The 115343-nt window shown below is 47.9% G+C and carries 98 protein-coding genes, 2 pseudogenes and 2 other annotated features (2 of these 102 cut by a window edge); of the genes and pseudogenes, 79 read left to right on the top strand and 21 right to left on the bottom strand.

Annotated features, from left to right (window positions below; translation table 11 throughout):
• The 6 genes from HP399_RS22115 to HP399_RS22090 all read right to left on the bottom strand — a co-directional run.
• Positions 1–372, bottom strand: the start of a protein-coding gene (locus tag HP399_RS22115; protein ID WP_173619008.1) for an FkbM family methyltransferase. The gene continues 1068 nt to the left of window position 1, outside the view; 372 of the gene's 1440 nt are visible here — the first part of the coding sequence; the start codon lies at positions 370–372; its stop codon lies beyond the left edge, outside the window.
• Between the two features lie 27 nt (positions 373–399).
• Positions 400–1506, bottom strand: a complete 1107-nt coding sequence (locus HP399_RS22110) for a glycosyltransferase family 4 protein (protein ID WP_173619007.1) — start codon at positions 1504–1506, stop codon at positions 400–402.
• Positions 1503–2459, bottom strand: a complete 957-nt coding sequence (locus HP399_RS22105) for a GDP-L-fucose synthase family protein (protein ID WP_173619006.1) — start codon at positions 2457–2459, stop codon at positions 1503–1505. Before HP399_RS22105 ends, HP399_RS22110 begins: the two co-directional genes overlap by 4 nt.
• A gap of 30 nt (positions 2460–2489) precedes the next feature.
• The gene (locus tag HP399_RS22100; RefSeq protein ID WP_173619005.1) at positions 2490–3725 is read right to left on the bottom strand and encodes a glycosyltransferase family 2 protein; all 1236 of its coding nucleotides are present in this window, start codon (positions 3723–3725) and stop codon (positions 2490–2492) included.
• Positions 3726–3769: 44 nt separating this feature from the next.
• Positions 3770–4741: a GDP-mannose 4,6-dehydratase gene (locus HP399_RS22095; RefSeq protein ID WP_173619004.1), complete on the bottom strand. Its 972-nt coding sequence runs from the start codon at positions 4739–4741 to the stop codon at positions 3770–3772.
• Between the two features lie 126 nt (positions 4742–4867).
• Entirely contained in the window at positions 4868–5734 is an 867-nt protein-coding gene (locus HP399_RS22090) for a hypothetical protein (RefSeq protein ID WP_228088320.1), read from the bottom strand.
• A 226-nt stretch (positions 5735–5960) separates the two neighbouring features.
• Here HP399_RS22090 and HP399_RS22085 point away from each other — a divergent pair, with 226 nt between their 5' ends.
• The gene (locus HP399_RS22085; RefSeq protein WP_173619002.1) at positions 5961–6668 is read left to right on the top strand and encodes an FkbM family methyltransferase; all 708 of its coding nucleotides are present in this window, start codon (positions 5961–5963) and stop codon (positions 6666–6668) included.
• Positions 6669–6674: 6 nt separating this feature from the next.
• On the opposite strand, the gene HP399_RS22080 is transcribed toward HP399_RS22085, so the two are convergent.
• A complete protein-coding gene (locus HP399_RS22080; protein ID WP_173619001.1) occupies positions 6675–8411 on the bottom strand; it encodes a phospho-sugar mutase in 1737 nt (578 codons plus the stop codon).
• Between the two features lie 106 nt (positions 8412–8517).
• On the opposite strand from HP399_RS22080, the gene glf reads away from it, so the two are divergent.
• Positions 8518–9639 carry a UDP-galactopyranose mutase gene (gene glf / locus HP399_RS22075; protein WP_173619000.1) on the top strand — a complete coding sequence of 374 codons (1122 nt, stop codon included), beginning with the start codon at positions 8518–8520 and terminating at the stop codon, positions 9637–9639.
• On the opposite strand, the gene HP399_RS22070 is transcribed toward glf, so the two are convergent.
• A complete protein-coding gene (locus HP399_RS22070; protein ID WP_173618999.1) occupies positions 9640–10434 on the bottom strand; it encodes a glycosyltransferase family 2 protein in 795 nt (264 codons plus the stop codon).
• 70 nt (positions 10435–10504) lie between these two features.
• Between HP399_RS22070 and HP399_RS22065 the strand changes: the two genes are divergently transcribed.
• Positions 10505–11392: a DUF4915 domain-containing protein gene (locus tag HP399_RS22065; RefSeq protein WP_173618998.1), complete on the top strand. Its 888-nt coding sequence runs from the start codon at positions 10505–10507 to the stop codon at positions 11390–11392.
• On the opposite strand, the pseudogene HP399_RS22055 reads toward HP399_RS22065, so the two are convergent.
• Positions 11323–11726, bottom strand: a pseudogene (locus HP399_RS22055) (adenylyl-sulfate kinase). The gene HP399_RS22065 and the pseudogene HP399_RS22055 sit on opposite strands and share 70 nt — an antisense overlap.
• Before the next feature lie 201 nt (positions 11727–11927).
• Between HP399_RS22055 and gmd the strand changes: the two are divergent.
• From gmd to HP399_RS22005, 10 genes are all read left to right on the top strand, one after another.
• Positions 11928–12896, top strand: a complete 969-nt coding sequence (gmd, locus tag HP399_RS22050; RefSeq protein ID WP_173618997.1) for a GDP-mannose 4,6-dehydratase — start codon at positions 11928–11930, stop codon at positions 12894–12896.
• Between the two features lie 154 nt (positions 12897–13050).
• The gene (locus tag HP399_RS31095) at positions 13051–15519 is read left to right on the top strand and encodes a BMQ_0737 family morphogenetic spore coat protein (protein ID WP_173618996.1); all 2469 of its coding nucleotides are present in this window, start codon (positions 13051–13053) and stop codon (positions 15517–15519) included.
• Positions 15520–15883: 364 nt separating this feature from the next.
• Positions 15884–16909, top strand: coding sequence for an asparaginase (locus tag HP399_RS22040; RefSeq protein WP_173618995.1), 1026 nt, complete (start codon positions 15884–15886; stop codon positions 16907–16909).
• A gap of 81 nt (positions 16910–16990) precedes the next feature.
• A complete protein-coding gene (locus HP399_RS22035) occupies positions 16991–18661 on the top strand; it encodes a peptide ABC transporter substrate-binding protein (RefSeq protein WP_173618994.1) in 1671 nt (556 codons plus the stop codon).
• A gap of 75 nt (positions 18662–18736) precedes the next feature.
• On the top strand, positions 18737–20812 hold the full coding sequence (locus HP399_RS22030; RefSeq protein WP_173618993.1) for a sigma-54 interaction domain-containing protein: 2076 nt from the start codon (positions 18737–18739) through the stop codon (positions 20810–20812).
• The gene (pepV, locus tag HP399_RS22025) at positions 20809–22242 is read left to right on the top strand and encodes a dipeptidase PepV (RefSeq protein ID WP_173618992.1); all 1434 of its coding nucleotides are present in this window, start codon (positions 20809–20811) and stop codon (positions 22240–22242) included. The genes HP399_RS22030 and pepV overlap by 4 nt, the downstream gene beginning before the upstream one ends.
• Positions 22243–22257: 15 nt before the next feature.
• The gene (locus tag HP399_RS22020) at positions 22258–23190 is read left to right on the top strand and encodes an ABC transporter permease (protein ID WP_173618991.1); all 933 of its coding nucleotides are present in this window, start codon (positions 22258–22260) and stop codon (positions 23188–23190) included.
• A gap of 9 nt (positions 23191–23199) precedes the next feature.
• Entirely contained in the window at positions 23200–24135 is a 936-nt protein-coding gene (locus HP399_RS22015; RefSeq protein ID WP_173619260.1) for an ABC transporter permease, read from the top strand.
• A gap of 20 nt (positions 24136–24155) precedes the next feature.
• On the top strand, positions 24156–25178 hold the full coding sequence (locus HP399_RS22010; RefSeq protein ID WP_173618990.1) for an ABC transporter ATP-binding protein: 1023 nt from the start codon (positions 24156–24158) through the stop codon (positions 25176–25178).
• Positions 25175–26125, top strand: coding sequence for an ABC transporter ATP-binding protein (locus HP399_RS22005; RefSeq protein WP_173618989.1), 951 nt, complete (start codon positions 25175–25177; stop codon positions 26123–26125). Before HP399_RS22010 ends, HP399_RS22005 begins: the two co-directional genes overlap by 4 nt.
• A 51-nt stretch (positions 26126–26176) precedes the next feature.
• On the opposite strand, the gene HP399_RS22000 is transcribed toward HP399_RS22005, so the two are convergent.
• Both HP399_RS22000 and HP399_RS21995 read right to left on the bottom strand, forming a co-directional pair.
• Positions 26177–26554: a DUF3899 domain-containing protein gene (locus tag HP399_RS22000; protein ID WP_173618988.1), complete on the bottom strand. Its 378-nt coding sequence runs from the start codon at positions 26552–26554 to the stop codon at positions 26177–26179.
• An 18-nt stretch (positions 26555–26572) separates the two neighbouring features.
• Positions 26573–27442, bottom strand: a complete 870-nt coding sequence (locus tag HP399_RS21995) for a LysR family transcriptional regulator (protein ID WP_173618987.1) — start codon at positions 27440–27442, stop codon at positions 26573–26575.
• Positions 27443–27568: 126 nt separating this feature from the next.
• Here HP399_RS21995 and HP399_RS21990 point away from each other — a divergent pair, with 126 nt between their 5' ends.
• From HP399_RS21990 to HP399_RS21945, 10 genes and pseudogenes are all read left to right on the top strand, one after another.
• Positions 27569–28465, top strand: a complete 897-nt coding sequence (locus HP399_RS21990) for a PhzF family phenazine biosynthesis protein (RefSeq protein ID WP_173618986.1) — start codon at positions 27569–27571, stop codon at positions 28463–28465.
• 179 nt (positions 28466–28644) lie between these two features.
• Positions 28645–36387, top strand: coding sequence for a S8 family serine peptidase (locus HP399_RS21985; protein WP_173618985.1), 7743 nt, complete (start codon positions 28645–28647; stop codon positions 36385–36387).
• A 62-nt stretch (positions 36388–36449) separates the two neighbouring features.
• Positions 36450–41912, top strand: coding sequence for an RHS repeat domain-containing protein (locus tag HP399_RS21980; protein WP_228088318.1), 5463 nt, complete (start codon positions 36450–36452; stop codon positions 41910–41912).
• Between the two features lie 13 nt (positions 41913–41925).
• Positions 41926–42273, top strand: coding sequence for a hypothetical protein (locus HP399_RS21975; RefSeq protein ID WP_173618984.1), 348 nt, complete (start codon positions 41926–41928; stop codon positions 42271–42273).
• A 201-nt stretch (positions 42274–42474) separates the two neighbouring features.
• A pseudogene (locus HP399_RS31200) lies at positions 42475–42583 on the top strand (RHS repeat-associated core domain-containing protein); the annotation flags it as partial.
• Between the two features lie 615 nt (positions 42584–43198).
• Complete coding sequence (locus HP399_RS21965; RefSeq protein WP_173618982.1) at positions 43199–43708, top strand: hypothetical protein; 510 nt, start codon at positions 43199–43201, stop codon at positions 43706–43708.
• Between the two features lie 520 nt (positions 43709–44228).
• Positions 44229–44762, top strand: coding sequence for a TlpA family protein disulfide reductase (locus tag HP399_RS21960; protein WP_173618981.1), 534 nt, complete (start codon positions 44229–44231; stop codon positions 44760–44762).
• On the top strand, positions 44759–46543 hold the full coding sequence (locus HP399_RS21955; protein WP_173618980.1) for an ABC transporter ATP-binding protein: 1785 nt from the start codon (positions 44759–44761) through the stop codon (positions 46541–46543). The genes HP399_RS21960 and HP399_RS21955 overlap by 4 nt, the downstream gene beginning before the upstream one ends.
• Before the next feature lie 15 nt (positions 46544–46558).
• Positions 46559–47119 carry a MauE/DoxX family redox-associated membrane protein gene (locus tag HP399_RS21950; protein ID WP_173618979.1) on the top strand — a complete coding sequence of 187 codons (561 nt, stop codon included), beginning with the start codon at positions 46559–46561 and terminating at the stop codon, positions 47117–47119.
• Positions 47120–47121: 2 nt separating this feature from the next.
• Entirely contained in the window at positions 47122–47283 is a 162-nt protein-coding gene (locus HP399_RS21945) for a hypothetical protein (RefSeq protein ID WP_164724411.1), read from the top strand.
• Between the two features lie 107 nt (positions 47284–47390).
• Here the strand turns inward: HP399_RS21945 and HP399_RS21940 are convergent, their stop codons facing one another.
• The 5 genes from HP399_RS21940 to HP399_RS31195 all read right to left on the bottom strand — a co-directional run bounded on the left by HP399_RS21940 (position 47391) and on the right by HP399_RS31195 (position 50642).
• Positions 47391–47837 carry an acetyltransferase gene (locus tag HP399_RS21940; RefSeq protein WP_173619258.1) on the bottom strand — a complete coding sequence of 149 codons (447 nt, stop codon included), beginning with the start codon at positions 47835–47837 and terminating at the stop codon, positions 47391–47393.
• A 153-nt stretch (positions 47838–47990) separates the two neighbouring features.
• A complete protein-coding gene (locus HP399_RS21935; RefSeq protein ID WP_228088317.1) occupies positions 47991–48932 on the bottom strand; it encodes a DUF4179 domain-containing protein in 942 nt (313 codons plus the stop codon).
• Positions 48916–49434: a sigma-70 family RNA polymerase sigma factor gene (locus HP399_RS21930; RefSeq protein WP_173618977.1), complete on the bottom strand. Its 519-nt coding sequence runs from the start codon at positions 49432–49434 to the stop codon at positions 48916–48918. The genes HP399_RS21935 and HP399_RS21930 overlap by 17 nt, the downstream gene beginning before the upstream one ends.
• A gap of 104 nt (positions 49435–49538) precedes the next feature.
• Entirely contained in the window at positions 49539–50288 is a 750-nt protein-coding gene (locus HP399_RS21925) for a Gmad2 immunoglobulin-like domain-containing protein (protein ID WP_173618976.1), read from the bottom strand.
• Between the two features lie 96 nt (positions 50289–50384).
• A complete protein-coding gene (locus tag HP399_RS31195; RefSeq protein ID WP_370642534.1) occupies positions 50385–50642 on the bottom strand; it encodes a hypothetical protein in 258 nt (85 codons plus the stop codon).
• Between the two features lie 115 nt (positions 50643–50757).
• Here HP399_RS31195 and HP399_RS21920 point away from each other — a divergent pair, with 115 nt between their 5' ends.
• Complete coding sequence (locus HP399_RS21920) at positions 50758–51864, top strand: peptidylprolyl isomerase (protein WP_173618975.1); 1107 nt, start codon at positions 50758–50760, stop codon at positions 51862–51864.
• Positions 51865–51943: 79 nt separating this feature from the next.
• Here HP399_RS21920 and HP399_RS21915 read toward each other — a convergent pair whose 3' ends face one another.
• Positions 51944–52975: a superoxide dismutase gene (locus tag HP399_RS21915; protein WP_173618974.1), complete on the bottom strand. Its 1032-nt coding sequence runs from the start codon at positions 52973–52975 to the stop codon at positions 51944–51946.
• A gap of 170 nt (positions 52976–53145) precedes the next feature.
• Here HP399_RS21915 and racE point away from each other — a divergent pair, with 170 nt between their 5' ends.
• The 12 genes from racE to HP399_RS21855 all read left to right on the top strand — a co-directional run bounded on the left by racE (position 53146) and on the right by HP399_RS21855 (position 67163).
• Entirely contained in the window at positions 53146–53958 is an 813-nt protein-coding gene (racE, locus tag HP399_RS21910; RefSeq protein WP_173618973.1) for a glutamate racemase, read from the top strand.
• Positions 53959–54054: 96 nt separating this feature from the next.
• On the top strand, positions 54055–55107 hold the full coding sequence (locus HP399_RS21905) for a GerMN domain-containing protein (RefSeq protein WP_173618972.1): 1053 nt from the start codon (positions 54055–54057) through the stop codon (positions 55105–55107).
• Positions 55108–55311: 204 nt separating this feature from the next.
• Complete coding sequence (gene rph / locus HP399_RS21900; RefSeq protein ID WP_173618971.1) at positions 55312–56073, top strand: ribonuclease PH; 762 nt, start codon at positions 55312–55314, stop codon at positions 56071–56073.
• A complete protein-coding gene (locus HP399_RS21895) occupies positions 56066–56659 on the top strand; it encodes an XTP/dITP diphosphatase (protein WP_173618970.1) in 594 nt (197 codons plus the stop codon). The genes rph and HP399_RS21895 overlap by 8 nt, the downstream gene beginning before the upstream one ends.
• Positions 56660–56689: 30 nt before the next feature.
• Positions 56690–57229 (top strand): metallophosphoesterase family protein, encoded by a 540-nt coding sequence (locus HP399_RS21890; protein ID WP_173619256.1) that lies wholly within the window; start codon positions 56690–56692, stop codon positions 57227–57229.
• 124 nt (positions 57230–57353) lie between these two features.
• Positions 57354–58646 carry a trigger factor gene (gene tig / locus HP399_RS21885; protein WP_173618969.1) on the top strand — a complete coding sequence of 431 codons (1293 nt, stop codon included), beginning with the start codon at positions 57354–57356 and terminating at the stop codon, positions 58644–58646.
• 131 nt (positions 58647–58777) lie between these two features.
• Positions 58778–59359, top strand: coding sequence for an ATP-dependent Clp endopeptidase proteolytic subunit ClpP (gene clpP, locus HP399_RS21880; protein WP_007722241.1), 582 nt, complete (start codon positions 58778–58780; stop codon positions 59357–59359).
• Between the two features lie 20 nt (positions 59360–59379).
• Positions 59380–60645 carry an ATP-dependent protease ATP-binding subunit ClpX gene (gene clpX, locus HP399_RS21875; RefSeq protein ID WP_007722243.1) on the top strand — a complete coding sequence of 422 codons (1266 nt, stop codon included), beginning with the start codon at positions 59380–59382 and terminating at the stop codon, positions 60643–60645.
• Between the two features lie 196 nt (positions 60646–60841).
• Positions 60842–62539 carry an ATP-dependent protease LonB gene (gene lonB / locus HP399_RS21870; RefSeq protein ID WP_173619255.1) on the top strand — a complete coding sequence of 566 codons (1698 nt, stop codon included), beginning with the start codon at positions 60842–60844 and terminating at the stop codon, positions 62537–62539.
• A 248-nt stretch (positions 62540–62787) separates the two neighbouring features.
• Positions 62788–65127 carry an endopeptidase La gene (gene lon / locus HP399_RS21865; RefSeq protein ID WP_173618968.1) on the top strand — a complete coding sequence of 780 codons (2340 nt, stop codon included), beginning with the start codon at positions 62788–62790 and terminating at the stop codon, positions 65125–65127.
• On the top strand, positions 65124–65771 hold the full coding sequence (gene yihA / locus HP399_RS21860; RefSeq protein WP_173618967.1) for a ribosome biogenesis GTP-binding protein YihA/YsxC: 648 nt from the start codon (positions 65124–65126) through the stop codon (positions 65769–65771). Before lon ends, yihA begins: the two co-directional genes overlap by 4 nt.
• Positions 65772–65810: 39 nt before the next feature.
• Positions 65811–67163, top strand: a complete 1353-nt coding sequence (locus HP399_RS21855; RefSeq protein WP_173618966.1) for a protein O-GlcNAcase — start codon at positions 65811–65813, stop codon at positions 67161–67163.
• Positions 67164–67211: 48 nt separating this feature from the next.
• Here the strand turns inward: HP399_RS21855 and HP399_RS21850 are convergent, their stop codons facing one another.
• Complete coding sequence (locus HP399_RS21850; RefSeq protein ID WP_370642531.1) at positions 67212–68153, bottom strand: DMT family transporter; 942 nt, start codon at positions 68151–68153, stop codon at positions 67212–67214.
• Positions 68154–68386: 233 nt separating this feature from the next.
• Here HP399_RS21850 and hemA point away from each other — a divergent pair, with 233 nt between their 5' ends.
• The 7 genes from hemA to HP399_RS21815 all read left to right on the top strand — a co-directional run bounded on the left by hemA (position 68387) and on the right by HP399_RS21815 (position 75243).
• On the top strand, positions 68387–69751 hold the full coding sequence (gene hemA, locus HP399_RS21845) for a glutamyl-tRNA reductase (protein WP_173618965.1): 1365 nt from the start codon (positions 68387–68389) through the stop codon (positions 69749–69751).
• Between the two features lie 62 nt (positions 69752–69813).
• A complete protein-coding gene (locus HP399_RS21840; protein ID WP_173618964.1) occupies positions 69814–70632 on the top strand; it encodes a cytochrome C assembly family protein in 819 nt (272 codons plus the stop codon).
• Positions 70633–70656: 24 nt separating this feature from the next.
• The gene (gene hemC / locus HP399_RS21835) at positions 70657–71586 is read left to right on the top strand and encodes a hydroxymethylbilane synthase (RefSeq protein WP_173618963.1); all 930 of its coding nucleotides are present in this window, start codon (positions 70657–70659) and stop codon (positions 71584–71586) included.
• On the top strand, positions 71583–72395 hold the full coding sequence (locus HP399_RS21830) for a uroporphyrinogen-III synthase (RefSeq protein ID WP_173618962.1): 813 nt from the start codon (positions 71583–71585) through the stop codon (positions 72393–72395). The genes hemC and HP399_RS21830 overlap by 4 nt, the downstream gene beginning before the upstream one ends.
• Positions 72379–73353: a porphobilinogen synthase gene (hemB, locus tag HP399_RS21825; RefSeq protein ID WP_173618961.1), complete on the top strand. Its 975-nt coding sequence runs from the start codon at positions 72379–72381 to the stop codon at positions 73351–73353. The genes HP399_RS21830 and hemB overlap by 17 nt, the downstream gene beginning before the upstream one ends.
• Before the next feature lie 7 nt (positions 73354–73360).
• Complete coding sequence (gene hemL, locus HP399_RS21820) at positions 73361–74650, top strand: glutamate-1-semialdehyde 2,1-aminomutase (protein ID WP_173618960.1); 1290 nt, start codon at positions 73361–73363, stop codon at positions 74648–74650.
• A gap of 116 nt (positions 74651–74766) precedes the next feature.
• Positions 74767–75243 (top strand): GyrI-like domain-containing protein, encoded by a 477-nt coding sequence (locus HP399_RS21815; protein WP_173618959.1) that lies wholly within the window; start codon positions 74767–74769, stop codon positions 75241–75243.
• A gap of 55 nt (positions 75244–75298) precedes the next feature.
• Here the strand turns inward: HP399_RS21815 and HP399_RS21810 are convergent, their stop codons facing one another.
• A complete protein-coding gene (locus tag HP399_RS21810) occupies positions 75299–75976 on the bottom strand; it encodes an alpha/beta family hydrolase (RefSeq protein ID WP_173618958.1) in 678 nt (225 codons plus the stop codon).
• 110 nt (positions 75977–76086) lie between these two features.
• Between HP399_RS21810 and HP399_RS21805 the strand changes: the two genes are divergently transcribed.
• The 11 genes from HP399_RS21805 to HP399_RS21755 all read left to right on the top strand — a co-directional run bounded on the left by HP399_RS21805 (position 76087) and on the right by HP399_RS21755 (position 87872).
• Positions 76087–76878 (top strand): alpha/beta fold hydrolase, encoded by a 792-nt coding sequence (locus HP399_RS21805; RefSeq protein WP_173618957.1) that lies wholly within the window; start codon positions 76087–76089, stop codon positions 76876–76878.
• 88 nt (positions 76879–76966) lie between these two features.
• A complete protein-coding gene (locus tag HP399_RS21800) occupies positions 76967–78841 on the top strand; it encodes a bifunctional metallophosphatase/5'-nucleotidase (RefSeq protein WP_173618956.1) in 1875 nt (624 codons plus the stop codon).
• A 182-nt stretch (positions 78842–79023) separates the two neighbouring features.
• The gene (locus HP399_RS21795; protein WP_017247513.1) at positions 79024–79353 is read left to right on the top strand and encodes a PadR family transcriptional regulator; all 330 of its coding nucleotides are present in this window, start codon (positions 79024–79026) and stop codon (positions 79351–79353) included.
• Positions 79340–79891, top strand: coding sequence for an HAAS signaling domain-containing protein (locus HP399_RS21790; protein WP_173618955.1), 552 nt, complete (start codon positions 79340–79342; stop codon positions 79889–79891). The genes HP399_RS21795 and HP399_RS21790 overlap by 14 nt, the downstream gene beginning before the upstream one ends.
• A 1-nt stretch (position 79892) precedes the next feature.
• The gene (locus HP399_RS21785) at positions 79893–80741 is read left to right on the top strand and encodes a DUF4097 family beta strand repeat-containing protein (RefSeq protein WP_173618954.1); all 849 of its coding nucleotides are present in this window, start codon (positions 79893–79895) and stop codon (positions 80739–80741) included.
• A gap of 138 nt (positions 80742–80879) precedes the next feature.
• Positions 80880–81917, top strand: coding sequence for a uroporphyrinogen decarboxylase (hemE, locus tag HP399_RS21780; RefSeq protein ID WP_173618953.1), 1038 nt, complete (start codon positions 80880–80882; stop codon positions 81915–81917).
• A gap of 17 nt (positions 81918–81934) precedes the next feature.
• Positions 81935–82867, top strand: coding sequence for a ferrochelatase (gene hemH, locus HP399_RS21775; RefSeq protein ID WP_173618952.1), 933 nt, complete (start codon positions 81935–81937; stop codon positions 82865–82867).
• A 12-nt stretch (positions 82868–82879) separates the two neighbouring features.
• Positions 82880–84289, top strand: a complete 1410-nt coding sequence (hemY, locus tag HP399_RS21770) for a protoporphyrinogen oxidase (protein WP_173618951.1) — start codon at positions 82880–82882, stop codon at positions 84287–84289.
• Between the two features lie 94 nt (positions 84290–84383).
• Complete coding sequence (locus HP399_RS21765) at positions 84384–85877, top strand: LysM peptidoglycan-binding domain-containing protein (RefSeq protein ID WP_173618950.1); 1494 nt, start codon at positions 84384–84386, stop codon at positions 85875–85877.
• Positions 85878–85891: 14 nt separating this feature from the next.
• On the top strand, positions 85892–86890 hold the full coding sequence (locus HP399_RS21760) for a phosphotransferase (RefSeq protein WP_173618949.1): 999 nt from the start codon (positions 85892–85894) through the stop codon (positions 86888–86890).
• The gene (locus HP399_RS21755; protein ID WP_173618948.1) at positions 86877–87872 is read left to right on the top strand and encodes a protein kinase family protein; all 996 of its coding nucleotides are present in this window, start codon (positions 86877–86879) and stop codon (positions 87870–87872) included. Before HP399_RS21760 ends, HP399_RS21755 begins: the two co-directional genes overlap by 14 nt.
• Before the next feature lie 39 nt (positions 87873–87911).
• On the opposite strand, the gene HP399_RS21750 is transcribed toward HP399_RS21755, so the two are convergent.
• Positions 87912–88094: a hypothetical protein gene (locus tag HP399_RS21750; protein WP_217367674.1), complete on the bottom strand. Its 183-nt coding sequence runs from the start codon at positions 88092–88094 to the stop codon at positions 87912–87914.
• Positions 88095–88343: 249 nt separating this feature from the next.
• Between HP399_RS21750 and HP399_RS21745 the strand changes: the two genes are divergently transcribed.
• The 22 genes from HP399_RS21745 (at position 88344) to HP399_RS21640 (ending at position 112506) form a co-directional block, all read left to right on the top strand.
• Positions 88344–89546, top strand: coding sequence for a PP2C family protein-serine/threonine phosphatase (locus HP399_RS21745; RefSeq protein WP_173618946.1), 1203 nt, complete (start codon positions 88344–88346; stop codon positions 89544–89546).
• 25 nt (positions 89547–89571) lie between these two features.
• Entirely contained in the window at positions 89572–90810 is a 1239-nt protein-coding gene (locus HP399_RS21740; RefSeq protein ID WP_173618945.1) for an ATP-binding protein, read from the top strand.
• Positions 90811–90917: 107 nt separating this feature from the next.
• Entirely contained in the window at positions 90918–91244 is a 327-nt protein-coding gene (locus HP399_RS21735) for an STAS domain-containing protein (RefSeq protein ID WP_173618944.1), read from the top strand.
• A gap of 58 nt (positions 91245–91302) precedes the next feature.
• Positions 91303–91544: a binding site (T-box leader), on the top strand.
• 57 nt (positions 91545–91601) lie between these two features.
• A complete protein-coding gene (locus HP399_RS21730) occupies positions 91602–94274 on the top strand; it encodes a valine--tRNA ligase (RefSeq protein ID WP_173618943.1) in 2673 nt (890 codons plus the stop codon).
• Positions 94275–94317: 43 nt separating this feature from the next.
• On the top strand, positions 94318–95691 hold the full coding sequence (locus tag HP399_RS21725; protein WP_173618942.1) for a bifunctional folylpolyglutamate synthase/dihydrofolate synthase: 1374 nt from the start codon (positions 94318–94320) through the stop codon (positions 95689–95691).
• Between the two features lies 1 nt (position 95692).
• Positions 95693–97075: a UDP-N-acetylmuramate--L-alanine ligase gene (gene murC, locus HP399_RS21720; RefSeq protein WP_173618941.1), complete on the top strand. Its 1383-nt coding sequence runs from the start codon at positions 95693–95695 to the stop codon at positions 97073–97075.
• 421 nt (positions 97076–97496) lie between these two features.
• Positions 97497–98492: a ketoacyl-ACP synthase III gene (locus tag HP399_RS21715; protein WP_173618940.1), complete on the top strand. Its 996-nt coding sequence runs from the start codon at positions 97497–97499 to the stop codon at positions 98490–98492.
• A gap of 106 nt (positions 98493–98598) precedes the next feature.
• Positions 98599–99033 (top strand): prepilin peptidase, encoded by a 435-nt coding sequence (locus tag HP399_RS21710; protein ID WP_173618939.1) that lies wholly within the window; start codon positions 98599–98601, stop codon positions 99031–99033.
• A 117-nt stretch (positions 99034–99150) separates the two neighbouring features.
• A complete protein-coding gene (locus tag HP399_RS21705; RefSeq protein WP_173618938.1) occupies positions 99151–100443 on the top strand; it encodes a hypothetical protein in 1293 nt (430 codons plus the stop codon).
• A gap of 159 nt (positions 100444–100602) precedes the next feature.
• Positions 100603–100842: a DUF4321 domain-containing protein gene (locus tag HP399_RS21700; protein WP_007726664.1), complete on the top strand. Its 240-nt coding sequence runs from the start codon at positions 100603–100605 to the stop codon at positions 100840–100842.
• Positions 100843–100850: 8 nt separating this feature from the next.
• Positions 100851–101438 (top strand): Maf family protein, encoded by a 588-nt coding sequence (locus tag HP399_RS21695; RefSeq protein WP_173618937.1) that lies wholly within the window; start codon positions 100851–100853, stop codon positions 101436–101438.
• A 101-nt stretch (positions 101439–101539) separates the two neighbouring features.
• Positions 101540–102238, top strand: coding sequence for a RadC family protein (gene radC / locus HP399_RS21690; protein WP_012685551.1), 699 nt, complete (start codon positions 101540–101542; stop codon positions 102236–102238).
• A 156-nt stretch (positions 102239–102394) separates the two neighbouring features.
• A complete protein-coding gene (locus HP399_RS21685; RefSeq protein WP_012685552.1) occupies positions 102395–103438 on the top strand; it encodes a rod shape-determining protein in 1044 nt (347 codons plus the stop codon).
• A 14-nt stretch (positions 103439–103452) separates the two neighbouring features.
• Entirely contained in the window at positions 103453–104412 is a 960-nt protein-coding gene (gene mreC / locus HP399_RS21680) for a rod shape-determining protein MreC (protein WP_173618936.1), read from the top strand.
• Complete coding sequence (gene mreD / locus HP399_RS21675; protein WP_173618935.1) at positions 104412–104936, top strand: rod shape-determining protein MreD; 525 nt, start codon at positions 104412–104414, stop codon at positions 104934–104936. Before mreC ends, mreD begins: the two co-directional genes overlap by 1 nt.
• A gap of 21 nt (positions 104937–104957) precedes the next feature.
• Positions 104958–107390 carry a peptidoglycan D,D-transpeptidase FtsI family protein gene (locus HP399_RS21670; protein WP_173618934.1) on the top strand — a complete coding sequence of 811 codons (2433 nt, stop codon included), beginning with the start codon at positions 104958–104960 and terminating at the stop codon, positions 107388–107390.
• A 149-nt stretch (positions 107391–107539) separates the two neighbouring features.
• A complete protein-coding gene (minC, locus tag HP399_RS21665) occupies positions 107540–108217 on the top strand; it encodes a septum site-determining protein MinC (RefSeq protein ID WP_026042972.1) in 678 nt (225 codons plus the stop codon).
• A 20-nt stretch (positions 108218–108237) separates the two neighbouring features.
• The gene (minD, locus tag HP399_RS21660; RefSeq protein ID WP_173618933.1) at positions 108238–109032 is read left to right on the top strand and encodes a septum site-determining protein MinD; all 795 of its coding nucleotides are present in this window, start codon (positions 108238–108240) and stop codon (positions 109030–109032) included.
• Between the two features lie 58 nt (positions 109033–109090).
• A complete protein-coding gene (rodA, locus tag HP399_RS21655) occupies positions 109091–110221 on the top strand; it encodes a rod shape-determining protein RodA (RefSeq protein WP_173618932.1) in 1131 nt (376 codons plus the stop codon).
• A gap of 311 nt (positions 110222–110532) precedes the next feature.
• The gene (locus tag HP399_RS21650) at positions 110533–110733 is read left to right on the top strand and encodes a cold-shock protein (protein ID WP_007728674.1); all 201 of its coding nucleotides are present in this window, start codon (positions 110533–110535) and stop codon (positions 110731–110733) included.
• A gap of 158 nt (positions 110734–110891) precedes the next feature.
• Positions 110892–111677 carry a M23 family metallopeptidase gene (locus HP399_RS21645; protein WP_173618931.1) on the top strand — a complete coding sequence of 262 codons (786 nt, stop codon included), beginning with the start codon at positions 110892–110894 and terminating at the stop codon, positions 111675–111677.
• Positions 111670–112506: a M50 family metallopeptidase gene (locus HP399_RS21640; protein WP_173618930.1), complete on the top strand. Its 837-nt coding sequence runs from the start codon at positions 111670–111672 to the stop codon at positions 112504–112506. Before HP399_RS21645 ends, HP399_RS21640 begins: the two co-directional genes overlap by 8 nt.
• A 10-nt stretch (positions 112507–112516) precedes the next feature.
• Here HP399_RS21640 and aac(6')-35 read toward each other — a convergent pair whose 3' ends face one another.
• Positions 112517–113059, bottom strand: a complete 543-nt coding sequence (aac(6')-35, locus tag HP399_RS21635; RefSeq protein WP_173618929.1) for an aminoglycoside 6'-N-acetyltransferase AAC(6')-35 — start codon at positions 113057–113059, stop codon at positions 112517–112519.
• A gap of 107 nt (positions 113060–113166) precedes the next feature.
• Between aac(6')-35 and HP399_RS21630 the strand changes: the two genes are divergently transcribed.
• The 3 genes from HP399_RS21630 to HP399_RS21620 all read left to right on the top strand — a co-directional run.
• Positions 113167–114642, top strand: a complete 1476-nt coding sequence (locus HP399_RS21630; protein ID WP_173618928.1) for an Rne/Rng family ribonuclease — start codon at positions 113167–113169, stop codon at positions 114640–114642.
• Between the two features lie 57 nt (positions 114643–114699).
• Positions 114700–114778, top strand: a sequence feature (ribosomal protein L21 leader region).
• Between the two features lie 10 nt (positions 114779–114788).
• Entirely contained in the window at positions 114789–115100 is a 312-nt protein-coding gene (gene rplU / locus HP399_RS21625) for a 50S ribosomal protein L21 (RefSeq protein ID WP_007728661.1), read from the top strand.
• 13 nt (positions 115101–115113) lie between these two features.
• Positions 115114–115343 carry the 5' portion of a ribosomal-processing cysteine protease Prp gene (locus HP399_RS21620; protein ID WP_048032113.1) on the top strand. The gene runs 121 nt beyond the window's last position, so the window shows 230 of its 351 coding nt (coding positions 1–230); the start codon lies at positions 115114–115116; its stop codon lies off the right edge, out of view.

Genomic DNA, 115343 nt, shown 5'->3' with positions numbered 1-115343 from the left:
AAACAGACAAGGTGTTGTGACAGAGTACATCAGGTTGGTCAATATTTCTCCACTGTCACCGTGGAGGATATGGATGTGGCTGTCGCCTGAAAATCTCTCTTTTGCCGCTACAAACAAGGCTTCATTCAGCTCGATGGAAACGAGCAAGTCGAAATGGTTTTTCATCGCTTGCAACATGTCGCCCTTAAACGTACCTGTCTCGATCAAGGTGCGTATGCCTGTCGTTTTTGCTATATGCTTGATCTTCGACTTTTTCAAATCGTTTGTCGGTGCTTCCAACAGCCAAAAATCCCAAGTCTCTTGTTCTGTTAATGGAAACGGGATTCGGCGCTCCTTCCTCCACGTCTCTCGAATTTGCTGCATGCGTGACATACAAAGATGACCTCCTTTCAAATGACATTATCGTGCGATGGAAGAAAAGACAGCCAGTGTTTCACGCGCGCATTTCTCCCACGAAAAATGCTTGGCTTGATGGATGCCCTTGGCAACCAAGTCTGCCCTTGCCTCAGGTGTCAAATAAAGATGGGCGAGCTTCACCGCGATATCATCAGAAATATTCGGGTCGAAGGTGAGAGCAGCGTCACCGACCACTTCAGGAATGCTCCCTGCATTGGAGCATACGATTGGAATGTTGGACTTCATGGCTTCCACCAGCGGAATGCCAAAGCCTTCGAAGAGGGAAGGGAAGCAAAGGAACTGGGCATTCCGATACAAGTAAGGCATTTCTTCCTGCGGTAAGTAATGGAGCCATTTGACTTGGTCCCACAGCTGGTTATTTGTGATGTAATTCATGACGTTTTGATGAGCCTCTTGAGCAAAACCGGTGAAAACCATGGGAATTCGTATATTGTGTTTATCCCGCAAAGTGACGAGTGCTTTGAATACATTCAGGTGATTTTTGTGATGCCATGTATTCGCGGGGAAAAAGCCGTATTTGCTGGGCAGCTTATACTTTTGTATGACCTGTTGGTTGAGTGCCTCATTATGCGGCAAGGAAAATTCCCGCGAGGCATCCAGGTGGATCGCATGTACTTTTTGCGGAGGAAGCCCGAATTTTTGGAGGATCGTTTGCTTGGAAAACTCCGAGAGAGTCAGCACGGCACTGCAACGCTCTGCAGACGATTTGTAGTTGTCTAGTCGCCAGCGCAAGGAATGTTCATCGAAAAACTCTGGGTAATACTCGTGTTGGATATCAGGAATGTTGATAACAGAAGGGATTGTGACATCGGATGGATTCAATACAAGCAGCGGACAAAACCACAAATTCAACTGTAGAGAGTTAATCCAGAAATGAAGCAACGCGTATGCATTACCATGGTCGGGGACCATGAATTTGCGCACATTTTTTTGCGTCTCAAAGGTATGGAAATTGTGAGAGGATAAAAAAAGAAACCACTGATGGCCGTCCCCAGCATTCATCGAGTAGGCCAGCAAGTTCCTGACATACTGTTCCATCCCGCCGATTTTGCCAGGAATCACTGACATCAGGTTTATTCCGACTCTCATGTAGGGATCCTCCCTTGCGCGTGAGGATGTGCCATGTACCAAGCAATCGTTTTCTCCAAGCCAGCAAGTAAGGAAGTTTGTGCCACGAAGCCGAACAATTCTTTTGCTTTGGTCACATCTAAAAGGCGACGCGGTTGTCCGTCTGGCTTGGTTTTATCCCATTCGATCTCCCCTTGGAAGCCGCTTAGCTGCTTGATCGTCTCCGCTAAGCTTTTGATGGAGATTTCATGACCAGAACCGATATTGACCGGTTCAGATTGATCATAGCTCATGGTTGCAGCAATAATTGCCTGTGCGGCATCTTCGACATAAATGAACTCGCGTGTGACGCTGCCTGTTCCCCAGAGAACGATCTTTTTCTCGTCATTGCGAATAGCGTCCACACATTTTCGAATGATGGCAGGGATGACGTGTGAGGTTTCCAAATCGAAGTTGTCGCCCGGACCGTACAAATTGACAGGAAGCAAATAAATGGAATTGAACCCGTATTGCTCGCGATAGGCTTGCGATTGCACCAGCATCATTTTCTTGGCTAAGCCATACGGAGCATTGGTTTCTTCAGGGTAACCATTCCATATATCTTCTTCCTGGAACGGGACGGGCGCATGCTTCGGATAGGAGCAAATGGTTCCGATGGCTACGAATTTTTCGACACCGAATAAACGGGATTGCTCTATGAGCTGAGTCCCCATGATCAAATTATCGTAAAAGTATTTTCCGGGATTTTTTTGATTCGCGCCGATTCCGCCGACGACGGCAGCCAAGTGAAGAATGATATCGGGATGGAAATCTTGCAACATCTTGTTTACATCATGTTCTTTGCGAAGATCGTATTCATGGCTTCTAGGGATGAAGATGTCCGTACAGTCCAGCTTGCGCAATTGATGAACGACGTGGCTTCCTAGAAATCCTGATCCACCAGTAACCACAATCCGTTTTTTCGCCAGATTCAATTCGTGTCAACCTGCCTTTCTCGTCCGCATTCATGTTCGAGGCGATGGGACTCTGCGATTTACCCAATTTTCGATATCGGCCTTGCCATTGGTAAACTCCTGATAAAATTGGTACTCCTCATAGGAGAGAGGGAGGACTTCTTCTAAGTGGTAGCTGATAGATCGTTTGACTTTAGGATTGTTGGGGTGGCTCTGAAGGATCTGCTGGCTGCAAAAAATACTCACTTCACATTGCTGGCCCTCTGAGGTAATGGGAATCACGACTTGAAAACGCGCCTGGGTAACTTGGAAATTGTGTACGAGTTTCCCATTCCTCATAACATGAAAATGCAGGAGAGGGGCGGTATTATGGTTGCTTCCTTTGATAAGCAAAGCGTGCATCGGTCCATGGCTGGCTTCGATGGTCATTCGCAGGTTTTGGGGAGCCCATGCGTCCGAGTAGCGGTTGGATGCAATGATTTGGGGAGAGGGTCCGAATGCATGATACGCTTTCAGCTTGTGGAGAAACCAAAATGCTCCTTGTTTATAATGCTTTTGCGTGTAGTGATAGAGCCATTCATTTGAGATGGTGCCATGATGCTTCACGCTTGTTTTCAAAATTTCAGAAAACCCTGGCTCCAATTCATAGACAAACGTTTTGCATGCGTCATATAAGCGTGAGTTAGCCAAGAATTCCGGTATCGTTCCAATCGGATAATGCTGGGAAATCCGGTTCCACAAATCGTAATCCATGCACCAGTCATGTTCTTCATTTACACCACCAACTGCTTCAAAGGCATGCTTGCGCAGGAAAGCAGCGGGTTGGCAGATGATGTTGAAATTAAACAATTTTTTTCTGTCAAACTCTACCCAAATGTACGGATACTTTACTTTGTCATTCTCATCAATGTGGAGCCCTTTTCCGTATACCACACCCCAATCAGGATGCTGCTGCAAGGCTGCCACAGCCTTTCGAATGGCACCGGGAAAATACGTATCATCCGAATTGAGCCAACCGATAATCTCACCACGTGCCATTTGCAATCCTTTATTGATGGCATGGGATTGACCGCGATCTGGTTCGGAAACGTAGCGGAAGCGGTTTGCCAGATGGCTGTATTGCTGCAAAATACTCTGTGTACCGTCAGTTGAGGCGCCATCGACCACAATATGCTCAATATGGGGATAGTCTTGTGTCAATACACTCTCGATCGTTCGTTTGATGAAGGGTGCCTGATTGTACGAAGGCGTGATTACACTGACGAGAGGAAGGGATTGCATGGACATAAAAAGTTCCCTCCTGATTTTTTCTACTCATCCACTCGACGTTTTCAAGAGCTGTTATGTTGGCGTAGCACAGAGCGCCAGTAATTCAATAAATCTTCCATCGTTTGCTGGAAGGAGATTTCGGGCTCCCACCCAGTCTTTTTTCGAAACAGCGAGGAATCGCCCAATACGATGTCTACATCGGAGGGTCTTAGTCGATCAGTGTCGACATGTATTTCCACCTGTACATCTGTCAGCGCCAGCAACGTCTTCAACATGTCCTCGATGGTATAGCGAGTACCAGCGGATATGTTGTATACATCGCCTGGTTCGCCTCGAGTAAGCGCCAACCAGTACGCCCTGACAATATCACGGACATCTGTGAAGTCTCGAATCGCACTGAGATTCCCGACGTTTACTTTTGGCTCTTGCAGACCAAGCTCAATCTGGGCAATTTGTTTGGCAAAATTAGAGGTCACATAGCTTTCGCCTCTTCTCGGACCTGTATGGTGAAACGTACGGGTTCGGATGATCGCCAGACCATAACTGTGATGATATTGATACCCCAGATAATCCTGGGCAATTTTACTGACCGCGTATGGATTGAGAGGACGGAGGGGATTGCTCTCCTTAATGGGGATTTCCTCCGGATAGACCAAACCATATTCCTCACTGGAGCAAGCGATCTGAATCTTGCACGGAACAGCATGGTTGCGTACCGCCTCGAATAAATTTAACTGTGGGACAATATTGTTCACCATCGTATCTGCAGGAGACGACACCGAGGTGGGGACGAAGCTTTGGGCAGCTAGGTGAAAAAGGAGATCAGGCTTTATTCTCTGGATGAGTTCATTTACAGATTGGGGATCTTTTAATTCACAGTTTTCCATATGCACGCGGTCCAACAGGTGCCCCAGCTGCTCTTTTTTGGTAAGGGACCGGAATGTGCCGTAAACATCCACATCTCCCCGCGACAGTAGATATTCAGCCAAGTGACTGCCGGCAAATCCCGTTACTCCGGTAATCAATGCCTTCATGAGTCGAATCCCCCCTGTCCATGATGCTCATAGCGAAGGATGAACAGCTTAACATATTATGAATATGGAAAAACGTGAAAAAATGGCACGGCGCACAGCTCGTTTCCAAAGGGAATTTTATTGGGATTAGGGTTCGGCTCGCACCCATTTGCAGGTCGGATAGTCGAAATACATGAAATCATCTGTGTTCGGGATATCTTGTGAGCGAAAATAGGGGATGTATCCTTTTGCATGTCCTTGAAAATGCAAGGAATGAGCTGGGAGGTAGTTATTCGTCTCTGTTATTTTGCAAAAGAGCATGCCGTCCTTTTGATAGATCTGTTTCTTCGTTTCCAAGCTGTTTGCTTGCGGACAGGATGGGGCAAACGGACAATTGAGATTATGATCGAAAAAGCCGTTTGCAACCAAGCCGTACGTAGCGCCACGGCGAAGCGCGTAATTGTGAAAAAGAGTAAACAATACCATATCTGAAATAGGAACATCACCGATTTCTTTTGCAAATTGAAGCAAGTTCTCATAGTGTAGAGCATCGCGGAAAAATTTGGTGGTGTAGTCGCAGAATTGATCGAGTTTATCCAAGTCGCACACTGTTGTCCAGGTAAACTCGAATGTGAAATCGTGGAAGTCCTTGTCGTTTTGCTTGCTGATGTCGGTGTAGAGCATCACGTCAGAGTCCAGGTAGCAGCAACGATCGATACCCTGACTCCTCATAAAATCGCGTAGAATAAACCAGCGTTGGAAGCAGAACAGATTGTATTCGTAGGAGGTGGGGGAGGAGTGCTTGTAAACAAAAGAGTAAGCTTGGGCGCTTTTGAAAAAGTTACTCAACAGGTAGTGCTCCGTATTTTCGGTACTAAGTTGCTTGGTTTCTGGCTTTCCAATAAGAATGACACGCGAGGAAGGGTTACTGTATTTCGCCTGTTGCACGCATATTCCTACATGCTCTTCAGCCGTTCTGTGAATAAACACGATGGGCAAACTCAAGATACACATCTCCTCTGTCTTACAAAATGTCTGATAGGCTCCTATTGGTAAACTTTCTCCTAATATATGTCCCGAGGAGGGCCTTGAAACGGCAGGCGCCTCTCTATGGAACATTTTGTATGAGAGGCGTGCAAATAGCCTGTTTTGCAGCCTGTTCATTGAATGACCAATCGTATACGTAAAAAGATAAATAAGATACGTAAAGAGGGACGTTGTGAATGGAGGCATGGAAGGAATGGATGTGTTAAACCAATATGAAAAACGAGTGTATTCCCAAAATGGAGAAGACGGCATCATTGAAGAAATATTTTCGCGAATCGGAACTACGAATCGCTATTGTGTAGAATTCGGAGTTGGAGATGGCTCGGAATGCATGATAAAAAAACTCGTCACGCAGCATGGATGGAGCGGATTAGCGATGGAAGGCGATCTGAACAGTTGCAATAAAATGTCTGCTGATTATGCTGCCTATCCCCAGGTCATCATCAAGAATGAGTTGATCACGAAAGAAAATATTTCTCGGTTATTCGAAGAAAATGGTGTTCCAAAGGAATTTGATCTGCTCTCCATCGACATTGACGGCAATGATTACTGGGTATGGCAAGCTCTTTCTATTTACACACCGCGGCTTGTTGTTATTGAGTACAATGCTTCTTTTCCACCCCCACAAAAAATGGTGATTGCCTATCAGCCTGATTTTAAATGGGGTGGCACTACCTACTATGGTGCCAGCTTGAGTTCCTTGGCCATTTTGGGAACCAGGTTGGGGTATGCCTTGGTGGGGACAGATTCAAAGGGCGTCAACGCTTTTTTTGTAAGACGCGACTTGCTTCTCCAATCAGGTTTTCCTGAACGAACACCAGAACAAGCTTATCATCCTCCTCGGTACGGAACAGTCGCGGGCGGACATCCTCATCAATCCGGTCCGTACTTGGAAATCTAGTCCATACTAGAATTCGAGCATCTGCAAGACAGCTTGTTTCAAGGCGGCAAGCTTTTCGTGCGCATCGAGCTGGGTGGTTCCTTTCACTCCGATATAAATTTTAATTTTGGGCTCCGTTCCTGATGGTCTGACACAAAACCAAGACTGATCGTGGAAAAAGTATTTGATCGTATCCGAGGCAGGCAAGGTGAGCAGTGTAGATGTACGTGTTTGACAATCTGTGCGGATTCCACTGGCATAATCTTCGATGGCTATGATGGGGTGGGAGGCGATTAGGGAAGGTGGCTGATTACGCAGGGAGGACATCGTGGCCGATATTTTTTGCATGCCATCTCCTCCTTTGCAGGTGAAAGAAATCAGCTCTTCCGCATAATGACCGTAACGGTTGAATAAGTCATTCAGTGTGTCATCGAGGCTTTTGTGCTGTGATTTGTAATACGCGCACATGTCAGCAAGCAACAAGGCAGTTTGTACGGCATCCTTATCCCGGACAAAATCGCCGATTAAGTATCCGTAGCTTTCTTCGTAACCAAATTGGAAGACATACGCTCCACTCGTTTTGTAGGCTTCGATTTTTTCGCCAATATATTTGAAGCCTGTCAAAGTGTCTTCTGTCGATACACCGAAGTCTGTCGCAATAGCTCTGCCCATTTCGGACGTGACGATTGTTTTCAATACAATGCCATTAGAGGGGAGCTCCCCCTTTTTTTGTTTGGAATCCAGCAAGTAATGAAGAAGCAAGGCACCCAACTGATTCCCTGTCAGGATGCTGTAGTCTCTTGCCTGATTTTTGACGAGCACACCGAGGCGATCTCCATCAGGGTCCGTCCCCATGATCACGTCGGCATCCACCTGTTTGGCGTATGAAATCGCTAATTGAAAGGCTTCAGGCTCTTCGGGATTAGGCGAGGCTACGGTCGAAAAGTTAGGATCGGGGACCGCTTGCTTTTCCACGACGCTCACTTGTGTATACCCAAACAAGTCCAATCCGCGTGTGATCGAGTCATGCGTTGTACCGTGCAGGGGAGTAAAGACGATCTTCACTTGCTCTCGGATCGCAGGAGATAAGTCTGGATGGACGCGTAATTGCTTTACTTTTTTCAAATACGCATGCAAGAGAGAATCGTTAATGTAGTGGAGAAGTCCATTTTTGTACAGCTCTTGCTCATCTGCCGGAGTGATTTCGAGTTCATTTCCGGACGCAACGATCTGTTCCATCAGTCGTTCGGCTGTCGCGAGCGTAATTTGTCCTCCATCAGCGCCATAAATTTTGTAGCCGTTATATTCGGGAGGATTGTGGCTTGCTGTAATGACAATGCCTGCACACGCAGAATAGTGGCGCACGGCAAAGGAAAGCAGAGGGGTAGGAGTCAGCTGTTTGAATATACATGTAGTAATCCCGTACTGACCGAGAACTTTGGCGGTTTCCTTGGCAAACAACAGTGAGTGTTTCCGTGAATCATAGGCAATGACGACTTTTTTGACGGCCAGATCCGGGTATGTTTCGAGCAAATAAAGAGCCAGCCCTGCGCTTGCTTTGCGAATCGTGTATAAGTTGATGCGGTTTATTCCCGGCTCCATGACCCCGCGCATGCCTCCGGTTCCAAATGCAATCGGAGCAGAGAAGCAATCCGCAAGCTGCTTTTCATCAGCGTGCATGGCGGTTAACTGCTGACGAAGCTCTGGATCGAGGGATTCACACTCGTTCCAGCGTGTGTAGTGTGCGTGCCAGTTTGCATTCATGTAGAGTTCACTCCCGCGTGTAGAGTACGACATCATTTACTAGGGTATTAACAAAATGGTAAGTGAGTGAGTGGATGTGATTAAGACTGGAGGATGTGAGTCTAACATGAAGGTGGATTGGCTGATTGTCGGAGCTGGCTTCACGGGTGCTACACTCGCAGAGCGGATTGCCAATGAGCTTGATCAGAAAGTGTTGGTGGTAGAGGGGCGCAATCATATCGGAGGAAATGCCTATGATTGCTATGACGAGCAGGGGGTACTGATTCACAAATACGGTTCGCACACCTTTCATACGAATTCCAAGCTGGTCTGGGACTATTTGTCGCGTTTTACCCAGTGGCGGCCGTACTTTCATGAGGTGCGTGCCTATGTCGATGGCATAAAAATACCGTTGCCTTTCAATCTGAATGCATTGTCCGCTTTGTTTTCCCCGCAATATGCGCAGAAACTGGAGAGCTTATTGATCCGTCAATATGGATTCGGAGCGAAGATTCCGATTCTGAAGCTCCGGGATAGTGCTCATGAAGAGCTTGGTTTTTTGGCTGAGTACATTTATCAAAAAGTCTTTCATCGGTATACGATCAAGCAATGGGATTTGAAGCCGGAGGAGCTGGATCAATCTGTTTCCGCAAGGGTTCCTGTGTATGTCAGCAGGGACAATCGGTATTTTCAGGACACGTATCAAGGAATTCCTTTGCATGGCTTTACGGCAATGTTTCATCGCATGCTTGATCATCCGAATATAAAGGTGCTCCTCAATACGGACTATCAAGAAATCGCGGATGAAATTAGGTATAAACGCATGATATACACAGGCCCGATCGATACCTTCTTTGGCTATAAGCATGGACGGTTGCCTTATCGAAGCCTGCGCTTTCATTTTGAAACGCATCAAAAGGCATGGTACCAAGAAGTGGGGACTGTCAATTATCCCAATGAGTATGATTTCACCAGAATCCTCGAACAAAAGCACCTCACAGGCCAAGTCGTTCCTCATACAACCATATCCTTCGTATATCCACAGCCGTATTCACCTGGCGAAAACGAGCCTTATTATCCAATTCCTCGCAAGGAAAACAGCCAACGGTACAGCCTCTATAAACAAGAAGCGGAGCAAATCCGCGATCAAGTACTTTTTGCGGGCAGACTCGCGGACTATCAATACTACAACATGGATCAAGCAGTGGCGCGGGCATTGACCTTGTTTAAGCAGATTGTCGCCGAATAGTTAAGAGTGCTTTTCTTTCGGAATGAGCTCGTTCACATAGATCCATCCCTCGGGTGTGTACACAAAAATAGGCTCGTACTCGTCTCCCCACAGTTTCAAGATTTTCGTAAGGATGTACTTTCTTGCTTTTGTCCATTGCGGCCAGTTTTTTGTGTGGGAATTGTTGCTCTCGTGAATCAAATAATGATAGAGGTTCGCATCGACCCAGTGAATATCACCTGTTCCGATCAATTTTAATAACATGTACTTGTCATGAGAAAACCTTCCCTGCATCGGATCATCACATTCAAATCCGCCGACATCACGAACCGCTTGTGTCCGATAAAAACGAGGCCAAACCATCGGAGCTTCCAGGTAATCATACTTATCTTCATAGATCGGAGGCCGCATGATTTCGGACAGTTCTCGCGTGTCACCTACTTCCTTCCAAAAAACGGTGTTGGAGAACACGACGTTCGTGGTTTCGGGCTGGCGTTCCATTTCATCCAACAAAATTTCTAAGGTCTTTTCGTCGAACCAGTCATCCGAGTCAAGTGAGACGAAGTAGGGCGTGTCAATTCGTTCCAGAGCAGCAGCCATTGTTTTACCGATCCCTGAATTTTCAGGGAGTAGCACGTAGTGAATGCGTGGATCATCGAGATATTTTTCTACGATGGCATGCGTGTGATCAGTAGAAGCGTCATCTACAATGAGGAGCTTCCATTCCTTGTGCGTTTGGTTCAACACACTTTCGATGGCTGTGGGAAGATACTTTTCCCGATTATAGGTTGGAATCACGACAGTAATGCGCGACATGGCGGTCGAAACACCTCTTTTGGTCATTTTCAAACGAGCATAGAAACACATGTAAGCAGGAAGAAAGAGGGTGCGTACCATTTTTGGAATCGGGAAATGCAAGCTGCTCATCACGTGTAGCAATGTGAATGGAGGACTGTATGTTCTGGATGTAAAGGAAGAGAATTATCAGCTCACGAAATTGTTGACGAACAATTGCAGGGGAATTGCGAGATGGGGAGAGCACTTCGTGATGGCGACCTATGATGAAATCAATCTCGTAGACGCGAATGGTCGTATTCTTTTGCGCAGCCAACGAACCCCATTGGATTACCACGGAGTGTTCGTCCACAACAAGAAAGCGTACATTGTGGAAACAAGGACGAACTCAATCGGGATATTCAATCCGTTGACATTAACCAGAGAAGATGAAATCCGATTTTCCCAAGAGAATCGGGATATCCATCACATAAACGATCTGTGGATTCATGGGAACAGGCTGTTTCTATCTATGTTTTCCTTGGAAACAGAGTGGAGATCAACAGAGGGGCCGTCTGGGGTCGTGCTGGAGTACTGCCTGGATAAAGGGCAAATCACTCATATCCATAACCAAAAACTGAGTAAGCCGCATACTGTTATTCTGGGCGAGGATGGATTGTACTACTGCAATTCCTTGGAATTCGAAGTGAAAAAAGACAAGGAGGCTATCTTCCGATGTAATGGTTTTACCAGAGGGATGGAGATATCCGGTGATGTGCTGTTCATTGGTCAAAGTGTTACCAAGAAAATAACGGTTGCCCATGAAAAAGATGTACGACATCATCTGAATGTCTCATTAGATAGTGGAATCCATGTTTTTGATCGAGTCAACAAAGTAAGCATGATGATTCCAATCCCTGACTCCCAGCCTTATTGCTTGTTAATGGTAGATAAGAAAGAAGACAAGATTCGTTCCACGCATTCATCGACGCCAAGCTGATGGGTGGGAATGATTAATTCGGGAGTGAGAGGTGGTTCGTACAGGGCGGATATCCCTGTAAAGTTATTGATCTGTCCTGCTTCTGCCTTTTGGTACAGCCCTTTGGGATCGTGCTGTCTGATACTTCCCCAGCCCGACGGATGTTCTCTTGCCGGTCGCGAGGTCCAAAACCCAGGTCTTTGTTGAGACCGCTGCGCAGTGCATCACCGTCCAGTATGCAGCTGCGAATTCTCAGCGAATCAAGAGACGCTTTCAGTGCGTCTGCCAGCGTAGATTTACCAGAGCCAGATAATCCGGTAAGCCAAATCACACCGCTTTTTTGTGGAATCGGCATCCAATGATCTGTCACCTGTCTACCTCCTCCTTGATCAATGACAACAGTTTGCTTTCATTAGTTTATTACGGACTTCTATTCTTGACCCTCACTCTGACAACTGAACGTATGAACATGGTCCGGCATAAGCTTAAGAGATGCTCAAGGGAACTTACCGGAATGAACATTACAGCACAGCCTGAAGAAGGGGAGTAGAAGCGGATGAAAACAGCTTTCCTTACAGGAATCACAGGTCAGGACGGCGCTTATCTGGCAAAATTTTTGCTTGAGAAGGGATACCATGTGGTAGGACTAGTACCACGCCGGAGCACGGTGGACAGGTGGCGGTTGGAGTATTTGAACATCGTAGATCACGTAGAGTACAAGGACGGTGATCTACTGGATGTGTCGTCGTTGACGCGTGCACTGAAGGCATGTAAACCAGAGGAAGTGTATCATTTAGGTGCGCAGAGCTTTGTCGGTTCGTCGTGGGAACAGCCTATTTTGACCGCGCAAGTAACAGGAATGGGTGTCCTGCATGTTCTGGAGGCGATTCGGGAAACGGACCCAGCCATCAAAATGTATCAGGCTTCATCAAGTGAGCTGTACGGATTAATCCAGGAGCCACAGCAATCGGAGCAAACGCCTTTTTACCCAAGAAGCCCATATGCAGTCTCCAAGCTGTTTGGCTACTGGACGACCAAAAACTATCGGGAAAGCTTTCAGATGTTTAGCACCAACGGCATTTTATTCAATCATGAATCACCTTTACGTGGGCTGGAATTCGTTACGAGGAAAGTGACGCATGCTGTCGCAAGAATTGCTGCGAACAAGCAAAAGGAACTACGGCTGGGGAATATTCAGGCGAAGCGGGATTGGGGCTTTGCGGGCGATTTCGTAGAAGCGATGTGGCTGATGCTCCAGCAGGATAAGCCGGATGACTATGTCATTGCGACAGGAAAAACTTCGACGGTGGAAGAGATGTGCAAAATCGCCTTCGATTATGTTGGGTTGAACTACCTAGATTACGTCGTGATCGACCCGGAATTGTATCGGCCAGCAGAAGTGGACATTTTGTTGGGCAATCCGGAAAAAGCGAAAAGAGAGCTCGGCTGGACACCGAAAACGAAGCTGGAAAAGCTTATTCATATGATGGTCGAAGCGGATATGCAGCGGGTGGCAAAAGCATAGCGGCATCAAAAGGTCTATGACCGAGTGACGAGGCGTCCTGCCTATGGGACGTCTTTTTCTTTTCTTTCGCCTATGTCGCATCTAGGGTCAACACATATATATAGAAGTGGGTAATTATGTGTGTATAACCATGCTTGGAAAGGAATGGTGGGCAATGCCAACACAGAATTTTGCTTTTACGGGCGCCATTCAAACCTTTATCGTCCCTCCAACCGTTACTTCGTTGACGATCCGGGCGGTAGGCGCCCGAGGCGGTGACGGACTCACCACTGGAGGGAGGGGGGCGTATATTCAGGGCGACTTTCCCGTGACACCGGGTGAGGTATTGTCTATCCTCGTAGGCGGAGCGGGTGGTGGCGATGACTTAACTGCAGGTGGTGGAGGCGGCGGATCATTTGTTTGGCGCACAACGAGTCCCGTTACTGCAGCCAACATTCTGATTGCAGCAGGTGGTGGAGGTGGCGGTACTCAAGGCTCCACAGGCCGCAATGCGAATGAGTCTAGTATATCTGGTCAAGCTGGAAACGAGGCATTAGGTGGCGCAGGGGGAGTGAATGGCCTCGGAGGTGGAGGGGGCAGCGGATTCCTAGGGGGAGGAGGTGCTGGAGGAGCAGGTATCGTTGGAAACGGTGCCAACGGCTCCACGGGTGCTATTGGAGGAACGGCTATTAATGCTGGGGGTGCCGGGGGAGGTACTGGAGGTTTTGGCGGCGGCGGGGCAGGGAGCGCAGGTGGCGGAGGCGGTGGAGGATATAGCGGCGGTGGAGGTGGCGGCGGTACAAACCTTGTGGAATCATTCGGAGGAGGTGGAGGTGGAGGTTCCTTTAATGCCGGAATCAATCAAAAAAACGTTTCTGGTGTGGGAACAGGCGATGGTATCGTAGTCATCACGTTTGCGGCTGTTACACTCAATTTTACGGGCGAGCTTCAGACCTTCGTCGTCCCTCCTTGCGTTACTTCAATGACGATTCAGGCGGTAGGGGCGAGAGGCGGAGGTTTATTTGATTTTGGCAGAGGAGCGTTCATCCAGGGGGATTTTTCCGTCACGCCCGGTGAAGTATTGACCGTTTTGGTTGGAGGAATGGGAAGTAGTCAAAGCGGCGGTGGTGGTACATTTGTATGGCGGACTGCAAACCCGGTGACAGCAGCCAATCTGCTCGTAGCAGCGGGAGGCGGAGGCGGGCAAGCCAATTTACTGCCTGGAAGGGATGCAGTTCTAACCACAAGTGGAACGGCCGGAGCGGCTGGCGGAGCTGGAGGGATCAATGGGTTAGGTGGTAGTGCGGGAGCGCCAGACGATGGAGGAGGCGGTGGAGCAGGCATTGTTGGAAATGGTTTTTCCTCCCCAGGTGGAGGCGGCGGCGGAACCGCGATCAATGCCGGTGGCGCGGGTGGAGCACCTGATGCTGGAGGCGGAACTGGCGGTTTTGGAGGAGGTGGCGGAGGCGGAGCTAGTGGCGGTGGAGGTGGTGGAGGCTTTAGTGGTGGCGGCGGCGGAAACGGATTAGATCCCTTGTTTCCTCTAGTCGCTGGGCTCGGTGGAGGAGGTGGCTCATTCAACGGGGGGAGCAATCAGCTTAACTTGACGAGGATTGGGCTTGGCAATGGTCAGGTCATCATCAGTTTTCCTTTCGTCGAACCCCCCACCATCACCTGTCCCCCTGATATGAGCACCGGTACGGATCCAGGTGTGGATTTCGGCACGGTAACGTACATGGTAACAGCGACAAGTCCTGGCTGTGGCATCGTTTCAATTTCCTGCAGTCCGTCCGGCGTCGTTCACCATTTCCCGTCCTTACCTGTAGCTGAAGTGGTTGAGACCATGGCGTTTCCGCGGGGAATGACAGTGGTGACATGCACGGCAACGGATGCGGCTGGAAATACGAGCTCCTGTTCGTTTACCGTTACAGTTACGGACGTATTTCCAACTGCTACGCCTCCGATCCCGAACAATCTGGAGGCTAGATGCATCATGGTACAAGAGGTATACGACTGGGTAGTATCTACGAACCGGGAACGGAGCAAGGTATCCATCCCTGATGAGTTCCTTCCGGTGGTTGATGAAGCTATACAATCTGGTCAGGACATCTCTATTCAATGTATAGAGCCTGTCGTCCCTCCGCCATTTCCGCTCTTTCAACGCTCACACACGAAGTCTGTCTCCGATTTTTCCTGCAGCATTGTCAACGTTCGCAGAGTACAGATGACGGTCAATCAAACGACTTTTCTGGCAGGTATGGTACAGTTTGTTTTCCAAGCAACTGTCCTACTCCGCGTCTTCGCGAACGGTGATTTTTTATTCGAATTCCCGGTTGTGGTCATGTTCGACGATGAAGTTATCCTATGCTTGCCTGAGCCTTTGGACGAAAACAATATCTCCTGCAGAATCACAGGTATCGAGTGCACACCGAATGAGCACTTTTTGCTTGGTGGAAGGGTGGAATTGGAAGTGATCATCTGCAAGGAGATTCAGGTACATGCGGAAGTCAAAATGGAGGTGCTGGGGAAATTTTGCTCGCCGCGTCCAAATAACATCCCTGCTCCTACTCCTACCCCCTCTTTCCGTTGTCCGTCTTTCGGTTTTCCTCGACAATGCCCCTCGATCTTCCCGAGTCAGGATTAGGTGCTGTCAAAGTAGGATCACAGCAAGGGTCAAGGAGGGACGTTTCATAGGGAACGTCTTTCTTTTTTGTTGCACATATAAAACTTTCTGCTAAAACGCGGTGGCTCATAGACTTATGGCAGTGATCTGACAGAACTCCTTTATGAAATGAAAATGGAAATGTCACCCTGTTACTTTTTAAGGTGAACCTATTTCTTTCAATGAGTTAGCCTATTCTTGTTCCATACTAGGGAAAGGGCTGATCTTTTTCGCTGGAAAATAGCCAAACTCCGCCTGTTGCGTTCTTTTTTCAGTTATTGGCACACTATTTGCTTATTTAGAAAAGTGCAAACATTCAAACTTTCGCACTCAAAGGAGACTTGCTATGAACGTCGTTGCCAACGTATACCGGGGAGAACAGGTAGAGAGCTCACATCTCGGACATATCGCAGTCGTTGATTCGCAGGGGACATTGCTCTATTCGTACGGTGATCCCCATCGCCTTACATATGCACGCTCCAGTATGAAGCCGTTGCAGACAATTCCGGTAATCGAGACGGGGACGGCAGATCGGTATGGTCTTGAGCCGTCTGATCTTTCGCTCTGTTGCGCTTCTCATAGTGGAGAGCCACGCCATCGCACGCGGGCGCTCTCTATGCTTGCGCGAGCAGGTCAGCCAGAAACGGCATTGCAATGCGGGACACATGTGCCACGTCATGAGGAGAGCTACAAACAGCTGATTCGGGAGGGCAAGCCGCTTACGCCTATATTCTCGAATTGCTCCGGCAAGCACTCCGGTATGATTGCCACCGCGACACATATGGGGGAGGACGTGACTACCTATCATTTGCCTACGCATCCAGTGCAGCAGCGGATTCTCGAAGTAGTCGAGGACATAACAGGCTACCCCAAAGACAAAATCAACCTCGGAACAGATGGATGTGGAGTTCCTGTCCATCAGTTGCCGCTTGCCCATTACGCGTGGGCATTCGCCAAGCTGGCGAGACCTGAGGTGATCGAGAATCCCGAGCGACGAAAAGCCGTTCAGCGTATTACGGATGCCATGACCGCTCATCCAGAAATGGTCGGAGGCGAGAATCGATATTGCACAGACCTCATGTCAGCCTTTGGTGGTCGGATCGTAGGGAAGGCAGGCGCCGAGTCGGTGTATTGCCTGGGCGATAGAGAAACAGGATTGGGCATTGCCATCAAAATCGAGGATGGAGGACCACGGGCGATCAACCCGGTCGTCAATGAAGTGCTTCGTCAACTGGGAATCGGCCTAGACGGTCCTTTGGATGCGCTCGGGGAATATACCAACCCGCCTATTACAAACATGAGTGGTAACGTTGTTGGACGGATCGAGACTTCCTTGCGTCTCGCCAAGACAGATTTTTCTTTACATGTATAAATGGCATTCCCAGCAGTGCCGTTTATTCATAAAGCAACAAAGGCTACTTGTTGTTTAAAAAAGAAAAGGGGGTCACATGCAATGAACATGAGAAAAGGATGGAAGCTGCTTAGTGCCGCTGCACTTGTCACTGTCCTTGCCATTACAGGTTGTAGTCAGTCGACAACGCCGACACAGCCAGCAGGGGGAGGGACAGCAGGTCAAGCGTCCACAGATACAGGTGGACAAGCAAATGTTGCTGCAAAACTAAAGCTCAACCTGAAGACCGAGCCACCTTCTCTCGATCCGCCAAAGGGCTTTGACAGTACTTCCAACGAAGTGTTGAATGCCACAATGGAAGGCTTGGTCCGACTGGACAAGGATCACAAGCCGCAAGCAGCCATGGCCGAGAAATGGGCAGTGAGTGAGGATGGGAAAACGTATACCTTTACACTGCGCGATAGCAAATGGTCGAATGGTGAACCAGTGACAGCGCAGGATTTCGAGTTTGCGTTTAAGCGCATTGTCGATCCGAACAATGCATTCCCGTCTGCTTTCCTCGCCTATTACATCGATGGAGCAGAAGCGTTCAACAAAGGAACAGGAAATGCAGATAGCGTACTGGTAAAAGCCGTAGACGAGAAGACGTTTGAGGTAAAGCTGAAGGCGCCAACAGGTTACTTCCTCCACATCCTGACGCAGCCGACCTTCTTCCCGGTGAATAAAAAAGTCGTGGAGAGTAATCCGAAATGGGCGGAAGGCGCTGCAAGCATCGTGACGAATGGACCGTTCAAAATGGAAGATTGGGTTCATGATCAATCAGTGAAGCTGGTGAAAAACGACGGCTACTGGGACCGTGATTCGATCAAATATGCGGGAATCGAGTTTGTCATGGTCAACGACGAAAATACGCAATTCCAAATGTACAAAACAGGTCAGCTCGACATGATCCAGACCGTTCCCAATGATATGAAGAAACAGTTGATTGATTCTGGAGAAGCAAAGGTAGAGACGGAAGCGTCCATCTACTACTACCGGATGAACACTGCAATGCCTCCATTCACTAACGCCAACATTCGGAAAGCATTTGCGCTGGCCATCGATCGCAAAACCTTGATCGACAATGTCGTTCAAGGAAAACAAACACCCGCTATGGCTCACGTGCCATTGGGCTTCCCTGAGCCAGACGGAGCGGATTTCCGTACAAAGGGCGGGGATTTCTTCAAGGATAACGATGTAGAGCAAGCAAAAGCATTGCTGAAAAAAGGGATGGAAGAAGAGGGCTGGACAACCCTCCCACCTGTCACCATGACGTATAACACCAGTGATGCGCACAAGGCCATCGCGCAAGTTTTGCAGGAAATGTACAAGAAAAATCTCGGGGTAGATGTGAAGCTGGAAAACAAAGAGTGGAAAGTATTCCTGGCTGAACAGCGTGCCCGCAGTCTTCAATTCTCCCGCTCGACGATCCCTGCCGACTACGGAGACCCGGTCAATTACCTTGAGCTGTTCGTGACTGACCATCCTGGAAACCGTGTCAACTACAGCAACAAAGAGTATGACGCACTGGTCGAGAAGATTCGCAACACTGCCGACGAAACAGAGCGCTTCAAGCTCATGCATGACGCGGAGAAAATTTTCATGGATGATATGCCACTCGTACCTATCTATTTCGGGACAAAAGTGTTTATGGAGCAACCAAACATAAAAAGCATCATTCGCCATCCAGTCGGCACGATTGATTACAAATGGGTAGAAATCGGCAATAAATAATAAGTAAAATAAGTGAAGACAAGAGCGAATATTCGAAACGTTCTTGTCTTCACTTTACATCTTGGAGCGGCTGATATGGACAAAAAATCGATCATATTTATTGCGAGAATGGATGAGTTTCTACAGTCCGTCGTTAGTCAGTATCATGAATTGGGAATCGGCGATGATATCCATGTCGAGGCGATCCGAGTCGATCAGCTTCCGTTACGCCCGATCACGCCTGGTGCCCTCGTCATTGTATCTACCAAAAGCATCGTCCCACTTGTACAACCGTATGTGCCGAAAGAATCCAGCATCATCATTGCCAAGCGAATGCTGCCGTACCATAATTTGCGCGGCATGCTGGAGATTCCAAAAGGCGTGAAAGTGCTTCTCGTCAGTGACACCAAGGAGACTGCTGAAGAAAATGTGGAATTGCTGCGTGCCTCTGGGATGGATTTTGAACTGTATCCCTACTATCCAGGTTCTGACTATCCCCCTGACATCGAGATTGCGGTAACGCCAGGAGAGGCAGAGCATGTCCCTCCGCATATTCGCAAAGTTGTCGATATCGGATATCGGATCATCGATTTATCTACGTGGCTTGCCATCTACTCTCATTTTAAATACGGCAATTTTCAAAAGGTGACCGCACGAGCCATGCAATCGTTGGTCGATATCACCAAAGAGCTGAACAACGAGATTCAGCATGCGCATCTGTTGAGCAAATATTTGGAGGCCATCGTCAATCGGATCGAGGACGCAGTGATTGCTATGGATGAAAAAGAAAACATCCGTTTTGTCAATCAGAAAGCAATCGATACGTTACAGATGGAAGGGAATGAAGTCGTCGGTGAGCGGGCGTCCAATTGCTTGCCTGCGAATTTTTATCAGTTGATCCGGCAGTGTGAAGAGAACAAGGATGTTTTGGTAGATTGGGCGAACAAAACCTACTTTTTCCGCAAAATGCACATCGTCATGGAAGGAAGCTTTCTCGGGAGTCTGCTCTTGTTTCGCCAGGCCGCAGAAATTGAAAAGCTGGAGCATGATTATCGCATGCGTCTTTACAGCAAAGGATTGGTAGCCAAATACCAATTTGATGATTTCTATGGGGAGAGTGCGCCTGTACAAAAAGTCATTCAGATTGCTCGCAAAATCGCAAGAAGCAACTCCACTGTGCTGCTGCTGGGAGAAACAGGGACAGGGAAGGAATTGCTCGCCCAGGCTATCCACAATGCTTCGCCACGTCGAAGAGAGCCATTTGTTGGGGTCAACTTTGCTGCCATATCGGAATCTCTTTTGGAAAGCGAGCTGTTCGGCTATGAAGAAGGAGCTTTTACCGGAGCGCGTAAAGGTGGACATATCGGCTGGTTTGAATTAGCCCACAAAGGAACCATATTTCTTGATGAGATCGGAGATGCCAGCGCGGCTATTCAAAACCGATTGCTGCGTGTATTACAAGAACGCCAGATTATGCGTGTAGGCGGCAGCAAGATCATCCCGACAGATATTCGCGTCATCGCAGCAACGAATCAAGATTTGCAGCGGATGATTACGGAAGGTGCCTTCCGTGCTGATTTGTATTATCGCCTGAATATCTTGCCGATTCATTTGCCGCCGCTGCGGAACAGACGGGAGGATATCCCGTGGTTGGCCCATCAATTTATGAAGAAATACTCCTATGATTTGCGCCGCCCACCTTTTACGTTGACCAATGAAGCCATGCGGGCGCTCCATGAGTACGATTGGCCTGGAAATATTCGCGAGCTCGAAAATGTGATCGAGTATTTAGCACACGTCGTAGAGGATGAAGCGTATCCGTATCATTTGCCGTTTCTGCGGGAAATACCGGAAGCGCCGTTGCCTGTAGATGGTCTAAACAACGAATGTGAGAGCATCGTCACTGAATATAAAAAACGAGGATTTCTGGATGAAATCACGGCTATTTTGCAGGAGCTGGGGCAAGGAAGCGGTGGACGCTATACGCTACTTGCGCAGTTGCAAGAAAAAGGTCACTCGGTTACGTTGCAACAGCTGCGCTATCGCCTGAAGCTTTTGCAGCAGGATGAGCTGATTCAAGTGGGAAAAGGAAGACAAGGGAGTCAGATTTCCTCGAAAGGTGAATCGTTTCTTGCCTATCTACATCGGATGAAAGCAGGGGAACGCATATGAGCGATTACTGGAGGCAGCTAGCGCTTCTGCAAAAAGAGCAGTACCTGGATGATTTGAAATCCTTTCTTTCCATTAACAGCATCGAAGACATGACGACGGCAAAAGAAGGAAAGCCATTTGGCGAAGGTGTTGCAGCGGCGCTTGAAGCAATGCTCGCACGCGGTGAGCTGGATGGCTTCCAGACCAAAAACCTGGATGGTTACGCAGGGACAATCGAGTTTGGCGACGGGGAAGAAGAGATCGGTGTGCTCGTTCATATCGACGTCGTCACTGTGGGAGAAGGTTGGACGACCCCGCCATTTGAACCGAGCATTCGCGACGGTCGCATCTATGCGCGGGGAGCGATTGACGACAAAGGCCCAGCGATGGCTGCTTACTATGCGTTGAAGTTGGTCAAGGATTCAGGTTTGCCACTGACCAAACGTGTGCGAATGATCATCGGAACAGATGAAGAGAGCGGCTGGTTGTGCATGAAGCATTTTGCCCGGCATGATCGTATCCCGCCGATTGGCTTTTCACCTGATTCCTCCTTCCCGATGACACATGCAGAGAAGGGACAGATCAACCCGACATTGACGATTCCAGTGATGGAAGCAATCGAGCGAAATGGAGCATGGCAGTTAGCGTCATTTGTCTCCGGTGATCAAGGCAACAGTGTTCCCGAAAAAGCAGTCGCTCTTGTACGACTGGACTCTCAGGCACGGCAGGAGGTCGTCCTTTCTCGATTGGCGGAAGAGTGGGAAATATTTCTGAATGAAAACCACACAACTGGTCGTATGGAACTGGTAGGGCTGGGACAGTTGCAATTCACGCTCGCAGGAAAGCCAGCTCATGGGATGGCGCCATTCCAAGGCGTGAATGCGGGAACCGTGTTGGCTACTTTTTTGCGCTCGTACCCGTTTGGTGGCTCCTGTTTGTCCTTTCTTACGATGTTGGCTGATGTCCTGCATGAAGATTATTTTGCTCACCATCTACATATGGCTTGCGAGGATGAAGTGTCAGGCAAACTGACGGTCAACGCGGGGATTTTGCGTTACGATTCCAGCGCAGGAGGGACAGTTCGGCTCAATCTACGCTATCCGGCGACTGTCTCCTGTGAGGAATACGTTGAGAAATTGAAGCAAAGGACTGCAGAGCTGGGCTGGACGATTTCTGCTTTGCGGACATCCAAGTCGCATTATGTACCCAAAGATCATCCTGTGATCCAAACCTTGTCGCAGGTGTACGAGGAGCACACGGGAGAACCAGCGACCCTTCTTTCCTCAGGAGGAGCTACCTATGCCAAAATCATGCCGTATGGTGTTGCTTTCGGGCCGCTCTTTCCAGGCAAGGAATCCATGGCCCATCTGACTGATGAATACGCCGAGATTGACGACCTGCTGCGTGCCATGGCGATATACGCGCATGCCATTTACGAGCTGGCTAAGTAAACGAGGAGGACTTCTATGTCAAACTATCTGGTAAAACGTATTTTGATGATGTTCGTCACCCTCTGGATTATCGTGACGCTGACGTTTGCCTTGATGCATGCCATTCCGGGGAATCCGTTTGCCTCCGAGTCGGATCAGCTGCCAGAGCAAATTCTCAATAATTTACGCGCCAAATACAACTTGGACGAGCCGTTGCCTGTTCAATATGTTTTATATCTGAAAAATCTGTTAATGCTCGACTTGGGCCCATCCATCAAATCAGACTCTCGTGGAGTCAATGACATGATTTCCGATGGCTTTGCTGCATCTGCGTGGTTGGGTGTGCAAGCGATCGGGATCGCACTCCTTTTCGGAATATCATTGGGTATCATCGCAGCGCTCAATCGCAACAAATGGCTGGACTACGTTGCCATGGCGCTTGCCGTATTGGGAGTAGCGATCCCGAGCTTCATTATGGCACCGCTTTTGATCAATTTTTTCGCGATCAAGCTGCCGCTCTTTCCCGTTGCGACATGGGGTACCTGGATGCATACGATACTTCCGTCACTGGCGCTCGCCTTTGGTCCAGTTGCGGTCATTACCCGCTACATGCGTGCCAGCATGATTGAAGTCATGAACCAGAACTACATTCGAACAGCAGAGGCAAAGGGGATTCCCATGTTTATCATCGTCGTCAGACATGGAATTCGCAATGCGATACTGCCTGTGGTCACCTTTCTCGGACCTTTGATTGCCAGTTTGATAACGGGTACCTTTGTCGTGGAGAAAATCTTTGCGATTCCAGGCATTGGCAAGTATTTCGTAGACGGCATTTTCAACCGTGACTATCCGGTCATTTTGGGTACGACTATTTTTTACAGTGCGATTCTGATTTTTACCATTTTCCTGATTGATATCGCATACACCCTGATTGACCCGCGGATCAAGCTGACCAACAAGGAGAGATAAACTGTGGCGATGGAGCACAAAGTGGACCCGTTATTTCGCCCGATGGCGAAAAATACGCAGGCGAATGTCATTGCACGACCGAGTCTCAGCAATGGGCAGCAGGTCATTCGGAAGCTGCTGAAAAACAAGCTGGCTATGCTCGGCCTTTTCATTATTCTCGCTTTGGTTGGCATGGCGATCATTGGACCGAACCTCGTATCGTACAGTTATTCAGACCAGAGCTTGCTGACTAAAAATCAGGAAATCTCCGCAGAGCATTGGTTCGGTACGGATGAGCTGGGACGAGACATGTTTGCCCGTACGTGGTATGGGGCGAGGATTTCTTTGACGATTGGTATTGTCGCGGCATTCATCGACCTAGTCATCGGAGTGACAGTCGGGGGAATTGCAGGCTATATGGCAGGACGAGGCAAACGAGGGGATCGCATCGATACGATCATCATGCGCATTATCGAGGTTTTGTATGGGCTGCCGTATTTGCTGGTCGTCATTTTGCTCATGGTCGTGATGGAGCCAGGAATGTTGACGATTATTATTGCTCTGTCTGCTACTGGCTGGGTCGGCATGGCGCGGTTGGTGCGCGGACAAATCCTGCAATTGAAAAATCAAGAGTTCATTCTGGCTGCCCAAGTACTGGGAGCGAAGTTTTCACGAATTTTGCTAAAGCATCTGATTCCCAACACATTTGGCGTCATTATCGTCAATTTGACTTTTACGATTCCATCGGCGATTTTTGCGGAATCTTTTCTCAGCTTTCTTGGACTTGGTGTACAAGCTCCCGTCGCCAGTTGGGGGACGATGACAAACGATGGCTTGGGCGTTATTTTGACGGGCGATTGGTGGCGACTGTTTTTCCCAGCATTGATGATCTCGCTGACGATGTTCGCCTTCAACGTATTCGGCGACGGTTTGCAGGATGCGCTTGATCCGCGTCTACGCGATTAGAGACGACAGGGGGAATGAGGATGAATCAGCATTTGCTGACAATCGATAACTTGCGGGTGAATTTCAAGACGTATGGTGGCGAGGTTCAAGCCGTACGGGGCGTTTCCTTTTACGTGGATAAGGGGGAGACGGTTGCCATCGTAGGAGAGAGTGGATGTGGCAAGAGTGTTACGGCTCAAGCGATTATGGGATTGATCCCCAATCCACCCGGAAAAATTGTCGGGGGAAAGGTTGTATTTGAAGGAGCCCAAATCAGTCACCTGCCCAAAAAAGAGCTGCTGGGTATTCGCGGAACGCAGATCGGCATGGTTTTTCAAGACCCGATGACAGCGCTCAATCCGACGATGAAGGTAGGGACACAAATCGTAGAGGGGTTCGTTCGCAGTCACCAAGTATCAAAAGAGGAAGCGCGAAAGAGAGCGATAGAGATGCTTTCACTCGTAGGAATTCCCGATCCGGAAAAGCGAATCGATCAGTACCCGCACCAATTCAGCGGAGGGATGCGTCAGCGTGTGGTCATTGCGATTGCTCTTGCTTGCCAACCCAAGCTGGTGATTGCTGATGAGCCGACGACAGCACTGGATGTGACGATTCAGGCGCAAATTTTGGATTTGCTCAGGCGACTGCAAGAGGAACAGGAGTTATCGGTCGTGATTATTACGCATGATTTGGGGGTAGTGGCTGAGATCGCTCATCGTATGGTTGTCATGTATGCGGGGATGGTAGTTGAGACAGGCACGGTTGAGGACGTTTTTGCGAATCCTCGTCACCCGTATACATGGGGACTGATGCGCTCCCTCCCTCGTCTGGATGAGGGTGAAAAGCAACGGCTGATTCCCATCGAAGGCAGCCCTCCAGATTTGTTCAATCCGCCAGTCGGCTGTCCGTTTGCTGCCCGCTGTGATTTTGCGATGGAGATATGCGAACAGCAGATGCCCGTGACGAGCGAATTCGGGCGTGGACATCAGGCAGCTTGCTGGCTCCACGATCCACGGGCACCGCGAATAGAGGAGCTGGTGGCAGCAGGGAGGCAGGGAGTATGACAGAAGCTTTGCTTGATGTTCGCGATTTGAAGAAGTATTTTTCAGTTGGAACGGGATTTGATTTGAAAGCAGTCGATGGTGTTTCGTTTACGATCAACAAAGGGGAGACGTTCGGTCTGGTCGGCGAAAGTGGCTGCGGGAAGTCTACGCTAGGCCGGACGATTATTCGTCTGTATGAACATACAGATGGCGAAGTGTTGTACAAAGGGAAGAATGTCCATCAGCTTCGGGGAAAAGAAGCGGGGCAGTTCAATCGGGATGCCCAGATGATTTTCCAGGACCCACAAGCAAGTCTGAATCCGCGTATGACCGTGGAGGACATCATTGCAGAGGGCTTGGACATCCATCATTTGAATCGCGGGATGAGACGAGAGCGTGTGGCGGAACTGCTCCATCTAGTGGGCTTGCATAAGGATCATGCGCAGCGTTTTCCGCATGAATTCAGTGGGGGACAGCGCCAACGGATCGGTATCGCACGGGCGTTGGCAGTAGAACCGGAATTTATCATTGCCGATGAGCCGATCTCCGCACTCGACGTCTCGATTCAAGCGCAAGTCGTCAATTTATTGGAGGACTTGCAGCATGATCGCGGATTGACCTATTTGTTCATCGCACATGATCTGTCCATGGTCAAACATATTTCCAACCGGATTGGCGTCATGTATCTCGGCAAAATGGTCGAGCTTGCATCGAGCTATGAGCTGTACGCTCGTCCGTTGCACCCCTATACGCAGGCTTTGCTCTCTTCTGTGCCAGTGCCTGACCCGACGGTGAAACGTGAGCGTATTGTTTTGCAGGGAGATTTGCCGAGTCCAGCCAACAAGCCGAGTGGTTGCGGTTTTCGTACACGCTGCCCACTCGTACAACCTCGTTGTGCGGAAGAAGTGCCGAGGTGGCAGGAGGCGCAACCTGGGCATTGGGTGGCATGTCATTTGATAGGGTCGTAAGAGTAGAAGAAGGGCTGTTCCCAATCGGTGGGCCAGCCCTTTCTTGTGCAATTATAGATAGTAGAAACAGGTAAGAACGATCGAGAAAACGATCAAGCTGGTGCCAGACGTGAGCAGCAGTGACGTCCCGGTTTGTACAAAGAGCTCCTTTTTTTCCACGAAGGCTGGATCGTTTGCCTGAACGATGTCACTGTCCATCATGTGCGGCTTGCGAAAAAACATCCCTTTCAGCTGCTTGAATCCACGCAGAAAAATAGTGAAAAATCCAGAACGTGTAACGACGGCAATACTCCCAACGATCAATAGGAAAAGACCGATTAAAAAGCTCTGGTTAATCAATGGCACCAACGTACCGGATTGAATGGTAATTCCTAAAATCACACTGCTGATCACGGAGAGAGCAAGTAGTAGAATGAGCCATTTTTTCAACGAAGAAGCACGTCCTTTTTATAATGTGGGTGCAATGCGCTCTGCTTCCCGCAAAAATGCTTGAACGGCAGGCGGGGCTTCACGAAGTGAGCGTACAGCCAAGCCGATTTGCCGAGAGAGAGGCGGTGTGATTTCTATGACAGCGACATCGGGTAATTGCGTTGGTAGAGTCAGTGACGGAACGACTGTCACTCCAACACCGCTTTCTACCATGGCCAGTATCGTTGTATTATCAGCGATTTCATAGGAAACATTCGGCGTAAGTCCAGCCTTGGAAAACTCCGCGCCAATCAACAAGTGACAACCCGCCATGGGCATGAGAAACGATTCGCGGGCTAATTGCTCCAAGGTAAGAGAGCGCTCTTTTGCCAGAGGATGATTGGCTGGAACGACAGCATGCAGGGCGTCTGTCGTCAGCAGGATTCCTTCCAGCTCGTCATCGGGCCACACATGAAAACCGACATCGACAACCCCTGAGCGAACCCACTCTTTTATTTCTTGATAGCTTCCTTCATATAGCTTTGTTTGTATATGCGGATAGTGACTCTGCATCGCCTTTAGCAATTTTGGCAGGAGCTCGGCTGTTACGCTGGGAAAAGAAGCAATCCGGAGCGTTGCCTCCAAATGCTCGCTTGATTCGGCAGCCACCTGTTTGATCAGCGAGACGTTTTCCAATATGGTCCGGGCAGAGGCGACGATTTTTTCGCCAGCTACGGTCAACTTAACCCCGCCACGATTTCGGGTGAACAAGGAAATACCGAGCTCTTTCTCCAGTGCGCCGATGGTATGACTCACTCCCGACTGGCTCAATCCGATTTGTTCTCCAGCTCGCGTGAAATTGCCAGCGTTCGTGACAGCCACAAGGACCTCCATTTGAAACAAAGTCATGGATCTCCTCCTTTCATGAAGTTTTTATCATGGTTGGTATGCGAAAGCTTCATTTTACAGCGCGGTTGCATCACTTTAAGATGAAAAGCATGAGAAGCATTCGTTAACAAAAGGAGAGAAACAACCATGAATCATGTGAGCGTATACCATGTGGACGCCTTTACGAGAGAGCCGTTTGCAGGCAATCCCGCAGGTGTCATCCCGGAAGCAGGTACTTTGACTTTACAACAAATGCGGAAAATTGCCAATGAGTTGAATCTTCCGGAGTCTGCCTTTTTGATGCCGTCCGACCATCCAGAAGCCGATTTTCGTATTCGCTACTTTTCTCCCTCGGTTGAGATCGATTTCTGCGGCCATGCGACAGTCGGTTCTGCTTGGCTATTGGCAACAGAGCGCGGATGGTTGGAAAAGGGTAGCCGTATCGTGTTTGAGACAAACGTCGGGTTGATTCCTGTTCAATTGGTGATGGAGGATGGTCAGTTACAGCGAGTGGAAATGACCCAAATCAAGCCTTCTGTGAAGGAGATTGATTTAGACAGAGAAGAGGTTGCGAGGTTGGTTGGCATAACATCGGCTGATCTGGACGATCGCTATCCGATGAAGCTCGCTTCCACTGGCAATAGGCATCTACTCGTTCCAGTCTGCACCCGTCAGGCAATCGATGCAGCGCAGCCATTGTTTTCGTCGCTAGCAGAAATGAACAGGGAACACGGCATCACAACCACCCATTTGTTTACGTGGGATGCGCCTGAAGGCTATGACTTGTATACAAGGGATTTTGCGCCTGCGATCGGGATTGCGGAAGATCCCGTAACAGGTGCTGCAAACGGGGCACTGGCTGGCTATCTGGCATTGGAAGAAAGGCTGCCTGCTGGAAAAGTGACACAGCTTGTCGTAGGGCAAGGCCATGCGATTGGTCGAGCAGGAAAGCTGTATGTAACGGTTGATCGATCTGGAGAGGAGCCTGTTATTCGTGTAGCAGGTGAGGCGCATTTGACGATTGCGGGGCAGATGAGGGGATAAATAAGGAAAGATGGAAGGCGTTCTTGTCTAAGAACGTCTTTTTTTGTCTTTATTTCCTGTTGATCCAATATAAGGAATTCATTATAATTCGAATTGTGTGTTTAAGGAATATTTCAATAATTTTACCTGTACTTATTTTCTTTCGGTTTTGAACCGGTACGGGGAAGGGAGTCTTAGAGATGAACAGTAAATTCATCCGTTCCATTAGTATTTGCAACGTATTTATATTGCTCTCTTTACTGTTTTTGCAAACGATTCCTGAGCAGGTGCGTGCAACGGAAAAAAGCAAAACATACTTGATTGGTTTCAAGGACAGTAAACGAACGAAAAGGAGCGCTATCCAGGGAATGTCTGTGCAACAACTCAGTTCCAACATGATGGTCGCTACCTTAACTGAAAGCGAAAGGGAGGAATTATCTCAAGATCGAAATGTCGCGTACATAGAAGAAGATAGTGACATAGAGTTAGCAGAGATCGACCTGACAGAAAAACAGGAGATTCCATGGGGAGTCGAGCATGTAGGTGCACTTCAAGCGCACAGTAGAAATTACTTAGGTAAGAATATCAAAATAGGAATTTTAGACACGGGAATCTCTCGTCATGAGGATTTGAAAGTGAGTGGCGGCATTTCCTATGTAGAAGATGAAGCAGATTATGATGATGCCCATGGTCATGGTACCGCTGTGGCTGGGGTGATCGCTGGCAAAGACAATCGTCTTGGAATAGTAGGAGTCGCGCCAGAAGCGGAAATCTATTCAATCAAAGTTCTTGATGAAAAAGGTCATGGCAAGTATTCGAGTATGATTCAGGGAATAGAATGGGCCATCCAGAATGACATGAATATCATCTCGATCAGTGCGGGTGGCTCCGTGGACAGTCGTGCGTTGCATGACCAAATAAAAAGGGCAAATGAGCATGGAATTCTGGTCATTGCAGCAGCAGGAAATCGGGGTCTCGGGGAGGATACTCAATTATTCCCGGCACATTATCCGGAAACCTTGTCGGTAGGTTCCGTTGATCGGGATAACCAGCGTGCTGATACCTCCAGTGTAGGAACGGGTTTGGACCTGATGGCTCCGGGCGTGGATATTTTAAGCACTTCCCTTCAAAAAGGATATGAATTGCGCTCGGGTACTTCTTTAGCTGCTCCTCATGTGGCTGGTGCCGCAGCAGTCATTTGGTCGAAGAAGGGAAAGGTAACCAACAATGATGTACGGGATATTTTGGTAGAGAGTGCAACACCTCTAGGGGAGCCACGTTTTTATGGCAAAGGGCTGGTGAACCTGGAAAAAGCTTTGGATCTAGGAAATACAGAGTCTATCGGGATTCAGTCGATTGAATCTTCTCGTAGCGAACTGGCTATTTCCGTAGGGCAAAGCTATCCATTGAAGATCAAGGCAAAGATGACAGATGACACGATCAAAGACATTACCGAGGAAGCAAAATATGCCAGTAACGATGAAAAAATCGCAACAGTAAAGCCAACAGGACTGGTGACTGCGACTGGCATTGGTGAGACGCGATTGATCGTAAAGTTTGAAGACAAGACGATCGAAATCCCAGTAGTGGTTAGTGAAAATGTACCTTTGACCCCACCTGGCGGTCTTGATACCCCGGAAAATGGTGAATTAATTGTCGGTACGTATGAAATGAAGGGATGGTACCTAGATCCAGCAGGAGTGCCTCAAATCAGTATCATGGTTGATGGCATAAAGGTTGGAGAGGCAATCTATGGTGACCCAAGACCCGATATTGAGGCCAAGTATCCAGCGTATCAAAATGGAAACGCAGGTTTTCATTTTAACCTAGATACAAGAGAAATGAGCGTAGGATTGCATACGATTACGTTTGCCATTCAAAACAAGAATGGAGAGCAGACGGTTATCGAAGGAAATACGTTCTATATTGGCACCAAGCAGCCAGTAGAAGGCTTTCATGCTGATGTTTCCAAGCTAGAGCTAACGGCCGGGAATACGCATCAGCTCGTTGTCTCTACGATTCTCGAAGATAAAACGCTAAAAGATGTCACGATGCTGGCTGCATACACTTCTTCGGATGAAAGTATCGTAACGGTATCTCCAACTGGTTTCGTAAAAGCAGTAGGACTGGGAACAGCAATTGTGACGATTCGTTATGAAGGACAAGCCATCACGATTCTTGTCACGATCCAGGAAAAAATCGCACTCATACCGCGTTGGGAAGTAGAGAGTCCGGTCGACCATTCCACAATGACGGGAGCCTTTCTCCTGAAAGGCTGGTATTTAGATCCGGCAGGTGTATCAAAGATAGAGGTCCATGTAGATGGGAAATTAATTGGGGAAGCTCTTTACGGGCAACCGCGACCTGATATTGCGCAGGCGTATCCAGCTTATCAAAATGCTACTTCTGGTTTTCAGTATTTTTTGGATACGGCCCCAATAACGGAAGGGCAGCACACTATTACGGTGATGGCTGTGAATCAGGAAGGCAAAGAGCAAGTCCTGGCAGAGCGCTCCGTGTCCATCGAGCGTGCACAACCAGCCAAGAGTATAGCTGCAAATGTAAGCAAGGTCGAACTATCCCAAGGGAATACACAGCAACTTTTCATTTCGGCTGTTTTGCAAAATGACCAAATGAGAGATGTAACAAGAGAAGTGAAGTACTCCCTTGAGGATTCTACGGTTGCCAGCATTTCCGATCACGGAATCATCACTGGTGTTCGGATCGGACAGACCACGGTGATTGTCGACTACCAGGGACAAGTGCTGACGATACCGATCTCGGTTAAAGCAGCTGCTGGAGTTTCCCAAGGGGGATTGGACAGTCCTCTCGACAATTCGACGATTAGCGGAGTCTACCCTGTAACAGGCTGGTTTATCGCTTCAAGCGGCATCTCGAGCATTGAGGTGTTGGTGGATGGCGTTGTAATCGGGGAAGCCACGTATGGAGTTTCTCGTCCCGAAATCGAGATTACGGATATTTCTTTACCGGGTAGCAACGTTGGATTTCATTACAGCCTCGATACAGGCCTTTTCCAAAAAGGAAGGCATACCATTTCTGTTCGCGGAACAGCCAAGGATGGTAATCAAACGATGCTGGGGTCAAGAAACGTTCAGGTGGTCGAATTGCTATCGGCAATTGGATTGCACGTAGATATCGCCGAGCTGCAGCTTTCTCAAGGAAAGACACATCCACTCACTGTCAAAGCAGAGCTGGAGGATCAGAGCAAGCAGGATGTGACCAAGCTAGCCCTTTACACCATAGAAGATCCATCTGTTGCAAAGGTGAGTCCAGACGGTGTGGTTACGGCTCTGGCGCAAGGCAATACGAGCCTTACGATCAAATACGGAAATCAGAGTATCAAGATACCAGTCGTCATTACAGTAGCAGAAGTGCTAAGCCCAATCGGCGAAATAGAAACGCCAGCAAATGACGCGATTATCAATGGTACGTATACGATAGCGGGTTGGTTTTTGCATCCTTCTACGCCTTCGCGTTATCAAGTCTTCCTTGATGGAAAAGAAGTTGGACAAGCCAATTCGGATATAGCTCGTCCTGACATTGCCTTGCTGCATCCAGACTATAAGAATACACATGCTGGATTCGGTTATACGGTGGATCTGTCCGAATTGCAAGCTGGCCCTCATACGGTATCTGTCGTGGTCACGGATAGCGAAGGAAAACAGTACCCGTTGTCAGAGAAAAGCTTCGTGGTTGGAGAAGTAGCTCCGGCGGATAGTTTGAAGCATACGGAATCGGGCATCAGCTTAGCAAAATCATCGATGCAGAAGCTACAGATTACCGCAACTTCAGCTGGTCAAAGTCCAAGAGATGTGACTACCCAAGCCGTATATTCGTACGAGAATTCCAATGTGATCCACGTGAGTCCACTGGGGATCGTCACAGGACTCGAAGTGGGAATGACCAAGATCGTAGTCAGCTATGGAGGTCAGACCCTAACCATTCCAGTGGTTGTGACGGAAACAGAATCTGGACCACTGGTTGCAAAAGGACAGTTCGACATTCCGATAGACAAACCAGAAATTGGAGGAACCACAACGATTCAGGGGTGGCTCCTTGATCCGGACGGTGTAGCCAAAATAGAAGTGTTGGTGGATGGGCAGCTACAAGGAACGGCAGTATATGGCGGGCCTCGCCCAGACATTTTTGCCCTGTATCCGCGCTATGAAAATACAAATGCAGGATTTCAATATTTGCTCGATACAATGCGCTTCAATGAAGGCGAGCACAAAATAACCGTACGAGTAACCAACAAAAAGGGAGTAGAAAGCCTCGTCTTCGATAAAGAAGTAACGATTGGCCCTGTAACAGGGTTTACTACCAATCTTTCCAAAATGGATCTTGAGAAAGAAAAGACCGCTTCTCTCACTGTTGTAGCATCTTATCGCGACAAGAGTACGAAGGACGTAACGGGTCAAGTCATCTACGCGATTCAAGATCCAGCCATTGCAAAAATAGACGCAACTGGTGTGATAACGGGCCTAGCGTCAGGGAATACCGTTCTGTCCGTCACTTTTGCTGGCATCGTCCAGCAAGTGCCTGTTCATGTAAAGGGCGGCGCTTTGATAACGACAGGTTCGATTGATGCTCCAGGAGAGAATGAACAGATTAGTGGTAGCTATAACATAACAGGCTGGTTCATGACTCCTGGTGAAGTGGAAAAAATCGAAGTGCTGATGGATGGCGTTGCATTGGGTGAGGCGAAGTATGGACTGGAACGCCCGGATATTTTGCGAATGTACCCAGAGGCACCCCCTGTAAAACCCGGTTTTTCGTATCTGTTAGAAGTGAATGATGTCGACTTGGGTCAACATCAGCTGACTGTGCTGGTGACGGAAAAAGACGGGAAACAGACCAGTATGGAAAAGGCGATCACGATTGTGAAGCCGATTCATGACAAGTACACCTATTGGCTGCAATTTTCAGATCAGCAAGGCAAGGACAATTGGTCCTATCAAGAGGTGTCAGGGGATCGTCAAGCTGATTTGACGTGGAACAAGCAAACAGAAGAATGGAAGAGTAATCACGATACGGCCATCGGGAATACATGGATAAGAGTTGGCAGCTCAAACCCTGTCATCAAATGGGAAGCACCACGATCAGGAAAAATCCAGGTCAGCGGTTGGATTTCCAAAATTCAAGTCGATGAGGGCGATGGGGTAAACGTCCGATTGCTGAAAAACGATGATCAAATTTGGCCGGCTACTGGCTGGCAAGCCATCGAATTCAACGATGAAATTGGTGTGGAAATCCAAGAAGAACTAGAGGTAGAGCAAGGAGATGCGCTCTTGTTTCAAGTGGATCAAAAAGAAAATAGCATCGGCGATTTACTAAAATGGACACCTGAAATTACCTACATGAGTAATGCCGTTAAGGATAATGCGGCTCCTCAAATCTATTTGACCTCTCCCGCTGTGGGAGCAGCAGTCTCTACCGTCGATGGCAAAGATGTTGTTGCGATCTCAGGTTTTGCCATGGACCCGAATGTGGGGGATCAGGTAAACATTTGGTACCAGCTGGATGATGAAGATCCACAAGAGTTGACGAGATTTACGGCTTCGGAAAAGCACCAACCATTTTTGTTCAACTTGGCCATCCATCACCTGAAACCGGATGTTTTGTATTCTCTCCGTGTCTGGGCAGTCGACCAAAAGTCCGGAAGATCACTCAGTGAAAAAGTAGACTTCACCTTGGACATGAGAGCGCAAGCCGAAAAGGAAGACATTGTGGTTGTCGCGAAGTGGAAATCTCCGAAAGATGGAACCGAAATTTCAAAAGGAGAAAAGGTTTCACTGACCTGGGAATATGCAAGCTACGGTGGGCACTCTAGTAAAATCGAATCGCAAGAATTGCTCATTTATATTAGCGAAGGTGGGCATGTTACCTCGACGATCCGCGAAAAATTGACAGGTACAGCACGTTCCTACGTGTTTGATACAAGTGTGATCGAGAAAAATGCCCGAGTGGAAGCCCGAATTCGCTCGATTATGCCGAAGACGCCTGTTTATGTTTATGGTGGAACTGCGAAGTTGAATTTCAGTGTTCTGGCTGCCAATCAAGCTCCTGTCGTATCCAGTACGGAGTTTGTCACATTGGACAGAGGGCTTACAGGAGTCATCAACTATACGCTCAATGAAAATGATGTCACGGACAAAATCGTTTCGACAAAATTACGAGTGGGCTTCACGCCAGGTGGAAACGAGCTCGGTGAAAAAGAAGAGCTGATCCCGGAGGCTTCCCAAAACAGACAGGTTGTTAGCAGATATTCCTTCACCCTTACCAAAGATATGCTGCACCAGACCATTTACTGGACAGTGCAGGCGCAGGATAACCGGGGAGCTTGGACACCAGCTGTTAACTATTCCGTTCGACTGGAAGAAGCACTTCCGAAAATCGTGATCTACACGCCAGTTGCCAAGAGAGTCATGGACCTTGATGACACCTTTACATTGGATGGAACATACACGAAGCTTACCTCCGGAGAAATGATTGCAGCCAAAGTGGTCCCCTTTGATCCTGCCAAAAAATTCACAACAACAGGAACATCCGGTCAGTGGGAGCTGAACTGGACGGGGCGGGAAATCGGATCAGGCACGTACGAAAATATACAAGTGACAGAGCCGATTGTGGCCTATTACGGAGGAAGCTTAACAGTAGAAGACAAGCCGGATGCACCGAGTATCGTTAACGCAGAGGCCGAGACCAACTCACTCAAAATCTATTGGAGTCCATCTGTAGGTGCCATTGACTACGGAATCCAAATCGATGGCGGTGGTATTAAAAAAGTGGGCGACGTCACTAACCATACGATCACGGGGCTTCAGCCTGCTCGTGTTTATACCATCAGACTTTGGGCGTATACTTCAGCCGGGATTAGCAGCTACAGCAGTTCGATTACGGTTGAAACGAAACCAGCAGAAGGCAATTTTAACGGAATGGTCGAGAATAGCCCAGTGCGAATGTATTTCCCTGCAAATGAGGCGAAATACATGAAAATCGTTGCAGGAATAAATGGAAGCTATTCATTCACGTTAAACAACGATTCGGGTTCACCTGCAAATGCAACCCTCTCCGTCTATAAAGCGGCCAGCTTGCAGCCACATGAGGAGATTGCGGCGGGAGCGAATGGAAGAGTCAACCCCGTATTTGTTGCAGGAAAAACCTATTATGTAAAGATTGTCGCAAAGGATTCCTTCTACGCTACGCTTCTGGCAAAGCCGGGAGGAGAGGCCTTTACCTTTAACCAACCAAAGGAGATTACGCTTCAGCCTGGTCAAACGGTAGAGATGGCCATGAATACGACCATTCCTGGCAAGTATCGCATGGTGACACAATTGAAAAATCAGACACATAAATATCCGGTTGTCTCGGTACTGTCTAATGGAAATGCTGTAACACCAAAAGAGACGCCAACTCCTTCCGAAATCAATTATGAGCTGGGGATGGGCAGCTACACGATCAAATTGACCAATACCGAAAGTTATCCGGTGAGTGTTTCCTTTACTGTTTTTGCTCCCCTCCCTGGTGGAACTCTTTATGAGTACGTTTACGATCAAAACAATCGGATAAAGGCGATTAAAGAAAATGGCGTAGAATCCGTAACGTTCATTCATGATGATAATGGAAACATTTTAAAAAGTGTCAAGCATGCAGTGACGCTTCCACCAAAAGGAACCGTATTACATGTGGATATGGAAAAGGTGGAGGTACGAGCTGGCAGCACGCAACCGATTAAGGTCACAGCAACATTAGAGGACGGCAGTACGCTGGATGTAACAGCACAAGGCATTTACTCGGTGGTAGATTCTAGGGTTGGATTTATCGTGAAAGGCGTTGTGCATGGGATGAACCCTGGAACAACAGAGGCTAGGGTGTTTTACGGCGGACAGTTTAAAACGATAACGATTACGGTTGTACCCTAATCCATGTTCATGCAGTCCCCCCTTCGCATCATGGGGGGACGAATATCTCTAACGGAGGCATTATGAAACATTTTTCCATAAAATCACTCATGATTTATGTGCTATGTCTTGCGTTATGCACGACGATGCTGCCCCTTGGAACGACGTTCGCAAAAGAATCCTCCCCCGTGTCCATCTCTCATGTAACGTCAGGTGAGAAAGCAGCAACACCTGACACGGCAATCGAAGAGATTCAACAATCCATGGGCGGGCCAATCACCAATGACAAAAGAGAAGCAAAAAATCCGACCGAGTACACGGAAGCTGATATTTCTTCTCTTACATGGACGCAGCTAGAGACTGGCACTGTTATTGAAATTCATCGCAGTTTTGACAGAGCATTGTTAAAATTTGCAGCTTATTTCTATTCCGAGCTACTGCAATTACTAACAGCAGAAGAACAAGAGGAAATCAAACGCCTTTCCTCTGAGCAGATCATCTCCCAATTCGAGAATCTCAGTCAGGAAAGCAAAGATCTTTTACAGCGGTTAACCCCTCTCGTTCTATCTAAAATCAATGAAATCAAGCAACTGGACGAGCAGATGGAGGTCCATTCCACTACGCCTCCTCCGGTAAAATACACCGAAAAGGATCAGGAGTTTCGATTTGCTCGATCAAAAACAGAGCAATCCGTCGATGATCTATATCGCGCTGCGAACCTGGTAGAGCAAGATCTCTATTTGCCAGGGAAGCATGGACTGGATCTGGATATAAAGCGCAGATACCACTCCATGAGTAGTAAGATCAGTGCGCCAAGCTGGGATGAAGATTTTTCCAAGAATGAAGCACTGAAGGCCAATGAGAAATTTGCAACCGGCTGGGATTTTAATATGCCGAGATTGGATATCGTCACACGGGAGCAGGCCGTAACGGTAAGGGACGACCCCTATAATCCAAGTCAACAAATTTACTCTACCAAAGTAGATAAGGATCCATCGAGTAATCGGTATTACATTACTTTAGAGGACGGCACATCTTTAGAATACCGGTTCAACAAGTTTGTGAATTATCCGTATCAAGACATCTTCTTCACAATTGACGAAGTGAATCGGAAGTACACGCTGCATTACCGTAATTTGAAGTACGAGTTTGATGTCACGTTGGGAACGGTCGTCAAATCCAATATTTATGGGGACACGATCAAGTACAACCTGAATAGCGACGGAGAGCCGGTCAGCATTGAAGACAGTGTCGGCCGTTATGTGGTGCTGAAACGAAAGCAAAACGATACCACGCAGGATTTGATTGTCTATAAAGACAAGACAGAGACCACCATGCTCAAACATATTCGCTACCATTTTGAACGAAAGTTCGCATTGAGCGGCTACCATCAGCTCGTTCGCGTAGAAGTCCTGCCGACTGCAGGGAGCGGAAACAGCCCATATACAGTGGCCCGGTATGCCTATCATGATCCCAAAACGAAGGGCATTGCGTATTTCAATTTAAACAAAAACTATACGCTGGAAAAGCTGCCTACAGATCAAACCCTACAGGATTCAGCGAAGTTTTGGGAGTCCGATGTAGCCAAGCGCGCGGAAATCGATTACTTGCTTATGCAAGAAGCGTTTTATCCCTTGCAAGGCTTGAAAATCAATTACGATTACCGTCCCTATCAATTAGGTCAGACTACCTTTAATGACGGACTCGTACGGATTTTTCAAGACAAGCATGCCTTGAGCTATGTATCCTACCATCCTGTCAATAAAGTATCGTACAGCTATACGCAGAAAACGCCGAGCGGTACGAATACGTATAAGCTGGAAAAGAGCTATTCAGATAGCGGCAATTTCCGTGAGATATGGAAGGTGCCAAAAGAACAGCTGCCCAGATTGAAGAATTTTGCGGATAGACATGGGGATACCATTCATGTCACCGAATCAGAGGCATCCCGTTACACGAAAAATAAACGGTACAAGGTCAATCAAGACGGAAATCCTTTGCTGAGAAGTGAGAAGACAACAGGTATTAGTAAAGGCGGAACGAATGTATCTGGCGCGAAGTATCGGGTCGAGTATAATCCAACTACCTACACGAGCTACGCCTACACCGGTCGAAATACGAATCCGACGTATCAGTACGTTTTCCTCGAACCGACATCGGCTGTTAGCGATCTGGATGTATACAATCACTATTTGAAAGACCCGAATGTTTCCAATCGCGCACAGTATGCTGCCAAGATCAACAATTACGCACAAGAGACGTACCTGGAATACAACCATTATGGACAACTGATCAAGCAGATTGCGCCAGACGGGATTATGAGCACATGGACATATGATGAGGTGGCGCTGAATCCATGGGGGTTCCGGACCTTCTCCGTTTTGAAGGCAGCCAGAACACAATCAACCACTGCCTCAGGCGATCCTTATTATTCGAATACGACATTCGAGTACAACGATCAATATTTGCTCAGGAAAGAAACGGAGATTAATTCGTTCCCTGCCAATTTAATCAATACTCCCAAGAGTCAATCGGTTGAACGAACCTACGAGTACACAAACAAACAGCTTTATTCGATAACGGAGAACTTTGGCGCAGGAAAGACACGGACGCAGACCTTTACCGCCTATGATCAATACGGAATTCAGCCCACACAGATCGCACTCGCTGGAGTGGAGTTGGAAAGCGGAAAATCGGATGTGCTGAATTTTTCCTACGAAATTGATGACAAAGGTCAAATCAAAAGCCAGACCTATCCGAATGGAAGTAAGGCTACGTATGAATACGATGAATTAGGAAGACCTCTATCGGAGACTTTTCACAATCAAGGTGCAAAACGAACCATTACGTATGTCTATCGGGACGGTGAAGGTTCTGGGGCGACGACAGATGGACCGGGAATCGTTGAGAAAATTGCACCGGATTCATCGAGACTCATCACCTACTACACGCCATATGGAGATACCGCCTATCAAGAGCAGGTAGGCACAACAGGTGCGAAACGTCCTTTGATAGAAAACGAGTTCACGCCGGATGGATTGGAGATCAGCCGCACGGTTCCTTACGGGAAGCAGGGGGAAAGCACCTCGTATCTATATGACTGGGACGGATTTCTGTACCAAGCGACGAATTCCCTGGGAACCATTAAAAACCATCGAAACAATGCCTACTCAGATGGATCGAAATATTTGCCGCGTTTGACGGAACAAACGCTCTCTCCAAATGGTTTCATCGTAACCACTTACCGCGACTTGTATGGAAAAGTGGAGAGCACAGAGGAGACGACCCAAAGCGGCAGTCACCATCGAGTGACGACCTATCAGACGGATCGATTCGGGAAAGTAACCAGTAAGGAAATCTCTGACGGCAAGACTTCCCAAGCGTGGAGTATGCGCTTCAACCATAACGACAATCTAGTATATTTGCAGGACCCGGAAAATAACGTAAACGTATATGGCTACGATACGCTAGGCAATCTCACCAGTGTTTTGGAAAATGGGACGACTACGGCAGAGTATATCTACAATAGTTTGGCATGGAAGCTCTCGGAGAAGAATCCGGAAACAAGAGCAGAGACGTACACCTACGATAAAAGCGGCCTTGTGAAAAGTTACAAGGATAAAAACGGAGTCATGCTCAACTATGACTATTCGCCTTTCCATGAACTGACGAAAGTTTCTTCCGGTACTGCCTTCTATGAAGAGCGCGTGTATGATCCACAATCTGGTCTGCTTTTGAGCGAAAATAATAACGCCGGAAACGCCATCAGCTATGGCTACGATGGATTTCATCGGAAGAATCGCCAGACGATGATGGGCAAAGACTACCAACTGCTCTATTCAGACAGCGATGATACGGTGGATACTCTTGTTTACCCAGCAAGAGGTGCAGTATCTGGTTCAGCCCCATCGATGAGAGTCGAATACACCTATGACAACGCGAACAGATTGAATGCGGTGGCGATTCCAGGAGTGGGAACGACCACGTACACGTACGATATCAGCAATACAGGGGAAACCAATGCTATATCGTATCCGGGACAACCGACAGCCATGCAGCAATCGGTCAGCTCGTTTGGAGAAATAACGGCAATGAATCACGCAGACGGCTGGAATGAGACAAATGGCTACGATCTGTTTGGGAATATCACCAGTCAAAAGCGCTCCGGTACGAATTATGGATTGTTTGTGTACGACAAGCTTTCCCGGATCAAGGAAGAATCGGTCGAAGGAAACGTCAAGCAATACGCGTACGACAAACGCGGCAACCGCCAAGTGTATGCCAATGCTCCGGCAAATATCTTGGGCTCCTATGAAATGAAGCACGATTTGTTTAATCGTTTGCAGGAGTACAAGGACGAGAAAGGGACAACGACGTACACGTATTACCCAGGTGGACTGCGGGCGTCGAAGCAACAGACTGGCAGCGTGACCGACACGACCAACTACGTCTATTTGAATGGGCAAGTCATTGAAGAGCTGACGCAGGATGGCAGGGTCAAGGCGCGGAATGTGTTTGGTAACCAGTTGATCTGGCGAAAAGACTACGCGTCGAATCTCGAAGGCAATTACTATTACAATAGCCACGGTGATGTTGTCAAAATCAAGGCTCCCAATGGTAATGTCCTGAACACGTATGATTACGACATCTGGGGTAACCTGATTACGGATAAGGTCAAAGAGACGATTTCCAACCCATTTATGTATGCGGGGGAGATGTATGACAAAGAGAGCGGGTTTTACTACCTGCGTGCCCGGTATTACGATCCGAAGATAGGGCGGTTTATATCGGAGGATACGTATAAGGGGCAAGTGGATAATCCGCTGACGCTTAACAGGTATACGTATGGACATAACAATCCAATTATCTTTGTTGATCCGACAGGTCATCAAGCAACAATCGAAGGTACTGGGGAAAGGTTTCAGCCTTTAGATTTTTATAGTATGAGTCATGAAACTAAACAAATGTACATTGATCGCTATCTCAAGTATGGGGAGAACTCAATCCCTAAAGAGCTTCGAGGTGGTGTAGAATTCGAGGTATTTAGTCAGGCATATATAAATGAAGTAGCGGAGTATGGTCCTGGCGGAGCAGGTGTTAAGATAGTTAAGACGGGCAGTAAGGCGGTTATAGCAGCAGTAAATGGTACTAAAATTACGGGGACGTATAATTCTGCTAAGATACCAAGAAGTGGAGCAGAATGGAATGAATACTACAAGAGCAAATATGGAAGTGGAAATGTTGGATGGGTAACTGAGTTAAAAACATACGATAATATTGTAAGCAACCCCAAAGCTTTATGGGGAAAATCAGCCGACGACGTTGGTAAGATTCTTGGAAAGGGATGGACAAAAGGTACTTATGGCTCTGCTGGTACTGGGTGGAAATTTACAAACGGGGACAAGTCAGTCTTCTATCATCCAGGAGGAGGAGTGCATGTAGGGTCATACATTGGATTTTCGAGTGGACAAACTGGTAAAGTCAAGGTAGTAGGATCGGATTATAAACCGTTATCTGGCGATAAAGCTATAATTATTTACAAGTAAGGGGGATTTTCTTGTGGAGCAAATATCTATAGAAAAACTTATGGAACTATTTGTAGATACTATCGGTAAGTGTGGGGTATATTTACTATTTGAGAATGATGAAGTAATTGAGTATAACATTTTTGAAGAATTTGATACTGGGGTTATTTCGTTTTTACACGCTGATAACTTACAAAAGCTTAACGATGCTGGACTTATCAGTGATGAAATCATGCAAAAAAGCACTATTTTAAGAAATTGGGTTCAAACAATACAACAAGGTAATAATTGGAACGTTAATGCGGTTAGAAATTCATCTGAATGGAAGAACATACTTGAACTAGCTGATGAAATCAAAATAATGTTAGGACAAAATTTTTAAAGGATAAAAAAGGAAGAGTGGCTGATCATGGTGAAATACGTGATCAGAAATAAGGTATAAGTTAATATTTGAACTAACTTATAACCTTAACAGTAAGATTTTAAATACAACCAACAAACCAAACTTTCAAAGGCTTATTCCAACTTATATGATGAGGAGGAATAGGCTTTTTGCATGGCTAAACTATATCCCTTTGTATGCTTTATCACGGAGGATACGTATAAGGGGCAAGTGGATAATCCGTTGAGCTTGAATCGGTATACGTATGTAAGTAATAATCCGCTAAAATATGTTGATCCTACTGGTAATGTCCAGCAAATTCATGCAGATTGGGCGCCAGGAAATGGAACGGTTTATAAAACCGCTAATGATTTAACATTACCTGAGGCATTAATCTTTTCAGTGGATCCGAACATATCTGCTGAGCAAAGAGCAATTGCACAGGCAATGGTATGGAAATTAATTCTCGCCCCAGACAAGGGTGGAACTATTGTAGCAACCAATACGGCTAAACAAGTGAAAATCCCGAAAGTAGTCAATCAGCAAAATGTGAAGGTCCATGGTCCCCCTGTCCCTCAAAATACGTTCAAAGTAGACTTACAGTTTTTTGGAATGAAGTTTGTGGATGTATCTAATAGGATGGGCTGGGTCAACATCGGAAATAAGGATAGCTTCATAAGAACAAATAAATACACTCTAGGAACAGTAAGAAAAGAAGATTTGACGGATATTATTAAAACACCTGTTTATGATAAAAATAAGAAGTTAATTGGAGAAATTCATTCATTTCAACCTGAGTATAATTATAATAGACCAGGTAGACCACCTACCGGAAAGTTTTTTCCAGAACATCTACACAGGTTAGATAGTGACGGAGAACTAAGTAGTATCCATGAGTACTTTGATTAAAAAGAGGAGAATTGTTATGAAACTAGTTTTACAAGCACCATATGGAGTGATAGAGAATTTTGAAGAAATCGGAAGTATAAAAGATATCGTTAATTTTCTTGAATGCTTCATAGATAATGACGAGATGCTTTTATTTGCATTTTCAGAAGATATTAACTCAATAGATACGGTCAGTCACCGAAAATTAATTGAAGATAGGACTATGTTTATTAATAATGAGTGGGTGTTTCCTTGGGAACCTCCTCAAAAAGGTGTTCCTTCTATTAATTGGTATGCGCCTGTTGGAACAATAGAAGTGATAGACGCAATAAAAATAAATCAATTATTTCTGTGTGTAGTCCTAGATAAGAAAAAAACGTTTCAAGAATATACGTACATGATACGGAAAATAGAAGAGGATGCTAGTTTTACACTATGTTTCACTGAAAAACGATCTCAGCATTTTCAAAAATATGTATTTCCAAAGATTAAACAACTATTTGGAGGTATAAATGTAGAAGGGGTACATTATTCACCAAATGAGTAGCTCTTACTAGAGCTGTCAAGATTTTTGTGTAAACTCTCAATCTCTAAAATAAAATTAAACTTAGAGAGATTGGTAGATTTTTTGATGTCAAAAGAGCAGATTAAGAAATAGATTAAATTTTTTGCTGAAATGATTCAGAAATTCCACGAAGGAGTGATCTAGTCCTTTCTTGGGTATGCTGGGGATGACATGAATAACAATCGGCCAACCGATATCTGTAATGGATATTGTAAGTAAACAACTGTTCCAAATTTGGCGAATTTTACACTCAAGTAAACGATAACAGCTCCATTAGACGCCTATAGTAGCGACTGGAGCTGTTTCTTTTATCTTGTTTTATTTGTACAGATGAGTACGAATTAACAACTAGTCACCTTCCAACCCACCAAAATTCTTTCTACCAACAAACTTATCCGAAACATAAAACAATGACAAAACTAGAATATTATGGTATTTTCTCTGTAAAAATAAGTCACGCCTCTCGTATAATCTCGAGTCGCACGAAAGGAGACCGATAGATTTGCTCATAGCCATAAATCTGATCTTTCTACTTATCTTTGCCGTCATACTGGCAAAACTTCTCACCCTACTAAAACAAACCCAGAAGCAGGTCCATCACTTCCACCCTTTCATCCCGGAAACCGGACCAGCAATCGGCACCAAACTACAATCACTACCGTTCCTAACACTAAACGGTCAAGAGCAACAACTAAACCATCTGCCCCGTCCACTAATCGTAAACTTCACCCATACAGGCTGCGGGCACTGTGCCAATCATGTGCACGAACTATTGTCAGAGGGAGAGGTACTCACAGATGCATCCGTTATTATCTCAACAGAATCCGAGTACATATCCACTTCCCAATGGCTGCGAGAAAACAACATATCCGGAATCCCTGTACTAATTGGCAACGAACCCATGCTGGAAGCATACAAGATCAATCATTTCCCCAGCATTTTCGTAATCGATGAACAGGACGTCATTCGTGCCAAACCAATAACCGCCGTGGAAACCAAAAAGAAGCTCCTGGCGCTAGCAGGTGAACCAGCATGACTCGCTCCTATTTTGCAAAAACAGTTCGATTGATTTGGGCACATGGCAAGCTATGGCTCATTTGTTCCATCGCTCTTAGAATCATCCTGGCATTTTCCCCGTTGGCATCAATCTGGATCATGAAAGAAATGGTGAACGAGGTTACAGCCATTGCGCTGGATCAGACAGATGATTACCAGCCATTGCTTTGGCTGCTTGCGGGATTGTTTTGCGTGACGCTGGTGACGAATGCGTTGGAAACGGTCTTGCGTATTCTCGATGCCCATACGGAGCAACGACTGGAATATCACTTGGAGCATATGGTAGCAAAGAAAGCAGCATCTGTTCCGCTCTCTTATTTCGATGATCCGGAATTTTACAATCATCATCACCGCATTCGGGCAGAGGCAATGGGGGAACGCTTTCTGGACCCTGTGGGAAGGGTATTGGATCTTGGTAAAAATCTGATTACTCTGATTTCGTATGCGGTGTTTTTGCTTAGCATTCACTGGGGATTAGCTGTGATGAGCTTGCTGGCTGTGATTCCGCTGTTAATTGTCCAAATCAAATTTGGTATGTCGGAATACTATCTCGCAAGGCTACAGACGCCGGAAATTCGAGAAGCCTCCTACATCAGCTCGATCCTGAATGAGCGCGACAGCTCCAAAGAAGTCCGACTGTTTCAGCTCAAGGACTTTTTGCTAGGTAGATGGTCTCGCCTGTATTTGAAAAATATGAAAGAGGTACTTCGTCTGCTCCACCGCAGGGAAAAAGCACTGATTCTCTCAGGGATTTTTACCTCCTCAATGTATATTGGCTGCTTGGGACTGGTCGTATCGCTGCTTCGTGCGAGCGCCCTGAAGGTAGGGGATTTTGTAGCGATTGCACAAGCGGTACAGAATACACAGCAGCTACTTTCGCTCATGACCTTTAACCTCGCACATATCGTCAACAGATGCTTGTACATCGCTGATCTGTTTGACTTTCTGGAATATGAGGATAAAACGATTCCGAAGCTCGCTGGCAAAGCTGAGTTTCCCACCAAGCTGCAATCTGGTATTACGTTTGATCGGGTTTCGTTTTGCTATCCCAAAATGGAGCGCAATGTGATCAATGAAGTTTCCTTTACGATCAAGCCTGGGGAGCGTATTGCGATTGTCGGCGATAATGGCTCTGGGAAAACGACGCTCGTCAAATGCTTGATGGGGCTTTATCCGATCCATTCGGGGAATATTCTGTTCGACAATCAGTCGATTCATGAGCTCGATATTTCCGACCTGCAACGACATATCACGGTCATTTTCCAAGACTTCATTCGGTACAATTTCACTGCTGGAGAGAACATCACCATTGGGAGAGTGACGCAGGAAGTCAATCCCGCCCAGATGAGGCAAGTAGCGGTTGAAACCGGTGCAGATACCTTTATTCGCAAACTCCCCAGTGGATACGATACGATATTGGGTCGAACGCTACAGGATGGCGAAGACCTGTCAGGCGGACAGTGGCAGAAGGTCGCGTTGGCGCGGGCTATATACAGAAGAGGAGAGATTTTTATTCTGGACGAGCCTACGGCGGCACTTGATCCGCAAGCAGAGCTGGAAGTATTTCAGCAGTTTGATGCCCTCACACAGAACAAGACGGCGATTTTTATTTCCCATCGGATGGCTGCAGCACGAATGGCGGATCGGATTTTTGTCATGAAGCAAGGTCAGCTGATCGAAGTAGGGCATCATGATGAGCTAATGGATGCAAACGGAGAATATTCGCGCATGTACCGCATGCAGGCGAAATGGTTTGCGTAACGAAGGAGGGGTGTTATGGAGGAGCTTGGTTTGCTGTTTCGGCTGATTCTCGCCTTTTTATTTCTCAGCACGTTTGTCTCGAAAATAAGCGATATTAGCACGCATTTGTCCATTGTGCGAGCCTATCAGATCATACCTTATTCGTGGTCAAAAAGCTTTACGTATCTTGATCTGGGGTTGCAAGCCGCCGTAGTGATTTCCTTGCTGCTTGGTTTTTTTACAACGTTGGGACTGTCCCTGGCGATTTTGTTACTAGGGGCGTACACACTTGCGATCAGTATCAATCTAGCAAAAGGTAGAGAGAAGATTTCATGCGGATGCGGCGGAATGGCGGGAAACCATTTTTTATCGTGGAAGCTTGTTTTGCGTAACCTCGTATTCATCAGTCTAGCCGTCTATGTGGGGCAATGGAGCGGGGGCTGGGCGAGTGTTGACCATTATTTAGTGTCCGGCAGTTTCGAAATTACCAACGGAGTTATGGCTATCTTCTTTTCGAGTGTGTGCATCTCTCTTCTCATGGCTATTAGTGGAGAAATCAGTACGTTCAAACATATTTTGCGAAAAAGGCAGGGATGAACATGTCTACAGGCTGGATGATTGGGTTCGGGGTATTATGGGTGACGGTTATCGCGATTTTGGTTGTCCTGTTTCAAGTATTAAAGGTACTCGGGACGTTCATTAACAAAATGGAAGCAGCAGAAGAGAATAGTAGAAGAAGCGATAAAAATATAACTTCTTGAAATTTCGGAAAGCGCTTTCGATGTCAGTCTAAACATTTGAGCAAGACTGTCTCGCAAGTAGAGAATTCTACTACAGGAGACAGTCTTGTTTTTTGAAAAACCAAGAATTAACGTTGTAAATCTAAATGAAGCAAAGGAAACGGCCTTCCCGAACCATCCAGTTCAGATCTTCCTGTTTGCACAAACCCATACCGTTTGTAGAAAGCGTGGGCCCCTTCGTTTTGTTCGTTGACATCTACTTTCAAATGAGGGCCATACTTGCGTTCCGCATGTTCGAGTAATCTGCTGCCAATCCCTTTTCCGTGGTATTCTGGATCAACGAATAGCATTTCGATTTTTGTTCCATCAAGTCCAATAAAGCCTACGGGTTCTTTCTTTTCGTTTAGTTCCATCCATACTTCAACAGCAGATAGAGCTTCATTTTTTACCATGTTTTTATAAAACTCAATATCTTCTTTCGTCAAAAAATGGTGAGTACGGCAAACAGCACGATACCAAATATCTACCAATTGATCACAATAGCTGGCTTCATAAACAACAGTTTTGGTATTCATCATGAAACCTCCCGATTCAAACTAAAAAACAGAAAAGAGCGCTCTTGAGAGCTTATTATATAGAGTCGCTAGGAACTTTCCTATGGTGTTCACAGCTTTTCAATCCTCCCAGAATAATCTGACGATTGATAAGGGAGAAGGGGGAGGGGAACCCTACCTCGCCACAATCCCCCCAGGCACCTCGAAATACTCTCTCTTTTCCACAAACAAGGGCTCTACAACCCCAAACTCATCCTTCAACTGCTTCATTTTTTCCTGAGCCTCAGCTTCCGTCTGATAATACCCGGCCTCGACAAAGTATCCACCTTGCTTGTCCTTCAAAACCCGCATACTGTCCGCGACCAACAGAGATTCCTCCATAGCCCCGAGCGTCTCTCCATACGGCACGGAAGCAGTGCGCACCGAGTACACAGGCTGCTGCTTTTCTGGCGACACTTCTTTTCGCGAAATCGTAATCACAACCTGTGCCGGTTCCTTATACTCTTTCACTTCATAAGCTATCGCTTCCTTAAAAGTCACATTAAACCGCACGAGAGAATCGTCCAATGAAATGATCTCATAGGCATCTTCGATATACGGACTTTGCTTCAATATCTCGAAATCTTTGACAGCCGAAAATCTTCTCGCACCACCAACAGCAAAGGTCATCGTATTCGGATATTCAGTAAAACTCACGTGGAAGGAGCTGGCGTTCTGCTGTACCTCATTATCCTGGGTAAAGTTCAAGATGATGTTTTCCTGATCTCCTTGCTTCTGTACCGTAATGAAGCTAACATCTACGGCATCCTGAGGAGTACCGCCGCCTGCACTGCCTTTATTGAATTGCAATATTTTCACCAGCTGCCCCAGACCGGGTACGTTTTCCAAAGCGCTTGCAAAAGCGGGCATCGTATTCACGCTAACTGTAAAAAGAACAAAGACTGCCGCTGCGCTTACGCCAGCGTGCTTCATCCAACGCGTTCTTGCTTTCGCACGTTTTCGATGCAGCTTCCCACGTTCGATGGCTTGCTCGGTGACTGCCGCCAACTCTTCGGGAATTTCAATATCGTGATAGGCTTGTTTATAATCGTCCAGCTTGTTATCCAAGAGATTCACGCTCCCCAATGTTCACTTTCAATTTCTCCAGTCCGCGGTAAATGATCGACTTTACGGAACTGAGGGGTATGTCTAGCACATCGGCAATGTCCTTGATGGTCATGTCTTCGAAATATCTCAGCATAATGACCGTTCGAGATTTTTCATCGAGTTGGCCCAAGGCATCATGCAAGTCGATGACATCTTCCCGCGGTTTCTGCTCATAGCGGCCTTCATGCTCTTTATCCATATAAACGACTTTTTTTGCTTTGCGTATGTGATCCAAGGCGCAGTTGACGGCGATTTTTGTCAGCCACGTTTGAAAATATTGCGGCTGCTTTAATTTGTGTACGGAGATAAAGGCGCGATAGACAGTCTCCTGCACAATTTCCAGGGCGTCTTCCTTGTTTCGTACATAAGTAAAAGCCATGCGATATATTTTTTCTCTACTCTCTTGGATCAGAAGCGTAAAGCTGTCTTCATCACCGGAAATGGCTCTTTGCGCCAGTTCAGTTTGATTCACGATGCTGCACACCCTCCTTACTGAATACGTTAGGTTCTTCCTTTCTTCTCGAAAATAATCCCGCAGCGATAGACACACTGCGGGAACGTAGATCCTTCTTATCCTTACTTCAATGGAAGCACCATTTTATTTTTCATTTCGCCGCTTTCTTGATCGATTTCAAACAGTTCGAGGGTGCTTGGCTTATTTTTAGATAGATTGCTCAGCGGAATGACAATCTCCTGAGAGAATTCACCCCATTCCGGGCCGCCTTTCGATGCTGTACCAAAGCCTTTGTCAACTATTTGTTCACCTTGCTTCACGGCATATTGATAGGTGCCTTCGAAAACGCTAGCTTCGCCGAAAACGGTGTACACGACGGACGGGGTCGCAAGCTTCAGGTTACGAAATACGTTGGTGTTTTTTACGTTATCGGAGCTATCTAATGGAATGGAAAGCTTGTTGATGATCGAGCCGTTCTCTTGGTTGATTTCAAACATCTCGAGCAGCAATGGCTCGTTTCCGATCATCTCACTTGTTGGAATCTTAATCGTTTGCGCAAAAGTTCCCCATTCCGGGCCACCTTTTGAAGCTGTGACGAACCCTTTTGCCAAGACGTGCTTCCCTTGCTTGACTGCGTATTGGTACGTTCCTTCAAAAACACTGGCTTCCCCTTGTAAGGTGTACAGTAGAGCAGGCTCCGCTAGTTTGATATTCCGGAACATAGTTTGCTTGGCAGCTACGTTTGCTTTTGTTTCTTGCTGCGTGGTTACTGGGGGAGCAGCTTGGTTAGCCCAAGTAGTGCCGAGAGCTCCAGCAAAAACAGAGCAAGTCAAAATAGAAGCAGCAAATACAGTGATCGTTTTTTTATTCATGGTGTGTCTCTCCCTTATATGGCAGATTGCCGGTATGATTGATTGTTTTTTTGTTGTAGCTTCATGAAGTTTACATGGGTTAGACGGGGGAGGGCCTCAAAAAGACGCAAGAGATTTTAAGGAAAAAAATGAAAAAACCATCGAACTCGGATTAACCGAAATACGACGGTTTTTAATTGTAGCGATAACTTGATTGTTTGTTGTAGTGATGACGAAAACGGTGTCATCAAATTGATTTGCCACATAAACTCTTGTTCCATTTGGAGTAATGGTTACTCCATTCGGCTCCTCTTTTTTCGCATGATGATTCCAATCTATGAAGGAAGCAATGGATCTGAAAGGGATAGATGACAAGCTACATACACACAATTGCGATAATTGAATATTAAAAATATTATCGTCAATTTAAATCAGATTACGCTATACTATTCATGTGTAAAAATCTTCTAATTTAGTGGGGGCGGAAAAAATGAAGAAACTCGTATCTCTGGCAGTCGTTGCAAGTATTGCGATCCCGTTACTGAGTCCGACCTTTGTCCAACAGGCTGCTGCAAATGCTATTCATGATTATCGTAACGAAGTTCAGGTCAACCAGTTCCGCCCGCATGGGGGAGATAAGCAGGAAGTGAATGATTTCATAGCGTCCTTGGTGAAGCAACGATCCAATCCTGCTGAGGTAGCAAAGCTGGTAGCAGATGATTCCTTGACGAATTTTGCGATGAAAACCTATATGGAAGGATTGGCGCAATACAAGAACATTCAGGTGATCGAAGCAAAAGTAGACAAGCTGTACACCGTCACGAAGGAGGACGCTTATAATAACTACCGCGCGATTGTGAAATTCAAATACGTCGGGTATACCCCAGATAACAAGGCCATTGAAAAAACGGATTACCTCGGGTTGGCCAGACTGGGGACAGACCCGGTGAACTGGAAGGCGTGGGGTGTCATTTGGCAGGACTCTGGCATCGATGTGTCAGATGTGAAGCTGTTTCAGTTGGAGAAGCCACGCAAAGGCGAAGAAATATGCGTGATCACGACTGATTCAGGTGTGATCAAGCTGAGACTGTTCCCGAACAAAGCACCAAAAGCGGTGGAAAACTTTAAGACATTGGCGAAAAAAGGGCAGTACAACAATATGATTTTTCACCGTGTGATCAACGATTTCATGATTCAGGCGGGAGATTTGAAAGGGCCGGATGGCAAGGAGCTGCCGAGTATTTACGGCGAGTCGTTTGAAGACGAGTTTAGCCGGGATCTGTTCAACTTCAGAGGCGCGCTCAGTATGGGGAACGCTGGACCTAATACGAACAGCACCCATTTCTACATTGTACAAAGCCCCAAGGTAGATCAGGAGTATCTCGATTTGTCGGCGCTGCCTTTGAACGCAGAAGCGAAGTATAAAGAAATTGGCGGACGAGCTTACCTCGACAATCGCCACACTGTTTTTGGTCATGTATTTGCCGGGATGGAAGTGGTAGACAAGATCGCTGCCCAGAAAACAGATGAGAATGCGAAGCCCATCCAAAATCCGATCAAGGTGCAAAAAATCGAATTTGTCCCGTATAACGAATAAGTTTTGCAAGCAAAAACCCCCCTCTTATTCCTGCCATTTGGGATGACGAGGGGGTTTGTCTATGAAGAGGAGATACAAGTCAATATGGCTCCCAGCGCAGTTTTCGTGCTTTTTCGAATCGCTCTTCCACATATGGCCAGTTGACGATATTCCACCAGTTCTCTACATACTTGTCTCGCTGGTTTTGATACGCCAGGAAATAGGCATGCTCCCATACGTCCAGAGCCAGTAGCGGAATCACATCCCATTGTGACAGGTTCTGGTGCTTTTCGGCTGTAAGAATCTCCAGATGATGTGCTCGCGGGGACCAAACGAGGATCGCCCACCCAGGACCTTCTACCTTTTCTGCCGCCTGACTAAATTGTCTCTTAAAGGCGTCATACGAACCGAAATACCGATTGATTGCCGCTGCAAGATCACCAGAGGGAGTGCCACCTCCATTTGGACTCATGGATGGCCAAAAGATAGTGTGCAAGTAATGACCGGCCCCATTAAAGGCTAGCTCGCGTTCCCAATGGCGTATGAGATCGAAGTTGCCACTTTCTCGAGCCTCTGCTAGCTTCCGTTCTGCTGTATTAAGATCGTCTACATACTTTTGATGCAGTTTGTTGTGATGGATTTGCATGGTAGCTTCATCGATGTACGGCTCCAAAGCGTTGTAGGCATAAGGGAGCGGAGGGAGGGTATGTCGGCCGACAGCCACGGGGCGTGCCGCACGGACTGGCTCGCGCACACCGGGATAGGAAACGGGTTCTGGCACTACAGGCACTTGTACTTCTTCCGCCAGCGCTGGCTGTGCATTTATTGATTCCTGAACAGGTTCCCGCACCTCTGCTTCCAAATGCTCATCTTCACTCAACTGAGCTAGTCGTAAAAAGTGATGGAATTGCTCCTGCACCTGTTCTGCCCGAGTGACGAGAGCAGGGAGCTCGTCGCTTTCTTGTGTGGAACCAAGCTTCGATGCTTGCCTTCCGATCACTGTAAATGATTCTTCGAATTTGTGCAGATGCCGTTCGAGTTCTCGGTTGAGGGTCTTATGTCTACGCAAATGCTCGATCCATTGTCGGCCCCATTGGCTCCAGTCCAGTAAATTCTTGGCTTCTTCTACCAAAAGATTCTCCTCCTCGTGGGCACATCATCTCTCCCCACATTATGAAAGGCGCCTAGAGAAGGTGCGACATTTGCGGAGTACAAGAAATTTCATCTCGGCATATGGTAGTAGCACAAATGTTTGAGTGGTATGCTGTACTATATTCATTTCAACAGGGGAGACACATTAGCATGAGTAGAGAACGAGCGATTGCCGTTATTGATTCAGGAGTGGGAGGATTAACTGTTGCGAAGGAAGTCATGCGTCAGCTACCCGAAGAACGGATTGTTTATGTAGGCGATAATGCCCGTTGTCCGTATGGCTCCAAATCGCCGGAAGAGATTCGTACCTACAGCTTTCAAATGATCGATTATGTGATGCGTACACCGTTAAAAGCATTGGTGATCGCCTGTAATACTGCGACTGCCGTCGTGCTGGAGGAAGCGATGGAGGATTTGCCGCTGCCCGTCATTGGGGTGATTGAACCAGGCGCACGCGCGGCTGTTCAAGTGACGAAAAACGGAAGGGTCGGTGTCATCGGGACGGAAACGACCATACGTACCAAGGCGTATGAGCGTGCGCTTTTACGGATTCAACCGGATTTGTACGTCGCAGGCATGGCTTGTCCCGCATTTGTGCCACTGGTGGAGAGCCACATGGCGAACTCGGAGGAAGCAAGAAGAGTCGTAAAAGAAACGCTCGCCCCGTTCTTGCACGAAGATTTGGACACGTTAATTTTGGGCTGTACACACTATCCGTTGCTAGCACCAGTCATTTCGGAAGTGATGGGAGATCGAGTACGCTTGATTAACTCCGCAGAAGAGACAGCGCGAGAATTGTCCCTGCAAATTGCGACGGACGCCGAAAGTAAGCAAATAGAGCGCCCGGAACATCTGTTTGTGACGAGTGGGGACGCCCACAAATTCCGGACCATTGCAGAAGAATGGCTGGATTGCAAAGTAAACGTCCAGCACAACTCATTGGAAAAATCCGTCCAGCCCTGATGGAAGACCTTGTCTGTCGAGACAAACTTTCAACGCATAAACCCAAGCCTAGCTCGTATACATGGTAGTACAAAGTGTCTGGAGGAGGCTGGGGAAATGAAGATAAGGCACATCGGGAAAATGACGGCCGTGCTGGGGGTTAGCGCAGTGCTTTTGTCGGGCTGCGGTCTCTTTGGCCCGGAAAAGGAAACGATTAGTATTGATGCACCGCCACAGTCAGAGGTATCAGTGGATTTGCCAAACGGCACGCCGTCCCCGGATGCTGCAAAAGAAGGTGCACAATCGGTCGTTCAGGAGACTGGAGAGAGAATGGTGTACTTGCAGGATGCTAACGGATATATCGTTCCTGTCTCGATGACTCTTCCGAAATCAGAAGGTCCTGCCAAACAAGTATTGAGCTACATGGTAAAAGGTGGTCCGGTAGACAGCATGCTCCAGGGTGGCTTCTCCGCTGTCTTGCCGAAAGGGACAGAAGTAAAAGGACTTGTCATCAAAAACGGCGTAGCCACTGTCGATTTTTCCAAAGACTTCAAAACGTACGAGGAGAAAGACGAGAAGAAAATTGTCGATGCAGTCACCCGGGCGTTGACGGAGTTTAGCAACGTCAAGACTGTGCAAATTTGGGTGAATGGAACGCCGTTGACGGAAATGCCAGCAGCCAAAACACCCATAACGCTATTAGACCGGAATCAAGGAGTCAATCTCGAACTGGGCGATGGGGCGGTACCAGGAGATACCTCCAGCGTAACGGTTTATTTCCAAGGACAGCTGGATGATACACGTACGTATTATGTCCCAGTCACTCGCCTGGTTCCTGAAACGGCTGACATCGCCAAGGCAACCGTTGAAGAGTTGATCAAAGGACCAAAACAAGGATCTCAGCTCTTTAGTTCCTTGCTGCGTACGACACGTGTTCTGAATGTGAAGCAGGAAAAAGATTTGGTGACGGTCAATTTGAGCAGTGACATCCTCAAGTATGACGATGGCAAGGAAGCGAGCCCAGAAGCCCTGCAATCGCTCGTCTTGTCATTGACAGAAACGACAGGAGCCAAGCAAGTGCAGCTGCTGGTGGAAGGAAAACCGCTAGCCAGTGGCGAGTTCACCAAGCCAGTGAGCCGCCCAGTTCAACTCAATCCCATACAGATGTAATGAACGAGCCACGCCCGTAATAACGAGCGTGGTTTTTGTTCGCCAATTGTTTGCTGCAAGAGTAGCTGCTGGTAGCATGGAGGAAGTGACAAGAATATTTGCAATTAACGTAAATAAGGAAGAGGCGTTTGTGCAGTGGCAGATCGTTTCCCGCCTCTGGTATAATGAGCGGAGTGTAACAAAGCGATTTAGGAGGAACTTGGAATGAGAGTGGATGGCCGTGCCCATGATCAATTGCGCCCTGTAACCATTACGCGCAATTACATTAAACACGCAGAAGGATCGTGCCTGATTGAAGTCGGAGACACAAAGGTGATTTGTACGGCGACTTTGGAGGACCGGGTACCGCCTTTTATGCGTGGTGGCGGGAAGGGCTGGATCACAGCCGAGTATTCCATGCTTCCCCGAGCAACAGCGACCCGCAACGCGCGTGAGTCGTCCAAAGGAAAAGTCGGTGGACGTACAATGGAGATTCAGCGTCTGATCGGACGTGCTCTGCGCTCCGTCGTGAACCTTGAAGCAATGGGTGAACGCACCATTTGGCTCGATTGCGATGTCATCCAGGCAGACGGAGGTACACGGACAGCTTCGATTACCGGAGCCTTCGTGGCAATGGTAGACGCGATGCAAAAGCTGGTGGATGGTGGCACATGGAAACAACTGCCGCTCAACGACTTCCTGGCAGCGACCTCAGTAGGGGTAGTTGGCGAGGAAGCAGTGCTCGATCTCAACTACAAAGAAGATTCTACAGCGATTGTCGACATGAATGTCGTCATGACAGGAAAAGGAAAGTTTGTCGAGCTGCAAGGAACAGGGGAGGATGCACCGTTTTCTCCTGAACAGCTACAAGAAATGATTGCCCTTGCAAAAGTCGGCATTGACAACTTGATTAACAGTCAAAAAGAGGCGCTCGCTGATGTTTCGCTCTCTTTTGCACAATCAGTAGCGGAGGAAAGTCATGCCTAATCGAAAAAAAGTCGTTCTTGCAACACGTAACCAGGGAAAAGTGAAAGAATTCAACAGGCTGTTCGCAGAGGCAGGCTGGGAAGGAATTAGCCTCGCTGAATTTGATGGTGTGCCTGAGGTAGTAGAAGACAAGGACACCTTCGAAGGAAACGCGTTGAAAAAAGCAATCGAAATCTCTACATATTTGAACATGCCAGCCCTCGGTGACGATTCAGGGCTGGAAGTAGATGCGCTGGAAGGACGCCCTGGTGTTTACTCCGCACGCTTTGCCGGGGAAGATGCAACAGACGAGCAGAATTGGCGTAAATTGTTGAAAGAGCTGGAAGAAGTGTCGACACAGGAACGCACTGCTCGCTTCCGTTGTACGTTGGCGTTGGTGATTCCAGGCGAAGAGCCAATCATTGCCACTGGCGCATGTGAGGGTGTGATCGCGCGTGAGCCAAAAGGGACAAACGGCTTTGGATACGATCCGGTATTTCACATCCCTTCGATGGACAAAATGATGGCCGAACTCATGCCAGAAGAAAAGAACCAGATCAGCCACCGTGCTCGTGCCATGCAGCAACTGCTTGAAATCATCAAGTAGACAAGAGAGAAAACAGGAGAGTGAGGCGTGATGGGAATTCTCATCATGAGCGATAGCCACGGCTTGGTTCGGGAAGTAAGCCAGGTCGTCAACCGACATCATGTCGAAAAAATATTGCATTGTGGCGATTTTTGTGTCGACCATCAGCGCGAGCCGTTTTCCAACATGACGCTTGTCCGAGGCAATTGCGATTCGACACAAGAGGTGCCGACTGAGCAAGAGACCGAATGGCGCGAACTTCACATCCTGCAAACGCACGGGCATCTTTTCGGAGTGAAAGGCTCTCTTCTGCGCCTTCATTACCGTGCAGAAGAGGTCGGAGCAAATGTAGTCGTATTCGGTCACTCTCATGTACCTGTCTGTGGCGTAGAGAGAGACATCTTGTTTCTGAATCCGGGCAGCCTGCAAATGCCGCGCGGTTTTCACGTACCGACATATGCTCTTTTAGAAGAGACAGGAACGAGCCCGACAGAAGTTTACATATCCGTGGCGTTTTATGATCATTTAGGCAACCCGGTTTCACAATTGGGAGGGAACTATTCTGTTCGTCAACCAATGAGGTCTTCTTGAAAACTAAAAGATTTGTGCTATACTAGAATGGTTATAATGGCTAGAATATTATCATCCGAGCCTGCGAAGATACCATGGCGCGGCTGGCGATGTTCTGTTATTCGATTTAGGAGGGGAAGTTTACGTGGCAGCAAATTGGGAAAAGGTAGAGAATAACCAGGGAGTCCTGACGATTGAAGTAGATGCTACGCAAGTAGACGCAGCATTGGATCAAGCGTTTAAAAAAGTGGTTCAAAAAGTTCAAGTTCCAGGATTCCGTAAAGGAAAAGTACCACGCAAAATGTTCGAATCCCGTTTTGGTGTAGAATCTCTGTACCAAGACGCTCTTGACATTCTGCTTCCAACTGCATACGGACAAGCTGTTCGTGAAGCTGGTATCGAGCCAGTAGATCGTCCAGAAGTAGACGTAACGCAAATGGAACAAGGGAAAAACCTGATCTTCAAAGCGACTGTAACTGTGAAGCCTGAAGTAAAGCTGGGCGACTACAAAGGTCTGTCTATCGAAGAAAAAGACTTCTCTGTAACTGAAGAGAGCGTTGACGCTGAACTGAAGCGTATGCAAGAGCGTCATGCTGAGCTGGTAGCAGTAGAAGAGGGCGCAGCACAAACAGGCGATATCGCTGTAATCGATTTCGAAGGCTTCCAAGACGGAGTAGCTTTCGAAGGCGGTAAAGCAGAAGAATACTCTCTGGAACTGGGTTCCGGTACTTTCATCGCAGGGTTCGAAGAGCAACTAGCTGGCTTGAACATCGGCGAAGAAAAAGAAATTACCGTAACTTTCCCTGAAGAGTACCACTCTCCTAACCTCGCTGGTAAAGAAGCGGTATTCCAAGTGAAGCTGAACAGCCTGAAGCGCAAAAACCTGCCTACTTTGGATGATGAGTTTGCCAAAGACGTGAGCGAGTTCGACACGCTGGAAGAGCTGAAAGCAGACACCAAGAAAAAACTCGAAGAAAAAACAGCGCAAGAAAAAGATCAATATGTTCGTGAGCAGCTCGTTCTGAAAGCAGCTGAAAGCGCTGAAATCGATCTGCCAGCAGTAATGGTTGAGCATGAATTGGATCAAATGGTAAATGAATTTGGTCAACGTCTGCAATACCAAGGCATGACTCTGGAACTGTACTACCAGTTCTCTGGCATGGATGAGAGCCAACTGCGTGATCAATTGCGTGCAGACGCAACATCCCGCGTTCGCACTTCCTTGACTTTGGAAGCAATCGGCAAAGCAGAAAACATCGAAGCAACAGAAGAAGACGTAAACGCAGAACTGGATAAACTGGCTGGCGTATACGGCCGCCCAGCTGATGAGCTGCGCAAAATCTTCTCTGCACAAGATGGCATGGTTGCTCTGTACCGCGATGTGCAAACTCGCAAAACAGTAGATTTGCTGGTTGCAGAAAGCAAAGTAACAGCATAAGCTTAGAAGAACGCATGATTGGTCAGTGGGCAGGCTAACCCTGACGCTGACTGTCAAGACCACAAGGCACGAGTGTATCGTGCCTTGTTTTTCCACCATTGACTTTTTTCGGCAAAGGAGGAAAATACATAATGCTAATCCCTATGGTCATCGAGCAAACAAGCAGGGGAGAGCGCTCCTACGATATTTACTCGCGCCTCCTGAAAGACCGGATTATTCTCTTGGGCACCGAGATTGATGATGAAATCGCCAATCTGGTTGTCGCTCAGCTGCTTTTCTTGCAGGCAGAAGATCCGGACAAAGACATATCGCTATACATAAACTCTCCAGGTGGTTCTGTTACAGCAGGAATGGCCATCTATGACACCATGCAGTACATCAAACCAGATGTGTCCACGATTTGTGTGGGCATGGCTGCCAGCATGGGTGCGTTCCTGTTGGCTGCTGGTGCAAAAGGCAAGCGCTTCGCTCTGCCAAATGCCGAAGTAATGATTCACCAACCGCTCGGTGGTGTGCGTGGGCAAGCAGAAGACATCCGCATTCATGCGGAATGGATTATGAAAACGAAGCGCCAGCTGAATGAGATTTTGTCTGAGCGGACAGGTCAGCCTTATGAACGCGTAGAGCAAGATACAGACCGCGACAATTTCATGAGTGCAGAAGAAGCAAAGGCCTACGGATTGATTGACTCTATTATCGAACGCAAAAACTGACCCGTTGTGAGGTGAAGCGCATGTTTAAGTTTAACGACGACAAAGGCCAACTGAAGTGCTCCTTCTGCGGCAAGTCCCAGGAACAGGTGCGCAAGCTGGTAGCTGGTCCTGGTGTTTACATTTGTGACGAATGTATCGAACTGTGCAATGAAATTGTACAGGAAGAACTGGGCACTGAAGAAGAAATCGATATGAAAGAAATTCCAAAGCCAGTGGAAATTCGCAAAATCTTGGACGACTATGTCATCGGTCAAGATATGGCGAAGAAGTCCTTGTCTGTAGCGGTGTACAACCACTACAAACGGATTAATTCCGGGGCGAAGATCGAGGATGTGGAGCTGCAAAAATCCAACATCATGCTGATTGGTCCGACTGGTAGCGGGAAAACGTTGCTCGCGCAAACATTGGCGCGCATTCTGAATGTACCTTTCGCGATTGCGGACGCAACTTCTCTGACAGAAGCAGGCTATGTGGGCGAAGACGTTGAAAACATCTTGCTCAAGCTCATCCAGGCTGCTGACTATGATGTTGAGAAGGCTGAAAAAGGAATCATTTACATCGACGAGATTGATAAGGTAGCCCGTAAATCGGAAAACCCATCCATCACGCGTGATGTATCTGGTGAAGGCGTTCAACAAGCGCTTTTGAAAATTTTGGAGGGTACTGTTGCGAGTGTTCCACCACAAGGCGGACGCAAGCATCCTCATCAAGAGTTCATCCAAATCGACACGTCGAACATTTTGTTCATCTGCGGTGGTGCATTTGATGGCGTCGAGCAGATTATCAAGCGTCGTTTGGGTAAAAAAGTCATCGGTTTCGGTGCAGACTTCGGAGATGGCGTAAAAGGCGATCTGAAAGCCGGAGAATACCTGAAATACATTTTGCCGGAAGACCTGCTGAAATTTGGTCTGATTCCGGAGTTCGTCGGTCGTTTGCCAGTGCTTGCTACCTTGGAGCCGCTGGATGAGGAGACGCTCGTGCGTATCCTGACAGAGCCGAAAAACTCTTTGGTGAAACAGTACCAAAAACTGCTGAGTCTCGACGGTGTTGAACTGGAGTTCGATAACGGTGCGCTCATGCAAATCGCCAAAGAAGCGATTAAGCGCAACACTGGTGCGCGTGGACTGCGTGCGATTATCGAACAAATCATGCTCGACATGATGTATGAGCTTCCTTCCAGAGAAGACGTCAACAAGTGCGTGATTACCGAAGAAACGGTTCGCGACAAAGTGAAGCCACAACTGTTGACCAAAGAAGGCCAGGAATTGCACGAAGAAACAGCATAAGCATTGTCTACACAAACCATCTCGTGATAAGCGAGGTGGTTTTTTTGTTGTTGGTTTACGTCTACGTTTGCGGGGCAATACTACTTGATATCGTTCAAGAGAAGCTTTACATATGCACAAAACGGTCATGAACGTGTTCCCTCTCTTCGGGGGACAAAAGCTGACCGCAAGCGAAGACGCATGGGAGGGACTGCATATGGACTATACGACATTGGTCATTGCTGTCATTGAAGTGGTTGTTGGTATCGTGATCGGCACCTACTTTTGGAACTTGCTGCGAGCGCAGAGAAACACGAAAACCTCAACCGAAAAGGAATCGCGCAAGGATCTTGATTCCATTCGTAAAATGAGAATGGTTGCGTTGACGGAACCTCTGTCAGAGAGAACAAGACCAGCGACTTTGGAAGAAATTGTAGGACAAGAAGATGGGCTTCGTGCGTTGCGTGCCGCTTTGTGTGGTCCCAACCCACAGCATGTCATTATTTATGGGCCGCCTGGTGTAGGCAAGACCGCAGCGGCTAGGGTCGTGCTGGAAGAAGCGAAGAAAAATCAGCTATCGCCGTTTTCTTCTGATGCCAAGTTTATTGAAATCGATGCGACGATTGCTCGTTTTGATGAGCGCGGGATTGCTGACCCGTTAATCGGTTCTGTACATGATCCTATTTATCAAGGAGCAGGCTCGCTTGGGCAGGCGGGGATTCCGCAGCCAAAACCAGGCGCTGTGACAAAAGCGCACGGTGGCATGCTTTTTCTTGATGAAATAGGGGAACTTCATCCTGTGCAGATGAATAAGTTACTAAAGGTTCTCGAAGACCGCAAAGTCATGCTAGAGAGTGCTTACTACAGCGAGGAAAATAACCAAATTCCTTCGCATATTCATGACGTTTTCAAATACGGTTTACCCGCTGATTTCCGTCTGGTTGGAGCGACTACGAGGTTGCCAGAAGAACTGCCTCCTGCGCTTCGTTCCCGTTGCCTGGAAATCTTTTTCCGCCCATTAAAGGCTGGAGAAATTGGGAGTATCGTGCGTACGGCCGTGCCTAAAATGAATATGAATATAGAAGACGGCGCAGTTTCTGTGATCGAGCGCTACGCGACCAATGGACGTGAAGCGATCAATACGCTGCAAATTGCTGCTGGAATTGCCTTGACGGAAGAACGCCATGACATCCAGGCTGCCGATGTGGAATGGGTGATGCACAGCAGTCAAAAATCGCCTCGACCAGAAAAGCAGGTGCATGATACACCGCAGGTCGGATTGGTCAACGGTCTTGCTGTGTACGGTCCGAACATGGGCAGTGTGATGGAGCTTGAAGTGACTGCTTCACCCACCGCTGTTCCTGGTCAAGGTCGAATGGCGATGACAGGAATGGCTGAGGAAGAGGAGATGGGCAGCCGTAACCGGACGATCCGACGGAAGTCGATGGCAAAAGGATCGATCGAAAACGTTTTGACTGTCCTAAACAGAATGGGCGTCCGCCCGTACGATTACGATCTGCATATCAATTTTCCGGGAGGCATCCCTGTCGATGGGCCTTCTGCGGGCATTACCATTGCTACAGCGATCTACTCGGCGATTTTGGATCAGCCTGTCGATAATTTACTGGCCATGACTGGCGAAGTGAGTATTCATGGGAAGGTAAAGCCAGTTGGGGGTGTAGTCGCGAAGGTGGAGGCCGCCAAACAAGCGGGAGCGACCAGAGTCCTCATTCCACAGGAAAACTGGCAAAGCATTTTTGCCGACATGAAGGGGATCGAAATCATTCCAGTGTCAACTGTTACTGAGGTACTCGAGCTAGCTGTACCGCAAGCTGCCATGCAAGAGGAAGAGGCGACGGGATTTACTTTGCAAATCCCAGCAGAGGATCTCGCTTCCTCTCCGCTATCACTGTAACAGTCGGGTATGCTCGCGGATTAGACATCGGATTGTGTTTGCGCTACAATGGAAAAAAGCTTCTGCTTGCAAAGAGCCTGAGGCCTTGCCCGGCCTGAAACGAGCTCCACAAAAAATGATTGCGTATGATCTTTTTTGTCTCGTTTTTTGGGGCCGGGCGGGCGTTAGAAAAACGGCTTTGAGGGCCGTTTTTGTCTGTTATAAGGCTCTTTGTAAGAGGGTAGATCAACAAGGAGAGGTGCATCCGCTTGGGCGAACGTTCCGGTAAACGAGAATTACCGCTTCTCCCGTTGCGAGGATTGCTTGTTTATCCGACAATGGTACTCCATTTGGACGTTGGACGGGAAAAGTCCATCCGCGCATTGGAGCAAGCCATGGTAGACGATAACAAGATTTTGCTTGCGACACAGGAAGAGGTCCATATAGAAGAGCCAGATGCTGAGCAAATCTACAGTATTGGTACCGTTGCGCGTGTGAAACAAATGCTGAAGCTGCCGAATGGGACAATCCGTGTATTGGTAGAAGGCTTGCAACGCGCGAAGATCGAGGAGTATCTTCAACAGGAAGATTATTTCGTCGTGTCGATTACATATTTGCAAGATGAAAAAACAGAGCAAAACGAAGTGGAAGCATTAATGCGTTCCTTGCTGGGCCACTTTGAGCAGTACATCAAGCTGTCCAAAAAGGTTTCTCCAGAGACGCTAACCTCTGTGCAGGACATTGAGGAACCGGGACGTTTGGCGGATGTGATTGCTTCGCATTTGCCGCTTAAGATGAAGGATAAACAAGAAATTTTGGAGACGACCAACATCAAGGAACGTCTCGAAATTCTCTTGACCATTTTGAACAACGAGCGCGAGGTACTTGAGCTGGAGCGCAAGATCGGCAACCGCGTGAAGAAACAGATGGAGCGCACGCAAAAGGAATATTACCTGCGTGAGCAAATGAAAGCTATCCAAAAAGAGCTGGGCGACAAGGACGGACGCCAAGGCGAAGTAGATGAGCTGCGTGCTCAACTCGAAAAATCGGACGCTCCTGAGCGGATCAAAACGAAGATCGAGAAGGAGCTTGAGCGTCTGGAGAAGATGCCGGCGACTTCTGCGGAAGGCTCAGTCATCCGTACGTATATCGATACCTTGTTTGCGCTGCCGTGGACGAAAACAACAGAAGATAATCTGGATATTCATCATGCGCAGCAAGTTCTCGATGAAGATCATTACGGCTTGGATAAACCCAAGGAGCGCGTCTTGGAGTATTTGGCAGTACAAAAGCTGGTAAACTCCATGCGTGGACCGATCCTTTGCCTGGTAGGCCCTCCGGGTGTCGGGAAAACGTCTCTGGCCCGTTCCGTAGCGCGTGCAATCGGGCGCAATTTCGTTCGCATTTCCTTGGGTGGAGTACGCGACGAAGCAGAGATTCGCGGACACCGCCGCACGTATGTAGGTGCTCTCCCAGGAAGAATCATACAAGGAATGAAGCAAGCTGGTACGATTAATCCTGTCTTTTTGCTGGATGAGATCGACAAGCTCGCGTCTGATTTCCGCGGAGACCCTGCGTCTGCACTGCTCGAAGTACTCGATCCAAACCAAAATGACAAATTCAGTGACCACTATATCGAAGAGACCTATGATTTGACGAACGTCATGTTTATTACGACCGCAAACAGTCTCGATACGATTCCGCGTCCGCTTTTGGACCGGATGGAGGTCATCTCAATTTCCAGCTATACCGAACTGGAAAAGCTGAACATTTTGCGTGATTACCTCTTGCCGAAGCAAATGCAGGATCACGGTCTGGGCAAAGATAAGCTGAAAATGAACGACGATGCGATGCTGAAGCTCGTTCGTCTGTACACGCGAGAAGCGGGTGTTCGCAACCTCAATCGCGAAGCAGCCAACGTATGCCGCAAAGCTGCCAAGCTGATCGTGAGCGGTGAGAAGAAGCGTGTCGTGGTTACGGTTAAGACGTTGGAGACACTCCTCGGCAAACCGCGCTACCGCTATGGGTTGGCGGAGAAAAAAGATCAAGTCGGCTCCGTTACGGGTCTGGCTTGGACACAAGCAGGCGGAGATACGCTGAATGTAGAAGTCAGCATTTTGCCTGGAAAAGGAAAGCTCACCCTGACAGGGAAACTGGGTGATGTCATGAAGGAATCTGCACAGGCTGCATTCAGCTATATTCGCTCCCATGCAGATCAGTGGGGAATTGATCCGTCCTTCCATGAGAAGAACGATATCCACATCCACTTTCCAGAAGGGGCGATTCCAAAAGACGGTCCGTCTGCTGGGATTACTATGGCAACCGCACTCGTATCCGCCCTCACGAAAATCCCTGTGAAAAAAGAAGTGGGGATGACGGGGGAGATTACGTTGCGAGGTCGGGTTCTACCAATTGGCGGGCTGAAAGAAAAGTGCATGTCTGCTCACCGTGCAGGTTTAACCACGATCATTTTGCCAAAAGACAACGAGAAGGATATCGAGGATATCCCGGAGAGCGTACGCGGTGAACTGACATTCTATCCAGTTGATCATTTAGATGAAGTGCTGCGTCACGCTCTAACTAAACAGCCAGTAGGTGACAAAGCATGAAGGTAACATCATCAGAGTTTATTATCAGCGCGGTTGGACCAAAGCAGTATCCGACTGATGGTCTCCATGAGATCGCGCTGGTAGGACGCTCCAACGTAGGAAAATCATCCTTGCTCAATAAAATGATGAACCGCAAAGGGCTTGCCCGGATCAGTTCTCGTCCGGGTAAAACCCAGACATTAAACTATTTCCGTGTGAATCAAATGCTCTACTTCGTTGACTTCCCGGGTTATGGGTATGCAAAGGTAGCGAAGACGATCAAGGAACAATGGGGAAAAATGATCGAGGGCTATTTGAAAAATCGGGAAGAGCTTCGCTTCATTATTCAACTAGTCGATATTCGTCATGCTCCGAGTAAAGAAGACGTTGCGATGTACGATTGGTGTAAGCAAATCGGGATCCCTACCGTAGTCGTAGCGACGAAAGGTGATAAAATCGCTCGCGGGCGTTGGCTACAGCATACGAAGATCATCCGTCAAAGCCTGAATTTGCGCGGGGATGATACGATCATCGTATTTTCCTCGGAGACAGGTCAAGGTAAGGATGAACTGTGGGCAGAAATCATGCGTCGTATCCGTGCTGGCGAGGAAATGGCCAGGGAGACGGCTACTAAGGCTGAGGAGACTGCTCCAGCCAATGAGTAATTCTTAGACCCAATTCGTCGTGGGGAAGGGAGCATCTGAGTGAGCGGGAGTGCTTGCTTTGCAGTACGTGGTGTGATCGAAGGCTTCTATGGAACACCCTGGACACATGAAGAGCGGCTGGATATGATCGATTTTTTGCACCGACATGATTACAACGCGTATTTCTACGCTCCAAAAGATGACGAGTATCTGCGGGAACGCTGGATGGAGCCGCTTCCTGTGAAAGCCAATCAACAGTTAGATGAGCTGATCCAGCGGGCTAAGACTCGCAACATGCAGTTTATTTATTGCTTGGGTCCTGGGCTCAGCATGGAATATACGAATCGTCAGCACTTGGAGCTGTTAGGTAGGAAGTATCAGGATTTGTACGATCGCGGTGTGCGCTACTTTGCGTTATTGTTCGATGATATCCCCATGCATCTATTGCATGAGAAGGATGTAGCCGAGTTTGCCCATTTGGCGGAGGCGCATGCCCGAACGACGCTTTATGTGTGGGATTTGATACGCAGTTGGGGCGAACCAGTTAAGTTGGTTGTCTGTCCTACTCAATACAACGGGATTGGAAAAGAAGCGTACATCATGTACCTCGGCCAGCATTTGCCGCCAGAAATCGATTTGTTCTGGACGGGACGATTCGTCTGCTCGCCCTACCTGACGGATGGTGATGCCATTCGCTTTCAGGAGTACACGGGTCATCAGCCATTTTATTGGGACAACTACCCGGTGAATGATTTGGCGATGGCGAACGAACTACATATCGGTCCATTGCGTCACCGTGATCCTGACCTGTGGCAATACGCAGCAGGCTATGTGGCGAATGCGATGTCTAGATCAGAATGCTCGAAGATTCCTTTGATTACGACGGCAGCTTATTTGCGAGATCCGATCGGCTACGATCCTGATAGAGTATGGAAACAAGCCGTAGAGGAAGTAGCGGGACAAAAGGATGCAAATGCTTTCTTCACCTTTGCGGATAACGTGCAAAGCTCGTTTTTATGCGAGGTGGAATCGCCGCGATTGCTAGAAGCTATCCTGACCTTCCGCTTTCATTTTTTGCAGGGAGATCGGCAAAAAGCCATTGCTGACTTGACGGCTCTTTTTCAGAAGATGGAGGCTGCGGCAGACAAGCTGTTGGCAGGAATGACGAATCAGAAGCTGGCAGAAGAAACGAGGCCGTGGGTGGAGAAGTTCCATCTGTGGACCAAGGTCGGTCTGTCGGCAGTCGCTCTCATCGATCATGGGACAAGAGGGCGACTGCCACAAGCAGCGTATCACTTGCTCCGCCTCAAACAGTGGCTCAAACGAACGGAGCGTTACCCGCAAGAAGTGTGCGGACCGGTCATGCAGCTTTTTGTGGATGCGGTAATGCTAGAGGTCAAGAAGAGCTCATAAAAAAAGTTCCTTTCCCGCAGGGGAGAAGGAACTTTTTTGCTTTTCGAATCAGGCGGATTCACGACCGTCACTTGGCTTTCTCTGACGGAAACTCCGCACCCATTCTTGAATCGGCAGCTCAGCGAGAATCATGCCGGTGAAAATAAGGAGACATCCGGTTAACTGTCTTCCACTCAATATTTCATGAATAAAGACGTATGAGGTGACTGCAGCAAATACGGGTTCCAAAGCGAAAATGAGAGCGACCCGCGTCGAGCTGGTTTGTTTTTGCAAGGCTGTCTGCGCGAGAAAGGCCAGTGCCGTGGCGAAAATAGAAGTGACGATCAACCCAAAGGCCACCTCGGGTATGAGCAAGATCGCCGGATCAAAAGCACGACTCCAATCCTCAAAGAAAAAGGCATACAGCCAGCTCATCACACCTACCGTGCCTAATTGCGTGATGGCAAGGGGCAATGCTGCAAAACGAGGTGCGTATTTACCGGTAGAGACAATTTGCATGGCGAAGCAGATTGCACCGACGAAGATCAGGGCATCACCGAGATTAAAGGAGAATGACTGGTTCTGCGTCAGCAGATACAAGCCGAATGCTGCTAGAATCACACCGACGATAGCGAAAGGCTTGACGCGCTCACGTAAGAGCAAAAAAGAGAAGAGCGGCACCAATACGACGGATAATCCAGTGATAAAGCCAGCTTTGGACGGCGAAGTATACAAAAGTCCTACGGTCTGTAAGGCGTATCCCAGACAGAGCCAAAAGCCGAGGATGACGCCTGCACGAAGCAGTGGCCCTCTCCATTCAGAGGTCTGCCCACGATGACGATTGCGGATGAAATAGATGATCAATAAAAATAACGCAGCAATGGTAAAACGAACAGCGTTAAACGTATTGGGAGGCAGCGATGCGATTGCCTGTTGTACGATCAAAAACGTAGTTCCCCAGATAACTGCGACGAGGAGCAGCGTTATGTCTGCCATCCAAGGTTTTCTCAAAGATTCTTTCCTCTCCTTTCTGACATTTTCGCAATTTTTCTTCTGTTTTCATGTATAGCCGACATCATAAGGGATTCCCGGATGGAACGCAAGCGGATTATATAGGAGATACGCAAAGTACACTCCGTTAATAAACTTTTCACAATTACTCTTATCCGATTCGGGACATAATGATATAATAATAGTGCATTTTACATATGCCGCTAACAGGTTTGTTATTCTGGGAGGACATTATGGATATTCTTTTGCTGGGTTTAAACTACAAAACAGCTCCTGTCGAAATTCGCGAAAAGTTTACATTCAGCGACGATGGAACAGCACGCGCTCTTCATCTTCTCTCCCAGACGAAGAGTATCGCAGAATGTATCATCCTGGGGACGTGCAACCGGACGGAAATTTACGTCGTTTGCGACCAGGCGAATATTGGCCGAGACTATACCCGCCGTTTTTTGGCTGAATGGTTCGGCGTGGAGAAAGAACAATTTAAGGATCATCTCTATATAAAAGAGAACGAACAGGCAATCGAGCACTTGTTCCGCGTCTCTTCCGGTCTTGATTCGATGGTAATGGGAGAAACACAAATCCTCGGACAAGTCCGGGATGCGTTCCTGTTGGCGCAGGAGCGTCAAACGACAGGGACTGTCTTTAACACCTTATTCAAGCAAGCGATTACGTTCGCCAAGCGTGCCCATACAGAGACAGCGATTGGACAAAATGCGGTTTCTGTCAGCTACGCTGCTGTCGAACTGGGGAAAAAGATCTTCGGTTCCTTCGCAGGGAAGTCTGTCCTGATCGTCGGAGCGGGCAAAATGAGTGAGCTCACCGCCAAGCACCTGCACACAAATGGATCGGAACGCGTCATGGTAGCGAATCGTACATTGGAGAGAGCACAGCTTTTGGCAGAAAAGTTCAAGGGTGACTCCTGTACGATGGAGCAGCTGCCAGAGGCACTGCTCACAGCAGACATCGTCATCAGCTCGACCGGAGCGACAGGTTATGTCCTCGGCAAAAAAGAACTGGCTCCGATCATGAAACAACGGAAGCATCGTCCGTTGTTCATGGTGGATATCGCAGTTCCTCGCGACCTGAATCCTGACTTGCATGATCTTGATAACGTATTTTTATATGATATTGACGATCTCGAAGGCATCGTTGCGAGTAACGTTGCAGAACGTTCTCGTGAAGCGGAACGTCTGGATGTCATGATTCAAGAAGAGATTGTGGCATTCACGACCTGGTACCAGACGCTTGGAGTGGCGCCACTCATTGCTGCACTGCGTGACAAGGCAAACACGATCCAAAGCGAAGCGATGCGAAAAATCGAAAACAAGCTGCCGAACCTGTCTGAGCGGGAGATGCACATCATCCGCAAGACAACCAAGGGCATTGTCAATCAATTGTTGCACGATCCGGTCGTGCGTTTAAAAGAAATGGCAGCTACCAAAGATGGGGAAGAAGTATTGGATATTTTCGAGAAAATGTTTGCGTTGGAGGAGATCCTGGAGCGAAAAGAACAGGAAGCAATCTGGTCTAACGATAAAAATAAACAGACATCTTCTTCTCGGGAGCAAGTATTGGCTTCCCGGTTCCCTGACTAAGCTGACTTAACAATCTATCTGCTACTGTTAGAAACCGATTGGGAAAGTGGGGGAGAGAGTACATGGCCGAGGTGAGATGGATCTACGACTTGACGATCTTTCTCTACGCTGCAAGTGTTCTCTTCTATTTTAACGACTTCTTGCAAAGCAACCGGAAAGTCAATCGTCTGGCTTTCGGGTTGCTTGTTGTCGTTTGGGCCTTGCAAACCGCATTTTTTGTCTCGCAAGCAGTCATGAAGGGGTATTTTCCAGTCATTACGCTGTTTGAGACGCTCTTTTTTTATTCATGGGTGCTGGTAGGCTTGTCGCTTACCATTCACTATTTTTTTCGGATTGATTTGCTGGTATTTTTTACTAATATTATCGGGTTCGTCGTGCTCGTCATGTCGATGTTTTTGCCGGAAACGCCGATTGAGGCTGTATCGAGTATCTTGACCTCTGAGCTATTGTTGACACATGTGACACTGGCCATGTTTAGCTACGGGGCGTTCTCGCTCTCCATGATCTTCTCGGCCATGTACTTGCTTCAGCACAAAATGCTCAAGGAAAGACGCTGGTCCCCGTTGCTCAGGCGGTTGCCTAGCCTCGATCAATTGGAAGGCTACGCGTACCGAATGAACATGCTGGGTGTACCGATGCTCTTGCTCTCGATTGTATTAGGGATCATTTGGGGTAAAATGGTTTTGCCGGAGAAATTTCTGCTAGATTCAAAAGTAGTGCTCTCCATGCTGGTTCTTGCGATTTATTCGCTATGGCTGTACCAACGCTATCGGGATACGGTGCAGATGCGCAGACTCGCGCAGTGGAACGTCCTGGCGTTTTTGTTACTGCTTATCAATTTTTTAGGCTTCACTACTTCTACATTTCACGACTGGTGGTAGGGGCTGTTCATCAAGGAGGCTGTCATGGGAAAATGGAAAGTGGGAACGCGTCGCAGCAAATTGGCGCTCACCCAAACGAATTGGGTCATAGATCAACTAAAAGGGTTATCACCTGAGGCTGATTTTGAATTGCATGAAATCGTGACAAAAGGCGATCGAATCCTCGATGTGACTTTGTCCAAAGTAGGCGGAAAAGGGTTGTTTGTTAAAGAAATCGAGCAATCCTTGTTCGATAAGGAAACCGATTTTGCGGTACACAGCTTGAAGGATATGCCAGCTGAATTGCCAGAGGGCTTGGTAATCGGCGCGATTCCAAAGCGTGTTGATCCCCGTGATGTCCTGCTTTCCAAGGACGGCAAGACATTGGATGAATTACCACAAGGAGCTTTGGTAGGGACTAGTAGCTTGCGCCGTTCTGCACAAATTCTCGCACATCGCCCTGACATTCAGATCGAATCTCTGCGTGGAAATATTGATACGCGCATGCGCAAGCTGGAGGAAGGTAATTTTGATGCGATCATCCTAGCTGCAGCTGGACTTGAGCGCGTGAATTTTGAAGGGAACATCTCGCAGTTCCTGCCTGTTGAAATCAGCTTGCCAGCTGTCGGTCAAGGTGCGCTTGCCATCGAGTGCCGTGCAGACGATGAGGAGACACTCGCTCTCTTGAAGCAGTTTGATGACGCACTGACGCGTTTGGCGGTAACGGCAGAGCGCAGCTTCCTGCATAAACTCCAAGGAGGCTGTCAGGTGCCGATTGGCGCATATGCGACAATTGGTGAGAACAATGAAATTACTTTGACCGGAATGGTTGGCTCCCCAGATGGGAAACAAATGTTCAAAAACACGGCGACTGGCCAGGATCCATTAGCCCTGGGTATTCAAGTGGCGGAAGCTCTTCTGGCGCAAGGAGCGGGAGACGTACTTGCGCAAGTACTGCGGGAGAATGAGCAATGATTGTCCACGGATCGCACAAGCCGCTGACTGGCAAGTGCATCATGGTCACGCGGGCAAGAAGTCAAGTTCGCGAGCTCGTTGAACATATCGAGCGGTTGGGTGGAGAAGCATACGCATTTCCCCTGTTAAAAATGATGCCGCCGACGGACACTGCCAAGCTCGACGAAGCCATCACCCAGTTGCCAACATACGACTGGGTGGTCTTCACGAGTGTGAATGGCGTACGCTTCTTTTTGGAGCGCATGCGCGAGGTCGGGGTAGGCCTTGAAGCGTTCACTGGCAAAATTGCTGCGGTCGGTCCGAAGACGGCCCAGGCCCTTGAGCATCACGGACTCGAAGTAGCTGTCATCCCGTCTGATTACGTGGCGGAGGGCTTGCTTTCGAGCTTGTATGATCAACTGTTTCCTGGTCAGCGCGTTCTGCTGCCTCGTGCTGATATTGCCCGCAAGGCATTGCCAAAGGAGTTGGCTCGCTTGGGACTTGCTGTGACAGAGGTAGACGTGTATCACACTGTCATTGATGCAGAGCAGGCTCCAGATGCAGCGGAAAAGCTCCAGCAAGGTCTCATCGATATCATCTTGTTTACCAGCTCTTCAACGGTGACCCATTTTATGGCAGCGATGGAGCCTTATGCATCGTTTGACTGGCTTAAGCACGTTCAGATAGCCTGTATCGGACCAATAACGGCCGATACAGCAAAACAAAACGGGCTTTCTGTTCATGTGGTAGCGAGTGAGTACACCGTGGAAGGATTACTAGTAGCTATCATAGAGAATCTGGGAGGGAATCGACATGGCACAAACATTTGACCGTCATCGCCGTCTTCGCAAAAGCGCGGCTATGCGTAATCTGGTGCGGGAGAACCACGTACGGGTGGAAGACTTGATTTATCCGTTATTCGTAGTGGAAGGAACCGGTATTAAGAATGAGATTCCGTCCATGCCAGGCGTGTATCAGCTCTCCTTGGACAAACTGGCCGAAGAGATGAAGGAAATCGTAGCTCTGGGAATTCAAGCTGTTTTAATGTTTGGGGTACCAACACATAAAGACGCATGTGGAACAGAGGCGTACAATGATGATGCGATTACCCAGCAGGCGATGCGTCTGATCAAGGAAGCCCATCCGGAAATGCTCGTGATTGCAGATACATGCCTGTGTGAATACACCGATCATGGTCACTGTGGTGTGATTCATGAAGGCGAAGTCGTGAATGACGAAACATTGAAGCTTTTGGGTCAGACCGCCGTTTCCCAAGCAAAAGCTGGAGCAGATATCATTGCACCTTCGAACATGATGGACGGTTTCGTGATTGCAATCCGTGAAGCTTTGGACGAGGCTGGTTTTGAACACATTCCGATCATGTCCTATGCGGTGAAATACGCTTCTGCTTTCTACGGGCCGTTCCGCGATGCGGCAGGCTCGACTCCACAATTCGGCGATCGCAAAAGCTATCAAATGGACGCGGCCAATGCACGTGAAGGAATGCGAGAGGCAGCTTCCGATGTAAAAGAAGGCGCTGACTTCTTGATCGTGAAGCCAGGTCTTGCCTTCATGGACATGGTCCTTCGTCTGCGTGAGAACTTCAACCTGCCGATCGTGGCTTACAATGTGAGTGCAGAGTATTCCATGGTAAAAGCGGCAGCTCTGAATGGCTGGATCGATGAAGAGCGTATCGTTATGGAAACATTGGTTGGTTTCAAGCGCGCAGGTGCAGATTTGATCATTACGTACCATGCAAAAGATGTTGCAAAATGGCTGGCGAGGTGAGCACGAGATGAATAGAGAAAAATCTACTCAGTTATTTGCAGAAGCACAGCATTACATACCAGGCGGAGTAAACAGTCCGGTCCGTGCCTTTAAGAGCGTCGGAGGCAATCCTGTTTACATCGCAAAAGGAGAAGGCTCCCGCATTTTTGATGTGGATGGTAACAGCTATGTTGACTACATCGGCTCGTGGGGTCCATTGATCTTGGGTCATGCGCATCCGCGTGTCCTCGCAGCGATTACGGAAGTAGCTGCGCTTGGAACCAGCTTCGGCGCACCGACTGAGCGGGAAACAGAAATGGCAAAGCTCGTTTGTGAGATCGTGCCATCTGTAGAAGTCGTGCGCATGGTGAACTCCGGTACAGAGGCGACGATGAGCGCTCTGCGTCTCGCGCGTGGCTATACCAGACGCAACAAAATCATGAAGTTCGAGGGCTGCTACCATGGTCATGCAGACAGCCTGTTGATCAAAGCTGGTTCTGGTGTGGCTACACTCGGACTTCCAGACAGCCCAGGCGTACCAGAAGGAACAGCACACAACACGATTACGGTTCCTTACAATGATCTGGAAAGCGTCAAACTGGCATTTGAATCGTTTGGCGATGATCTGGCAGCAGTCATTGTGGAGCCAATCGGCGGCAACATGGGGGTCGTTCCTCCACAGCCAGGCTTCCTCGAAGGACTGCGTGAAATTACGGAGAAACATGGGACACTGCTCATTTTCGATGAAGTCATGACTGGCTTCCGTGTAGCATTGGGCGGTGCACAAGAGCTGTACGGCATTACTCCGGATTTGACAACGATGGGGAAAGTCATTGGCGGTGGCTTGCCAGTTGGTGCATACGGCGGCAAACGGGAGATCATGCAGCAAGTGGCTCCAGCAGGACCAATCTATCAAGCAGGAACGCTGTCGGGTAATCCTTTGGCAATGGTAGCAGGCTTGACTACCTTGCAAGAGCTCAGCAAACCAGGCGCTTACGAACGCTTGGAGAAGATGTCCGCTCGTTTGGCTGAAGGCTTGGCTGACAATGCCAAGAAGCTGGGCATTCCGCACACGCTCAATCGCGTAGGCTCCATGGTTTGCCTGTTCTTCACAGAGACACCGGTTATCAACTATGAAACAGCGAAAACATCCGATCTGGAGCGTTTCTCCGCGTACTTTAGCTATCTGCTGGAGGAAGGCATCATGATCCCGCCGTCCCAGTTTGAGGGTATGTTCGTTTCCTTGGCACATACTGATGAAGATATCGAACGGACGATTGAAGCGAGCTACAAAGCGATGAAAAAAGCGTTTGAATAAAGAATGAAAAGAAGAAGCACTTCCTGATGCAGGAGGTGCTTTTTTGATTTTTTTTTGCAGGATTTTTCCACTCCCTGTCAAAATACGAAGGAAAATGCAGATGATGAGGTGGAGACATGGAAGGGATGATTGTTCACGTACCGCAAAAGCATCTGATTGGCCTTAGCTTCTCTGGTGCATTTCCGATGCTTGTGGAATACATGCCAAAGCTGTGGGAGACTTTTTTGAAGCGCCAGGATGAGATTCCTCTCGTGATTTCACCAGATATTCGTTACGACATCAGCGAAGAGAATCGGACGTACCAAATGTATACCGAGTACATTGTGGTGGAAGTAGAGCGTTTCGAGCATATCCCTGAGGGCATGATCGGGTTCACGATGCCAGCGAAGACATACGCCCGCTTTACCCACACAGGACCGATGGAACAGGTACAATATACATACCACGGCCTGTTTGGCTGGCTCAACGAGAATGGCCATCAGGTGGACGAGCAAGCTCTTCGCATGGAGCGCTACGATCAACGGTATGTTCCATCTGTGCATGAGTCTGCTCGGGTCGACAATGCGTATGAAATCTTTATCCCGCTTCGGTAAAAAACAAGAGAACAACACCTCTCTTTAGTACGGGCAAGAGGTGTTGTTTTTGCTGTCAATCTATTTGCTTGTCCAAGAAACATGCTAGTTTGCCCATGACAGACTGTAGCACTTGAAGGGAATCATCGACGTAGAGATCAACATCGAGGGAGTGCTTGGCGTTTTGCGGGAGATGGAGCTGAATGTTTGGTTTGGATGTAGCAAGCTGATCAACCACATCCTGATTGTAGTAATGATCGGCGGTGCCTGAGACGAGAAAGACCTGTTGAGTGAGAGTCAGCAATTCCGTATGGAACACATCCTCAGTCAGTAATGGCGTCAACAAGATAGCCGATGAACGGACAAAACGAGATTCCTTAAGCAATCCGCATGTAATCGGTACCGTACCGAGTGACTTCCCGAGGAAGAATACTCGTTCATACGCGTGAACATCCAGCACATGTGAGACAACCGTTTGCATCTCCTCGCTGATCCAAGCACTTCGTTTGGCGAAGGAGCTATTCCAAAAATCCGTATTGTCTCGTCCATACTCTGCATGTACATGGACGAGATCGATCTGTTTGCTCAATAAAAGCATGGTAGAATAATACAGATAAGGCCTGTCGAACGAATAGCTGGCTCCGGGAAAGAAAAAACAGACGGAGCGAGATGGCGTCTGATTTGCCTGAATGTGCGTGTACGTCATTTCTTTCCCGTCCCTGACGATCACGGAACCTGTTTTTGGGTATACCATCTACATATGCACCTCTTTCATGTTCTTCGAAACAGGGGTTATTTTCCAATCGTAAGGGTCAGCAGCACTTTTTGACAAGAAGTAAACAAACATTAAAGGAGTATGATTCGATGAAAAAGGAAGTCCAACTGAGTAACGGCATCAAAATAGCCTATGTAGAAGAAGGAACAGGGGAGTCGCTTGTTTTGATCCACGGTTTTTGCGGGAGCTCATCTTACTGGCATAAGCTAGTTCCGCTCTTGTCTAAAACCAATCGTGTCATTGCGATCGATTTACGTGGTCATGGAAACAGCTCGGCGCCTGATGAATCGTATTCGATGGAGCGCTTTGCAGACGATCTGGCTTTGTTTGTAGATGAGCTGGGTTTAGCGAAGATTCATCTGTTTGGACATTCGCTCGGTGGCTATGTGACCTTGGCATTTGCAAATCAATACGCGGACAAGCTAGCGAGCTTTGGCTTGATCCATTCGACGCCATATCCAGATGACGACACTGCCAAAGCCAATCGGGATAAAGGCGCAGACAACATCCGCCAAAATGGAATGGAGCCGTTTATCAAAGCCCTCGTACCGAAGCTGTTCGCACCTTCCCATGTCGAGACGATGAGAGAAGAAGTCCAGCTAGCAAAAGAAATTGGTTTTGCGACGAACCCGGTTGGAGCCATCCAAACATTAATCGCCATGCGTGATCGAGCGGATCGCAATCATGTGCTGCAAGAAACGACTTTACCTGTGCTATTAGTCGCAGGAACAGAGGACCAGATCATTCCTTCTGAAAAAACTTTTACAGTAGATAAAAATAACGTAGAGCAAGTGTTGTTGCCTGATGTTGGGCATATGGGCATGGTAGAGGCACCAGAGAAAATGGCAGAGGCCTTCAAGAGCTTTCTAAACAGAAAGTAAACAAATATCACACCATAGTCCTAGCAAATTTTGCTATAATGAAAACGTTATCCTATTTATTTATACATAGACGAGAGGGGAAATTATCATGAAAAAGGCACGTCGGATTACGATGACGGCGTTTGCATCTATCGTGTTTGCATCGCTGATGTCTTCCTCAGCATTTGCAGCACCATTGCATCCCGTACAGCACACTGACTGGATGGTGAAAAAGGCAATTGTATCAGCGGGTCAAAATGGCGATCTTGCTTTGGATCGTGCCGTGACTCTCGCGGAGGCTACTGTTGTTTTTTCTAAATTGAAAGAGGCAAAACTGGGAGCAGCCGCTAAGGGAGCTCATTGGTCTACTCCTTACTTCGACTGGGCAAAGAGCCAAGGTGCTCTCACACAAGACGACTATAAAAACCCTGCGCAAGCCGTAACGTCTGCCAAGCTGACACAAATGGCTGACAAATTGGGCTACAAAATGAAGCTCGACAGCAAAGCGACTGTAACGCGCGGTGAATTTTTCCAAGCATTGGGTGATGCTGCTACCACGCATGTAACGATTGCACACACCAACGATACACATGGTCATATTCAAGAAGACAAGAACCAAAAAGAATTCGGCTTTGCCAAAATCGCAACCTTGCTCAAGGAATGGCGTGCAGAGAACGAAAACTTCTTGCTCTTGGACGCTGGTGATACCTTCCAAGGTACCGTTTTCGTGAACCAATTCAAAGGCGAATCTGTTGTTCCGATCCTCAACAGCCTCGACTACAACGTAATGGCTGCCGGTAACCACGAGTTTGACTTCGGTTATGAGCAACTGCTCAAGCTGCGTGACATGCTCGAGCATCCAGTTATCTCTGCTAACGTGTTCAAGGCAGATGGAAAAGAATTGCTGCCACCTGTTTTCAAAGCAGAGATTGGTGGGAAGAAATTCGCCTTTGTTGGTTTCGTAGCGGAAGACACACCTGTATTGACTCACCCTGACAACGTAAAAGGGCTGACATTCAAAAACCCGGTAGAAGTGGCGAAAGTACTTGTACCTGAGCTGAAAAAAGAAGTAGATCACGTGATTGTTGTTTCCCACATCGGAGTGAACGTAGACCGTGAAATCGCGAAAAACGTCCCTGGCATTGACCTGATTGTTGGTGGTCACTCCCATACTCCGCTGAAAGCACCTGAACTCGTAAACGGCACGTACATCGTACAAGACTGGGAGTACGGCAAGTCCCTCGGACGCGCTGACCTCTACTACCTCGGCAAAGAACTGGTAGCATTCAGCGGCGGTTTGAAAGAGTACGATGAAGCAGTTGTGGCTGATCCAGACGTAGATAAGATGGTAAAAGAAATCGTGGGCAAGATCGATACTGTCATGAATGTTACCATTGCGAAATCCGAAGTGCCACTCGATGGTGACCGTGCACTGGTACGTACGAAAGAAACAAACGTAGGTAACCTGATCGCAGATATCATGCTGGAGCGCACGCAGTCCATCAAAGGCTATGAGGCAGATGTAGCACTCGCTAACGGTGGTGGAATCCGTACACAGTTGCCAGCAGGCGATATCACGAAAAAAGGTCTGTACACGCTCCTGCCATTCGAGAACAATACACTGGCAGTCGTAGAAGTAACAGGCGAAGAGCTGAAGAAAGCCCTCGAAAACGGCGTGAGCAAGGTAGAAGAGGGAGCAGGACGCTTCCCGCAAGTGAGCGGCATGAGCTTCACGTACAACCCATCCAAGCCAGCTGGCGAGCGCGTAGTAGAAGTAAAAGTTGGAGACAAGCCGCTTGACCTGACCAAAACGTATAAAGTGGCAACGATCGACTTCCTGGCAGCAGGTGGAGATGGTTACGAATCTTTGAAAAAGCCATTCTTCAACACAGGCTTGTCCATGTACAGCATTGTGGAAGAAGGCTTGATCAAGCGTAAAACTGTCAATCCAAAAGTAGAAAACCGCATTGTTGAAGTAAAATAAGGTTTGACCGGACAGGGGTGGAGAAAAACCTCCCTGTCCATTTTTTACTGTACGGACACAATAAACTACCTCTAAAACGCGGTCGCACCTTCTTGATATGCTGCGAAAAAGAGGTTTTGTTATTATGAAGTACCTTGCAATATATAGTAGCCATTTGGTAAGCTTTTACATGGGTGATGTTGATGAACGTACAGTTTAAAAAAGGGGTTCTGGAGCTGTGTGTTCTCGTCTTGACAGCAAAGCAGGACAGATACGGCTACGAACTAGTTGCGAGCATCTCAGAAAAATTCCATATCTCTGAAGGAACGGTTTACCCCTTACTTCGCCGTTTGACCCAGGAAGGATTTTTTACGACCTATTTGGCGGAATCACAAGAGGGACCCCCACGGAAATATTACCAGCTGACAAATCGCGGTCGTCAATACATGAATGACCTCGTTTTGGAGTGGCGAATATTTAACCGCGGGGTAAATGAGATCATAGAGGAGGGACTCGGATATGACAAGGCGTGAGTTTATGGATGAGTTAAATGCTTTGCTTAGCGCTTTGCCTGATAAAGAACGTTTAGACATCCTTGCCGATTATACAGAGCATTTTCTCTCGGGAATGAAACAAGGAAAGACGGAGTTTGAAATTGCAGAAGGATTGGGAAGTCCGAAGCTAGTGGCACGCGAGCTTTTGGCTGGCTACCGAATTGATCAAGCACAGTCCAACGCATCGGTAGGGAATATGACGAGAGCGATTGTCGCCACGATCAGCTTGGGATTTTTCAATCTCGTCTTTGTTTTGGGGCCATTTTTAGGCCTGATTGGTATACTGATGGGGTTGTATGCGATGACTGCGGCGCTTTTGGTCGCGCCAGTCGGAATATTCTTGGATTACGGGATTCCCGCCCCGTCTCAAGAGCGACTTTTCTTGTTGTTCTCCAGCATGGTTTCCGTAGGATTGGGCGGAATGTTTGCCATCGGCTTGCTACGATTGACGAAATGGCTGTATCGCCAGTTCTTGCGTTATCTCCAGTTCAACGTGAAGATGATCAGGGGGAAATGAGATGCGAAATTTGGGGAAAAGACTCTTTGGAATAAGTCTTCTTTTGTTCATCATCGGTGTATGTGGAATCATCTGGCTCTTTACGAAGCAAGAAAATTTCTCCTTTTCGTTAAAACAAGTCAATGAAGAGCGCATGATCGAACAAGAGGTAAATGCGATTGAGTTGCTGACGGAAACGGCTGATGTGGAAATCATGGCAAGCAAGCAACCAAAAGCGAGCGTACGGATGGTCGGGGAAGTATCCGAGCAACAGCAGGAGCGACTGGAGTTTCAGAGTGTAGTCTCACCAGATGGTACGCTTCTCGTAGAACTGCGTGAACGCCCTCACGTCAATATGTTTTATCCTCGCAACGGAAAGGTAAAGCTGGAGCTCTTCCTGCCAGAAAAAGTGTATGAGAACGTCCAGCTTGAAACGATGACAGGGGATATCAAGAGCGGAATGCTGCGTGCAAAGAACACGAAAATATCCACCAGCAATGGAGATGTGGACGTGTCGGGCTATGAAGGAGAAGCACTTGACGTCCAGACAGCTACAGGAGATATCAATCTGGCGAATGTTCGCTCGGCCGTTGTCATTGAAAGCTCTACAGGCGAGATTGATAAACTGACAATGCCAGAGTTGACCCATGACGTTTCTATTCGAACGGATACCGGGGATATTCGAGTGACAGTAGCCAAGGAGCCTGTTGCAGCAAAGTTGGAAGTAACGACAGATACAGGAGGCATTGAAACCACCTGGTCTAACCTTACCTATGAAAAGAACGAGGAATACAAAGTGAAGGCATCGATTGGATCAGGTGGACCCAAAATGACTGTGCGAAGTTCTACCGGGGACGTTCGCATTCAATAGGAGAAGTTTGGAAACACTGATGGATAGGATTGGAAACGGAAGAAACGAAAAGATTTTGACACAAAAGAGACATTACTTGTCGAATGACGAATGGTATCATATTGAAGGAAACATAATTGTGCAAAGCGAGGTTTATTCATGACCGCAAAAACTTTTAACGACACGTTTTTGAAAGCATGTCGCGGTGAAGCGACAGAGCATGTTCCGGTCTGGTACATGCGACAGGCAGGGCGTTATCAGCCAGAATACCGCGCCATCCGCGCGAAGCATAGCTTTTTTGAAATGAACTACATACCGGAAGTTTGCGCGGAAGTGACACGTCTTCCAGTTGAGCAACTGGGCGTTGACGCTGCAATCTTGTTTGCAGACATCATGACGCCACTAAAACCGATTGGTGTGGATGTAAATATCGAATCTGGGATTGGTCCTGTGATCGCGAACCCAATCGAATCCTTGAAGGATGTTGAGCGTCTGCTTGAGCTCGATCCGGAAACGCATGTGCCGTACATTCTTGAATCCATTAAGATTTTGCGTCAGCAATTATCTGTTCCATTGATCGGTTTCGCAGGTGCACCATTTACACTGGCTAGCTATTTGATCGAAGGCGGCCCTTCTAAGCACTATCATAAGACAAAAGCATTCATGTATACCGAGCCAGTTGCTTGGCAGGCGCTGATGGAAAAACTGGGCGATATGACTATCACCTACCTCAAGGCGCAAATTAAAGCAGGTGCACAAGCTGTGCAAGTATTTGATTCGTGGGTCGGTGCATTGAATGACGAAGATTACCGCGAGTACATTACACCAGTCATGACTCGTATCTTCAATGCACTAAAAGATACTGGCGTGCCAACGATCTATTTTGGTATCGGCGCTGGTCATCTTTTGATGGATTGGAACCGCTTGCCTGTTGATGTGGTTGGTCTGGACTGGCGTACTTCGATTACAACTGCTCGTGAGATGGGTGTGACGAAGACGCTGCAAGGCAATTTGGACCCAACGCTGCTATTGGCTCCTTGGGAGAAGCTCGAAGCGAAGGCGAAGGAAATTTTGGATGAAGGCACAAAACAGCCAGGCTTCATTTTCAATCTGGGACACGGCGTATTCCCTGACGCCAAAGTAGAAACACTGCAACAACTGACGAAGTTCATCCATAGTTACAAAAGGGACATCTAATCAGGAGGGGCGCTTACATGTCAAAGCAGAAGATCGGACTCTTGTTAATGGCGTATGGAACGCCACGCAGTCCTGAACAGATTGAACCATACTATACGCACATTCGCCGTGGTCGTAAGCCACCACAAGAACTGCTCGATGATTTGATGGCGCGTTACGAGGCTGTAGATGGATTGAATCGATTTGCAGACATTACAGATGAGCAAGTGCGCGCTCTCGAGCAGGAAATGAACAAACGCTACCCAGACCGTGAATTTGTAGGGTACCTTGGTTTGAAGCATATCGCTCCGTTTGTCGAAGACGCAGTAGAGCAAATGAAGAGGGATGGGATTACAGAAGCGATCAGTCTTGTTCTGGCGCCTCATTATTCCAGCTATAGCGTCAAAGAATACAATGGACGAGCACAGGAGCATTCCGAGGCAATTGGCGGACCTGTCATCCAGAGCATTGAGAGCTGGTATCTGGAACCAGGCTTCATCGGATATTGGGCAGATGCTATTCAAGCGACGTTTGCTACGATGACGGATGAAGAGCGTGGACAAGCAGTTGTGATCTTCTCCGCTCACAGCCTGCCGGAAAAAATCTTGAAGTCAGGTGATCCGTACCCAATGCAACTGGAAGAGACAGCAAAGCTCATTGCCGAGCGAGCAGGGGTCACTTCTTATGCAATCGGATGGCAAAGTGCCGGAAATACACCTGATCCGTGGTTGGGACCAGATGTACAGGATTTGACTAGAGAGCTGTACGAAGCAAAAGGCTACCAAGCATTTGTTTACTGTCCTGTCGGATTTATTGCGGAGCATTTGGAAGTTCTGTTTGATAATGATGTGGAATGCAAAGCGGTTACAGATGAGCTAGGGGTACATTACAATCGTCCACCGATGCCTAACGCCAGACCTGCGTTCATTTCCTGTCTGGCTGATGCAGTCGGAAAGAAGCTGGCGAATTAGGGGATCGATCATATGAGCGATAATACCTATCATATTACGATTATAGGCGGCGGCATCACAGGGTTAACCGCTGCTTATTACTTACAAAAGGAAATCGACGCAAAAGGCTTGCCAATCCGTTTTCAACTGCTTGAAGAGCAGGGACGACTTGGTGGGAAAATCAAGACATGGCGTCACGAAGGGTTTGTGATTGAGCAAGGTCCCGATTCGTTTCTCGAGCGGAAAACGAGTGCGGCTGAACTGGCAGTGGACTTGGGGCTTGCGGATGATCTCGTTCGCAACAGTACAGGCCAAGCTTATATTTGGCATCAGGATCGCCTGAAAGCTATACCAGAAGGAGCGGTCATGGGTGTACCGACGAAGCTCATGCCCTTTGTCACGACCGATCTTATTTCTTGGCCGGGCAAGCTTCGAGCAGCTTTGGATCTCGTTCTTCCTACATCAAAAGGAGACGGCGATATCTCCGTGGGTGACTTTTTTCGGCGTAGGCTAGGTAATGAAGTTATTGATAATCTTATAGCGCCTTTATTGTCCGGTGTATACTCCGGGGATCTCGACAAACTCAGCTTGCTTGCGAGTTTTCCTCAATTCGCCAAAATGGAGGAGCAGCATCGCAGCTTGATCGTAGCGATGAAGCATTCTCGCCCGCAAGTAAAAACGCAAGAAAAGCCAAAAGGCATCTTCCTGACGTTGAAGAACGGATTGCAGTCCTTAGTAGAGGCAATCGAGAAGAGTCTGCCTGAAGAAGTCATCTCCAAGAATACCGGTGTCAAAGAACTGGTGAAACGTCCAGACGGGAAGTACACATTGGTATTGAAAAATGGGGAAACGATTGAGACGGATACGGTATTGTTTACCTTGCCACATGCTGTCGCAGAGCCGTTGTTCCGTCCTTATGTACAAGTTCCTACTCTGCCACAAGCGAAGCCTCATATGGTTGCAACCATCGCGATGGCGTTTCCAGAGTCAGCCATTGATTTAGGAATGGAAGGGACAGGATTTATTGTACCGCGGCATTCTGGAGCAAAAATTACCGCTTGTACGTGGGCGCATCGCAAATGGCCGCATACGACGCCGAAAAACAAAGCCTTGCTGCGTAGCTTCATAGGGAGAGCAGGAGAGCAATCCTTCATGGAGCAGACAGACGAGGAAATTTTGGAGGTTGTCCTCCGCGATCTGCGCAAGATCATGACGATTCGAGCAGAGCCGGATTTTTATAACGTATCACGTTTGCAAAATGCCATACCATATGTTGTCGGACATCAGGCTTGGGTGCAGGATGTGAACAATCAATTAAAAGAAAAACTCCCTGGTGTTATCGTGGCAGGTGCGTCGTACAGTGGCGTAGGTGTACCCGATTGTATTGATCAGGGGAAAAAAGCAATAGCAGAATGGATCGCGTCTGTAAAACCGGGGAGATAGATAACCCCGGTTTTTCCTTTTTTTTCGGTGCTAAACGGCTCGTCCTGTCCATATAGTATAGGGAAATGTCCTGCACTTGAAAGGAGGAGCACGAATGGCATTACAGGATGGGCAACTCTCTTTTGCCATCAAGGAGACCATTTTCCTCTCATCCGATAGAGCTGGAATAGGTGAATTGCAAGAGCTGGAATTGGTTCCAGATGTGGAAGTGTTGGAAAACGATTCCTACATCTCGATCACGGGTTGCTTGCAATTAGTAGGGAAGTACGAGCCAATCAGGGAAGCCGCAGAAGCGACAGGCGGCGAAGGAGAAACGCTGGTTGAGGCCATGACTTTTACTCCCTTTCGCCAGGAAGCATCGGATCAAGCCTTTTATGGCTGGGAGGAACAAATCGGTCATCGCATTCCGTTGAACATCACCATTCCATTGGATCGGATTACCGAGATCGGAGACATCTATGCAATTGTGGACAGCTTTGACTACAAGCTGGAATCACCACATCAAATGCTCATTGATGCCGATCTGAAGATTTTGGGGATAGTCCTCGGGGATAGAGCAGAACAAGCGGAACAGATCGAAACGCAGGCAGCAGGTCCAGGCGAAGGAGCGTGGGAATACACCTTTGCTGCTGGGGATGATGGGCAAGAATATACGGAACAGACGTCCCTCGATGACATCGATCAAAAGCTGAGTGCGCTGGAGGAGGAATTGGAGCGGCAGGCATTGCCAGCATCCTATGAATCAACCGAATCTCCTTCCATGTTCGATACTCCGGCTATTGCTCAATCCGATGAGGATGAATATTACGAGCAATATGGTGATGTGCTGGAAGTGGCACAGTCGGCACAGTCCAATCTTCCAGAGTCCTGGGAGACTGCTCCTATTTCGTATGACTTCGATTCCCAACAATCTGCTTCGTACGATTCTTCTGTCGCCTATTCCGAGCAGTCAGTATTGGCAGATGAGCAAGAGCAGATGAGAGAAATAGCCGAAAAAGAACAAGGACATGAGGAGCCTATACTGGCTATCCACGATCAACAGGCAATCGCATACCAGCAAGTTTCCAATGAACCTACAGGGTCATCAGTCGAAGCGGAGTCGCAGGAAGCCGTGCAAGAAGCGGTGGAAGCCAGTGTTGTATCCGAGTCAGAACCTGAGCCGGAAGCAGAACCAGTCGTTGCACAACCAGAGGCTGCCGCGGAAGATGTAGAAGTGCGAGTGGCGATTTCAGGGAAACCCTCCCAGGAAGATAGAAGTCGTGTGAACATTACTTCCATCTTCTCACAAGCGAGTCGTGCCAAACAGGAAGCGATGGCGTTAGAGGCGGAATCTTCATCTAGCTCTTCGCGATATGGGTCTGCGGCGAATGTCAACGCTTCTACGGTGGAGGCTATGCAAAATCTAACGTCGTTTGTCCGGAGAAAAGAAGAGCGTTCCAGTCAGCTGAAAATGTGCATTATTCAGCGAGATGAGACGTTAGAGCATATTTCACAACGATACTCCTTGCCTGTCTCCAAAATCGTGGAAGTAAACCGATTGGCTTCTGAGCAGCTTGTAGCAGGGCAGATTTTGTACATCCCACAATAGAGGAGTGGGGGACCGTGGATAAAATTGATCTCTCCGAGGTTTGCCAGCAATATCGGGCGCGCGTAATCCGAATTACGCCCCTAGATGATTGCTATTTACTGGAGACAAACCGGGGCCCCAAAGAACTCCACGTTTGGCCACGTGTAGATGTGATGCGCTGGTCGTTTGCTTGGCGCGAACGACTGGCTCGTCAGGGGTTTCGAGAAGTGGAGCGGTTTATTCGGACGAGAGACACCAAGCCATTTTTGATTTTGGGTAAACGCGGCGTTACCATGACCGATCATCACCGACAATTCGAAGACTATCAGCCCGGCCATGACATGGCGAGGCAATGCGGACGCGTGATCGCGATGATGCATCAGTCTCAGCAGGAAAGTCCTTTACTGTCTGGAAGTGATTTGCTCAAGCAGGAAAAGCAGCAAGTGGAAGAAAAAGGAAGGCGTACTAAAGAGCTGGTCGAATCATTTCGAGCCAAATCTGGGCGGAATTCTAAGGAGAATCGTTGGGTATCGGAACTCATGACCCCTATGCTGCAAAGAATGGACCGTTCCGCTGCGATGCTTGCCCATGAGCGAATTACTCCGGAGGCGGTTGCTGTATCCCATCGGGACCTTTTGCGTGACAACTGGGGAATGATAAACGGGAAGTTGTACTTGAGAGGTTTTTTCAGGCCGGTAATTTCAGTCCAGCAACGCGACGTTGCCACTTTTTTGCGCGATCACTTTTTGACCCACAAAGATCTGAAACAGATTGACGCTTTTTTTGACGGCTATGAAGAAATCAAGCCACTCACCTATGGAAACTATTCGTTGATACTCGCCTTTATGGCTCGTCCTCGTGAAGTGTACAGGAGTATCGAATCGTACGTTAAGCGCGTATCGCTGGATCAAGAATCGTCGATCGCTGGTATTGAGCACGCCTTGCAGAGCCAACAATCTGTTGACTTGCTGCTTCGGCATATTGCCGAGCGGGCCGAGCGTTCGAGGAGGGAGGGAGTCTATGAGTCGGTTTGATGACATTGCTCCTTTGTTCAAAGAGTATGACATGTATGCCCAGAGCATTGACGTTTTAAAGGAGCCAAATGTATTTAAGGCGACGACTCCCTACGGCTCCTTCGTATGCAAACGAGCGCAAATACCCGCTCAACGTCTTGTTTTCGTCAGCGATATGCTGCGTCAATTGCAGCATCGTGGATGGGATGGGGCGGTTCCTTTTACGTACACGAAATACGATGATCCTTTTGTCCAACAAGGTAGCACCGCCTTTTACGTAACCCCTTGGCAGCCAGGAAGTGAGGAATGGGCCGAGCAGCCCTTGTCTTGGGCGCCCACTGCCTTGGAGCGTTTGGCGGAGCTTCATCATTTGACACAAAACTATCGCTACGATGATCCGAGACAGGTAGAGCCACTTATCGACTCCTTGCTGAACCGTTGGCAATATTGGCAAGACCAAATGAATAAGGCGGCAACACTTGCGCAGGAACGTAAATATCCTTCCCCTTTTGACCTGGTGTTTTTGGCTAACAAGGAGTTTCTTGAAGAAATGGCTCAAACAGCGACAGACTTATTGACCGATTGGCGAGAGCGTCATGAGACACATGCTCATTTTCGCTTATCGTTGATCCATGGTAACCCGAATCCTGAGCATGTTGTGCCAGATCGATCGGGAAAAGGACGGCTGCTTAATTTTGATCGTGCCAGCTTTGATACACCAGTGCGTGATTTGACGCTATTTTATCGTACCTATTTTCAAATGGCGGGGGATGAGGTTGGGGCTTCTCAACTATTCCATCGCTATGCCGAGATATTTCCGCTGCGGCCGGAAGAAATTGAACTGATGGCTTCGTTTCTCTCCTTCCCAGAGAGGATCATGAGAGACTTGGATATTTATTATCATCATCCCCGTGAGTGGACCGAGTTTTACGCTGTCCAACGTTTTGAAAAAGATATGGACCGTCTGATGCGCCTGCATCGTTGGGTCCAGCAAGCCTTTTAATGAGCAACGTCTCACCGCGTGGGGCGTTGTTTTTCTTTTTTATAACCATTCAAGGGAGATGGCAACATAGAGCATGGCTAACAAACCGAGAAGGACGACATCAAAAGAGGTAGGAAACACAATCGTTCGGATAAATTGAAAAACCAACAGCGGAAAGAGCACCTGTTTGCATCCGTATTTGATCCGTAAATACGTGGGGTTATACTTCCAACGAAAATTCATCACAATCACCTCATTCCAGCATATGCGCGGCAACTTTGGACAGTGTCTACAACCTTGAGCAAACGCCTAAAACATTTTCATTGAAGTAGATAGTGGTTTGAATGGTGCCTGAAAAGGGAAGGTGTAGGGCAGGAAGGCTAGGACGAAACGAATAAAGGTGATCACAATGTTTTTGAAAATTGCCATAACCCTTTTCGCAATTCCCGAAAGAAAGAATTATGCTAAAGTGTGTATGGGAGTGGCTCGGGGATGAATCATCAATTGGTCAAACTAATGGAATTGAAACAGAATTACGAGTATCTGGTGATGACCAGCAATGAGCAAAGCAAGCGCCAAGTCAATTACGAGAGTCTCATGCCATTTATAGAAGAGTTGGTCGATACGTGGTTCGTGAAAATGGACAAGCCGTGCTTTTTGTCGATCACGTTTGAATCGGCTCTAGGTGCTGTCTATTTTCGGATCGAGCGTGGCAACAAAGAGAGCGCAAAAGTGCAGCGCGAAGTAGAGGAGCGCATTGTTGTCTCGGAACAGTGTGACACCGCTCAAACACCGCGTTATGTCCGCTTGTTCGTCCAGAGTAACGTCAATGACCGTGAGCTAAAGGAACTGGAGAAATCTTTTTATGGGCTACTCCTCGTGAACATTCGGGCGTTGATCCTCAGATGTCAACAGGACCAGTCATCAGGGCAGCGAGAAATCGAGATGGAGATGAAGCTGGCTAGACGCATGCAGTCGAAGCTCATTCCCACAGAAGAATTACAGTTAACCAGTTTGCGAACAAGAACGGTTTACGTGCCAGTCGATTATGTAGGCGGGGACTACATTGACTATAGACAAATCGATGATCGCTACACCTGTTTTATCATTGCGGATGTGTCCGGGCACGGTTTTTTGGCCAGTATTTGGGCAACGGGGATTAGGATTGCTGTAAGGCAGGTTTTGCAGTCCAGCTATTTGCCGGATGAGATTTTGGAAAGACTCAATCAGTTGCTTTATGCAGATTTAGTGAAAACCCGTTCTTACATTACGATGCTGGTTGCTGTCTATGACGAGGTGGAACACAAAATTCGTTTTAGCAGGGCAGGACATCCACAGCCTTTTTATTTGTCCAAGTCGAATCAAACCATTTTAGCTAGCAAGGGTGGAGTCGGCCTAGGGCTTTTGCCCGATAGCACGTATCAAATGGAGGAGGTACCCTTAGAAGAAGAGGGCATGCTATTGCTCTACACAGATGGTTTGCTGGATTCAGGGAGAAAAGAAGTGTGTCGAGGCAGTAGGCATTGGCTAGAAGAACTATCCTCCTTATTAAAGATGCCTGGTGATAGTAAGCAGGAATCGATGAATCGAGTTGAGGCCTACTTAATGGAGATAACACAGCAGCGAAACCAAACGGATGATATTTCTGTGTTGATTCTTCAATTTGAGCCTGAAGAGAGTATAGCCCTCGTGTAGTTGCGCGTGAATAGGAGGATGAACTGTGATTTTGTGTGAGCGTTGTCCGGACAATCCCACTTGTGATAATTGCCTTGTCGCGCTACGTTCTGGCGGTGCAGCGAGCAAAGTAGTTCCGCCCCGCACTGTAAAGGTGACGAACCTAGCAACGATGGAATCGTTCCAGGCGAAGCTGGTAGCAGTGAGCCGGACGACCATTGGGTTAAGCAGTTCTGATCATGCTTTGCACGGACGCATAGAAATAGAGCTCGCCTATGATTTCCGAATTATCGGTAGCGGATTGCGTGGTATAGCAGGTGATCCGTACCATATTATCGATATCGAAAAAGTTTTGCGACGGGAAGACGTTCTGGAGCGATTGCTCCTGGAAGAATTTCATACATGGCACATGAGTGGCGAATTGGACCCGGCAGACGTCTTGTTACATTGGAAGGATCGAGACGACGAGCGGGGGCGATTAATAAAACAAGAGATTCAGAAGTTATCCATACTGCGTCAGATCGAGACCGTTTTCCTCTATCTTTACGATGAAGGGAAAGTGCGTCCGCTGGGTGACGTTCGTGCGAGTTTGGAAGTAGAGAGAGAAATGCAACGACTCGTCGAAGATGCGGCTGGATCGGGTGGTCCTGTAAGGGAGCAAATTGTCACCACAGATGGCACAAAGGTGTTTGAATTATACACATCTGTATTGCCAGATCGGACCTGTGGAATCGCTTTGATTGACGTCACCGCCGTCATAGCAGAAGAACGAAAACGCAAAAGACGGGAATGGGAGATCTACAGAGATATTCTGGGTGTGGTCACAGAAGGTAAGCTATTGTTGCTTAGTGATGAAGAATTATTTTTCTTGCTTCGGGAAGGGCATAAGCTCTTGGCAATCGATATCCGTTTACCGGAGCAGCTTGCAGAACTGCGTAAATTGTTCAAGCAAGCTTTGGAACCACAAGGCATTTCTGATAAACGAATGCTACAGTTTCTCGTTGCGGTCAACGAAGCTGCTTCCAATACGTTGAAGCACGGAAATGGCGGTGTGGTTACGTTATACCTAACGAATGACAGGCAGATGTGCCGTGCTGTGATCCATGATGAAGGACAAGGAATTTTGCTCGAGGATATCCCGCGAGCTACCCTACAACAAGGATTTTCTACGCGCCACTCGCTCGGGGCAGGTTTTCACGTGATCCTGCAATACTGTGATCGTGTTTATTTGAGCAGCTCCCTGGCAGGCACAAAGCTTATTTTAGAATGTATCCTTTCACGTTAAGCAACCATTTCCAAAAAGCCAAATGTTTGCAAGTGAATGAAAATGGGTAATATAGTAAAAGGACGAGCAGATTGGGTGTACCGATACCTATTGAGAGGAGTTTGAGCATGGACTACCGCGCAACAGAGGCGAACGGACAGGCTACATTGTTTTTCGTCGGAGAGTTGGACATGGCTGTAGGAGATCGAGTAGGTGAATTGCTCCAGCAGTATGGAGGGCGAAATCAATTCGTTACCGTCGATTTTCAAGGTGTCTCCTTTGTAGATTCTTCCGGTATTGGAAGCCTGTTTTTTACCACGAAAGAACTGTTGGCCATGGGCAAACAGGTAGAAATCGTCAATGTCCGAGAAGAAATTCTCGATATTTTGGGCGTGCTCGGTTTTACCGAAGCACTGGGCATTGCAGTTGGAAAAGTGGGCGAAACCCGGGTTTGACGCCAAACAGCGTGATTGTATATAATAGTGAAAGCTAACCATACGACAATTACATACGATATGAACGATGAGTGGGAAGAGTAAGTCAGGACGCCTTAGCAGAGAGGAGAATCAGTTGCTGCGAGATTCTCTAAGGTCATGAATGGCTGAAGGTCGCCCAGGAGTTTTTTCGGTGAAAGCATGTGCCTAGCCGAGACCGGTTCGCAACCGTTATCTTGTCAGAGTGAACACGCCATAAGCATGTAGTTTATCGTGTGTTAACAAAGGTGGTACCGCGAAAATAATCCTTTCGTCCTTTGCGATGAAGGGTTTTTTTATTTTTTGCAAAGCAAGTTATGCTAATAGGAGGAGTCGTACATGTCTACACAGCCAACAACCGACATCGACCAATTGCTGCCGAAAAACTATGATCCAAAAGCAGCAGAGAACAAATGGTATCCGTATTGGATCGAAAAACAATTTTTCAAGGCAGAACGTGACCCGAATAAACGTCCGTTTACGATTGTCATTCCACCCCCGAACGTAACTGGTAAATTGCACTTGGGCCACGCGCTGGATACGACTTTGCAAGATATCATTACGCGTACCAAGCGTATGCAAGGCTACAGCACCTTGTTCTTGCCAGGTATGGACCACGCTGGTATCGCAACTCAAGCGCGCGTAGAAGCTACCTTGCGTGAAGAAGGCGTCTCTCGCCATGATCTGGGCCGCGAAAAATTCGTGGAAAAAATATGGGAGTGGAAGCACATCTACGCTTCGCATATTCGTGAGCAGTGGGAAAAGCTCGGTCTTGCCCTGGATTACTCCCGCGAGCGTTTTACGATGGATGAAGGCTTGTCCCAAGCTGTCCGCGAAGTATTTGTTCGTCTGTACGAAAAAGGCTTGATCTATCGCGGTAACCGCATCATTAACTGGGACCCTGCTGCCCGCACAGCTCTGTCTGATATTGAAGTAATCTACAAGGAAGTAAAAGGTGCGCTGCATCACATGCGTTACCCATTGGCAGATGGCACCGGTTATATCGAAGTAGCTACAACCCGTCCTGAAACGATGCTCGGTGATACGGCTGTAGCTGTACATCCGGAAGATGAGCGTTACAAGGACATGATCGGCAAAACCGTGATTTTGCCAATCGTAGGACGCGAAATTCCAATCGTCGCAGATGACTACGTTGATCCTGAGTTTGGTTCTGGCGCTGTAAAAATTACGCCAGCACACGATCCGAATGACTTTGAATTGGGTCTTCGCCATCAGTTGCCACAAATCGTTGTCATGGATGAGACGGGCGCGATGAACGAGCTGGCTGGTATCTACAAAGGCTTGGATCGCTTCGCATGCCGCAAGCAAATCATCAAAGATTTGACTGAGCAAGGTGTGATGTTCAAAGTTGAGGAGCATATTCATCAGGTTGGACATAGTGAGCGCAGCGATGCAGTCGTAGAACCATACCTTTCTACCCAATGGTTCGTAAAAATGCAACCTTTGGCTGACGAAGCACTGGCTAATGCAAATAGCCCTGAGAGCGTGAAATTCGTCCCAGAGCGCTTCAAGACGAATTACCTGCGTTGGATTGAAAACATCCGCGACTGGTGCATCTCCCGTCAGCTGTGGTGGGGTCACCGAATTCCTGCATGGTATTGCGGAGATTGTAACGAAACGATTGTATCTCGCGCAGATGTGACTGAGTGCCCAAGCTGCCACAGCCACAAGCTGGAGCAGGACAACGACGTTCTCGATACATGGTTCTCCTCTGGTCTATGGCCGTTCTCGACCCTGGGCTGGCCGGAAGAATCCGAGGACATGAAGTACTTCTATCCAACGAATGTCCTGGTAACAGGCTATGATATTATCTTCTTCTGGGTTGCTCGCATGATGTTCTCAGGTCTTGAATTTACCGGGAAAAGTCCGTTTGAATCCGTCTTGATTCACGGCATTATTCGCGACTCCGAGGGCCGCAAAATGTCCAAATCACTCGGCAACGGTGTCGATCCGATGGAAGTGATTGAGAAGTACGGAGCGGATGCGCTGCGATACACATTGGCGACAGGGAATTCCCCAGGAAATGACCAACGCTTCTATTGGGAAAAGGTGGAGGCAAACCGCAACTTCGCGAACAAAATTTGGAACGCGTCTCGTTTTGCCTTGATGAACCTGGCTGACTTCAAATACGAGGAAATCGATTTGAGCGGTGAGCTGTCTACACCAGACAAATGGATTCTTTCCCGCCTCCAAGCGACAATCGCAGATGTAACCCGTCTGTCTGACGCATTTGAATTCGGTGAAGCAGGCCGTGTGCTTTACAACTTCATTTGGGATGACCTGTGTGACTGGTATATCGAGATGGCGAAGCTGCCGCTGTATGGTACAGATGAAGCAGCGAAGAAGACAACCCAATCCGTTCTGGTTACAGTTCTGGATCAAACACTCAAGCTGTTGCATCCGTTCATGCCGTTCATCACGGAGGAAATTTGGCAGGCATTGCCGCACCAAGGCGAGAGCATCACAGTAGCACCTTGGCCAACTGTTAACGAGCAATGGATTTTTGCTGAAGCAGAAAGCGAAATGAACCAGTTGATGGATATCATCCGCAGCGTACGCAACATCCGTGCAGAAGTAAACGTACCAATGTCCAAGAAAATTGAGCTCCTGATCAAGCCAAGCGATGCATTGTCCGCTGAGCGTCTGACACGTGGTGAGCACTACCTCAGCCGTTTCTGCAACCCTGAGCGTCTGGAAATCAGCCTGGATCTGGCTATGCCTGATAAAGCGATGTCTGCTGTGATCACGGGAGCAGAATTGTTCCTTCCACTGGCAGGCTTGATCGATATCGAGCAAGAGCTGAAGCGTCTGGAAAAAGAAGTGGCGACACTCAACGGCGAAGTGGAGCGTATTGAGAAAAAGCTCAACAATGCCGGATTTATGGCCAAGGCACCTGAAAAAGTAGTCGCAGAGGAAAAAGCGAAGATGGCAGACTACATGGATAAGCGGGATAAAGTGATTGCACGACTTGCCGAATTGAAGGGCGAATGATCCGCCATACCATCGCATATTTTTGAGAATGGAGCATTGTGGTATGCATGCAGAAGAAGGGTTTGTAGAATATACGCAAGCGCTCGACTGGCTGCATGGACTGCTCAGGTTCGGTCAACGGCCGGGGCTTGAGAGAATGCAGTGGGTTTTGGAGCAAGTAGGACATCCTGAGCGGAGAATCCCATTTATTCATGTGGCTGGCACCAATGGAAAAGGTTCAACCTGCGCATTCCTGACGCAAATGCTGATGGAAGCCGGATATAGTGTAGGTACATTTACCTCCCCCTATTTGGTTGACTTCCGTGAGCGCATCCGTTACAACGGCAGCATGATCACGGAAGAAGATCTATTGCAGCTGGTGAATGAAGTCAAGGTATGGGTGCAACGATGCGAACAAGAAACAGAGTTCGGTTCCCCTACCGAATTTGAAGTGATTACGCTGATCGCCATTCTTTATTTTTCAAGAGTGGCGAGACCAGCGGTAGTCGTATGGGAAACAGGACTTGGCGGGCGATTGGATTCGACGAACGTCGTCCTTCCGCTTGTTTCGGTCATCACGAATATCGGTATGGACCATACGCAAGTGTTGGGAGAAAGCTTGGAAGATATTGCCCAGGAAAAAGCGGGGATTATCAAGCCGGGTGTTCCTGTAGTCACAGGTGAGGTTAGGCCGGAACTTCTCGCGATTTTTGAGGAGCGCACAAGACAAACGAAGAGTACGCTATATCATATTGGTGAACATTTTCAGGCAGTGCAGGTAGAGGAGCAGCTGGGTGACCAACAGTTTCGTTACAAAAGCATTCACCGTCGTGCGGAAGCATCCTACCGTCTTACCATGAATGGCATTCACCAAACAACCAATGCAGCCGTTGCTTTAATGACCATCGATATCCTGCGTAATTACTTCTCTTTCTTGCTGGAGGAAGAAGAAATATTTCGCGGTTTGCAACAAACGCGTTGGCCTGGTCGTCTAGAAGTCATCTCTCCAAGACCAATGGTTATCTTGGATGGGGCACACAATCAGGAAGGAATGGAGGCGCTTGTAAGCAGTCTGGATCGGTTGTTGCCGGACGGAGTACAGTTGCATTTGCTCTTTTCTGGATTGGCAGATAAGCCGCTTGCCAAAATGGCAGAGTCGCTCGTACCAGTAAAGTCAAAAATCCAAAAGCTGCATGTGACAACCTTTGACTTCCCGCGTGCAGCCGAAGCCAATAGCTTACAAGAGTCGTTTTTAGCCGGTGGCTGGGAGCAAGAGTTTCTCGATGCAGTCCCAGACTGGCGGGCGTTTCTCCTTTCTTGGATGCGGGAGAAGCAATCAGCGAAGGCGGATGACTGGTTGGTCGTCTGCGGTTCGCTCTACTTCATCGCCCAAGTACGCGCATTCTTTCCCACTATAGTAGAAGAGGCAGGTGAATAGGGTGGATCAGGCCCAACACGTCCACTTTGTGGGCATCGGCGGTTATGGCATGAGTGCCATTGCCCGCGTCTTGATCGACCTTGGATACAAGGTAACCGGCTCCGATGTCGCCATGAATGATTTGGCGAAAAAGCTGGAAGCAAGAGGGGCGGTCATTCATATTGGCCATAATGCTACCCACGTGGAGGGAGCAGACAGCATCGTATACTCCACCAGTATTTCCAAAGACAATCCTGAGGTGATCGCAGGTCAAGCATTAGGAATTCCGGTCATGCACCGTTCCCAAATGCTTGCTCGCATATTGAATGAACGCACAGGAGTAGCAGTAGCCGGAGCACACGGCAAGACGACCACGACATCGATGATCTCTCACGTGCTGGAAGAGTGCGGTGTAGACCCGACTTTCATCATCGGCGGTGAATTGATGAGTGCTGGTACCAACGCAAAGGCAGGTACCAGTGATTATGTCATTGCTGAGGCAGACGAGAGCGACGGTTCCTTTTTGGAATACAGACCGATGTATGAAATTGTGACGAGCATCGAACCAGATCATCTGGAGCATTTCGATGGCGACTTCAACAATTTGAAACAGGCGTACGTCCAGTTCTTGAGCCATCTAAAACCGGCTGGAAAAGCGATCCTGTGCATCGATGATCAACATGTGCGTGAAGTCATGCCGTCCGTCGAAAAAACGGTCGTGACGTATGCAGTCGATCCGAACTTTGTGGCACAAGCACAGTTTTCTGCCACTTTGATTGAATGTGGAGATCGTTGCAGCACGTGCCAGATTTATCACAAGGATGAGCGGTTGGGTGAATTGTGTCTCGTAGTCCCAGGCAAGCATAATATTGCAAATGCACTGGCTGCGATCATTGTTTGCCTGGATATTGGCCTTTCCTTTGATAAAATTGCACAGGCACTGTCTACTTTTAGCGGTGCCAAGCGCAGATTTCAAATTATCGGGGATACACGAGGCGTCCTGGTCGTAGACGACTACGCGCATCATCCAACGGAAATTATCGCTACACTAAGCGGGGCAAGGGCATCGGGCCGACGTGTGATCGCTGTGTTTCAGCCACAACGCTACACACGCACGTATTTCCTTATGGATGAATTCAGCCGTGCCTTTGCAGAAGCAGACGAAGTGATTATCACGGATATCTACTCTCCAGCGGGCGAAGAAAAAATCGAGGGAGTTACCTCCGAGGTGCTGGTGCAAAAAATCCGCACCAACAGCCACCCGCGTGCGCAGTACATTCCGACGAAGGAACAAATGCAGGAGCATGTCTTCAAAGGATTGCAAGAGGGCGATCTCGTGTTGACTATGGGTGCAGGGGATATCTGGAAATCCGCTTACTGGCTGGCTGAAAAGCTAGAAAAATAACGGATAGAGACGTAAAAAGACTTGAAACCTACGGGTTTCAAGTCTTTTTATTTACTATCGGAAAGTTTTGTAAGGTATCGATATACCAACAATGCTAGTGAGAAGAAAAAGCACAGGGCTCATAGACCTTGACAACGCCTACCCAGTCGGAACTACAAAAAGGGGACCACGCTTGTCGAACACTTCTCCCTTGAGAAACTTCCGCCCGTAGGGTGGCTTTGGCTCGACGGTCCCCTTTTTGTAGTGGAGACGGCCAGTGAATCCCCCCTGCTGGCGTGTCAGAGTCGAAGAGAACTGTGCTTTTTCTTCTCCTCCACTATGCTGACTCAAACCAGAATTAGATTATTGATTTTAAAAAATAGTACCAGATACTAATATCTAGTGTTATAATCAGATCATAAAAACGGAAGGTGATGATCGGATGATGACAAATGCAAGCCCCTTCAAGTCACGAATTACCGCTATCGGTACGTATGTGCCGAGTCGCGTTCTTACCAATACAGATATGGAAAAACTAGTGGAGACATCGAATGAGTGGATTTTACAACGAACAGGTATTCATGAGCGCCGTATGGCAAGAGAAGATGAATTTACCAGTGATCTGGCCATCGCTGCTATCCACGATATGATCGCGAATTATGGGAAGGATATCCGCGATGTCGATATGATTTTGGTGGCGACCAGTACGCCAGACTATCCATTTCCAAGTGTAGCAAGCCAAATCCAGGCGCATTTTCAAGTCGAGCAGGCAGGAGCCATGGACCTCTCCGCCACCTGTGCAGGATTTACGTATGCGCTCCATATGGCAAATGCGCTCATCAGCTCTGGTTTGCATCGCAAAGTGTTGGTAGTAGGTGCAGAAACCTTAACAAAAGTAACCGACTATACGGATCGCACGACGTGCATCCTGTTCGGGGACGGGGCGGGTGCAGTGTTGGTTGAGCAAGACTCTACGGCTCCTGGTTTTTTGTCCGCCTATTTAGGCTCAAAGGGGGACGGAGGGATTCATGTATACCGATCGGGCTTGTCTACCCATATGGACGGACGAGAATTGAGTGGGAATGGATGCATGGTCCAAAACGGGAGAGAAGTGTACAAGTGGGCAGTAACAACTGTTCCAAAGGGGATGCAGGAGGTAGTGAGCCGGGCGGGCAAAACGCTCGAAGATGTCGACTGGTTCATCCCGCACAGTGCCAATTTGCGCATGATCGAATCCATTTGTGAGAAGAGCCAGTTCCCACTCGAAAAGACACTGTACAGTCTGACGCACTATGGCAACACATCAGCGGCTACCATTCCATTGTCGCTCGCCTTGGGGATCAAGGAAGGCAAAGTAAAGGCAGGGGATACGATCTTGTTGTATGGGTTTGGCGGTGGTCTCGTCCACGCTGGCCTTTTGTTCACTTGGAATCCGTAAACCATGTTCATAAATCGAGAGGCTGTCCAGAATCGTTCTGGGCAGTTTTTTTGTCTCAGGAAAGAAGCGTAATCTTAAGGACAGTTTCAACTTGGGGGATGAAGAAATGGCAAACGCTGTGATATTATTCGGGCTCTGCCTTTACCTCTCGTGGGTAGATTTTCGTCATAGACGAATACCCAATCTTGCATTAGTTGCAGGGTTTGTACTGATTTCTTTTATGGAGTATGTTCTCTCTTCGCCGAGGGAATGGCTGATGGCTGGAATCTTTGCGATTATCTGTTTACTAGTATTTGGATGGATCAGCTGGCACAGGCCGCGTGCGCTGGGGATGGGGGATGTGAAGTTGTTCGCTTTAGTCTGCTATGGACTTGGGGTTCACGATTTTGTAGTCGTTCTTACGGTTGCGAGCTTGGCAGCTATGCTCGTCTCTCTCGCTTTGTTGCTGATACGAAAAGTAAGTATAAAATGCGAAGTACCGTTTGCGCCTTTTGTGACGATTGGGTTAGCCGTCATTTTGTATATGAGCGAAACCTCTTGAAATGGCATGGGGAATAGTAGTAGAAACAAATTTAATAGAATCACTAGATAGAAGTCATAACCCGTCCGAGCAAAACGTATGCTAGTACAAAGAGCCTGTGGCTAGGAGGGCAAGCGTATGAGCGGACAAAATAAAAATCGTGTGACGGTCAAAATGAACGGAAGGTTCTGGGATGAAAAGCGGGACGACATCCCGAAGGAAGCAAGTAGAAAGCGCACCCCAAAGGATGACACGCCTCGTGTTCGTTTTCAAGCGCCTCCCTTGTCGTTTACTGACCCGTTTAAAGAGAAGGGCAACGAAGCATGGGAACGCATGATGCAGCTACGTGGAGCAGTCGCGAAAGAAACGAAGCCGAACGATGAATTCGATCAGACGACAAACGACTCCTTTGAATCCGATTATTCTTTCGAGGATACCGAAGAGAAGGGATACAGGAGTAGTCCTGGTAGTCGGCTCGCAGCGTTATGGCCAAAGGGGCCCTTTTGGCGCACGACATTAACAACGGGTGGGGCTATAGCAATTGGTCTTTTGTTCGGATTTCTTGTTTTGACAGTCTTTTCCCAAAAGGAGTTTTCCGAGTCGTACGGAAATGTTCTGAGTGAAACGGTTCAGACACTGACAGCGCCGGGTGCAGGTACTGAACAAACGGCTGGGAAAAATGGCGTGGCAGGTCCCGCTTTGCCAAATGAAAGCCAGCCAACGCATGAGACGCCGACGAATGGTACCGTAGTGGGTCAAAAAGCAATAGCTTTACAACTGCCAGCCGTAAACATGTACGTTGCACAGGCAGGAGTATTCCAGCCGGATGCATCCCCGCAAACAGCTGTAGAACCACTGGAGAAAGCGGGGATTCCTCATCTGCTTTATAAGGACGCAAGCAAGCAGTATATGTTCGCAGCTGCTGCTCCCACAAGAGATGCTGTGCTAGGCTTTGCCGCCAGCTTGAAAAACAAAGGCATGGATATATACGTCAAAGAATTTTCCTTTCCGGCTTTTGAAGGGTCTGTCCCTGTTGGAAAAGCCGCCAACGCATCTGGTGACCCTAACGTGAGTGCCTTTTTCACCCACGGAGTCAAACTCGTCCAAACACTTTCAGCACAATCAGGGCTGATTATTACGACGGGTCAACTTTCGCCAACGGCAAAAGAAACAGCAGAATTAAAAGAAATTCACCGCCAATTTCTGGAGGAAAGTCGTAAAATGGAAGCCAAGGATGCCTGGAAGCCATTGCTAGATGGGATGGTAAATGGGGTGAATCAAGCGCTGGCGGCCAGGGACAAAATGGCAGAAGCGAGCGTTGGAAAAAAGGTGGAAAGCGCCGAATCCTATGCGTGGCAAGTACAGGCGGGTGTCCTTGCCTTTTTCGAGAGCTACTCGAGCTGGATTCAAAATGCACGCTCATCCACATAAGTGCATGTTTATATGGTCTTCCGCAAGGTTTTCTTGCAGGAGGCCTTTTCTTTCTATACAGTAACTACCAAGAGCAATCAGGGATTGTTTCGCTTCTCCCCATTTGCTAAACTTATGTTTGGCAAAAAGAGAATCCCTTATAAAAAGGGAGTTGGGAAAATGGGGAAAGAAACGCTTACTCTCGTGTTTCTGTTGGTGAGTGGACTTTTGTTTGGCAGCATTATCGGGGAGATTTTAAGTCCCTGGCTACCTTTTTTGACCAAGAGTAAAGAGATTACTTGGTCGCCTGCGGCAGATTTAGAAATTTTGAAGTACGAACTGAACTTTCAGGTAAAACTAAATCTAGCCAGTATCGGAGGCTTAGCCCTCGCATTTTGGATACATCGACGAATAAAGTAGGTTGAAAAATGACGAAAAAAAATGTTCCTCTCATTCTGGCTTCATCTTCGCCTCGTCGAAGGGAGCTTCTGCAAGCTTTGGGCTTATCATTTACCGTTATCACCAGTGATGTAGATGAGACGACAGCAGAGCATTTATCTGCGAGCGAAGTAGTAGAAGAATTGTCTTTGCGCAAGGCCAAGGAAGTGGCTTCTCGCTTGACGGAAGGCGTCGTTTTAGGATCTGATACGGTAGTCGTTCTTGATGGCCAAATACTGGGCAAGCCTGTTGATGAAATGGACGCATACCGTATGTTGTCCATGCTTCAGGGGCAAGAGCACACCGTTTATAGTGGAGTCGCCTTGATAGATGTGGAGACAGGCCGTGCGGAAGTCTCACATAGTCTAACACACGTAAGAATTCGAGCTTTAACAGAGCAAGAAATCAAGTCGTACATTGCGACAGGTGAGCCGATGGATAAAGCGGGCTCATACGCCATTCAGGGTATTGGAGCCACGCTCGTGGAAGGAATAACTGGAGACTACTTCACTGTTGTTGGTCTTCCGTTAGGCCTGACGTCTACTCTTTTGACACGTTTTGGGATGCCGATATTGTAAAGTTGTCATGCTTGAAGCAAGCGGCGACGGCCATACGCCTCATGAACATCTCCATGTCAGCCGTTTTCGATAATGTGAATATGGCTGGAGGCGGATATAAAATGGCAACAAATACCTGTAACAAAATGCTGTTAAAAAACGTCCCTTACTATGACCGTCCACGTGAACGACTGCTTCGCGAAGGAGCGGTCCATCTGTCTGATACTGAACTTCTTGCCATTTTACTGCGGACAGGCAGGGAACAAGAGACGGCTCATCAGCTGGCTCAGCGCTTGTTAGCCAGGTTTGGAGACCTGCGTGGTTTAGCCCAAGCCTCTCATGCTGAGTTAACAGAGCTAAAAGGAATTGGTCCAGTCAAAGCGATTGAATTGCATGCTGCGTTTGAGCTTGGGCGTAGATTGATGGGAGTGCCTCGAGAGTATAGGGCTTCTATCCGTTTACCACGGGACGTAGCTGATTTGATGTCGCCAGAGCTTGCTCATTTGACACAGGAACATTTTGTCTGTCTCTTTCTGAATACCAAGAACCATGTGATTGGCAAGCAGACGATTTTTGTAGGCAGTCTGGACGCTTCCATCGTACACCCGAGAGAAGTCTTTAAAGAAGCGATCCGTCGTAGCAGCGCATCGGTGATATGCCTACATAACCATCCGAGCGGTGATCCGACACCTAGCAGGGAAGACATCGCGATTACGCATACATTGCGTGACGCTGGTGAACTGGTAGGGATTTCATTGTTGGATCATGTTATTATCGGGGAAGGCAAGTACGTTAGTCTCAAAGAGCAAGGGTACTTGTAACATGTTTTTACGTGCAAGATTTATCATCGATACGTCTATGAATTCTTGTGCGCATGAAAACCTTCCACAAAAACGCGGTCGCTCTATCTAGGGGAGGCCTCGATAGAGGTTCTCTTATGCTTGTCATTTGGATTAATATTTGGAAGGAGTTTTTTTATGTTTGGTGGATTTACACGTGACTTGGGGATTGACCTCGGCACTGCCAATACACTTGTTTTTGTGAAGGGTAAAGGAATTGTGGTGCGTGAACCTTCTGTTGTAGCGATTCGTACGAATAACAATTCCATTGAAGCAGTAGGGAATGCAGCGAAAAGTATGATCGGTCGTACGCCAGGTAATATCGTAGCGGTTCGTCCAATGAAAGACGGGGTTATCGCTGACTTTGATACAACTGCGACAATGATGCGCTATTTCATCAATCAAGCACAAAAAAATCAAGGTCTGTTTACGCGTCGTCCAAACGTAATGGTCTGTGTACCTTCGGGAATTACTGCGGTGGAAAAGCGTGCAGTCGAGGACGCTACGAAGCAGGCTGGCGCGAAGGAAGCATATACGATTGAAGAGCCGTTTGCAGCAGCGATCGGTGCAGACCTGCCAGTGTGGGAACCGACTGGAAGTATGGTCGTTGACATTGGCGGTGGTACGACAGAGGTCGCTATCATTTCTCTCGGGGGGATTGTTACATCCCGCTCCATTCGTGTGGCTGGGGATGAGATGGACGAGGCGATCATTCAGTACATCAAGCGCCGTTACAACTTGATGATCGGGGAACGGACATCAGAAACATTGAAGTTGGAGATCGGCTCTGCGATTGCTCCTGATGAGGTCGAAAACGTTGACATTCGCGGTCGTGACCTTGTAACCGGATTGCCAAAAACGCTCTCGGTAAGCAGCACAGAGATTGCAGAAGCATTGGCTGAAACCATTTCTGCTATCGTGGAATCGGTGAAGGTAACACTCGAAAAAAGCCCGCCTGAGCTCGCGGCGGACATCATGGATCGTGGGATTGTACTCACAGGTGGCGGTGCGCTCTTGCGCAACATGGATCGCCTGTTAAGTAAGGAAACGGGTATGCCCGTGCATGTCGCGGAAAACGCACTGGACTGCGTAGCGATTGGAACAGGTCGTGCATTGGAGAACATTCACCTGTTCAAATCCAAGCAAGGCATCACCTCTTCCCGACTAAAACGGGGTAAATAAACGGAGGGTAGGGCATGTCGTTTTTCGGGAATAAGCGGCTTATCATTGTACTTGTAGGCTTGGTCCTGCTTATCTCCGTCGTGGGCTTCACTTCTCGTGAACGGGTTAGCCTGACCTGGCCAGAAATGTTCTTCAAAGATACCTTCAGCGTGGTGCAGGGCTTTTTCTATCGCCCTGCCCAGGCTGTTTCTGGCTTTTTTCAGGAAATTGAAGAAGCGTACGGCGTATATGAAGAAAACAAGGCACTCAAGGCAAGTTTGGATCAATATGCTCGTCTCAGTGCCGAATTGCACACACTCAAGGCAGATAATGAGCGCCTTCGAGAAATGGTGGGAGCAAAAGATTCACTCAAATCTTACAGGCTTCACTTTGCGGAAGTCGTAGCGAGAAACCCTGATACATGGAACAACGTTGTTACCATCGATCAAGGTTTGAAAAGTGGCATCAAAAAGGATATGGCGGTCATCACTGCCAAAGGAATGATTGGGCGCGTACAGAGTGTTGCCAACTTTTCATCTACAGTTGAATTGTTGACAAGCTATGAACGGCGGGACCATATTTCTGCGGGTATTTTGACGCAGGAACTGGTCGAAGGCAAGCCTGTATACCGTCAGATTAGTGGTGTCATCGAAGAATACGACCCGCAAAAGAGATTGCTCGTCATGCGTAAAATCCCTTGGGGACAGGCCATTAAAAAAGATCAGCAAGTTATTTCTTCAGGTTTGGGAGGAGTTGTACCTCCTAATTTGCCGATCGGCTATATTGTTCGCGTAGAACCAGATGATTACGGCTTGACTCAAACGGCCTACATCCAGCCAAGCGCTGATTTTTCACAATTGAATGAAGTCATGGTTGTGGAACGAGATTTTACAATCGCTCCCAATGGTGAATTGATCCCGCAACAGCCAGCTGGCCAGACACAAACACAGACAACTGTGCCCCCGGCTCCACCTGCTAGCGGGGGTGGTCAGTAATGGCTCGATTTTTATTGACGTTGGGCGTCGTGGTCATGTTTGTTTTGGAAGGAACTGTGATGCAAGTATTTTCACCTGGCGCTGGGGGTCTGTCTTGGATGATAGTCCCCCGGTTTGCGCTTGTCTGCTGCGTTTTTATTTCGATGTATCTCGGCAGGCGTGAGGGCTTGTATTACGGGATCGCGTTCGGATTTTTACAAGATGTCCTGTTTGGGCAACTAATTGGAATCTATACCATGTCCATGATGGTGGCCAGCTACTTTGCAGGGATGATCGTTCTTTTGTTCCAGAGAGGATTCGGGATGGTTTTTATTACCAGCTTCCTGATTTTGTTCGGACATGAGTGGCTTTTGTATTCCTTGTTCCGCTTGTTTTCCGCTGCCCCCTTCGATGTTCAATGGATTTTGACACATCAAATTTTGCCTAGTGTGCTGTTTAATCTCGCTTTTGGCTTACTGGTATACTTTCCGATCAAGAATGTATGCAACAAGATTCTGGCGAAAAAGGAAATGCACATGCAGTAAGGGCAAAGGAGAGGAGAGTTCGTGGAAGAAGTCAAAGAACCGAAATCAGATATACCTATTCGGCTCAATCTATTGTTTGTGATTGTATTTTTGTTCTTCGCCGCCATTATTTTACGGCTAGCCTTTGTGCAGCTGGTGGAAGGCGAACAGTACAAGCATGAATTGGAAAAGTTCAGTATTCGTGAACTGCCGATTTCCGCTCCTCGTGGTCGTATCTTGGATAAAAATGGCGAGGTACTCGTTTCGAATAAGCCAGTGTACACCGTTCAATACGTTGAAGAACAAGGACAGGACATTGATGAAGAGAAAGTCGCGGATCGTCTGGCAAAAATCCTCATTCCCGATGGCGGCAAAATCGGTACGGATAAGGAACTGTTAAAGAAGACGATTGAACTGAGATCAACTTTGCCTGTTGCTTTCAATGCGCAAGAAACAAACGATCTCAAGGCAAAGGTTGCGGCGAAGTTAAAAGCCGTTCCGAAAGTAGAGACCGTCGATCAAATGTCGGACTTTGAGCTGGTAAAAACTGCTGTGTATCTCGGGATGCGCATTCGTTCTCCTTTTGATGACAAGGAGAGAGCAGACCTTATTAAGAAACTGAATGCTGCCAAGCCGGGTACACCCGCTATTACGGAAGCGAACACTACGGATTTCGAACTGTTAAAAATGGCGATAAACGCCAATATGACCCTCACTCTCAAATTGGACAAGGAAGATCGTAATGACCTCGCCAAAAAAGTGAAGGATCAGATCGGAGTTTTGCCAACTCCCGAAGGCTTAGCAGAAAAGTCCGACATGGATTTGCTGCGCTATGCCTCGTTGTTCGACATGGATATCAAACTACCGTTGACAGAGCAGCAACGCCAATTTCAATGGCACAAGCTTTCTTTGCTGCAGGAGATGCGTTCACCGCAGATGGCCAGCTACATCCCTAGACGTGTCAAGGTCAACATCACGGAGCAGGAAATGTTCCAAATCGAAGAACGACGCACCGAACTGCCGGGAATTAGTGTGGAGCTGGAGCCTGTTCGCCAAATTTTCGAAGATCCGGATGGTTCGGCATTTGGTACGCACTTTCTCGGGTACATCAATGCGATTCGTCCTGAGAGCTTGAAAGAATATCAGGCACAAGGCTACAACGCTATCGACCGTGTCGGTGTAACCGGTTTGGAGAGCTCCTATGAACGTTATTTGCGCGGTAAAAACGGGATTATGGAAGTGCACGTGAACAAAAATTCGGAGACGGTAGAGAAGAAGATGCGCCAAGCCCCTGAGCCAGGAAACGATCTCGTTTTGTCTATGGACTGGCGTTATCAAAGCAAGGTAGAGGCCATCTTGAAAGAAGAATTTGAATCATTCAAGAAGCGCCCGACTACGCCAAAAGAATTTAAGGACGCACACGTATTGGTGATGAATCCGAATACGGGCGAAATATTGGCGATGGCGAGTTATCCAGATTACAATTTGAATCTGTATTACGACCGCAAGAAATTCAACGAGAATTACGCCTCGCTTATTTTGCCGAACGAATCAAACCGATTCATTTATACGCCATATCCACCTGCTTCTACCTACAAGCCACTGTCTGTCATGATTGCGCTTCAGGAGGGTCTGACTACACCGAACGAAGTCATCTATGACCGAGGCGGCTTGAATGTTGGTAACACGTATAAACGCAACTGGAAGGCAAGTGGTCATGGACCTGTTAACGCTCGTCGTGCCTTGCAGGTGTCGAACAATACGTATATGTACGAAATGGCGATTCGATTAGCAAGAAAAGGGAAAGAAGGCTGGGAGAAGCAGTTCTCTGTCTATGATTACTACAATTCCCAGTTTGGTCTCGGTGTGAAAACAGGTGTGGATCTGCCGAATGAACATACCGGTTGGGAAAACCAGAACCTTTACTACGGAAACTTGGCGGACGTGATGATTGGTCAATACGATCTGTTCACGCCGATGCAGCTGGGGCAATACGTATCGACCATTGCTAATGGAGGATATCGGGTACGCCCACATCTTGTAAAAGAAATTCGTAAAGGAACAACCGATCCGAAGAAACCAGGACAAACGCTCTCGGTTATTGAACCACAAGTGCTAAACCGGGTTGATATCGATCCGAAGCATATACAGGTGGTAAGAGAAGGGATGCGGTTGGTTACTCAGCCAGGTGGTACCGTTCAACGATTCAATGGGTTGCCTTTCACTGTTGCAGCCAAGTCTGGTACGGCACAAACGTCGCAGCCAGCGGAAAATGCACTGGTTGTCGGCTTTGCGCCTTATGAAAATCCTCAACTGGTTTTCGTCGTCATTGCGCCGAACAGTTTGAGAGACGGTACGTCCAGTTCTGATGCGACTGGTCCGATCTCGCGTCGATTGCTCGAAGCTTACAATGAACTGAATCCAGGTGTCCTTACTGGTGGGGTTCCGAAGCCAAATCCACCGTCCGCGAAGTAACCGCAATGGTTGTCCAGGGCAATCAAGCCCAAGAGAATAATGGAGTCAAGCTCTTGTAATGCCACAATCTGACCCAATTCGGCAATTTTTTCACGCAGAGCAGGAAAAATCTTTCTGTATGGCGAATGGTATCGGTCGAGGTGAAACCGGTGACGACTGTGAAAAGCAAGGTCACGATCAAAGGGACTAAAGAGGGTCTCGTCTTCTTTATGGATGATACTTGTTCCTTCGACGAACTGCTGGCCGATATGCGTGAAAAAATAGAGCATAGCCACCAACAGATTTTGTCGGGGCCACTCATTCGGGTATCTATAAAATTGGGAAAACGATACTGCTCACCCGAGCAACAAGAGCAGTTGACTCAAATTATTCGAACTAAGGGCAACCTGGTGATCCATACAATCGAATCTGATTTGATCACGCGGGAAGAAGCTATGGCTGAACGCCTGAAAACCCATTTTTCCATACAGGTAAATACGGTACGCTCTGGGCAAGTACTGGAGTTTGACGGTGATTTGCTCTTATTGGGAGATGTCAATCCCGGGGGGACGGTTCGCAGTACAGGAAGCATCTACGTGCTAGGTCATCTCAGAGGGTACGCGCACGCAGGTATTTCCGGTGACTCACAGGTAATTATTGCGGCTGCAGTCATGAGTCCAACCCAGTTGCGGATTGCAGATGTGATCAGCAAGCCGGGTGAGGAATGGACGAATAATTCCGGAGGCACAGAATTTGCCTATCTGGAAAATGAGATCATGCTGGTAGCGAAAATGAACTACTTGTCGCGAATCCGCCCTGATTTGGGTGAGAAAAAGCGTGAGGGTTGAGGGAAAGAGGAGGAACGGACGTGGGGATTGGAATTGTCGTAACTTCCGGTAAAGGCGGCGTGGGTAAGACGACCACTTCCGCCAATTTGGGAACGGCGCTCGCATTGTTGGGACAAAAAGTGGTCATGGTAGATACCGATATTGGCTTGCGCAATCTGGATGTAGTCATGGGACTTGAGAACCGAATTATTTATGATCTGGTAGACGTTGCAGAAGGCGCATGCCGACTGCCGCAAGCTCTGATCAAAGACAAGCGGTTTGACAATCTGGCATTGCTCCCGGCTGCTCAGACCAAGGACAAATCAGCAGTAACTCCTGAGCAGATGGAGGAAATCATTACGCAACTGAAGCGGGAATATGATTATGTCATCATCGATTGCCCTGCGGGTATTGAGCAAGGCTTCCGCAATGCAGTGGCAGGGGCTGATCAAGCAATCGTCGTGACTACACCTGAAAAGGCTGCTGTGCGTGATGCTGATAGGATTATTGGCTTATTAGAGCGAGAAAAAATCGGAATGCCTAAGCTGGTCATCAATCGCGTTCGCTCCCATATGGTGAAAAATGGCGACATGCTGGATGTAGAAGACATTTTGGATTTGTTAGCCATTGACTTAATTGGTGTAGTACCGGATGATGATCATATCATTAAATCCGCGAACCAAGGTGAGCCGGCTGTGATGAATCACGAATCGCGTGCTTCCATCGCGTATCGGAACGTGGCTCGTCGCCTTTTGGGTGAAGCTGTTCCATTACAACCATTGGAAGAAAAAGCGGGCGTGCTCCATAAAATGCGTAAATTCTTTGGATTAAAATAGGTAATACTTGGCTCCCTTCTTTCTATAGAGGGGAGTCACGTTTTCTAGGAGGAAACGGATGGACCTGGAAAAACGTCATTTAAAAACAATTGACTGGACCATCATTTTGATTTTGGCAGGGCTGGGTATCTTTAGCTATCTCGGGATTTCCGGCTCTGCGGCAGGTGTAGATAAGGCGCATCAGCAGGTCCTTTGGTATGTCATCGGCTTTATTGTGCTAGGTGTGACATTGTTATTTGACTATCGCCTATTCCACAACATGGCCTATGTCTTATATGCACTCGGTCTGATTCTTTTGATCGGGGTATTTCAAACGAAGCCGATTAACAATACGACGAGCTGGTATGACCTTGGTCCTGTCTTGGTTCAGCCTTCTGAACCGATGAAGCTGTTCACGATCATAACGGTGGCCCGCTTCTTGTCCAAGAGGGCAAGCGATGCGGATCGGTTTTACTATTTTTATAAGCTGATTCCCGTCATGGCCTTGGTTGGTGTACCATTGCTTTTGATTTTGATTCAGCCCGATTTGGGTACGGCCATGGTTTTTACGGGGATGCTTGCCACAATGCTAATCGTGGGTGGCATACGGATGAAGCATGTGTTGTACATGGGAGGATTGGTCGGCAGCTTCTTTGCCGCCATGACGCTGCTGCATGAATACAAGCAGGATATCTTTTTCAAGATTATCAAGCCGTATCAGTGGGATCGAATCCTCTTTTGGATGGACCCAGATCTTGAACCGATGGGACGAGGGTTCCAACTCAAGCAAGCATTGATTGCCATCGGCTCAGGGCAATTGTTTGGAAAAGGGATTGATACGCCGACGCAAGCGAGCTTTGGATGGGTACCGGTAGGAGAAAGTGATTTTATCTTTACCGTCATTGCTGAGAAGCTGGGCTTTGTCGGAGCGGGCTTGCTGATGATTCTGTTTTTCGTCTTGATTTACCGAATGATCCGCATTGCGATGGAGGCTAAAGATCCGTTCGGCTCCTATGTTGTCGCGGGTGTCGTAGGGATGCTTACCTTCCAGATCTTCGAGAACATTGGGATGACGATTCAGTTGATGCCGATTACGGGTATTCCACTTCCGTTCATTAGCTACGGAGGGAGTTCGCTCCTAACCAACTTTCTGATCGTTGGTGTGGTGCTCAATATTGGGATGCGTAAGGACAAGTTGCGTTTTGACTAAATGAGGTTTTTCAAAAAGTCTTCTGGTTCTCGCCGCTGTCTCGGTGATGAATAGAAGACTTTTTTAACATTTACGAAATGCGTGACAAATGCAAATACTTATGCTAAAATCATCCTAAGTTAACCATTTTTACAAGTTATAGTGTTTGATTGATTGGTATGGAGTCGTACGTATTGTGAGTGACGTCACCAATTGTCAATCGCAATTCTTATGACTTTTTTTCCTTGACGCAAAAGGCTTATCTGTAAAAAAGAGGTTAACGCTACACTCTTTCGCCTCGTGGGGCGTAATGTTCAGGGAGGTTTTGTTTCATGCAACAAGGTATCGTAAAATGGTTTAACGCAGAAAAAGGATACGGCTTCATCCAAGTTGAGGGTGGCGACGACGTATTCGTACACTACAGCGCAATCCAGTCAGAAGGTTTCAAATCTCTTGACGAAGGTCAAAAGGTTGAGTTCGAAATCGTTCAAGGTAGCCGTGGACCACAAGCTGCTAGCGTATCTAAACTGTAAAATTGACAGATTCAAAGGCAGTCTCTCAATGGGGAGACTGTCTTTTTTGCGTGTTTCCAACCGATAAGCTGGGTAGTTGGAGAGGGACAGCGGTCGTCATAAAGCAGGTAGACAAGTCATAGGATGATACTAAAGGCTTGGCCTGCGGAGGGATGGACATGTTTGAAAGAGTAGATCGTGTAAAAGAAAGACGGAGGGAGCGTTTGGAACGAATCCGAACACAATCACGAGACAGCTATACTCCCTACGTCGATGATTGGAAAGATCCCATCGAAGAAACTCCGAACCCATTCAGTTACTCGCCGCGCGAGAATGATGTGATGGACCAGCCACCGTCCCATGAAAAGTGGGGCGTGCAAATTTTAGCATCTGTCTTATTGATTGGTGCTGCTTATGTTTTGTTTCAAACTACGCTGATCCCAGCCTCTTGGAAAAGCTCCGCGAGGGAAGTCATGACACGGGACTTTAATTTTTCAGGGGTAGCGGACTGGTATGAAGCAAGATTTGGTCCGATTCCGACAATGCTTCCCTCGATACCTACTAATCCCCCTGCCGTGCCAGCAACGAGCACAACAAAGAACGCAGGTGCTGTGTGGAAGCTCCCGAGTAGCTGGAAAGTCGTAAAATCCTATGATCAAGAGAGTGCAAATGTGATCCTGAATACGGGAATGAACGATCAAATTACGATCGGAGAAGCTGGCTGGGTCGCGTTTGTCGGTGAAAAGCCTGATTTTGGGACCACAGTGATTGTTCGTCTAACCAAAGGGCGGGAGATATGGTTGGGCAATCTCGATAGTATAGGGGTGACGAAGGATGAGGTCTTGACACCTGGTCAAGTCATTGGAACCGCACGGGTAATGGACCAGACATCACGTCATTTGTATGTAGGGGCGAAAGTGAATGAGCAATTTGTTAATCCCTTGGAAGTGATACCGTTTGAATAGGGGAGGCTGGCTCGACATTCGGTTTCGTATTCACCTGCTATTTTGGGCAGTGATCGGCTTGTCCGTGGTGACAGGCCATTTTTTGGAGGTCATTACCCTGTTTGTCATTGTGCTGATCCATGAATTGGGGCATGTAGCGATGGCGCGTGAGCTCGGATGGACCGTAAAAGAAGTGCAGCTTCTGCCTTTTGGTGGAGTAGCGACGATGGAAGACTCATACGCCACGGACCCAATGGATGAGATTGTCGTGGCACTCGCTGGGCCCTTCTTAAATATGGTGATGATGGCTGCTTCGTACTTGTTTTGGTTTATGGGGATATGGACGGAAGAGTGGGCCCGCTTTTTCTTGGTAAGTAATTTGACGATTGCGCTTTTCAACTTGTTGCCAATCTGGCCGTTGGATGGCGGGAGAATCTTGTTGGCTGTTCTATGCTGGTTTATGTCGTATAGGCAGGCGACGATGATTTCGATGACGGGGAGTACGCTGTTTGCGGGGATCATGGTGGGGATGTCCAGCTTGGAGTTGAAGTACAACTTAGCAGTGATCGGGATTTATTTATTGACGTTGAACATTCAGGCATTTTTGCGGTTTCCTTATCAATTTTTTCGCTTTCTTGTGGAGAAATACGAGCGGCAGCAAGAAGAGGCTGCCGTTCAAGCGATACGGGTGCATCCTGAGGAAACAGTACTGGCTGTCTCACACAAGCTGCGGCGGGGATGCTCCCATCTTTTCTACGTGCAAGGCGCGGGTCTCTTGGCAGAGGAACAGCTATTGTATGCCCTTCTGTTCGAGCAAAAGCACAACGCCGCAGTGGGCAAGCTCCTTTAGTCATTAGCCCTTAATCTGCAGGAGCGATCCATTCCATCAACCAGCAATCCCGCATGCTTCCTTCGTGCCATTCGTGCAGAGGAAGCTCTTTTACTTTTCGAAAGCCACATTTTTCGTAGCAACACAGGGCTCGTTCATTCCAGGCTTGTGGGTCAATCGCTACTTTTTGTACTCGTTTTTCCGTGTGGAGATAATGGAGGATGGCTGTAACGAGCTGAGTGCCAATACCGCGATTCCAGTAAACAGGCTCTCCAATGAACTGGTCCATGCCGTAGACAACGTCGTCTTTTGCATACCCGTACAATTGTTTTTCCGGGGCATCGAGTGGATAAAATTGCGCATAGCCAATCGGTTCGTCCGCGTACAAGATCAGGCAGCGAGTTTCACCGTCGTCGTCTTCCGGAAAAAAGCTTTGCTGTACGAGCTTCTCGTCATGTGGCCGATCGCGACCTTCATAATAGGCCAAAACGCGCTCGTCAGAAAGCCATTTGACTAAGTGAGTGGCATCATTGGGGGATAAGGCTCTTATTTTTAAATCACCAGCATGAATCATGGATTCTCTCCTTTACCTTAGCTTGGCAGCTATGTTAGATTACTTCCTATGAGCCCAGTTATCCTTCTTTTGGGCAATGTTTGCACGGGGAATAAGGAGTGAAGGCAGTGAAACAAGTAGCGATCAGTGCACAAGGTGGAAGCATCCGCATCGCATTCATGGAAAACGGGAAATTGCAGGAATGGCGTACACAGGATGTGGGAGCACACGCAAGCGTTGGTGACATTTATCAAGGACGGATCGCGGATGTGAAGCCTGGTATCCAATCCGCCTTTGTTGATATTGGTACAGGCCAAAATGCTTATTTGTATGTAGATGACACGGTCGGTGTGGAGCCGGGTGGAGCAGCGAAACCAAGTATTGCGGAACGTGTTCACGTAGGGCAAAAGGTATTGGTTCAAGTGAGTAAAGAGGCGATGGAAATGAAGGCGCCAAAAATCACGATGCGGATCAGCTTGCAGGGGCGTTACTTGGTGTACCTTCCGACTGAAGAAAGCATATCGCTTTCGCGTAAAATAACCGATGATACCAAACGAAAACGACTGCAACAGGTGATCTATTCGACAGTAACGCAAGGAGAAGGCTGTATTCTACGCACGGAAGCGGCGGAAGCAGAAGAGCAGACACTCATTAGCGAACTGGTCTATTTGCGCAATCGCTGGCAGGACATGCTGCGAACAGCGGAGGGACTACGCTCGACCGGGCGGATTTTTCAGGATGCAGAGTTGATTGAGATGGCGCTTCGAGATGGCTTGGCAAACGGCATGGATGAGCTGTTGGTAGAAGGTGCAGCGACCCATCAGCAGGTAAAAGCGGCGTTGGCAGCTTTTGCTCCGGAAGTACAAGAGAAGCTTCGCTGGTATCAGGGCAAACAGCCGCTCTTTGACTTCTTGGGTGTCGAGGCGGAGCTGATTCGTGCTCGTGAACGACAAGTGCCGCTTAAGAGTGGAGGGTCCTTGGTCATCGACAGGACAGAAGCGATGACAGTCATCGATGTAAATACCGGTTCATTTACAGGTGGGGGAGGGCAACAGCGGGAGCAGGCAGTGACGGCGACCAATCTGGAGGCGGTAACTGAAATTGCCTGGCAGCTGCGGTTGCGAGACATCGGTGGCATCGTGATCATTGATTTCATTGACATGAAAGAGCAGACCAATAAGGAGCGAGTGATCTCACGATTGAAACAAGAGCTGGCGAAGGACCCTGTGCCTTCGACTGTTCTCGGGATGACGTCGCTTGGATTAGTCGAGATGACGCGAAAAAGAGTGCGTGTGAGCCTGTCGGAGCGGCTGACGGAGCCGTGTGAGGCATGCAAGGGCCGAGGGAGAGTTTGGCGAGTAGACGAGCTGTTCCGGCGCTTGTACGCCGAAGTCACCGCATTGGCAAAGAGCCAAGATGCGGAGGCTGTTCTCGTGGACATGCCGCCAAGATTGTTGGACATGATAGAGGAGTGGGAAAAAGCAGAAGCAATTACATGGCCTGTCCATGTCTATAAGCGGCTTGTCCCTTCTTTGAACCCGGAAGAGTTTCGAATTGGATACGTCGGAAATCGGGCAGAGGCGGAGCGTCTACGATCGAAATAACTTGACTGGGCTATTGTAGCTATGATAACCTAATGGTTGTCATACAGATATGCCTCGTGCATACTGTAACCGCACGAATCAGGTACATAAGCCGTCGCTCGTCGACGCACCTGTAAAGGCGAGTCTGAGTATAGGAGGTGCACACAGTGTACGCAATTATTGAAACCGGTGGAAAGCAATACAAGGTTGAAGAGGGAGCAGTTCTCTTCATCGAGAAATTGGCTGACGTTGAAGGTGAAGTAGTTACTTTTGACAAGGTTCTTCTCGTAAGCAAAGACGGCAAAGTTACTGCAGGAGCTCCTACAGTAGCTGGTGTTACGGTAACTGGTAAAGTAGAAAAACACGGTAAAGCGAAAAAAATTATCGTGTACAAATACAAAGCCAAGAAAAACTACCGTCGCAAACAAGGTCACCGTCAACCATTCACTAAAGTTGTGATCGAAAAGATCAACGCTTAATTGGTGACTTGTTATGATTGAAGTGATCGTGAGCCGTGCGCAGCACGGTATCCATGAAATTAGTATTTCCGGACATGCCAATGCGGGTGCCTATGGGGCAGACATCGTTTGTTCTGCTGTATCAGGCATCAGCTTTGGTATATTAAACGCCATTCAACCTTTGACCGGCATCACTCCTGATGTCGCTGTCGCACAAGAAGGCGGTGGGTTCTTGAAGTGGAGTCTTTCTTCTTCGGATGATGA

Source organism: Brevibacillus sp. DP1.3A (genome assembly GCF_013284245.2).
Taxonomy (GTDB): domain Bacteria; phylum Bacillota; class Bacilli; order Brevibacillales; family Brevibacillaceae; genus Brevibacillus.
This window is presented reverse-complemented; position numbering and strand designations above follow the sequence as displayed.

Coding starts and splice junctions, on each gene's coding strand:
- HP399_RS21715 (WP_173618940.1), top strand. CDS start 97,497: ATGATGACAAATGCAAGCCCCTTCAAGTCACGAATTACCGCTATCGGT.
- pepV (WP_173618992.1), top strand. CDS start 20,809: ATGAGCGATTACTGGAGGCAGCTAGCGCTTCTGCAAAAAGAGCAGTAC.
- HP399_RS21945 (WP_164724411.1), top strand. CDS start 47,122: ATGTCTACAGGCTGGATGATTGGGTTCGGGGTATTATGGGTGACGGTT.
- HP399_RS21810 (WP_173618958.1), bottom strand. CDS start 75,976: ATGGTATACCCAAAAACAGGTTCCGTGATCGTCAGGGACGGGAAAGAA.
- HP399_RS21955 (WP_173618980.1), top strand. CDS start 44,759: ATGACTCGCTCCTATTTTGCAAAAACAGTTCGATTGATTTGGGCACAT.
- HP399_RS21890 (WP_173619256.1), top strand. CDS start 56,690: ATGGGAATTCTCATCATGAGCGATAGCCACGGCTTGGTTCGGGAAGTA.
- mreD (WP_173618935.1), top strand. CDS start 104,412: ATGGCTCGATTTTTATTGACGTTGGGCGTCGTGGTCATGTTTGTTTTG.
- HP399_RS21965 (WP_173618982.1), top strand. CDS start 43,199: ATGAAACTAGTTTTACAAGCACCATATGGAGTGATAGAGAATTTTGAA.
- HP399_RS22030 (WP_173618993.1), top strand. CDS start 18,737: ATGGACAAAAAATCGATCATATTTATTGCGAGAATGGATGAGTTTCTA.
- HP399_RS21985 (WP_173618985.1), top strand. CDS start 28,645: ATGAACAGTAAATTCATCCGTTCCATTAGTATTTGCAACGTATTTATA.
- HP399_RS21800 (WP_173618956.1), top strand. CDS start 76,967: ATGAAAAAGGCACGTCGGATTACGATGACGGCGTTTGCATCTATCGTG.
- hemC (WP_173618963.1), top strand. CDS start 70,657: ATGGGAAAATGGAAAGTGGGAACGCGTCGCAGCAAATTGGCGCTCACC.
- HP399_RS21725 (WP_173618942.1), top strand. CDS start 94,318: ATGCATGCAGAAGAAGGGTTTGTAGAATATACGCAAGCGCTCGACTGG.
- HP399_RS22095 (WP_173619004.1), bottom strand. CDS start 4,741: ATGAAGGCATTGATTACCGGAGTAACGGGATTTGCCGGCAGTCACTTG.
- HP399_RS21920 (WP_173618975.1), top strand. CDS start 50,758: ATGAAGAAACTCGTATCTCTGGCAGTCGTTGCAAGTATTGCGATCCCG.
- yihA (WP_173618967.1), top strand. CDS start 65,124: ATGAAGGTAACATCATCAGAGTTTATTATCAGCGCGGTTGGACCAAAG.
- HP399_RS22085 (WP_173619002.1), top strand. CDS start 5,961: ATGGATGTGTTAAACCAATATGAAAAACGAGTGTATTCCCAAAATGGA.
- HP399_RS21650 (WP_007728674.1), top strand. CDS start 110,533: ATGCAACAAGGTATCGTAAAATGGTTTAACGCAGAAAAAGGATACGGC.
- gmd (WP_173618997.1), top strand. CDS start 11,928: ATGAAAACAGCTTTCCTTACAGGAATCACAGGTCAGGACGGCGCTTAT.
- HP399_RS22080 (WP_173619001.1), bottom strand. CDS start 8,411: ATGAATGCAAACTGGCACGCACACTACACACGCTGGAACGAGTGTGAA.
- HP399_RS21995 (WP_173618987.1), bottom strand. CDS start 27,442: ATGACTTTGTTTCAAATGGAGGTCCTTGTGGCTGTCACGAACGCTGGC.
- HP399_RS21815 (WP_173618959.1), top strand. CDS start 74,767: ATGGAAGGGATGATTGTTCACGTACCGCAAAAGCATCTGATTGGCCTT.
- hemA (WP_173618965.1), top strand. CDS start 68,387: ATGGATATTCTTTTGCTGGGTTTAAACTACAAAACAGCTCCTGTCGAA.
- clpP (WP_007722241.1), top strand. CDS start 58,778: ATGCTAATCCCTATGGTCATCGAGCAAACAAGCAGGGGAGAGCGCTCC.
- hemB (WP_173618961.1), top strand. CDS start 72,379: ATGGCACAAACATTTGACCGTCATCGCCGTCTTCGCAAAAGCGCGGCT.
- HP399_RS21950 (WP_173618979.1), top strand. CDS start 46,559: ATGGAGGAGCTTGGTTTGCTGTTTCGGCTGATTCTCGCCTTTTTATTT.
- HP399_RS21940 (WP_173619258.1), bottom strand. CDS start 47,837: ATGAATACCAAAACTGTTGTTTATGAAGCCAGCTATTGTGATCAATTG.
- HP399_RS21805 (WP_173618957.1), top strand. CDS start 76,087: ATGAAAAAGGAAGTCCAACTGAGTAACGGCATCAAAATAGCCTATGTA.
- HP399_RS21700 (WP_007726664.1), top strand. CDS start 100,603: ATGGGGAAAGAAACGCTTACTCTCGTGTTTCTGTTGGTGAGTGGACTT.
- hemH (WP_173618952.1), top strand. CDS start 81,935: ATGTCAAAGCAGAAGATCGGACTCTTGTTAATGGCGTATGGAACGCCA.
- HP399_RS21695 (WP_173618937.1), top strand. CDS start 100,851: ATGACGAAAAAAAATGTTCCTCTCATTCTGGCTTCATCTTCGCCTCGT.
- rph (WP_173618971.1), top strand. CDS start 55,312: ATGAGAGTGGATGGCCGTGCCCATGATCAATTGCGCCCTGTAACCATT.
- hemL (WP_173618960.1), top strand. CDS start 73,361: ATGAATAGAGAAAAATCTACTCAGTTATTTGCAGAAGCACAGCATTAC.
- HP399_RS21765 (WP_173618950.1), top strand. CDS start 84,384: ATGGCATTACAGGATGGGCAACTCTCTTTTGCCATCAAGGAGACCATT.
- HP399_RS22015 (WP_173619260.1), top strand. CDS start 23,200: ATGGAGCACAAAGTGGACCCGTTATTTCGCCCGATGGCGAAAAATACG.
- HP399_RS21840 (WP_173618964.1), top strand. CDS start 69,814: ATGGCCGAGGTGAGATGGATCTACGACTTGACGATCTTTCTCTACGCT.
- HP399_RS21905 (WP_173618972.1), top strand. CDS start 54,055: ATGAAGATAAGGCACATCGGGAAAATGACGGCCGTGCTGGGGGTTAGC.
- HP399_RS21795 (WP_017247513.1), top strand. CDS start 79,024: ATGAACGTACAGTTTAAAAAAGGGGTTCTGGAGCTGTGTGTTCTCGTC.
- HP399_RS21790 (WP_173618955.1), top strand. CDS start 79,340: ATGACAAGGCGTGAGTTTATGGATGAGTTAAATGCTTTGCTTAGCGCT.
- hemE (WP_173618953.1), top strand. CDS start 80,880: ATGACCGCAAAAACTTTTAACGACACGTTTTTGAAAGCATGTCGCGGT.
- radC (WP_012685551.1), top strand. CDS start 101,540: ATGGCAACAAATACCTGTAACAAAATGCTGTTAAAAAACGTCCCTTAC.
- racE (WP_173618973.1), top strand. CDS start 53,146: ATGAGTAGAGAACGAGCGATTGCCGTTATTGATTCAGGAGTGGGAGGA.
- HP399_RS22100 (WP_173619005.1), bottom strand. CDS start 3,725: ATGTCCATGCAATCCCTTCCTCTCGTCAGTGTAATCACGCCTTCGTAC.
- HP399_RS21895 (WP_173618970.1), top strand. CDS start 56,066: ATGCCTAATCGAAAAAAAGTCGTTCTTGCAACACGTAACCAGGGAAAA.
- HP399_RS21745 (WP_173618946.1), top strand. CDS start 88,344: ATGAATCATCAATTGGTCAAACTAATGGAATTGAAACAGAATTACGAG.
- HP399_RS21710 (WP_173618939.1), top strand. CDS start 98,599: ATGGCAAACGCTGTGATATTATTCGGGCTCTGCCTTTACCTCTCGTGG.
- HP399_RS22010 (WP_173618990.1), top strand. CDS start 24,156: ATGAATCAGCATTTGCTGACAATCGATAACTTGCGGGTGAATTTCAAG.
- HP399_RS21990 (WP_173618986.1), top strand. CDS start 27,569: ATGAATCATGTGAGCGTATACCATGTGGACGCCTTTACGAGAGAGCCG.
- HP399_RS21730 (WP_173618943.1), top strand. CDS start 91,602: ATGTCTACACAGCCAACAACCGACATCGACCAATTGCTGCCGAAAAAC.
- glf (WP_173619000.1), top strand. CDS start 8,518: ATGAAGGTGGATTGGCTGATTGTCGGAGCTGGCTTCACGGGTGCTACA.
- rodA (WP_173618932.1), top strand. CDS start 109,091: ATGGACCTGGAAAAACGTCATTTAAAAACAATTGACTGGACCATCATT.
- mreC (WP_173618936.1), top strand. CDS start 103,453: ATGTCGTTTTTCGGGAATAAGCGGCTTATCATTGTACTTGTAGGCTTG.
- HP399_RS21755 (WP_173618948.1), top strand. CDS start 86,877: ATGAGTCGGTTTGATGACATTGCTCCTTTGTTCAAAGAGTATGACATG.
- HP399_RS21735 (WP_173618944.1), top strand. CDS start 90,918: ATGGACTACCGCGCAACAGAGGCGAACGGACAGGCTACATTGTTTTTC.
- HP399_RS21685 (WP_012685552.1), top strand. CDS start 102,395: ATGTTTGGTGGATTTACACGTGACTTGGGGATTGACCTCGGCACTGCC.
- HP399_RS21980 (WP_228088318.1), top strand. CDS start 36,450: ATGAAACATTTTTCCATAAAATCACTCATGATTTATGTGCTATGTCTT.
- HP399_RS21750 (WP_217367674.1), bottom strand. CDS start 88,094: ATGAATTTTCGTTGGAAGTATAACCCCACGTATTTACGGATCAAATAC.
- HP399_RS31095 (WP_173618996.1), top strand. CDS start 13,051: ATGCCAACACAGAATTTTGCTTTTACGGGCGCCATTCAAACCTTTATC.
- HP399_RS21785 (WP_173618954.1), top strand. CDS start 79,893: ATGCGAAATTTGGGGAAAAGACTCTTTGGAATAAGTCTTCTTTTGTTC.
- lonB (WP_173619255.1), top strand. CDS start 60,842: ATGGACTATACGACATTGGTCATTGCTGTCATTGAAGTGGTTGTTGGT.
- HP399_RS22040 (WP_173618995.1), top strand. CDS start 15,884: ATGAACGTCGTTGCCAACGTATACCGGGGAGAACAGGTAGAGAGCTCA.
- HP399_RS21830 (WP_173618962.1), top strand. CDS start 71,583: ATGATTGTCCACGGATCGCACAAGCCGCTGACTGGCAAGTGCATCATG.
- HP399_RS22070 (WP_173618999.1), bottom strand. CDS start 10,434: ATGTCGCGCATTACTGTCGTGATTCCAACCTATAATCGGGAAAAGTAT.
- HP399_RS21645 (WP_173618931.1), top strand. CDS start 110,892: ATGTTTGAAAGAGTAGATCGTGTAAAAGAAAGACGGAGGGAGCGTTTG.
- HP399_RS22005 (WP_173618989.1), top strand. CDS start 25,175: ATGACAGAAGCTTTGCTTGATGTTCGCGATTTGAAGAAGTATTTTTCA.
- hemY (WP_173618951.1), top strand. CDS start 82,880: ATGAGCGATAATACCTATCATATTACGATTATAGGCGGCGGCATCACA.
- HP399_RS21705 (WP_173618938.1), top strand. CDS start 99,151: ATGAGCGGACAAAATAAAAATCGTGTGACGGTCAAAATGAACGGAAGG.
- HP399_RS22090 (WP_228088320.1), bottom strand. CDS start 5,734: ATGTGTATCTTGAGTTTGCCCATCGTGTTTATTCACAGAACGGCTGAA.
- HP399_RS21925 (WP_173618976.1), bottom strand. CDS start 50,288: ATGAATAAAAAAACGATCACTGTATTTGCTGCTTCTATTTTGACTTGC.
- clpX (WP_007722243.1), top strand. CDS start 59,380: ATGTTTAAGTTTAACGACGACAAAGGCCAACTGAAGTGCTCCTTCTGC.
- HP399_RS22110 (WP_173619007.1), bottom strand. CDS start 1,506: ATGAGAGTCGGAATAAACCTGATGTCAGTGATTCCTGGCAAAATCGGC.
- HP399_RS22035 (WP_173618994.1), top strand. CDS start 16,991: ATGAACATGAGAAAAGGATGGAAGCTGCTTAGTGCCGCTGCACTTGTC.
- HP399_RS22020 (WP_173618991.1), top strand. CDS start 22,258: ATGTCAAACTATCTGGTAAAACGTATTTTGATGATGTTCGTCACCCTC.